The organism is Microbulbifer sp. ALW1 (assembly GCF_009903625.1).
GTDB lineage: Bacteria > Pseudomonadota > Gammaproteobacteria > Pseudomonadales > Cellvibrionaceae > Microbulbifer.
Genome location: NZ_CP047569.1, coordinates 2057766 through 2173108, shown reverse-complemented (window position 1 = coordinate 2173108; position 115343 = coordinate 2057766). Strand labels below are relative to the sequence as shown.

Annotated in this window: 102 protein-coding genes and 1 riboswitch (2 of these 103 cut by a window edge); of the genes, 48 read left to right on the top strand and 54 right to left on the bottom strand. The window is 58.1% G+C overall.

Features of this window, described 5'->3' with window-relative positions:
• The 5 genes from GRX76_RS08910 to tdh form a co-directional block, all read left to right on the top strand.
• Positions 1-951, top strand: partial view of a 5-guanidino-2-oxopentanoate decarboxylase gene (locus tag GRX76_RS08910; RefSeq protein WP_160152997.1) — the 3' portion only. 690 nt of this gene lie to the left of the window's left edge; only the last 951 of its 1641 coding nucleotides appear in the window; the start codon falls outside the window, past its left edge; its stop codon occupies positions 949-951.
• Positions 952-1013: 62 nt separating this feature from the next.
• Positions 1014-2447, top strand: coding sequence for an aldehyde dehydrogenase family protein (locus GRX76_RS08905; protein WP_160152996.1), 1434 nt, complete (start codon positions 1014-1016; stop codon positions 2445-2447).
• A gap of 65 nt (positions 2448-2512) precedes the next feature.
• Positions 2513-2647: riboswitch (SAM-I-IV-variant riboswitch) on the top strand.
• Positions 2648-2726: 79 nt separating this feature from the next.
• The gene (locus GRX76_RS08900) at positions 2727-2942 is read left to right on the top strand and encodes a hypothetical protein (RefSeq protein ID WP_160152995.1); all 216 of its coding nucleotides are present in this window, start codon (positions 2727-2729) and stop codon (positions 2940-2942) included.
• 295 nt (positions 2943-3237) lie between these two features.
• A complete protein-coding gene (locus GRX76_RS08895; RefSeq protein ID WP_160154890.1) occupies positions 3238-4437 on the top strand; it encodes a glycine C-acetyltransferase in 1200 nt (399 codons plus the stop codon).
• A gap of 9 nt (positions 4438-4446) precedes the next feature.
• Entirely contained in the window at positions 4447-5472 is a 1026-nt protein-coding gene (tdh, locus tag GRX76_RS08890) for an L-threonine 3-dehydrogenase (RefSeq protein ID WP_160152994.1), read from the top strand.
• 236 nt (positions 5473-5708) lie between these two features.
• Here the strand turns inward: tdh and GRX76_RS08885 are convergent, their stop codons facing one another.
• Complete coding sequence (locus GRX76_RS08885) at positions 5709-6950, bottom strand: sodium:proton antiporter (protein ID WP_160152993.1); 1242 nt, start codon at positions 6948-6950, stop codon at positions 5709-5711.
• A 21-nt stretch (positions 6951-6971) separates the two neighbouring features.
• Entirely contained in the window at positions 6972-8516 is a 1545-nt protein-coding gene (locus GRX76_RS08880) for an FMN-binding glutamate synthase family protein (RefSeq protein ID WP_160152992.1), read from the bottom strand.
• Positions 8517-8676: 160 nt separating this feature from the next.
• Here GRX76_RS08880 and GRX76_RS08875 point away from each other — a divergent pair, with 160 nt between their 5' ends.
• The 9 genes from GRX76_RS08875 to GRX76_RS08835 all read left to right on the top strand — a co-directional run bounded on the left by GRX76_RS08875 (position 8677) and on the right by GRX76_RS08835 (position 16644).
• Positions 8677-9765: a PA0069 family radical SAM protein gene (locus GRX76_RS08875; protein ID WP_160152991.1), complete on the top strand. Its 1089-nt coding sequence runs from the start codon at positions 8677-8679 to the stop codon at positions 9763-9765.
• A gap of 14 nt (positions 9766-9779) precedes the next feature.
• Positions 9780-10070, top strand: a complete 291-nt coding sequence (locus tag GRX76_RS08870) for a GIY-YIG nuclease family protein (RefSeq protein ID WP_160152990.1) — start codon at positions 9780-9782, stop codon at positions 10068-10070.
• Positions 10071-10103: 33 nt separating this feature from the next.
• Positions 10104-10877 carry a TSUP family transporter gene (locus GRX76_RS08865; protein ID WP_160152989.1) on the top strand — a complete coding sequence of 258 codons (774 nt, stop codon included), beginning with the start codon at positions 10104-10106 and terminating at the stop codon, positions 10875-10877.
• A gap of 219 nt (positions 10878-11096) precedes the next feature.
• Positions 11097-11417: a DUF3301 domain-containing protein gene (locus GRX76_RS08860; protein WP_160152988.1), complete on the top strand. Its 321-nt coding sequence runs from the start codon at positions 11097-11099 to the stop codon at positions 11415-11417.
• An 11-nt stretch (positions 11418-11428) separates the two neighbouring features.
• The gene (locus GRX76_RS08855) at positions 11429-11650 is read left to right on the top strand and encodes a DUF1653 domain-containing protein (RefSeq protein ID WP_160152987.1); all 222 of its coding nucleotides are present in this window, start codon (positions 11429-11431) and stop codon (positions 11648-11650) included.
• A 61-nt stretch (positions 11651-11711) separates the two neighbouring features.
• Positions 11712-12779, top strand: coding sequence for a trans-acting enoyl reductase family protein (locus tag GRX76_RS08850; RefSeq protein WP_160152986.1), 1068 nt, complete (start codon positions 11712-11714; stop codon positions 12777-12779).
• 160 nt (positions 12780-12939) lie between these two features.
• Positions 12940-13413 (top strand): phosphatase PAP2 family protein, encoded by a 474-nt coding sequence (locus GRX76_RS08845; RefSeq protein WP_236250606.1) that lies wholly within the window; start codon positions 12940-12942, stop codon positions 13411-13413.
• A 54-nt stretch (positions 13414-13467) separates the two neighbouring features.
• The gene (locus GRX76_RS08840) at positions 13468-14610 is read left to right on the top strand and encodes an MJ1255/VC2487 family glycosyltransferase (protein ID WP_160152984.1); all 1143 of its coding nucleotides are present in this window, start codon (positions 13468-13470) and stop codon (positions 14608-14610) included.
• Positions 14611-14811: 201 nt separating this feature from the next.
• Positions 14812-16644, top strand: coding sequence for an acyl-CoA dehydrogenase (locus GRX76_RS08835; protein ID WP_160152983.1), 1833 nt, complete (start codon positions 14812-14814; stop codon positions 16642-16644).
• A gap of 91 nt (positions 16645-16735) precedes the next feature.
• Here the strand turns inward: GRX76_RS08835 and GRX76_RS08830 are convergent, their stop codons facing one another.
• From GRX76_RS08830 to GRX76_RS08790, 9 genes are all read right to left on the bottom strand, one after another.
• Positions 16736-18265, bottom strand: coding sequence for a dipeptidase (locus GRX76_RS08830; protein WP_236250605.1), 1530 nt, complete (start codon positions 18263-18265; stop codon positions 16736-16738).
• Positions 18266-18343: 78 nt separating this feature from the next.
• A complete protein-coding gene (locus GRX76_RS08825) occupies positions 18344-19156 on the bottom strand; it encodes a polysaccharide deacetylase family protein (RefSeq protein WP_160152981.1) in 813 nt (270 codons plus the stop codon).
• Between the two features lie 123 nt (positions 19157-19279).
• Positions 19280-20683, bottom strand: coding sequence for an ATP-binding protein (locus tag GRX76_RS08820; RefSeq protein ID WP_160152980.1), 1404 nt, complete (start codon positions 20681-20683; stop codon positions 19280-19282).
• A gap of 164 nt (positions 20684-20847) precedes the next feature.
• Entirely contained in the window at positions 20848-21525 is a 678-nt protein-coding gene (locus GRX76_RS08815; RefSeq protein WP_160152979.1) for a response regulator transcription factor, read from the bottom strand.
• Positions 21526-21560: 35 nt separating this feature from the next.
• The gene (locus tag GRX76_RS08810; protein ID WP_160152978.1) at positions 21561-21944 is read right to left on the bottom strand and encodes a PepSY domain-containing protein; all 384 of its coding nucleotides are present in this window, start codon (positions 21942-21944) and stop codon (positions 21561-21563) included.
• Positions 21945-21985: 41 nt separating this feature from the next.
• The gene (locus tag GRX76_RS08805) at positions 21986-22570 is read right to left on the bottom strand and encodes a glycine zipper 2TM domain-containing protein (RefSeq protein WP_160152977.1); all 585 of its coding nucleotides are present in this window, start codon (positions 22568-22570) and stop codon (positions 21986-21988) included.
• 205 nt (positions 22571-22775) lie between these two features.
• On the bottom strand, positions 22776-24164 hold the full coding sequence (locus GRX76_RS08800; RefSeq protein ID WP_160152976.1) for an L-cystine transporter: 1389 nt from the start codon (positions 24162-24164) through the stop codon (positions 22776-22778).
• A gap of 120 nt (positions 24165-24284) precedes the next feature.
• Positions 24285-24782, bottom strand: coding sequence for a TlpA disulfide reductase family protein (locus GRX76_RS08795; RefSeq protein ID WP_160152975.1), 498 nt, complete (start codon positions 24780-24782; stop codon positions 24285-24287).
• Positions 24742-26133, bottom strand: a complete 1392-nt coding sequence (locus GRX76_RS08790) for a YihY family inner membrane protein (RefSeq protein WP_160152974.1) — start codon at positions 26131-26133, stop codon at positions 24742-24744. Before GRX76_RS08790 ends, GRX76_RS08795 begins: the two co-directional genes overlap by 41 nt.
• Before the next feature lie 183 nt (positions 26134-26316).
• On the opposite strand from GRX76_RS08790, the gene arsC reads away from it, so the two are divergent.
• The 7 genes from arsC to GRX76_RS08755 all read left to right on the top strand — a co-directional run bounded on the left by arsC (position 26317) and on the right by GRX76_RS08755 (position 33849).
• Positions 26317-26661, top strand: coding sequence for an arsenate reductase (glutaredoxin) (arsC, locus tag GRX76_RS08785; protein ID WP_160152973.1), 345 nt, complete (start codon positions 26317-26319; stop codon positions 26659-26661).
• The gene (gene wrbA, locus GRX76_RS08780; RefSeq protein WP_160152972.1) at positions 26661-27269 is read left to right on the top strand and encodes an NAD(P)H:quinone oxidoreductase; all 609 of its coding nucleotides are present in this window, start codon (positions 26661-26663) and stop codon (positions 27267-27269) included. Before arsC ends, wrbA begins: the two co-directional genes overlap by 1 nt.
• Before the next feature lie 2 nt (positions 27270-27271).
• Positions 27272-27658, top strand: a complete 387-nt coding sequence (locus tag GRX76_RS08775) for a DUF2069 domain-containing protein (RefSeq protein WP_160152971.1) — start codon at positions 27272-27274, stop codon at positions 27656-27658.
• Between the two features lie 57 nt (positions 27659-27715).
• Positions 27716-29584 carry a signal peptide peptidase SppA gene (gene sppA / locus GRX76_RS08770; RefSeq protein ID WP_160152970.1) on the top strand — a complete coding sequence of 623 codons (1869 nt, stop codon included), beginning with the start codon at positions 27716-27718 and terminating at the stop codon, positions 29582-29584.
• Positions 29585-29907: 323 nt separating this feature from the next.
• Positions 29908-30765 carry a mannosyl-3-phosphoglycerate phosphatase gene (locus GRX76_RS08765; protein ID WP_160152969.1) on the top strand — a complete coding sequence of 286 codons (858 nt, stop codon included), beginning with the start codon at positions 29908-29910 and terminating at the stop codon, positions 30763-30765.
• A 59-nt stretch (positions 30766-30824) separates the two neighbouring features.
• On the top strand, positions 30825-32048 hold the full coding sequence (locus tag GRX76_RS08760) for a glycosyl transferase (RefSeq protein ID WP_160152968.1): 1224 nt from the start codon (positions 30825-30827) through the stop codon (positions 32046-32048).
• A gap of 46 nt (positions 32049-32094) precedes the next feature.
• Entirely contained in the window at positions 32095-33849 is a 1755-nt protein-coding gene (locus GRX76_RS08755; RefSeq protein WP_160152967.1) for an alpha-amylase family glycosyl hydrolase, read from the top strand.
• 74 nt (positions 33850-33923) lie between these two features.
• Here the strand turns inward: GRX76_RS08755 and GRX76_RS08750 are convergent, their stop codons facing one another.
• From GRX76_RS08750 to leuC, 22 genes are all read right to left on the bottom strand, one after another.
• Complete coding sequence (locus tag GRX76_RS08750; RefSeq protein WP_160152966.1) at positions 33924-34928, bottom strand: HPP family protein; 1005 nt, start codon at positions 34926-34928, stop codon at positions 33924-33926.
• A gap of 11 nt (positions 34929-34939) precedes the next feature.
• Entirely contained in the window at positions 34940-36142 is a 1203-nt protein-coding gene (locus tag GRX76_RS08745) for an MFS transporter (protein WP_160152965.1), read from the bottom strand.
• A 52-nt stretch (positions 36143-36194) separates the two neighbouring features.
• Entirely contained in the window at positions 36195-37454 is a 1260-nt protein-coding gene (locus tag GRX76_RS08740) for an MFS transporter (protein WP_160152964.1), read from the bottom strand.
• A gap of 194 nt (positions 37455-37648) precedes the next feature.
• Positions 37649-39670 (bottom strand): DUF3488 and DUF4129 domain-containing transglutaminase family protein, encoded by a 2022-nt coding sequence (locus tag GRX76_RS08735; RefSeq protein ID WP_160152963.1) that lies wholly within the window; start codon positions 39668-39670, stop codon positions 37649-37651.
• Positions 39667-40680 (bottom strand): DUF58 domain-containing protein, encoded by a 1014-nt coding sequence (locus GRX76_RS08730; RefSeq protein WP_160152962.1) that lies wholly within the window; start codon positions 40678-40680, stop codon positions 39667-39669. The genes GRX76_RS08735 and GRX76_RS08730 overlap by 4 nt, the downstream gene beginning before the upstream one ends.
• A gap of 13 nt (positions 40681-40693) precedes the next feature.
• Positions 40694-41605 (bottom strand): MoxR family ATPase, encoded by a 912-nt coding sequence (locus GRX76_RS08725; protein ID WP_160152961.1) that lies wholly within the window; start codon positions 41603-41605, stop codon positions 40694-40696.
• A 305-nt stretch (positions 41606-41910) separates the two neighbouring features.
• On the bottom strand, positions 41911-43095 hold the full coding sequence (locus GRX76_RS08720; protein ID WP_160152960.1) for an O-succinylhomoserine sulfhydrylase: 1185 nt from the start codon (positions 43093-43095) through the stop codon (positions 41911-41913).
• A 146-nt stretch (positions 43096-43241) separates the two neighbouring features.
• Positions 43242-44729 (bottom strand): amidophosphoribosyltransferase, encoded by a 1488-nt coding sequence (gene purF, locus GRX76_RS08715; protein WP_160152959.1) that lies wholly within the window; start codon positions 44727-44729, stop codon positions 43242-43244.
• Between the two features lie 122 nt (positions 44730-44851).
• Complete coding sequence (locus GRX76_RS08710; RefSeq protein ID WP_160152958.1) at positions 44852-45349, bottom strand: CvpA family protein; 498 nt, start codon at positions 45347-45349, stop codon at positions 44852-44854.
• Between the two features lie 236 nt (positions 45350-45585).
• Positions 45586-46413, bottom strand: a complete 828-nt coding sequence (locus tag GRX76_RS08705) for an SPOR domain-containing protein (RefSeq protein ID WP_160152957.1) — start codon at positions 46411-46413, stop codon at positions 45586-45588.
• Positions 46414-46436: 23 nt separating this feature from the next.
• Positions 46437-47690, bottom strand: a complete 1254-nt coding sequence (gene folC / locus GRX76_RS08700) for a bifunctional tetrahydrofolate synthase/dihydrofolate synthase (RefSeq protein WP_160152956.1) — start codon at positions 47688-47690, stop codon at positions 46437-46439.
• A 101-nt stretch (positions 47691-47791) separates the two neighbouring features.
• The gene (gene accD / locus GRX76_RS08695; RefSeq protein ID WP_160152955.1) at positions 47792-48646 is read right to left on the bottom strand and encodes an acetyl-CoA carboxylase, carboxyltransferase subunit beta; all 855 of its coding nucleotides are present in this window, start codon (positions 48644-48646) and stop codon (positions 47792-47794) included.
• Positions 48647-48866: 220 nt separating this feature from the next.
• Complete coding sequence (gene trpA / locus GRX76_RS08690; protein ID WP_160152954.1) at positions 48867-49682, bottom strand: tryptophan synthase subunit alpha; 816 nt, start codon at positions 49680-49682, stop codon at positions 48867-48869.
• An 8-nt stretch (positions 49683-49690) separates the two neighbouring features.
• On the bottom strand, positions 49691-50911 hold the full coding sequence (gene trpB, locus GRX76_RS08685) for a tryptophan synthase subunit beta (RefSeq protein ID WP_160152953.1): 1221 nt from the start codon (positions 50909-50911) through the stop codon (positions 49691-49693).
• Positions 50908-51555, bottom strand: a complete 648-nt coding sequence (locus GRX76_RS08680) for a phosphoribosylanthranilate isomerase (protein WP_160152952.1) — start codon at positions 51553-51555, stop codon at positions 50908-50910. The genes trpB and GRX76_RS08680 overlap by 4 nt, the downstream gene beginning before the upstream one ends.
• A gap of 182 nt (positions 51556-51737) precedes the next feature.
• Positions 51738-52622 (bottom strand): tRNA pseudouridine(38-40) synthase TruA, encoded by an 885-nt coding sequence (gene truA, locus GRX76_RS08675; protein WP_160152951.1) that lies wholly within the window; start codon positions 52620-52622, stop codon positions 51738-51740.
• Positions 52623-52745: 123 nt separating this feature from the next.
• On the bottom strand, positions 52746-55940 hold the full coding sequence (locus GRX76_RS08670) for a FimV/HubP family polar landmark protein (RefSeq protein ID WP_160152950.1): 3195 nt from the start codon (positions 55938-55940) through the stop codon (positions 52746-52748).
• Between the two features lie 309 nt (positions 55941-56249).
• Positions 56250-57245, bottom strand: coding sequence for an Asd/ArgC dimerization domain-containing protein (locus GRX76_RS08665; protein WP_160152949.1), 996 nt, complete (start codon positions 57243-57245; stop codon positions 56250-56252).
• Positions 57246-57425: 180 nt separating this feature from the next.
• Positions 57426-58541, bottom strand: a complete 1116-nt coding sequence (gene asd, locus GRX76_RS08660; RefSeq protein WP_160152948.1) for an aspartate-semialdehyde dehydrogenase — start codon at positions 58539-58541, stop codon at positions 57426-57428.
• An 84-nt stretch (positions 58542-58625) separates the two neighbouring features.
• Entirely contained in the window at positions 58626-59699 is a 1074-nt protein-coding gene (gene leuB / locus GRX76_RS08655; RefSeq protein WP_160152947.1) for a 3-isopropylmalate dehydrogenase, read from the bottom strand.
• Between the two features lie 45 nt (positions 59700-59744).
• Positions 59745-60392, bottom strand: coding sequence for a 3-isopropylmalate dehydratase small subunit (gene leuD, locus GRX76_RS08650; protein WP_160152946.1), 648 nt, complete (start codon positions 60390-60392; stop codon positions 59745-59747).
• A complete protein-coding gene (gene leuC, locus GRX76_RS08645; protein ID WP_160152945.1) occupies positions 60392-61840 on the bottom strand; it encodes a 3-isopropylmalate dehydratase large subunit in 1449 nt (482 codons plus the stop codon). The genes leuD and leuC overlap by 1 nt, the downstream gene beginning before the upstream one ends.
• Positions 61841-61966: 126 nt before the next feature.
• On the opposite strand from leuC, the gene GRX76_RS08640 reads away from it, so the two are divergent.
• Together GRX76_RS08640 and GRX76_RS08635 are read left to right on the top strand one after the other, a co-directional pair.
• A complete protein-coding gene (locus GRX76_RS08640; RefSeq protein WP_160152944.1) occupies positions 61967-62845 on the top strand; it encodes a LysR family transcriptional regulator in 879 nt (292 codons plus the stop codon).
• Positions 62846-62980: 135 nt separating this feature from the next.
• Positions 62981-63751 carry a TIGR04219 family outer membrane beta-barrel protein gene (locus tag GRX76_RS08635; RefSeq protein ID WP_160152943.1) on the top strand — a complete coding sequence of 257 codons (771 nt, stop codon included), beginning with the start codon at positions 62981-62983 and terminating at the stop codon, positions 63749-63751.
• Positions 63752-63828: 77 nt separating this feature from the next.
• Here the strand turns inward: GRX76_RS08635 and aroC are convergent, their stop codons facing one another.
• Together aroC and prmB are read right to left on the bottom strand one after the other, a co-directional pair.
• On the bottom strand, positions 63829-64929 hold the full coding sequence (gene aroC / locus GRX76_RS08630) for a chorismate synthase (protein WP_160152942.1): 1101 nt from the start codon (positions 64927-64929) through the stop codon (positions 63829-63831).
• A gap of 75 nt (positions 64930-65004) precedes the next feature.
• Positions 65005-65937, bottom strand: coding sequence for a 50S ribosomal protein L3 N(5)-glutamine methyltransferase (gene prmB, locus GRX76_RS08625; protein ID WP_160152941.1), 933 nt, complete (start codon positions 65935-65937; stop codon positions 65005-65007).
• 139 nt (positions 65938-66076) lie between these two features.
• Between prmB and folE the strand changes: the two genes are divergently transcribed.
• Together folE and GRX76_RS08615 are read left to right on the top strand one after the other, a co-directional pair.
• Positions 66077-66616, top strand: coding sequence for a GTP cyclohydrolase I FolE (gene folE, locus GRX76_RS08620; RefSeq protein ID WP_160152940.1), 540 nt, complete (start codon positions 66077-66079; stop codon positions 66614-66616).
• A 39-nt stretch (positions 66617-66655) separates the two neighbouring features.
• Positions 66656-67012, top strand: a complete 357-nt coding sequence (locus GRX76_RS08615) for a 5-carboxymethyl-2-hydroxymuconate Delta-isomerase (RefSeq protein ID WP_160152939.1) — start codon at positions 66656-66658, stop codon at positions 67010-67012.
• A 59-nt stretch (positions 67013-67071) separates the two neighbouring features.
• Here GRX76_RS08615 and GRX76_RS08610 read toward each other — a convergent pair whose 3' ends face one another.
• The 5 genes from GRX76_RS08610 to GRX76_RS08590 all read right to left on the bottom strand — a co-directional run bounded on the left by GRX76_RS08610 (position 67072) and on the right by GRX76_RS08590 (position 70684).
• On the bottom strand, positions 67072-67965 hold the full coding sequence (locus GRX76_RS08610; protein ID WP_160152938.1) for an alpha/beta fold hydrolase: 894 nt from the start codon (positions 67963-67965) through the stop codon (positions 67072-67074).
• Positions 67966-68065: 100 nt separating this feature from the next.
• Positions 68066-68524: a phosphohistidine phosphatase SixA gene (sixA, locus tag GRX76_RS08605; protein WP_160152937.1), complete on the bottom strand. Its 459-nt coding sequence runs from the start codon at positions 68522-68524 to the stop codon at positions 68066-68068.
• A 29-nt stretch (positions 68525-68553) separates the two neighbouring features.
• Complete coding sequence (locus GRX76_RS08600) at positions 68554-69198, bottom strand: DUF4389 domain-containing protein (protein WP_160152936.1); 645 nt, start codon at positions 69196-69198, stop codon at positions 68554-68556.
• 116 nt (positions 69199-69314) lie between these two features.
• Positions 69315-69593 carry a DUF4389 domain-containing protein gene (locus GRX76_RS08595; RefSeq protein WP_160152935.1) on the bottom strand — a complete coding sequence of 93 codons (279 nt, stop codon included), beginning with the start codon at positions 69591-69593 and terminating at the stop codon, positions 69315-69317.
• 11 nt (positions 69594-69604) lie between these two features.
• The gene (locus GRX76_RS08590; protein WP_160152934.1) at positions 69605-70684 is read right to left on the bottom strand and encodes an NAD(P)H-dependent glycerol-3-phosphate dehydrogenase; all 1080 of its coding nucleotides are present in this window, start codon (positions 70682-70684) and stop codon (positions 69605-69607) included.
• 77 nt (positions 70685-70761) lie between these two features.
• Here GRX76_RS08590 and GRX76_RS08585 point away from each other — a divergent pair, with 77 nt between their 5' ends.
• Complete coding sequence (locus GRX76_RS08585) at positions 70762-70995, top strand: hypothetical protein (protein ID WP_160152933.1); 234 nt, start codon at positions 70762-70764, stop codon at positions 70993-70995.
• Here the strand turns inward: GRX76_RS08585 and htpG are convergent.
• The 3 genes from htpG to GRX76_RS08570 all read right to left on the bottom strand — a co-directional run bounded on the left by htpG (position 70985) and on the right by GRX76_RS08570 (position 75341).
• Positions 70985-72898, bottom strand: a complete 1914-nt coding sequence (htpG, locus tag GRX76_RS08580; protein WP_160152932.1) for a molecular chaperone HtpG — start codon at positions 72896-72898, stop codon at positions 70985-70987. The two genes, GRX76_RS08585 and htpG, sit on opposite strands and share 11 nt — an antisense overlap.
• A gap of 245 nt (positions 72899-73143) precedes the next feature.
• Positions 73144-74424, bottom strand: coding sequence for a serine hydrolase (locus GRX76_RS08575; protein WP_160152931.1), 1281 nt, complete (start codon positions 74422-74424; stop codon positions 73144-73146).
• A gap of 314 nt (positions 74425-74738) precedes the next feature.
• Positions 74739-75341, bottom strand: coding sequence for a peroxiredoxin (locus tag GRX76_RS08570; protein WP_160152930.1), 603 nt, complete (start codon positions 75339-75341; stop codon positions 74739-74741).
• A gap of 438 nt (positions 75342-75779) precedes the next feature.
• Between GRX76_RS08570 and GRX76_RS08565 the strand changes: the two genes are divergently transcribed.
• The 3 genes from GRX76_RS08565 to bfr all read left to right on the top strand — a co-directional run bounded on the left by GRX76_RS08565 (position 75780) and on the right by bfr (position 78349).
• A complete protein-coding gene (locus GRX76_RS08565) occupies positions 75780-75992 on the top strand; it encodes a bacterioferritin-associated ferredoxin (protein WP_105101504.1) in 213 nt (70 codons plus the stop codon).
• A 188-nt stretch (positions 75993-76180) separates the two neighbouring features.
• The gene (locus GRX76_RS08560; RefSeq protein WP_160152929.1) at positions 76181-77500 is read left to right on the top strand and encodes a DUF2254 domain-containing protein; all 1320 of its coding nucleotides are present in this window, start codon (positions 76181-76183) and stop codon (positions 77498-77500) included.
• A 366-nt stretch (positions 77501-77866) separates the two neighbouring features.
• Positions 77867-78349, top strand: a complete 483-nt coding sequence (gene bfr, locus GRX76_RS08555; protein ID WP_160152928.1) for a bacterioferritin — start codon at positions 77867-77869, stop codon at positions 78347-78349.
• Between the two features lie 77 nt (positions 78350-78426).
• On the opposite strand, the gene grxD is transcribed toward bfr, so the two are convergent.
• Positions 78427-78759: a Grx4 family monothiol glutaredoxin gene (gene grxD / locus GRX76_RS08550; RefSeq protein ID WP_160152927.1), complete on the bottom strand. Its 333-nt coding sequence runs from the start codon at positions 78757-78759 to the stop codon at positions 78427-78429.
• Positions 78760-78995: 236 nt separating this feature from the next.
• On the opposite strand from grxD, the gene GRX76_RS08545 reads away from it, so the two are divergent.
• From GRX76_RS08545 to GRX76_RS08480, 13 genes are all read left to right on the top strand, one after another.
• Complete coding sequence (locus GRX76_RS08545; protein ID WP_201276945.1) at positions 78996-80183, top strand: aspartate aminotransferase family protein; 1188 nt, start codon at positions 78996-78998, stop codon at positions 80181-80183.
• Positions 80184-80199: 16 nt separating this feature from the next.
• Positions 80200-81114 (top strand): ornithine carbamoyltransferase, encoded by a 915-nt coding sequence (gene argF / locus GRX76_RS08540; RefSeq protein ID WP_160152926.1) that lies wholly within the window; start codon positions 80200-80202, stop codon positions 81112-81114.
• A 982-nt stretch (positions 81115-82096) separates the two neighbouring features.
• Complete coding sequence (locus tag GRX76_RS08535) at positions 82097-85033, top strand: ribonucleoside-diphosphate reductase subunit alpha (RefSeq protein ID WP_160152925.1); 2937 nt, start codon at positions 82097-82099, stop codon at positions 85031-85033.
• A 203-nt stretch (positions 85034-85236) separates the two neighbouring features.
• A complete protein-coding gene (locus GRX76_RS08530) occupies positions 85237-86511 on the top strand; it encodes a ribonucleotide-diphosphate reductase subunit beta (RefSeq protein WP_160152924.1) in 1275 nt (424 codons plus the stop codon).
• 151 nt (positions 86512-86662) lie between these two features.
• The gene (locus GRX76_RS08525) at positions 86663-88633 is read left to right on the top strand and encodes a VCBS repeat-containing protein (protein WP_160152923.1); all 1971 of its coding nucleotides are present in this window, start codon (positions 86663-86665) and stop codon (positions 88631-88633) included.
• Between the two features lie 296 nt (positions 88634-88929).
• The gene (locus GRX76_RS08520; protein WP_160152922.1) at positions 88930-89517 is read left to right on the top strand and encodes a class I SAM-dependent methyltransferase; all 588 of its coding nucleotides are present in this window, start codon (positions 88930-88932) and stop codon (positions 89515-89517) included.
• 209 nt (positions 89518-89726) lie between these two features.
• Positions 89727-90431 carry an isoprenylcysteine carboxylmethyltransferase family protein gene (locus GRX76_RS08515; protein WP_201276944.1) on the top strand — a complete coding sequence of 235 codons (705 nt, stop codon included), beginning with the start codon at positions 89727-89729 and terminating at the stop codon, positions 90429-90431.
• A 174-nt stretch (positions 90432-90605) separates the two neighbouring features.
• Positions 90606-91319: an AHH domain-containing protein gene (locus GRX76_RS08510; RefSeq protein WP_160152920.1), complete on the top strand. Its 714-nt coding sequence runs from the start codon at positions 90606-90608 to the stop codon at positions 91317-91319.
• A gap of 4 nt (positions 91320-91323) precedes the next feature.
• Positions 91324-91899: a hypothetical protein gene (locus GRX76_RS08505; protein ID WP_160152919.1), complete on the top strand. Its 576-nt coding sequence runs from the start codon at positions 91324-91326 to the stop codon at positions 91897-91899.
• 176 nt (positions 91900-92075) lie between these two features.
• Positions 92076-92639 carry an NlpC/P60 family protein gene (locus GRX76_RS08500; RefSeq protein WP_160152918.1) on the top strand — a complete coding sequence of 188 codons (564 nt, stop codon included), beginning with the start codon at positions 92076-92078 and terminating at the stop codon, positions 92637-92639.
• 161 nt (positions 92640-92800) lie between these two features.
• Positions 92801-93481 carry a zinc metallopeptidase gene (locus tag GRX76_RS08490; RefSeq protein WP_160152917.1) on the top strand — a complete coding sequence of 227 codons (681 nt, stop codon included), beginning with the start codon at positions 92801-92803 and terminating at the stop codon, positions 93479-93481.
• 72 nt (positions 93482-93553) lie between these two features.
• Positions 93554-93994 carry a GFA family protein gene (locus GRX76_RS08485; RefSeq protein WP_160152916.1) on the top strand — a complete coding sequence of 147 codons (441 nt, stop codon included), beginning with the start codon at positions 93554-93556 and terminating at the stop codon, positions 93992-93994.
• 164 nt (positions 93995-94158) lie between these two features.
• The gene (locus tag GRX76_RS08480) at positions 94159-94632 is read left to right on the top strand and encodes a YcxB family protein (protein WP_160152915.1); all 474 of its coding nucleotides are present in this window, start codon (positions 94159-94161) and stop codon (positions 94630-94632) included.
• A gap of 115 nt (positions 94633-94747) precedes the next feature.
• Here the strand turns inward: GRX76_RS08480 and GRX76_RS08475 are convergent, their stop codons facing one another.
• A complete protein-coding gene (locus GRX76_RS08475; RefSeq protein WP_160152914.1) occupies positions 94748-97021 on the bottom strand; it encodes a hypothetical protein in 2274 nt (757 codons plus the stop codon).
• A 640-nt stretch (positions 97022-97661) separates the two neighbouring features.
• Between GRX76_RS08475 and GRX76_RS08470 the strand changes: the two genes are divergently transcribed.
• On the top strand, positions 97662-99278 hold the full coding sequence (locus tag GRX76_RS08470; protein ID WP_160152913.1) for a thioredoxin domain-containing protein: 1617 nt from the start codon (positions 97662-97664) through the stop codon (positions 99276-99278).
• Between the two features lie 72 nt (positions 99279-99350).
• Here the strand turns inward: GRX76_RS08470 and GRX76_RS08465 are convergent, their stop codons facing one another.
• A complete protein-coding gene (locus GRX76_RS08465; protein ID WP_160152912.1) occupies positions 99351-100280 on the bottom strand; it encodes an SGNH/GDSL hydrolase family protein in 930 nt (309 codons plus the stop codon).
• 227 nt (positions 100281-100507) lie between these two features.
• Between GRX76_RS08465 and GRX76_RS08460 the strand changes: the two genes are divergently transcribed.
• Positions 100508-101044 (top strand): zf-TFIIB domain-containing protein, encoded by a 537-nt coding sequence (locus GRX76_RS08460; protein ID WP_160152911.1) that lies wholly within the window; start codon positions 100508-100510, stop codon positions 101042-101044.
• 90 nt (positions 101045-101134) lie between these two features.
• Here the strand turns inward: GRX76_RS08460 and GRX76_RS08455 are convergent, their stop codons facing one another.
• Positions 101135-102541 carry a PLP-dependent aminotransferase family protein gene (locus GRX76_RS08455; RefSeq protein ID WP_160152910.1) on the bottom strand — a complete coding sequence of 469 codons (1407 nt, stop codon included), beginning with the start codon at positions 102539-102541 and terminating at the stop codon, positions 101135-101137.
• Positions 102542-102656: 115 nt separating this feature from the next.
• Here GRX76_RS08455 and ccoG point away from each other — a divergent pair, with 115 nt between their 5' ends.
• A complete protein-coding gene (ccoG, locus tag GRX76_RS08450) occupies positions 102657-104030 on the top strand; it encodes a cytochrome c oxidase accessory protein CcoG (RefSeq protein ID WP_160152909.1) in 1374 nt (457 codons plus the stop codon).
• 39 nt (positions 104031-104069) lie between these two features.
• Here ccoG and GRX76_RS08445 read toward each other — a convergent pair whose 3' ends face one another.
• Together GRX76_RS08445 and GRX76_RS08440 are read right to left on the bottom strand one after the other, a co-directional pair.
• Positions 104070-104576, bottom strand: a complete 507-nt coding sequence (locus tag GRX76_RS08445; RefSeq protein ID WP_160152908.1) for a BLUF domain-containing protein — start codon at positions 104574-104576, stop codon at positions 104070-104072.
• 113 nt (positions 104577-104689) lie between these two features.
• Positions 104690-105604: a LysR family transcriptional regulator gene (locus tag GRX76_RS08440; protein ID WP_160152907.1), complete on the bottom strand. Its 915-nt coding sequence runs from the start codon at positions 105602-105604 to the stop codon at positions 104690-104692.
• A gap of 145 nt (positions 105605-105749) precedes the next feature.
• Between GRX76_RS08440 and GRX76_RS08435 the strand changes: the two genes are divergently transcribed.
• Positions 105750-106241 (top strand): DoxX family protein, encoded by a 492-nt coding sequence (locus tag GRX76_RS08435; RefSeq protein WP_160152906.1) that lies wholly within the window; start codon positions 105750-105752, stop codon positions 106239-106241.
• A gap of 71 nt (positions 106242-106312) precedes the next feature.
• Positions 106313-107272, top strand: a complete 960-nt coding sequence (locus tag GRX76_RS08430) for a glutathione S-transferase family protein (RefSeq protein WP_160152905.1) — start codon at positions 106313-106315, stop codon at positions 107270-107272.
• Positions 107273-107370: 98 nt separating this feature from the next.
• On the opposite strand, the gene gcvP is transcribed toward GRX76_RS08430, so the two are convergent.
• The 5 genes from gcvP to glyA form a co-directional block, all read right to left on the bottom strand.
• On the bottom strand, positions 107371-110292 hold the full coding sequence (gcvP, locus tag GRX76_RS08425; RefSeq protein WP_160152904.1) for an aminomethyl-transferring glycine dehydrogenase: 2922 nt from the start codon (positions 110290-110292) through the stop codon (positions 107371-107373).
• A 25-nt stretch (positions 110293-110317) separates the two neighbouring features.
• The gene (gcvH, locus tag GRX76_RS08420; protein ID WP_160152903.1) at positions 110318-110692 is read right to left on the bottom strand and encodes a glycine cleavage system protein GcvH; all 375 of its coding nucleotides are present in this window, start codon (positions 110690-110692) and stop codon (positions 110318-110320) included.
• Positions 110693-110754: 62 nt separating this feature from the next.
• Positions 110755-111870 carry a glycine cleavage system aminomethyltransferase GcvT gene (gene gcvT / locus GRX76_RS08415; RefSeq protein WP_160152902.1) on the bottom strand — a complete coding sequence of 372 codons (1116 nt, stop codon included), beginning with the start codon at positions 111868-111870 and terminating at the stop codon, positions 110755-110757.
• A 45-nt stretch (positions 111871-111915) separates the two neighbouring features.
• Positions 111916-113316, bottom strand: a complete 1401-nt coding sequence (locus GRX76_RS08410; RefSeq protein ID WP_160152901.1) for an L-serine ammonia-lyase — start codon at positions 113314-113316, stop codon at positions 111916-111918.
• Between the two features lie 2 nt (positions 113317-113318).
• The gene (gene glyA / locus GRX76_RS08405) at positions 113319-114611 is read right to left on the bottom strand and encodes a serine hydroxymethyltransferase (protein WP_160152900.1); all 1293 of its coding nucleotides are present in this window, start codon (positions 114609-114611) and stop codon (positions 113319-113321) included.
• 106 nt (positions 114612-114717) lie between these two features.
• Between glyA and GRX76_RS08400 the strand changes: the two genes are divergently transcribed.
• Positions 114718-115343, top strand: the 5' portion of a protein-coding gene (locus GRX76_RS08400) for a LysR family transcriptional regulator (protein ID WP_160152899.1). Its footprint extends 244 nt past the window's final position; only the first 626 of its 870 coding nucleotides appear in the window; its start codon is at positions 114718-114720; the stop codon falls past the right edge of the window.

Genomic DNA, 115343 nt, shown 5'->3' with positions numbered 1-115343 from the left:
TGCGCTGAAGCCACTACGGCACTGGCGGAAAAACTGGCGGCACCGGTATTCCAGTCACTGGCGGCGAAAGGCATTGTCGACGAGCGCCACCCGCTGTGCGGCGGCGCCAACCTGAGCTTCAACGGCGTGCGCGAGCATATTGAAAATGCGGACGTGGTGCTGGCCATTGCCACGGAGCTTGCGGAAACCGATCGCAACCTGGTGCGCGAAGACTATCGTTTCAACGGCAAATTAATTCGCGTCGATATAGACCCGGCACAACTGACCTGCAACGCCACGCCGGACCTGGCCATTTGTGCCGACGCCAAGACCACCATCGAACAACTTCTCCGCGTGCTGCCTGAAGCCAGTGAAAAACAGCAGCAAAGTGTCGCCGCGAAGGTGCAAGAGCTGATCCGCGGTTGCCGCAGCGAATGGTGGCCAGGATCCGAGGGCCGCTACCCCTGGGTGCAGGCGCTGCGCGATGCGCTGCCGGAAGACGGCATCCTGGTGACCGACTCTACCCAGCTGGCCTACAACACCAACCACGCCCTGCCCCTGTTCCAGCCCCGCAGTCACCTCACCTGCACCACCGGCTACGGCACCCTGGGCTTTGCCCTGCCCGCAGCCATCGGCGCAGCACTGGCCAGCCCGCGCCCGGTAATCGGTTTGATTGGCGACGGCGGCATCATGTTTACCCTGGGTGAACTGGCGGCCGCGGTGGAACAGCAACTGACGCTGCCGATCCTGGTGTGGAACAACAGTGGCTACGGCGAAATCCGCGATTTTATGGACGAAGCAGCAGTAGAGCAGGAGGGCGTCAACCTGCGCGCGCCGGACTTCGTCGCCCTCGCCCGCGCCATGGGCGCCGAGGGCTGCAGAATCGATACGCCGGAACAGTTGAGCGAAGCGGTGGCCTCCGCATTTGCTCGGAAAACGCCGACATTGATCGAAATCACCGCTCCGAATTAAACCAGGGTTGCAGTGGATAACCTGGCGATAACGTTTTTCAAAATACACTCAGTGGAAGAACCATGACAGACCTGAACAAACTGCCAACGGATAAGCTCTATATCAACGGCGAATGGCGCGACTCCAAGGGCGGCAACCTGCACGCCGTCGTTAATCCCGCCACCGAAGAAGTCCTGTGTGAAGTCATCCAGGGCACACTGGAAGATGTCGACGACGCGGTTGCCGCCGCCAAGGCCGCCTTCAAGGAGTGGCGCCACAGCCGCGCGGCCAAACGCCAGGCCCTGATGCACGCCATCGCCGACGGTATGGAAGCGCGCAAACAGGACCTGATCGACGCCGTATCCCAGGCATTGGGCTGCCCGCCACACATCACCGAATGGCTGCATATCGACGGCCCCATTTACGCCATGCGCTATTACGCCGACCGCGCGGAGTTGATGGAAAAAACGGAAAAAGCCGCGCACTCAGTCGTGCTGCGGGAACCTGTGGGCGTTTGCGGTTTCATCACACCCTGGAACTATCCTCTGCACCAATTCGTGGGCAAGGTGGCACCGGCACTGGCGGCGGGCTGCACCATGATCCAGAAGCCCTCGGAAATGACGCCGCTGCAGGATTACGTGATGGCGGAAATCATCGACGCCGCCGGCCTGCCTGCGGGTGTCTTCAATCTGGTGCCCGGTGCAGGTCCCATTGTCGGCGCCGCACTTTCCAGCCACAACGACATCGACATGGTCTCCTTCACCGGCTCTACCCGCGCCGGTATCGAAGTCGCGAAAAATGCCGCCCCGACCGTCAAACGGGTCACCCAGGAACTGGGCGGGAAATCGCCCTTCATCATCACCCCCGACGCCGATCTGGAAGCTGCCGTGCGCTGGGGCTGCGAAGATGTCTTTATCAATAGCGGCCAGACCTGCACCGCCCTGACCCGTATGCTGGTACCCGCAGAGCGCTACGAAGAAGCGGTGAACATAGCCAAACGTGTGGCCGAGGAAATTGCCATGGGCACCGACAAAGACGCCTTTATGGGCCCCCTCTCCTCGGCACGCCAGCGGGAAATCGTGCGCAGCTATATCGAAAAAGGCCTCAACGAAGGTGCGCGCATGGTCACCGGTGGCAGTGAAATTCCGGAAGGTTTTGCCAAAGGCTTCTACGTCAAACCCACCGTCTTTGCCGACGTCACCAACGACATGACCATCGCCCGCGAAGAAATCTTCGGCCCGGTCACCTGCCTGATTCCCTACCAGAATTTGGACGAAGCCATCCGCATTGCCAACGACACCGAATACGGACTCTCCAGCGGTGTCTGGGCCAAAGATGCCGAGGCCGCCATGCCCGTGGTACGCCGCATCGAAGCCGGCCTCTGCTTCGTCAACGGCGGCGAGTTCAACTACGATGTCCCGTTCGGCGGATACAAGCGTTCCGGCAATGGCCGCGAGTTCGGCGAAGCCGGTCTGGACGAGTTTATTGAACTGAAATCCGTACAACTTCCCGGATAAAATCCTGACGCGCCGCCGCAACAGGCGGCGCGGTTGACTGCCTGTTCCGCCGCCGCTATCTTTGCCCCCGACATCAAGAGAGTGGCTGACGCCAACGCCAACCTGCCTACCGGGGCAAGGTGGTTTCTCGTCACAGACTGTAACCAGTTACAGCCTGTGGAGAGGATGGGGCTCTCGCTGGACCAACTATGGTTACAGCGTTGCAATCCTACCGGGATGCGATTTTTACTGACGAATCGCCTCTTCCGCCGTCAGCCCTCCAGAATTTTTGGAGGGAACATGTCCGACTTTACGCTATCCAGCACCGACGTTATCGAAATCCAGATTGCCCCCCAGCGCAGCCGCACGGCCGTAAGGGCAGTCAAACGCAGCGATAAGCTTCTGCTGTGGCAACTACTGTTCGACTCAACGGAAGACGCGCTGGCCTTCGCTACCCACTGCCGCGCCAGCGACGCACCGGTCACCGCCCACAAGGCTTGTGAACTGGTGGGATAAACCGAATGAAACGTGTCGGTGGGGCAATCTCGTTATAGAAGAGCGCCCAACCTACACTTACGGCTGAATTTTCAACGTTGGTGAATCAACGTTTGAGCTTTATGCGCAGGTGTCGATACCGGGTGTGCCCTTGTGAGACCGTCTGCGGCCAGGACGGCCGCAGCCGAGCCCCCATGGATGGGTCTACGGCGTGTCTCACAAGGGCACACCCGGTAGCGGCACCGCCACCGAAGTTGTTCATGCCCGCTCTATTTCTCTACTGCCAAAAGCACTGACAGGAGCCAATAAAAACGCCATGTCCAAGCCCGAGCAATTTTTCCAGCACCTGCGCGACGAACTCAAACAGATTGAGGCGGATGGCCTCTATAAGCGCGAGCGCATTATCACCTCCCAGCAGAGCGCCGAGATCCAGGTCAACAATGACACCCAGGTACTCAACTTCTGCGCCAACAACTACCTCGGGCTCGCCAACCACCCCGACCTGATCGAAGCCGCCAAAGAAGGCCTCGACCAGTACGGCTTCGGCATGGCCTCCGTGCGCTTTATCTGCGGAACCCAGGACATCCACAAGGCACTGGAATCCCGCCTGTCCGAATTCTTGCAGACCGAAGACACCATCCTTTACACCTCCTGCTTCGACGCCAACGGCGGCTTGTTCGAAACACTGCTGGGTCCGGACGATGCCATCATCTCCGACGCCCTCAACCACGCCTCCATCATCGACGGCGTGCGACTGTGTAAAGCCAAGCGCTTCCGCTACGCCAACAACGACCTCGCAGACCTGGAAGAACAATTGAAAGCCGCGGACGCCGCCGGCGCCAAAACCAAACTGATCGCCACCGACGGCGTCTTCTCCATGGACGGCGTGATCGCCAACCTCAAAGGCCTCTGCGACCTGGCAGACAAATACAATGCCCTGGTAATGGTGGACGACTCCCACGCGGTAGGCTTCCTGGGCGCCCACGGCCGCGGTACCCACGAATACTGCGACGTGGTTGAGCGCGTGGACATCATCACCGGCACCCTCGGCAAAGCCCTCGGCGGCGCCTCCGGCGGTTTCACCTCCGGCCGCAAGGAAATCATCGACCTGCTGCGCCAGCGCTCGCGCCCCTACCTTTTCTCTAACTCGGTAGCCCCTGCCATCGTCACCGCCTCCCTGAAAGTGCTGGACATGCTGGTGGAAGGCGGCGAGCTGCGCGAACAACTGCAGGAAAACTCCCAGTATTTCCGCAAGCGTATGACCGAAGCGGGCTTTACTCTCGCAGGTGCCGACCACGCCATTATCCCGGTCATGATCGGTGATGCCGCACTGGCACAGAAGATGGCCGACAAAATGCTGGAGAAAGGCATTTACGTGGTGGGTTTCTTCTACCCGGTGGTCCCCAAGGGCCAGGCCCGCATCCGCACCCAGATGTCTGCAGCGCACACCCGCGAGCAGCTGGACCGCTGCATTGATGCCTTTATTGAAGTCGGCAAAGAACTCGAGATTATTTAAGCGGTAGTTATGAAAGCATTATCCAAACTCAAGTCTGAACCCGGCATCTGGATGACCGATGTCGAGGTACCCGAGCCAGGTCACAACGACCTGTTGATCAAGATCCGCAAGACCGCCATCTGCGGCACCGACATGCACATTTACCACTGGGACGAGTGGTCGCAAAAGACCATCCCGGTACCCATGGTGGTGGGCCACGAGTATGTGGGTGAAGTGGTCGGTATGGGCCAGGAAGTGGCCGGCTTTAAAGTGGGCGATAGAGTTAGTGGCGAAGGCCATATCACCTGTGGCCATTGCCGCAACTGCCGCGCCGGTCGCCGCCACCTGTGCCGCAACACCTACGGTGTGGGCGTGGATCGCCAGGGCGCGTTTGCGGAATACCTGGTAATCCCCGCACTCAATGCCTTCAAAATCCCGGACAATATTTCCGACGAACTGGCTTCCATTTTCGACCCGTTCGGCAACGCCGTGCACACGGCGCTGTCGTTTGACCTGGTGGGCGAAGATGTCCTGATCACTGGCGCCGGCCCCATTGGTATCATGGCCGCCGCGGTTGCGCGCCACGTAGGCGCGCGCCATGTGGTCATTACCGATATCAACGAGTATCGTCTGGAACTGGCGAAGAAAATGGGGGCTACCCGCACCGTCAATGTCGCGAAAGAGAAACTCTCTGACGTGATGAAGGATATTGGCATGACGGAAGGCTTCGACGTGGGGCTGGAAATGTCCGGTGTCGCCGTCGCTTTCCGCGATATGCTGTCGGCCATGAACCACGGCGGCAAGATTGCAATGCTGGGGATTCCCCCAGGTGAGATGGCAATCGACTGGAGCCAGGTAATCTTCAAAGGCCTGATTCTTAAGGGAATCTACGGTCGCGAAATGTTTGAGACTTGGTACAAGATGGCCAGCCTGATTCAGTCCGGCCTCGACCTGTCTCCGATCATCACGCACCAGTTCCCGGTAGATGAGTTCCAGACTGGTTTTGACACCATGGGCTCCGGGGAATCCGGAAAGGTGATTCTTAACTGGCAATAAATTACTCACCGTCAATCAGGCTAAGAGTTTAGTTAGCACTGAAGCAGGGTTTTTACGTAGCTCAGAACTTCGATGCGAAGGGTGGGTGATGGGGATCTGTTTTCAAAAGCGTCAGCGACAGGGACGTCGCTGACGCAGCGTACAGGGATGTATTCACAGCGGTTTTGAAAACAGATACCCATCGCCCGCCCGCTACACGGCGGGAACCAGGCACCCAATACCCAGAGCCAAAACACCTAAGATTCCAGCTGCCGAATCAAGCGAGTACTCGTAGTCCCCTGCACCAATAAAGAAAACAATACTACCCCGAACACCATCGACTGCACTGTCCACCAGTAAGGCAACTCCGTTGGTAGTGACAACACCAGCGCCACAGCAATTACCCCCCGCAAACCGCCCCAGCTCAAAATCAAACGCCAGTTCGCGGGAATCGGCGGCCCCACATAACGCGCAAAAGGCGCCAACAGAAATACTGCAAAGCCCCGTGCACCAATCGCCGCAACAATCCCGATGATCATCGCCAACCACTGGTGGGAAAACATCTCGAAGGTAATCACCAGCCCCATGATCACAAAGATCAGGGCATTAAATAGCAAGCTCAGCCACTCCCAGGTGGGTTCAGCATGGCTCAGGTAAGTTTCGTACTGCTCGCGCAGGCAAGCCCTCGCCACAATGGCGCACAGCATGACCGCGATAATTCCGGATACACCGACAACATGTTCTGCCAGATAGAAACTGCCAAACGCCGCCAGTACCAGCACCATCAATGCGGCACCCGCAGAGCGTAAAAACAGAATCACAATCGCCGTCACCAGCCCGCAAAGCGAACCCACCGCCAATCCGCCAAAGAAAACCACCGCAAAATAAAGCGCAAAACCACCCGCGCCGCTGATGGCTTCTCCGGTTGCCGCCGATCCCTCCATGGCACTGTGGCTGGCAATGCCCAGCACCAGGGAGAAAAGCACAATCGCCACCGCATCGTTAAACAGGCTCTCGCCCTCGACTAATGTCAGTAATTCTTCATTAGCGCTGGTTTTTCGCAACCGGGCAACAATCGCAACCGGATCGGTAGCCGCTAGAATAGCGCCGGTCAGCAGTGCGGCCAGCCAAGGAAACCCGCTGGGATGATAAATGCCGTAGTAAACCAGTATCGCGGTAATCAGAGCACAGATCACTGCGCCCACGGTGGCCAGCAGCAGGATTGGACCCAACCAGCGGAACAGTTTGTCGGGATCTATTTTCCATGCCGAGTCAAAGATCAATACCGGCAGGATGACGAAAAATACCAGTTGTTGCAGGTTTTCGGCACGCAACCCGGTGTCGTAGTCGAAAACCGGCAGCAGCATGCCCGCAAGCACCCCGGCAATCAGGCAACCTAGGGTATTGTCCCGTTTCAAAATGCGCGCAATCGATAGCCCGGCTACCGCAGCAACTGCCATATACAACCCCTGGCCGACCAGTGTGGTTACGCCTTCCATGGTTCACTCCCGATGGGTCGATTATTGGGAATCGCGATCGGAGGCGATCACGGACTTGGGTTTTACTTCCGGCACCAGGTCGGACAATGGCACCGGGGTTCCACGCTCATTGATGACTTCGACATGAGCGCGGCGCAATTGGCGTGGCTCGGGGACACCACAGGAGTGCGCGATGGTGCCCACTTCGTACACCATGTTGCGCGCGTAATGGTAAACCCGCTCGGCCTTGTCCATGGGATCCAGCCCCTGCTGCAGATCCGGGTTGTGGGTAGTGACACCGGTCGGGCAGGTATTTTTATTGCACTGCATGGCCTGGATACAGCCGAGGGAAAACATGAAACCGCGCCCGCAATTGATAAAGTCGGCGCCCATCGCCAGCGCCCAGGCCACCATGGACGGCGTCAGCAATTTGCCCGCGCAGATAATCTTGATGCGCTCGCGCAACCCGTACTCGGCGATAAGATCAACCACCAGTGGCAGACTGCGATTCAGGGGCAATCCCATATAGTCCATCAAACTCTGGGGCGCGGCACCGCTGCCACCATCAGCGCTATCGATGGTAATAAAGTCCGGTGCGGACTCCAGGCCACGCCGCCGGATCAAATCGCACAATTCATGCAGCCAGTCGCTGCTGCCAATCACGCACTTGAAACCGACAGGCTTACCGGTAACCTCGCGAATATGACCAATCATATCCAGCAGCCCGGCCACATCCCGGAATTCCGGGTGGCCATTGGGGCTGATGGAGTCCATCCCCACAGGGATACCGCGCACCCGGGCAATCTCCGGCGTTACCTTGATTCCCGGTAATATGCCGCCCTTGCCCGGCTTGGCGCCCTGGGAGAGTTTCAGCTCGAACATTTTGACCTGTTCATGGGCCGCCACCTCCCTCAATTTGTCGTCTGACAGGTTGCCTTCTTCATCCCGCACTCCGTATTTGGCGGTACCGATCTGGAAGACGACATCACAACCGCCTACCAGGTGGTGGGGCGACAAGCCACCCTCGCCGGTATTCAGCCAGATCCCCGCCTTGGCCGCGCCTCTCGACAACGCTTCAACCGCTGGCACCGACAGGGCGCCGAAGCTCATGCCCGAAATATTGAAGATGGAGCGGGTGGTATAGGGTCTGCGCGCGGCGCCTTCCCCCACCGTAACCTCTCGCGGTGGTACCGCGTCTTTGGCTAGGGTCGGGAAGGGATGGTTCAGGAACACGATATCCCCAGGCTGATTGAGGGGTCTTGTGGAACCGAAGGCCAGGGTGGAATCCACGTTTTTTGCGGCGCGGTATACCCAGCTGCGCTGGGCGCGATTGAATGGCATCTCTTCCCGGTCCAGTGAGAAAAAGTACTGCCGGAAAAACTCACCTAGGTGCTCAAACTGGTAGCGAAAGCGCCCCAGTACAGGGAAGTTGCGGCGAATGGCCTGCTTGGTCTGACTCACATCCGAGAGATACAGGTACACCACATAGAGCACCAGCAACACCAGCCCGAAGGCGAACAGCATCGCAAACACCTGTAATACATTGACCGCGAATGCCTTGATCGCGGCTACCGCATGAAGATCCATCCCCTGCTCCCTGCCCTAGAATCATCGAAACTAACAAAAACCGACGAAAAACCGACGAAAACCAAGTAGTCATTGTATGTGCTTCGCAGTTTCCTTGCACTGGCTGGGATCCAGTCATAAACTCCCCAAACAACTGGACAAACATACAGCCTTAAATTCCGTGGCCAACGACTCCCCTGACAACCCTACCCAATCCCTCAAGGGGCGCGGCGCCATCAGTAACCTGGCGGGGCGCTTTGTGGATCAGGTCAGCACCCGCGAGAGCGACGGCTGGGAGCAGGCCCTGGAACAGCAGCAACGGATTGACACCGTGGCGATCGAGGAAAAGGCCAAATCCATCATTGCCACCAATAACTCCCCGGATATTCCGTTTACCCAGTCGATCAACGCCTATCGGGGTTGCGAACACGGATGCGTCTACTGCTACGCCCGCCCCGCCCACGCTTATATGGACCTGTCGCCAGGGCTCGACTTCGAAACCCGGCTGTTTTACAAACCCAATGCCGCGGAGCTGCTTGAAAAGGCACTGCGCCAAAAAAGTTACCAGTGCAGTCCCATTGCCATGGGCACCAATACTGATCCCTACCAGCCCCTGGAAAAAGAAAAGCAGATCACCCGCCAGCTACTGGAAACACTGCAGCGCTACCAGCACCCGGTGACCATCGTCACCAAGAGCCAGCTGATTCTGCGTGACCTGCCGATACTGGCGGAAATGGCGCAAGACAACCTGGTACATGTAGGCATCAGCGTAACCACGCTGGACAATGCATTGAAACGCAAACTGGAGCCACGCACCGCAGGGCCGGCAGCACGCCTGCGCACCATCGAAGCACTGGCAAGTGCCGGTATACCCACCGCGGTGATGGCCGCGCCCATGATTCCGGCACTGAACGATTCAGAACTGGAAGCCATTCTCACCCAGGCGCAGCAGGCGGGCGCGATTCACGCCGCTTACATACTGTTGCGATTACCGTTTGAGGTGGCACCGCTCTTTCGCCAGTGGCTAGCAGAACACTACCCGGGGCGGGCACAGCACGTGATGAGCCTGGTGCAACAGAGCCGCGGCGGTAAAGACAACCAGACCGAATTCGGCCAGCGCCAACGAGGCACCGGTGTCTTTGCTCAGTTACTGCAGCAGCGGTTTCGGGTAACCTGTCGCAAACTGGGACTGAATGAACGCAAGCTGGACCTGGATTGCAGCCGCTTTTTTCTGCCGCCACAATCCGGTGACCAGCAAAGTCTTTTTTAATCGGCGGTTATGTTTTGTCTGGCTGGTTTGTTTATCTGATACGCACCAACAGCGGCTCGCTGTATACGGGTATTACCCGAGATGTAGAGCGGCGCTTTGAAGAGCACAGCAGTGGCAGCCCCAAAGCCGCCAAGGCGCTGCGCGGTCGCGGCCCCCTGACACTGGAATTCCAACAGGGTGTCGACAGCCATTCCGATGCATTAAAACTGGAAATGCAGATCAAGAAGTGGCCCAAGGCACGCAAGGAGGCATTGATTGCCGGCAAGCTCAAGCTGCCTATCCAAGCGCGCACCACTGCCCCCTGACACCCCAAGTCCGACTCACACAAGAAGTACCCGATGGATATCACCATTACCCTGCTATTGATTCTGTTTGCTGTTGCCATGCTGGCGGGCTGGGTGGATACCCTGGCCGGTGGCGGCGGGTTACTGACGGTGCCCGCCTTGCTGCTCGCCGGCCTGCCGCCAGTTGCCGCGCTGGCGACCAACAAAAGCCAGGCGATACTCGGCACTTTTACCGCGACAGCCACGCTGTATTCGAAGGGCCACTTGCGCGAGCGCGCGCTGATTCTTCCGGTGGTTACTGCAGGCATTGGCGCTGGTGTGGGCGCCTGGCTGATTCAGCGGGTGGACACAAGCTGGCTCAACTGGGTGATTCCAGTGCTGTTGTTGTGCGTCGCACTGTATGTTTGGCTCACCCCCAATTTGGGCAACAGCGAACGCCAGGGAAAACTGAGTGAAAAACAGTGGGCACTGACGTGCGTGCCTGTGGTGGGCTTTTATGACGGCGCTTTTGGCCCCGGTACCGGGACCTTTTTTGCTGCGTCCGGGGTTGCCTTTCGCGGGCAAACCCTGCTCACCGCAACAATCCGGGCAAAACTGTTCAACCTCACCACCAACGTGGTCTCGCTCGCCCTGTTTGCCACTGGCGGCAAAGTGGTGTGGGTTATCGGCGGAGCCATGATGGCCGGGCAAATGCTGGGCGCGTTTATCGGAAGCCACACCATGCTGGCAGGTGGTACCCGCATCATACGTCCGCTGGTGATCACCATGTGTATGCTGATGTCACTGGGCCAGATCGCCCAGCACCTGGATCTGTTGCCTCTCCCCTGATAGTTACTTTTTTACTTAAAAATCGCGCAACCAGGGAATCTCGCCCCCCAGGTACTTAGATTAGCTACTTAGAACAGCTACTTAGAACAGGTGGTGACATCACTCCCCCCCGTGGCACAAGACTTTTGGGGAAACAGCCGGTGATGAGAATCGTGCCGGGCATAGTCCCTCCGCTGGTGGTATTCTTGCGCCCACGAAAGATAGCAAAACGTACCTCCTATGTATTACTCACTGGGCGACCTTTTCTGGATCTTCCTGCTGATACTGGCAGCCTGGTATTTCTGGGCCGGCATGGCCGCCAAGGACCGGGTGCGCAGGATCGTAAAGGCGCACTGTAAAGAGACCGGCGTGCAATTGCTGGATGATACGGTGATGCTGAAGCGCACTCGCCTCAAGCGCGACAAGAGCGGCCAGGTGCGCCTGCTGCGCCAGTACGAATTCGAATTTACCTCTACCGGAGAGCGCCGTTACAGCGGTATCGCTGTGCTACACGGGCAACGCGTCAACCAGATCCAGCTCTCCCCTTACCACCTCTCCTGAGGAGGATGCACATGGATCCGATCAGCAAGGGCATTTATCGCCACTATAAAAACGGCAAGCAATACCATTTGATGGAAATTGCCACCCACAGTGAAACCGGGGAACAACTGGCCATATACCGCGCTCTGTATGATGAGTTCGGCGTTTGGGCCCGCCCTCTGGCGATGTTTGCAGAGACCGTGGAAAAAGACGGGCAGCAGGTTCCGCGCTTCGCTCTGGAAAAACGCCTGTAACAAACGCCTGTAACAACAGTTACCCGATTGATAAGAAGATCGAGAACAATAAGGACACTCGGTGAACAATAAACAGATCCTGATTTACGGCGCCTATGGCTATACCGGTGAGCTGATTGCCCGCAACGCCGTCGCCAAGGGGCTGAAGCCCATTCTCTCCGGCCGCAGTGCTGCCAAGCTGCAACCGCTGGCCAACGAGCTGGGACTGCCGGCTATTGCCGTCAGCCTGGACGATGAAGAGGCCCTGGCCCGCACGCTCAAAGACGTTGCCGTGGTGATTCACTGCGCCGGCCCATTCTCTGCTACCGCAGAACCCATGATGCGCGCCTGTATTGCCAGCGGCACCCACTATCAGGACATTACCGGTGAGATGTCGGTCTACCAGCTGGCCCACGGGCTGGACGCAGAGGCGAAGGCCGCAGGTGTGGTTCTCTGCCCCGGCACCGGTTTCGATGTAATTCCCACCGATTGCCTGGCGGCCGCGCTGCACAAAACCATGACCAGCGCCACCCATCTCACCCTGGGTTTCGATTCCGATTCCGGCCTCAGCCCCGGTACCGCCAAGACCTCGATAGAAAGCCTGGGCGTGGGCAGTGCCGTGCGCCGCAACGGCAAGATTGAAATCACCCCCCACGGCGAAATTACCCGCAAGATCAATTTCGGCCGCGGCGAGAAATTCGCCGTCGCCATCCCCTGGGGTGACATTGCCACCGCTTACTACACCACCGAAATCCCCAATATCGAGGTGTACATTCCCATGAGCCCGCGGCGGGCGAAAAAAATGCAGCAACTCAACAAATTCCGCTGGCTGCTGCGTATGAACTGGATGCAGAACTGGCTCAAGGGCAAAGTGGACCAAAAAGTCCGTGGTCCCAGCGAAAACCAGCGCGCAGAACAGCAGACCTGGGTGTGGGGCGAAGTGCGCAACGACCGCCGCGGCGAGCGCCGGGTGGGCCGCGTGGTGACCGCCAACGGCTACGACGTGACCGTTCACGGTTCTCTGGCGGTCATGGAGCACCTGCTGGGCTACAACGGCGATGGAGGCTACTTCACACCGTCAAAACTCTGCGGTCATGAACTTGTGGAGAAACTGCCCGGTTCCGGAGCCATCAAAATCGGGATCGACTGATCCAGCGCTGGCGGACAGACACTGGGCTGTCCGCCAATCGTCAGATTTCACGGTTCTGACATATTTCGTTCAAGTCCGCGCAACATAGGCTTCGTACTTTTAGTGCATGCGAAGCTTACCTATCACACTGAAAACGGTAGATGTCTCCCTGGTACTGCGAATGGCAGAACGGGCGACACGGCCGACATCCCGCAGGAACTACCTGCTGCTGTCCCGCTCTGCCGACGGCTGGCTCTACCTGCTATCGCCACTGTTGATTGCCATCGTCAACACCGCGGCCGCATTGCCATTCCTGTATCTCTGCGGTGCCGCCTTCGCGATCGAGCGATCCCTCTACTGGGCCATCAAAAATACCACCAAGCGCAACCGCCCGCCGGAATCCATCCCCGGCCTGCGCTCCATTGTGGTGGCCAATGACCGCTTCAGCCTGCCGTCCGGGCACACCTCCGGCGCTTTCCTGTTTGTCACCATACTGAGCCAGAGCCTCAATCCGCTTTGGGCCCTGGGCTACTTCTGGGCTGCCGGCGTTGGGACATCCCGTGTAGGTCTCGGCGTGCACTATCCCACCGACGTCTGTGCCGGAGCACTGTTGGGCATCTGTGTGGGATTCGCAGTCAGTGGAGCATTGCTCTAGCTCAACGTGATCCCTTTTTTCAGTCAGATACTGCTCATCAACCGGAGAAGCAATTTGAAAATTCTGTACGGCGTTCAGGGCACCGGCAACGGCCATATCTCCCGCGCCAGAGCCATGGCCGAGGCCTTCGCCCAATTTCCGGAGCTAGAAGTTCAATGGCTGTTTACCGGCCGACCGCCAGAAAAATTTTTCGCGATGGAAGCCTTCGGAGACTACTGGTGGCGCGAAGGCCTGACCTTCGTGCACAAGGAAGGCAAAATCGACCAGATTGCCACTGCCAGACAACTGAACCTCAGCCGCCTGCTAAAGGACATCCGCGAGCTGCCGGTACAGGATTTCGACCTGGTCATCAGCGACTTCGAGCCGGTCAGCGCCTGGGCGGCTAAAAAGCGCAAGCGCCCCAGTCTCGGGCTCGGCCACCAGTACGCATTCAATTTTTCCATACCCACGCCAGCCTTCGGCTGGACCGCCCGCGCCATCATGAAAATGTTCGCGCCGGTAAAGGTAAGTCTGGGAATGCACTGGTACCACTTTGGTCACCCGATTCTGCCACCCATAGCACAGGCCCACAGTGATCCGTCTCAAGACGAAGTACCTGGGGCGAATGACGGTCATGTACTGGTCTACCTGCCGTTCGAACACGCAACCCCGTTACTGCAACAACTGGCCCAGCTGCCACACCAGTTCACCGTCTACGGTCTGCCCACGGATCAGCCCAAAGCGGACAACATCACCCTGAAGGCTCCGTCTGTTGACGGTTTCCGCGCGGATGTTGCCAGCGCCAAGGCCGTCATTTGTAATAGCGGTTTCGAGCTGATTGCAGAGACCCTGACCCTCGGCAAACCGATCCTCACCCGCCCGCTCAAAGGGCAATTTGAGCAGGAAGCCAATGCCCTGGCCCTGAAAGAACTGCAACTGGCCAAGGTGGTAGAGCATATGGATGCCATCACCATCGGACGCTGGCTGGAGGAGCACCCCAAGGGCGTGCAAATCGCCTGGCCGGATGTCGCCGGCGCAATCGTGTACTGGATTGCCAAAGGCCGCCGCAACAGCCCGCAGGAACTGGCGGACAGCCTGTGGCAAGCAGTGATACCCGGGCGCCAGGCGGCAAAGTCCCCTCGGAAAGCGGTGAGCGCTGCGGCCTCATTGGACGAGGTCGACACTGCCGAGGAAATCAAAGGCAGCGAGAGCACCTGAGCACTGAGCGTCTCTTGTACGCCCTCCCTTTACTCTTGACCGATAGCCCTTGATTAGGGCCCCGGAAACTGATTGGAGACATATATCCGGGGCCATTACCTGATATGTCATTGCCGAGTTCCGGTCCACTCCCTACCCTGATCCGATTCCCCTAGACCGTCGACTAGACGAGCCTATTAGATAACAAGAATTGGAGTGGTTATGAGCGCGCAGTACCTGAACGACCGGGATATCGAGTTCCTGCTATACGAATTTCTCGATACCGAGGCACTGCTACAACGCCCCCGCTACCGCGAACACACCCGGGAAGTCTTCAGCGCGACCCTGGACACCGCGAAAGCCATCGCAGAGAAATACTTCGCCAATCACTACAGCAAGGGCGACGCCCATGAGCCCACCTTCGACGGCGAAAAAGTCACCCTGATACCCGAAACTGCCGAGGCCTGGAAGGCGTTCGCAGACGCCGGTTTTCTCGCTGCCCACTACGACTTTGAAGAGGGTGGCATGCAGTTGCCGGAAGTGGTCCTGCGCACGGCCATGGCCTATATCAACGCCGCCAACGTCGGCACCGCGGCCTATCCGTTTCTTACCCTGGGAGCCGCCAACCTGGTGCGCAGCTTCGCCAGCGATGAACTGAAAAGCCGCTATCTGCCACCGATGATGGATGGCCGCTACGCGGGCACCATGGCGCTCACCGAACCGGACCAGGGCTCGGCCCTCGCAGATATCCGTACCACGGCCACCCCGGCGGAAGACGGCAGCTACCGCATTCACGGGCAGAAGATGTTTATTTCCGGTGGCGACCAGTCCATTACCGAAAATATCGTGCATATGGTACTGGCACGCATCAAAGGTGCTCCGGCGGGCGTCAAGGGCATTTCCCTGTTCCTGGTCCCGAAGGTAATTCCTGCAGAGGATGGGGCCGTGGACGGGATAGGGAATGGTGCATTGGCTGTCCGTAATGACGTACAGCTGGCGGGCCTGCTACACAAAATGGGCTATCGCAACACCACCTCGACGGTGCTGAGCTTTGGCGAAGAAGGCGGTGCGGTAGGCTATCTGGTGGGTGAACCCCACAAGGGCCTCAGCTACATGTTCCAGCTGATGAACGAAGCGCGCATCGGTGTTGCCACTGGCGCTGCCGTGCTGGGCTACCGCGGTTACCAGCATGCGTTGCAGTATGCCAAAGAGCGGCCACAGGGCCGCCTGCCGTCCAACCGCGACCCGCAGTCGAAACAACTGCCCATCATCCAGCACGCGGATGTCCGGCGGTTGCTGCTGACGCAGAAAAGTTATGTGGAAGGTGGCCTCGCGCTCTGCCTCTACGCCTCCTCCCTGTTCGAAGATACGCACAGCGCGGAAACCGAAGGCGAACGACAACAAGCGGCAGAGCTGCTGGACCTGCTCACCCCCATCGTCAAATCCTGGCCATCCAAGTACTGTTTAAAAGCCAACGATCTGGCGATTCAGGTGCTTGGCGGCTCCGGCTATATCCGTGAATACCCCCTGGAGCAGCTCTACCGCGACAACCGTCTCAACCCGATCCACGAGGGCACCGAAGGCATCCAGGCACTGGACCTGCTCGGGCGTAAAGTCCCCGCCAAGGGTCTCGCCGCTTACCAACACCTCGCCGCAGAGATCGCCAAAACCGTTACCGACTGCGACAGCGATTCCGAGCTGCAGGTGCTGGGCCAATGCGTTGGGGACAGCCTTAACCGCATCAACAGCACGACCGAAAACCTGCTGGGACAAATGGCTGCCGACGCCGACCTGGGCCTCGCCAATGCCACTCTCTACCTCGATGCCCTTGGACGTGTGGTCGTGAGCTGGATCTGGTTGCGCCAGGCACACATCGCATCACAGAAACTGAAATCAGATAGCGCACTCAGCGACGAGGAAGAGAATTTCTACCGCGGCAAACTGCAGGCCGCGCGTTTTTATATTGAGTGGGAACTGCCGGAAATCGAGCCGCAACTGGCACTACTGGACGCCGGTAACCGGGTGCCGTTTGAGATGCAGCGGGACTGGTTCTGAAGCCGGAAACGAAGCAACAAAAAAGGGACTGATTATTCAGTCCCTTTTTAATTCACGGCCTTTAACGTCGGAATGATTTAATCGGATTACGTTAGAGATTCGCGATCTCGATCATCATTGCCGTGTACATTTTCAGGTTCAGCTGCAACTGGTCTGCAGTGATGAATTCGTGCTCCGAGTGCCCGGTGTAGGCCTTGTCCGGCATCGATGGCCCGAAGCTGACCGCATTGGGAAACAGCTTGGCATTGGTGGAACCACCAACGGACACCGGTCCCGCATCCTTGATTCCGGTAAAGTGCCGGAACACCTGCAGCAGTGGCTCCACCTGCGGCGCCTTATCTGCACGGTAGGGCTCCCCAAGATGCACACTCACGTCGGCCATATGGATACCGGTCTTTTTCTGCCAGGTGTCGATGGCAGTGTGAATTTGTGCATCCAGTACTTTGGCGGTCTTGCCGGTGGGGCGGCGCAGGTTCAGATAGCTGGTCAGGCCCGGTTTATTTTCCTCTTTATTTTCCTCTGCCTTCACCATGGTCAGGGCTGCGGTCATCGGTCCCATGAAATCATCGCGGTAGGCGATATCGCCAAATTGTTCCGCGACGATGCCGGTGCCAATCAGGTCATTGATGTAACGCACTGTGGCGCCCGCCGCGTTGGCTGGCCACACGTGGCCACCCAGTGCGTCTGCCAGGAAAGCAATGGCGTTGACCCCGTGCTCCGGCTCGGAGCTATGGGTAGCCACACCGCGGGCGCTGATCTCCAACACACCGTCCTTGTGTGCGAAAGCGAATTTCACCTGCGGATGTTTCGCTGCGCGGGCACGAATCGCTTTTTCCAGCGCGGCAGTCGGATGCACCACGGTGGCGTAGGCCTCGTCCGGCACCTGGCTGCGGAAATAGCCACCGCGGAATTCGCTCAGGAAGGGCTTGCTCTTGTCCGCAACGGCGGCCTCAGAGAAGGTAGTGCGCACTTCACTCCAACCCTTTTCCGCCGTCACCACCGGGTAATCGGCATCGATGGTAATGGTGTAGGCGGGCATGTCGTAATCTTTCAGGAAGGCTTCCAGCGGCGCCCAGTCAGATTCCTCGGCCATGTAAACAATCAACTCCACCCGCCGCTGCATCGGCACGCCCTTGTCTTTGATCGCCTTCATCGCATAGAGCGCGGTGGCAATGGGCCCCTTGTCGTCCTCGCTGCCGCGGGCAATCAGTTTGCCCGGCTCACTGGTGCGATCCAGCTCAAACGGACTCTTCTTCCACTTGGCCGGATTGGCCGGCTGCACATCGCCGTGGGTGACAATGCCGATCTTCTCTTCACCCTGCCCCAGCGCGACGATCACCACATACCCGTGATCTTCACATTCCAGGCCCAGCGCCTTGGCCTTGTCGCACAGGGTGCGTTTGAAACCGGTGAACTCGGGGTTCTTTTCCAGCGGCAGGTCTTCCCGCGCCACCGTCTTGAACTGAACCAGATCGGCAAGGGTATCGGTCATCGCCGCCTCGTACTGATCTACCGCATAGTCGGCGGTGCTCTGCGCTACCGGCGAGACACCCGCCACCGCGGCCAGAGGGCAGAACAACAGCGACGCCGCAAGCCGCGAAATTTTGGACCGAAAATTCACTGGGTACTCCATAGATATTTAAATAGATAAACAAACAGATCAATAAATAGAATTCGGGGAAATGGGGTTATTCGTCAACTACAGCGACTGCCGCGCCTGCTCCCGCTTCAGGTGCGCAATTGCTTCGCGCATGGTGGCCACCCAGTAGCGATTTGGGTGGGCAGCCAGGTGCTCCAGCAATGCCTGATGGGCCTCTGACGAAACGGTAATGTAGTCACCACCCACCCCGTGAAACATAAAACCCACCAGGCTGTGATTTTCCCGCGCCGCTTCTACCACCTGAATCAGTTCTTGCGCACTCTTTTCGGCACCATCGAAGGATGCCACGCGGTAAAAATCGCGATCGTTAATTTGATGCTGCCCATCGCCGGAAAACAAACGTGCCGCGGGTACCAGTTTTTTCAGCTCGGGAATCACATCTTCCCCCCCGGCAGTCATGTCACCACAGGGGTAGGCAAAGGTGCGCTGCTTTTTGCCGTCGATGGCTTCGAGCATGCTGTTAGTCGCCTGCACTTCATCGACGAACTGATCCAGGGTGTAATTATCCAGATCCTGCCAGGGTTTGACCCAGCTGCGGTTGGAAAGAGATTTTCGGCAGGGGTGGTAAAGCATATGGTTACCAAGCTCGTGCCCACGCTGGGCAGCCCGGCGCCACTCGTGCAGACGCATGCGAATGGAAGGTCGCGCACCCGAGATATAGAAGGTAGCCGGCAGTTTGTGCTCATTCAGCTGGGGAATGGCGATGTCCAGGTGGGAATCGAGGGCGTCATCGTAGGTCAGTACCACCGCCACCTCGGCACCACCGGGCCAGGGAGATTTCTGCCCACTGGTTTCGACGCCAACGGCTGCCGACAAGCACACCGCGGAGCCAAGTGAGACCAGCAACCCCATCAATGCGCGAGGCAGGGCCCGCGACTTACTGGGAGGTCTTGGTGAAAACATCTTTGCTAAGTTGAGAGAAACGAACATTGGCAATTCCTTTTTATTATTCGTTTACTGAGCTTCAAAACCCGCTTAAATAATTATTCGCACCGCGAGGCCGTCCAGGTGCGGATCGCGGGCCAGGTGCGGATCGCGGGCCAGGTGCGGATCGCGGGCCAGGTGCGGATCGCGGGCCAGGTGCGGATCGCGGGCTCCCCCCGGCGGAAGGATATCAATACGGCCGTGGTAACTCTCCACAATATCCACCACCACGGCAAGGCCAATACCCTGCCCCTGTTGCTGCTGGTCGGCACGCACGCCACGCTGTATTACCTGCTGCCACTGGGCCTGGCTCAAACCGGGGCCATTGTCGGAGACCACGATTTCCAGTCCGCGCTGGTCAGCGGTATTGCAGATTTCCGCCAGCAGCTTACCGCCGCCGTATTTGTAACCATTGTCCAGCAGGTTGCCGAGCATTTCCATCAGGTCACCTTCATCCCCGTAAAACAACACCGAATCGTCACAGATTAACTCTGCGTTTACGGATTTTTTGCGGTAGACCTTGTCCAGCGCGGTGAGGATTTTCTCGGCCTGGGGCTGAACAGCAACGCCGCGCAGAATAGATTTGGGGGAAGTAGCCACGGCTCGCTTTAGCTGGTAGCTGATGATGCCATCCATGCGCTGCACCTGCTCGGCCAGGGCGGCCTGGGCCCCCTGCGGGTCGGCGGTGATATCCATACCCTTCAGTACCGCGAGGGGCGTTTTCAGACTGTGGGCGAGATCCCCCAGGGTGTGACGGGTCTTTTCCCGCTGGCGACGTTCGTTTTCAATCAGCAGATTGAGGTTGTCTGTCAGCGGGACCAGCTCGCGGGGGAAATGCCCCTGCAAGGTATCCGTACCACCCTGCTGCATCCGTTTCAGCGCGTGCGCCACACTGCGCAGAGGCGCCAGGCCCCAGCGCAATACCAATAGCTGCACAGCGATCAGTGCCAGGGCGCCGATCGCCAACCAGCGCCACAGAGTGCTACTGAACTGGCGTACCTGGGCGTGGAGCGGCCCGGCATCTTCCAGTACCACAAACGTAAACTGCAGTTCATTGTCCAACCCCCAGGCGATGCCCTGGCGGAAACTGCTGTACGGCGTACTGAGGTCGGGTAATTGGATTTCCGCAAATACTTCCTGCCCCTGGCGCAGCGGCAGGGGCAGCGGTAATGCAGAAAAATTCGGCAGGCTCAGGGCCGACTGGGAGCGCCAGATAACCCGCCCGCGGGCATCCATGACAGCACCGATCAGACCGGAGTCCGGCTGGTTGAATCGCTGCTCCGGCAGGTTGAATGGCAGTTGCAATGTGTTGCCATCGGGCTCGGCCACGGCCAGCAGGGTGTAAATGTGCAACTGCAGTTCCCGCACCTTGGCCTCGTCCAGGGAGGTGCGGTACGCCCGCTCCAGGACACCGGAGAGGACGGCGAGAAATACCAGCAGGATCAACGTTGCCATCAGCGAGAGACGGCCGGAAAGGGAGTGCCACCAGCGGAATTTAGGCAGCCATGAGCGAATGATAGACAGCCATGAGCGGGCGATAAACAGCCATGAACGGAGCTGAGGCCACCATGCGTGGCCTATAGCCCGCCACCGGCGCGAAAGGCGAGAAAACAAGGGGTTCAGCCTTCAACAGCGGTAAACCGGTAACCGCGCCCCCGCAGGGTTTCAATGGGTTTTACCCCGCCCGCCGCATCCAGCTTCTTGCGCAAGCGACCGATAAACACTTCGATCACATTGCTGTCGCGGTCACAGTCCTGCTCGTAAATGTGTTCGGTCAAGGTGGTTTTGGACACCACTTCGTCCGGGTGCAGCATCAGGTATTCCAGTACCTTGTACTCAAAAGAGGTAAGCTCCAGCTCGCTGCCGGACACATTCACCCGCTGGGAACTGGTATCCAGCTCGATGGGGCCGGCGCTGATGGTGGGGGAGGAAAAACCGGCAGAGCGCCGTACTAGGGCATTCAGCCGCGCGAGCAGCTCCTCGGTATGAAAAGGTTTGGTCAGGTAGTCATCGCCACCCGCTTCCAGGCCGCGCACCCGCTCCTGCCAGTGGCCGCGGGCAGTGAGAATCAAAATCGGGAAATGCCGCGCCTCTTTGCGCAGGGTCTCAATAACCGCAATGCCATCGACTTTGGGAAGTCCCAGGTCCATGACCGCGATATCGTAGGGATATTCGCGGCCCAGATACAACGCCTCTTCACCATCCGGCGCCTCATCGACGGTGTAACCCGCCTTGCGCAGGGACACCGCCAACTGTTCCCGCAGGACATGCTCGTCTTCTACCAGCAATGCGCGCATAAATTTTCCTCTACTAATCGGTTTCCAGCCTGGACTTAGCGGGAAATCTGCCCGCTCTGCTTGTCCACAAACACTACATAGACCTGGCTTTTATCGGAAAGTCCCTTGACCCGGTACATGCTGCGACCGTTGCGCTGCACTTCACTGATGGCCAGGATCTTGCCACCGTAGCGGCGCTTGACCAGCGCCGCGGCCTGATCCCGGGAGATGCTTTTGTTCTGTGTACGAATACTGGAAAACAGCTGCGGCTTACTGCGCTCGCCCCCCAGGCTTACCCGCAACACCGACTCGGGTGCCGACAGTGGAAGAACACCGGCCTGCTGCCCCGCATAAAGAGGCCCGGCAATCAGTGTGGCCACCAAGGCGATCACCAATACCATCGCCGCTTTTGCGAACCTTGGGGTAGCTGGGAATTTCACAATACTGCTCCTGATATTTCCAAAGCGCTGGTCGGGCTACCTCAAAGGACCGGCGTGACGTCGACTCGAACCCGGATTCTATCCCCCGGATGGCGGTCAGTGCGAATTAGATATTCCTGACCGTTGTAGCGGTAGTTTACGTCATACCCGACCAATTCCCGACGACTACTGACTTCTTCCACTACCTGGCAGCGCTGCTGGGTGCCGTATTGCACCGGTGCCGTACCTCGGCTGATGGCGCTGCCCACCACTGCACCCACGGCGGCTCCCGCCACCATACCGGCACCTTTGTTGCCACGGTGGTAGTGTCCGCGGCGCCCCCAACCATGGCGGTAACCGCGAGCGGCATCGCGCCCCACGGCAGCGCCGATCAGGCCGCCGATAATAGCGCCCGCAGGAGAAGGTTGCTGGTAAGTAACGGTCTGATCCCAACACTGGGTGCGGGGCTCAACGACCTGGATATCGTTGTAGACAGGGGTGACGCCGGTGACCATGGCGTAGTCGTAGCCATCCTGGCCCTCGTAATAGCCGCTCTCACCGGCAGCGGTGCCGGCGCTGACGCCTACCAGTGTGGCAGTAAGGCCGGCGAAGGCCAGCGGCTTGATGAGTTTGTGAAAGTTAACCATGTTCCGTGCTCCCTTAGACCCTGCCTGCGGCATGTTTTACTGGCCATGGCGGCCGATGGGAGCACTTTAATCAGGGCTGGCTGAATAGTTCCTGAACTCTGTGGAACTTTTTTTGAAATGCAGGTTATGAGACTCAGGGTATGAGATACGAAGCCCGACACAGGTAGACCGCATTAATCAATACGGTCACGCTCAATCAGGGCCGTCAGGCGGCCTCTGCAGACTCGTTATTATCACCGGTATCGCTACCTTCCCCCCGGCTGCCGCCCAGCCAGCGCTGGGTCAGGGTACCGGCGGTCATGGCACCATTCACATTCAGCGCGGTGCGCGCCATATCAATGAGCGGTTCCACCGAGATCAGCAGCGCGGCAATCTGTACCGGCAGCCCCATGGCCGGCAATACCACCAGCGCAGCAAAGGTGGCGCCGCCGCCAACACCGGCGATACCGAAGGAGCTGATCACGATCACTGCGATCAGGGAGGTCAACCACACCGGATCGAAGACATTGATCCCCAGGGGCACTGCCACCATCACCGCCAGCATCGCCGGGTAAATGCCGGCGCAGCCGTTCTGGCCGATGGTGGCACCGAAGGAAGCAGAGAAGTTGGCAATCGCCGGGGAGTTCTTCAGCTCGTCAATCTGGGTTTCCACATTCAGCGGAATCGTCGCGGCACTGGAGCGCGAGCTGAAGGCAAACACCAGCACCGGCCACACCTTGGCAAAATAATGCAGCGGGCTGATGCCATTGACCAGCAACAGCAACGCGTGCACCACAAACATCAGCGCGATGGCCACAAACGAGGCGGCGACAAAATTGAACAGGTTGAAGATATCCGCCCAGCTGGACTTGGCAATCAGTGCGGTCACCAGAGCCATTACCCCGTAGGGGGTAAACGCCATAATCAGGCGCACCAATTTCATCACCCAGGCCTGGGCCACGGAGACAAACTGCTCAATGGCAGCACCCTGCTCCGGATTTTCCCGGCGCACCGCCAGCGCAGCCAACCCCAGTAACACGGCAAATATCACCACCGCAATCACCGAGGTATCGCGCTGGCCGGCGAGGTCTGCAAAGATATTGCGCGGGATAAATGAGGTGAGAATTTCCGGAATACTGAGGCCGCTGACCCGGCCTATGCGCTCATTGAGCACTTCTACCCGCGCGGCCTCCCGGGCGCCCTCCACCAGCCCCTCCGCAGACAACCCGAACAGGTGTGCGATCAGCACGCCGATCAATGCCGCGATGGCCGTGGTGCCGAGCAATACTGCCAGTACAGAAACACTGATCTTACCCAGCGAGCGGGTATTGCTGACCTTTACTACCGCCGCGAGGATCGAGATAAGCACCAGTGGCATGACCAGCAGGTGCAGCAGGTTGACGTAGCCCTCACCAATCAATCCCACCCAGTCCAGCACCCAGGGCACATTCACACCCCAGCCTTCCGCCAGGTGCATAAAGCCACCCAGTAACACCCCCAACAACAGGCCGGCGAACACCGCCGGCGCCAGGGAGTTGCGGCTGCGGTGCCAACGCGCCAGTGGCCAGATCAGAAGGAGATAGACTGCCAGGAGAATCACTGCACTCAATTGCATGGGTTTTTAAGTCCCGATTTACAAATTTTGCCGGTAAAAATTTGCACGCATCCTATCAGTTGGCGCACATTTCCCTTAAAGACAGTTTGGTTATACCCCTAGAAGCAGATCACAGCCCCGCTAGGGGTGTTTGACAACTGACGCCACGGCATCGGCGAGAGAAGCGGATGTCTGCGGGCCCACCAGAGTCCGCTGCCACTGGCCGCTGGCATCGATGATAAAGGTGGAAGGCAGCACCTGTGGCACCGTCTGCCCCCAGCGCCCTTCCGGGGCTGAGGCCAACAGCGGAAACGCGATACCGAATTTTCGCGCCTGCTCTGCGACCTGCTCCGCGGGCAACTGATCAAAATTGATCCCCAGAACCAGCACATCGTCTTTGTGCGCCTGGTAAAAAGCGTTCAGTTCCGGGATCTCTTCCCGACAGGGGGCACACCACTCGGCCCAGTAGTTCACCAGCAGTATCTTACCTTCGGTATCAAGCCGCTCACCATCGAGGGAGCGCAGGCCGCCACTGGAACCTTCACAACCAAGAAACAGCAGTGCGCTGAACGACAGCAAGAAGGCGAGTAAACGTCGCTCAGGAGTTCGCGGTACGGCTTGACGATTTGGCGCGGGCATTGCGGCTGCTTCCTTTACTGGAGGATTTATTATTGGCACCACTGCTGCCCTTGTCCGGTGCAGGTAATTCTTTTGCACTCGCACCGGCTTCGGCTTCGGCTTCAGCCGAAGTGTCCACCGACTTTTCCAGAATTTCCTTCGCCATAGAGTCCCTGAATAGATCCCCGAGGCTCTGGGAAAGATGCGCGTGCGAGAAGTCCTGCGCCTCGCGGAAGCGCGCATCCACTTCGCGGAACCAGGGGCGCGCCTGCAGTTCACGGTGCCCCCCTTCCGGCACCGGCGCCGGATGCAGCCAGTCCAGCATCTGCCTCAGGGTAATGGAATCCAGGTCCCGCACCAGCACGTGATCATTGCGCTCGGTCTGCGCAATCACCTTGTTGGTCTGCAGGATTTCGCGGATGCGCCGCCACTGCGCCGGGCGTATTCCGGCGCGGGAAATATCCTGCTCGCTCACCGGCAACCCCTTCTGATAATTGCCAAAGAACTTCGACATCAATACCAGGGTCGCCACCAGATCCGAGTAATTGCGCCCCTGAGCCGCCGCGTGGTAGGCAGACAACGTCCGCACCAGCACGCAACCTGCCAACACGATCATCCACAGGGTGTAGATCCAGATCAGGAACAGCGGCACAAACGCAAAGGCGCCGTAAATGGCCTGTACCGAGCTGCGCGACACGATGGCACCGAACAGGTACTTGGCGGCCTCAAACGCAATGGCAGTGATCACGCCTCCGGCAAAACCGTGCCGCAGGGGCACGCGGCAATTGGGTACCGCCACAAACAGCAGGGTGAAGGCGATGGCGGTAAAAATGAATGGCAGAACCCGCAGCACCACTGGCAGCAGGCCGAGGCTGTCGTTCTGGGCAATGACCTTTTGCGAGAAGAGATAAGTGGTGGCGGCCATGCCCGCGCCGAGCAATATCGGCCCCAGGCTCAGGATGGCCCAGTAGAGAAGAAAGCTCGAGACACCTTTGCGTCCCTTGGGAATATCCCAGATCGCATTGAAGGTGGACTCGATATTTTTCAGCATAAAGCCGGCGGTCAGCAGCAGTATGGCAATACCGGCACCGGTCAAACGCTGGGCCTGCACCGAGAAATTATTGATGTACTCCTGCACCTCGCGACCGCTCTCGGGCACGAAGTGGGAAAATATCTGCTGCTGGATTTTGCTTTCCAGCCCCGCGAAATCCGGGAACAGCGACAGCATGGCATAGCTCACCGTTACCAGCGGTACTATGGCGAAGAGTGTCATATATGTCAGCGCGGCGGCATTCTGGCGGCAATTCTTTTCGTTGAATACCGTCCACAATGAAGTAAAGAAGCGACGCCAGCGGTGCACCATTTCAGTCATGGGTCTTCTCAGTTTGTTATATAGCCATGTTTGCCGGATTCTCCCCAGAACCCGGTGAATTACGCCGTGCACTCTGTCTAAAAAATACGCCATACCCCAGCGTAGTTCACGATTCAGACAGCTTCATGGACGGCCAACAGTCACCTGTTAGAATACGCCAAACCTTAACAGGATACCCCTTCGATGTGGACGATCTACCATAACCCCCGCTGCTCAAAATCCCGCCAGACCCTGCAACTGCTGCAGGACAATAATGTAGAGCCCCAAGTCGTGCTCTATCTGGAGACACCGCCTGACGCCGCCACCCTGCAATCCCTGCTGCAAAAACTCGGTATTGGCGCGCGCGACCTGCTGCGCAAAGGTGAAGACGCCTACAAGGAGCTGAACCTGAAAGACCCCGCCCTCAGTGACGAGGCACTGGTTCAGGCGATGGTTGCGCACCCCAAGCTGATTGAGCGCCCCATCGTCGTCAAGGGCAATCAGGCCGTGCTCGGCCGCCCGCCAGAAAACGTGCTGGAGCTTCTGTGATGGCCTCTTCTCCGCAAGCAGAGCCCTACGTATTGATTCTCTACTACAGCCGCAACGGCGCCACCGCGAAAATGGCCGCCGAGCTGGCCCGCGGCGTGGAACAGGCGGGGCTCTGCGCACGCCTGCGCACCGTGCCCCCGGTTTCCCCGGACACCCAGGCCAGTGTCCCCCCGGTACCGGACAGCGGCGCGCCCTACTGCACCGCCGACGATTTACGCCACTGCCACGGCCTGCTGCTCGGCAGTCCCACCCGCTTTGGCAACATGGCCGCGCCACTGCGCTATTTTCTCGACCAGACCAGCGACATGTGGCTGGACGGCAGCCTCACCGGCAAGCCCGCCGCGGTATTCACGTCCACCGGCAGCCTACACGGCGGACAGGAAAGCACCCTGATCTCCATGATGTTGCCACTGCTGCACCACGGCATGGTGATCGCGGGCATCCCCTATTCCGAAGCGGCCCTGATGCACACCACCACCGGCGGCACGCCCTACGGAGCCTCCCACTGGGCCGGCGGTAATAACGGCCAGCTGAGCGATGATGAAAGCAGCCTGTGCCGCGCCCTTGGCGCCCGAATCGGCAAACTGGCTCAGCAGTTGGAGAACTGAATATGGCGAAACAACCCAAGGTCATCGACACCGCTCAGGTCGCGCGCAAGCTGGAAATTGCCAGGAAGCTGAACTGGGTCTGCTACGGTGGACTTTTGCTACTGTTCGCCGTGTGGAACCTGTTTCTCGACGGCTCCCTGAAGTGGTGGCTGCTGCAGACAATTCCTCTGCTGCTGGTGCTGCCCGGCATGCTGAAACAGCAACAGCGCAGTTATCTGTGGCTATGTTTCATTCTATTGCTGTATATAACCGCCGGTATCGTCGATGTAATGATGCCTACACGCGGCTGGCAACATGGCGTACTGACAGCCCTGAGCCTTATCCTGTTTGTTTCCGCAATGATGGCCAGCCGCTGGCAGGTTCAGTTGCAAAATGCGCAATCCCGGTAGCGATACCGCCACATAACCCGTTTGAGACGAAACAGACCGACACAAGGAGTTTCAGGTTTGACCGAAGCAACCCGTCACCGCGGCCCTGTGCGCCGATTTTTTAGCGCCATCGGCGGCGCCATTACCTGGCTGCGCCGGGTGTTTACCAACCTGCTGTTTTTGTTGCTGCTGCTGTTTATCGGCATCGTCATATTCGGTGGTGAAGAGCGTATTACCGTGCCCCAGGGCGCCGCCCTCAAAGTGGCCCCCGGCGGCGCACTGGTTGACGAACTGAGCCAACCCACCGGTATCCCGGTGTTTCTCGGCGGCCGCGCCACACCGCCGGAAACCCGGGTCAAGGATCTGGTAGACGCCATCGATCGCGCCGCAGACGACAACCGTATCACCGCGCTGGTAATGGAGCTGGATCACCTGGGTGGCGCCAGCCTCAGCAAACTGGAAGAAGTGGGTGAAGCGGTACAGCGCTTCAAGGCCAGTGACAAGCCGGTCTACGCCATCGGCGACAACTTCACCCAGGGGCAGTACTTCCTCGCCAGCTACGCCGACAAGGTGTATCTGAACCCCATGGGGTCGCTGCTGCTGACGGGCTTTGGCAGTTATCGCAATTACTACAAAAGCGCACTGGAAAAGCTCAAGGTCAACTTCCACGTATTCCGCGTCGGTGATTACAAGGACTTTATCGAGCCGTATACCCGCGACGATATGTCCCCGGCTTCACGGGAAAATAATGCGCGCTGGTTGCACCAGCTATGGACCGAATATACCGAGCAGGTTACCGGGCTGCGCAACCTGCCCCCCAACGCGGTGGACAGCTATATTGCCGAATTACCGCAAAAACTGCGGGCAGAGGGTGGCAGCTGGGCCGAAGCGGCATTGGCCAACAAGTTTGTCGACAAACTGCTGACCCGCCGCGCCGCCGTGGCCGAACTGCAGGAACTGGTGGGCGCCAGCGATGCCGACAAGTCCCTGTACAACGCCATCAACGCCCTAGACTACCTGCGGCATATGAAGCTGACCAACTTGCCCGACCCGCGCTTGCAGCGGGATAAAATTGGCCTGATCAGTGCCGCCGGAGCCATTGTTGATGGCGAAGCGCCCGCTGGACAGATTGGCAGCACAACACTTTCGCAGCTGATCGCCAAGGCCCGGGAAAAGAACATCAAGGCACTGGTATTGCGTGTTGATAGCCCCGGCGGCTCGGCGTTTGCCTCTGAAGCCATCCGCCAGGAACTGCTCGCCACCCGCGAGGCCGGTATCCCGGTGATCATCTCCATGGGTAGCGTGGCCGCTTCCGGCGGCTACTGGATTGCCGCCGGTGGCGACAAAATCTGGGCCTCCCCCTCCACCATCACCGGCTCTATCGGCGTGTTCGGCGCTTTCCCGACTTTCGAGGATTCCCTTGAACACCTGGGCGTCTACAACGATGGCGTGGGCACAACCGAGCTGGCCGGCACCATGCGCCTGGATCGCGCCCTGCCGGAAGCCGCCGCCGATATACTGCAACAGGGGGTAGAAAACACCTACAGCAAATTCCTGCGCTTGGTAGCAGAAGCCCGCAGCAGCACCCCGGAAGAAGTCCACAAGATTGCCCAGGGCCAGGTTTGGACCGGGCGCGCGGCGCTGGACCTGGGGCTGGTGGACGACCTGGGTAATCTCAAGGATGCCATTGCCGATGCCGCCCAGATCGCCCAGCTGGACAATTTCGAGGTACTGGAAATCCAGCGCGAGTTGTCACCCAGTGAAAAGCTGATGCGCGCCCTGGCCGACAATGTCGACGCCCGGATCGCCGCCAGCGTCGAGCAGAACCTACCGCTCGGCGCCTGGTTCAGCAGCCTGCAGCCGGCACTGCAGCCACTACAGGAGCTGAAAAGCTTTAAGGACCCCCGCGCGCTTTACGTGCGCTGTGTGAGCTGCGTTGCCCCCTGACGTATCGCGCAATCAACGCACGGATCTTCTAACAGACCCTCAAAAGGCGACCTCTTCAGGTCGCCTTTTTTATTCCCGCAGAACACTCTTTGCGACGTCACCGCAAAAATCGGCCCTTAACTTGCACTGCTATAGTGAAGCCCGGGGAATATCGCGGCCAGAATGCAACAAGCAATACTCGAGTGTTGCTGCACACGCCAAAATCGCACCAATAAAGTGCAAAAGTGCGAATTTCCCGCACCAACAGATAACGCATGCAAATAACCCGGACAACGTGCCCGGATTAGCGCCCAAGCCACCGCAAAATGGCCAAGCAATCAATAATGAAAAATGTACCGGACCTAGCGATCGATCAATCCGATACCCAGTGGCTCATCGCCAGTGACCTCGACGGCACTCTGCTGGATCACTTCAGTTATTCCCACCAGCCCGCAGATGCCACCTTGCAGCAGCTGGAATCCCAGGGGATTCCAGTGATACTCAACAGCAGTAAAACCCGGCACGAAATACTCGAGCTGCGTGAAGCACTGCACAACCACCACCCGTTTATCGTCGAAAACGGCTCCGCCATTTTTATTCCCCGAGGCTATTTCCCCCGCAAGCCGGAAATGGCCCGGGACGACGATGGCTACTGGATACTGGAACCAGGGGCGCCGCGCCAATGCATTCTCGAATTCCTGCGCAAAGACAGTGAACAACATGGCGCGCCCTACCTGAGTTTCTCCGCGGCGACGAATCAGGAAATTGTTGCCGCGACCGGTTTAAGCAGTACAGAAGCCGAAAAGGCGTGCCAGCGGGATTATTCCGAACCTCTGCAATGGCGGGGTGACGAGCAACAGAAACTCGCCTTTATTGCCCGCGCCAATGCCTCGGGATTCAGCACCCTGCAGGGTGGACGCTTCCTGCATATTCTCGGCCAGACCGATAAAGGGCTGGCCACCAGGCTGCTCAAGAAAACCTATCAACACTACAGCGACCGCGACTGCCGGCTCATTGCCAGTGGCGACGGCCCCAATGACCTCGACATGCTCAAGGTGGCCGACATTGCCATTGTTGTGCGCTCACCGACCCACGCACCGCCGAGCCTGCCGCACCACCCAAAACTGATCACCACCCGGGAAACCGGGCCCCTGGGCTGGGCAGAAGCAATACAGGAAATCTTTACCGCGGATTTTCACTGACTCGATTCTCGCAAACGGCAAACCAAGATTCACATTGACAGAAAACAAGGAAGCACACCGTGACCGACTTTTTTCAGAATGGCGACATCACGACCCTGCACAACCTGTCCAACCGCAGCCTGGAAGATATGGAAGCGGACCTGATCCGCTTTTCCAAACACCGCCCCATGTCTCTGCTGCTCCCATCCCTCTACTCCGAGCTCGAAGGTGAGGCCCTTCCCAAAATCCTGAAAATTCTGGCGGAAGTCCCTTATATTTCCGAAATCGTGATTGGCCTTGATCGCGCGAATGAATCCCAGTACCGCGACGCCCTCAAACAATTCAGCATACTGCCGCAACATGTGCGCGTGCTCTGGAACGATGGCCCAAGGTTGCGCGAGCTGGACGCGCAGTTACAGCGCGACGGCCTGGCTCCCAAGGACGCGGGCAAGGGGCGCAACGTGTGGTATTGCCTCGGCTATATTCTCGCCTCCCGCCGCGGTGAAGCCATTGCCCTGCACGATTGCGACATCGTTACTTACGACCGCATGATGCTGGCCCGACTCTTCTACCCGGTGGCCAACCCCAACTTCAGTTACGAATTCTGCAAAGGCTATTATTCCCGCGTCGCCAACGGCAAAATCAACGGCCGCGTATGCCGCCTGCTGGTCACCCCACTGATCCGCACCCTGAAAAAAATCTACGGCCATACCCCTTACCTGGAGTACATGGACAGTTTCCGCTACTCCCTGGCCGGTGAGTTTTCTTTCCGGCGCGATGTCATCAACGACCTGCGCATCCCCAGTGACTGGGGACTGGAGATTGGCGTGCTCTCCGAAATGCACCGTAACTATTCCACCAACCGTCTTTGTCAGGTGGATATCGCCCACGCCTACGACCACAAACACCAGAATGTATCCTTCGACGATGAGCATTGCGGCCTGTCGAAGATGTCGATCGATATCGCCAAATCGTTTTTTCGCAAGTTGGCCACCCAGGGGACGGTGTTCTCGTCCGAAACCTTCCGCAGTATCAAGGCCACCTATTTCCGCGTAGCACTGGATTTTGTCGAGACCTACCGCAATGACGCCATCATCAATGGACTGAACTTTGACATTCACAAGGAAGAGCAGACCGTAGAACTTTTTGCCAGCAACCTGGTGAAAGCGGGGCAGGCTTTTTTACAGAACCCGATGGAAACCCCCTTTATTCCGAGCTGGAACCGGATTACCAGTGCGGAACCGGGTTTTCTCAAACAGTTGAAACACGCGGTAGAAGCAGACTACGAAGAGTACAACGCCTGATTACGGCCAAAAAATAAATGTTCCGTCAATTCCGGGGGGGGAAATTGTGAGTCAACCAAATACACATTTGCCAATCAAGGAAGTACTGCACCAGAAAGTCATTGACCACCTGGCGTTCATCTATCCACAACAAGAAATTGAGAGTATTGCGCTGGTTCTCATCCACACCATGCGGCTGGATGATGATTGCCAAAGCCCCCTTGCCCATAAAAATCTCTGGGACCAGACCGACATTGCCGTAATCACCTATGGCAACAGTATCCTCAGCGACAACCAACCGCCCCTGAAAACCCTGCACCACTTTCTGCAGGCGCACTTCCCGATGCTGATCAACACGGTGCACATACTGCCGTTCTTCCCTTATACCAGCGACGATGGCTTTGCCGTGTCCGCCTACAAGCAGGTGGATCCACCGCTGGGAGACTGGAGTGACATCCTCCGTATCAGCACGGATTTTCACTTGATGGCGGACCTGGTGATCAATCACTGTTCTGCGCAGCACGAATGGTTTCAGAATTACCAGAAAGGCGATGACCCGGGCAGTGACTTTTTTGTCGAAGCCGATCCCAAGGAGGATTTAAGCCAGGTGGTCCGCCCCCGGGTGACGCCCCTGTTACGGGCCACCAGCACCCCCACCGGAACCCGCCATGTGTGGTGTACCTTTGGCCACGACCAGGTCGACCTGAACTTTGCCAACCCCAAAGTGCTGGCCAAAATTGTCGATATCATCCGACTGTATCTGGATATGGGTGTGCGTATCTTCCGCCTGGATGCGGTGGCATTTATCTGGAAGCGGCTGGGCACCAACTGCCTGAACCTGGAGGAAACCCACGAAATAGTCCGTCTGTTGCGCACCCTGATCGAGCACGCCGATCCCAATGCAGTGATCATTACCGAGACCAACATTCCCAACCAGGAAAACCTTTCTTATTTTGGCAACGCCAACGAAGCCCACTGTATTTACAACTTTTCCCTGCCACCGCTGCTGGTGAACACCCTGGTCTCGGGCAACTGCCGACACCTGAAAAACTGGCTGATGAGCATGCCACCGGCTCAGAACGGCACCACTTATTTCAACTTTATCGCCTCCCACGATGGTATCGGCCTGCGGCCGGTGGAAGGACTGCTGAATGAAAGTGAGCAGGAAGCGCTGATCCAGACCATGGAAAATTTCGGTGGGCAGATTTCCTGGCGCGCGCTGGATGACGGCAGCAACAAGCCTTACGAAATCAATATTTCCCTGTTCGATGCCCTCAAAGGTACTACCGCCGGGGAGGATCACTGGCAGCTGCGGCGCTTTATCTGCGCCCACGCCATCATGCTGGCGCTGGAGGGAATTCCGGCGTTCTACCTGCACAGCTTGGTAGGCACCACTAACGACTACGAGCGGATGAAGGAGCACGGCCACAACCGTGCGATCAACCGGCGTCAGTGGCAGGAGCAGGAACTGAACGAGAAACTGGCGGACCCGGAAAGCCACCACCACCGGGTCTTCTCCCAGTTGCGGCGCCTGATCCAGCTACGGCGGGAGCAACCGGCCTTTCATCCCAATGCCACCCAGTTCACCCTGCACCTGGGAGATCAGGTGTTTGCTTTCTGGCGCCAGAGCCTGGACCGCCGGCAAAGCATTTTCTGCCTGAACAACATCTCCGACCAGCCGCAGACTATTTCCCTGAATGCAATCAACCTGATCGGCACCGACCAGTGGAAAGACCTGGTGAGTGATGCCACCTTTGACGATATGCTGGCTACGGTGACCCTCGATCCCTACCAGACACTGTGGATCAGCAACCGCTGGTAGGCCGGGCAATCCAAGATGAGGAGCTGCATGATGAGGAATTGTGAGATGAGGAACAGCGTGATGAAGAGCAGCGTTTACGCCGCCGGATGCTCCTCATCGACACTGTCCCCGGTTTTTACCCAGTGGCCATTTTTGAGTATCACTTCAAAGCGCGCCCACTGGCGAAAGTCGTCCCGCAGGCAAATCCCGGTATCGTAGGAACCGTCACCGGCCAGCACTTTGTAGATAATCCGGTCTTGCACCGGCGGCGGCTCGCGCGACTCGTCTACCACCTGCCGCACGCTCCACAACTTACCGAGTTTGCCGTTGCTATAGCAACACCCGGCGACGATTTCCCGCGGGTGCACCACATTTCGCTCTGCATGCTGTTTGGCCAGTTCCAGCAATTCGGTCAAGCCCTCCGCGGTAATATCCACGAAAGAATCCTGCTGCTGGATCGCCGCCGCAAAGTCTTCCTGGGTAATTTCGACTTCGCGCCCGGAAGGCTCTGCAACCGGTAACCGCTTGGACCGGCGCCCCAGGTGAACCGGATAGCGCCGCCAGTAGAACAGGCTGTTGAAGGCAACAGCCACGAGCAGTATCAGCAGTACATTGGTAAGAATCGGGACCAGCAAAAAGTCGAACCCCAGTTGATAGACGGCATCACCACCGGTTACCGCCGTCAGGGCGGTGGCACCGCCCGGCGGGTGTATACAGCGCAGGTAATACATGGCGGCTACTGCAAGGCCCACGGCAACACCCGCGGCCAGCAATTGCGGACCTATCCACTGATGACACAAAACACCGACAAATGCCGAGATCAGGTGACCGCCGGCGAGCGCCCAGGGTTGCGACAGCGCGCCGTGAGGCACCGCAAACAGCAATACCGCGCTGGCGCCCATTGAGGCGATGATGAAGTAGCTGGTGGAGATATCGATCAGCTCCGCGGCCAGTGCCTGCTGGGTCGCCGAGAATACTGCGAGAATCGCCAGCGCAGCCCCCAGGGCCGAAATCAATTTCTCCCGGTGACTGGTACTGTTTTTCTCTATGCCGAGATAGGCCCGCAACGCGCGATACACGACCAACGTATTCCCCTTCATTCACTAGCCGCCTAAACCACCGGTTTTGGTGTTACCGCCGGCACCTTGCCCCAGCGCACCTCATTGCCGACTGCCGGTAGACCGGGAATATTCTGAGCTAGCAACAGAGAGCCCGCGGCCATGACCGCGCCACACCAGAAAACCGCTGCCGGCGATACCAGCCACATAAGCCCAAAGGCCACCGGAATAACGACCGCAGCGATGTGGTTGATGGTAAAGCTGACGGCGGCCGATGAGGCGATGTCCCGCTCGTCCACAATTTTCTGGAAGTACGTCTTGATGGCAATGGCCATGGAGAAGAAGAGGTGATCAATGATGTAAAGCACGGCAGCCGCGGTCGCGGTCTCTACCAGCGCGTAGCCACCAAACACCAGAATCAAGCCGATATATTCCACAGTCAGGGCACGGCGCTCGCCAAAGCGCACGATGAAGCGGCCTATTTTCGGAGCCAGGTACAGATTCAGCAGGTGGTTGACGATAAACAGCTGCGCCACTTCCGCAACGCTGTAACCGAACTTTTCCACCATCAGAAAGCCAGCGAAAACCACGAAGATCTGCCGCCGCGCGCCACTCATAAACGTCAGCGCGTAATACAGCCAGTAGCGTTTGCGCAGGATAATTTTTTTGTGCTGCACATGAGGTTGGTCAAAACTGGGGAACAACAGCCACAGAGTCGCCACAATGGCCACCGTCATGCCGCCGCCCAACAGGTAAATCCAAGTGTAATCCAGCTGTAGCTGCTGTGAGGTAAACCAGACCATCCCATAGGCCACCAGTGATGCGAGGGAGCCGACCGCCATAATCCGCCCCAGCCAGATGGCAGAGGTCTCCTTGGGCAACCACTGCAGGGCGAGTGAGGTCTTGAGGGCTTCGTAATAATGGAATCCCACGGACATCAGCAACGTGGTGCAGAGCAGTCCGACCGTCGTGGGGAAATAACCGGTAATCGCCACCCCCACCCCGGTGGCAATCAGCGAGATAAATGCCAACCGCTGCTCGCGCACCAGAAAAAGCACAAATACCACGGTAAATGCGAGAAAGCCGGGAATCTCCCGCACACTCTGCAACAGTCCAATTTCCGCACCGGTAAATTGCGCCCGCTCGATGACAAAGTTATTCAGCAGCGCCTGCCAAACGCCAAAAGAAAGTGGCATGGCCAGGGCCAGCAACAGCAGCAGAATTTCTGGCCGGCGCCAGTGGAAGGATTGCAACATAGTGGTCTAGGGCTCGAATTGCTTGCGTTTTTCGGAACAAGAATGCGGAAGTTCAGGCTTGCGGATTCTCGGCATCGCCATCGCGGACACTCAACTCCCGCAGGGCGCCGCTGAACCACGCCAGCACAAAGGCGACGAGGCTGAAGATCCCCGCCCACCAAAGGGTGGTCAGCGGTGCAGAAAACTCGCTGATCACACCGGCGGCCAGGGCGCCGATGGCAGCTGAACCAAACAGTGAAAGCTGGTAGATGGAAATAATCCGGCTGCGCACCTGCTCCGGCGCCAGCAACTGTACGATGGACTTACCCAGAGCGGCAGAGGCCGCCGCCACCGCGCCCCAACAGGCACACAGCAGCATCAACCCGAATGGTGTGGGACCAAAACTGATGGCGATCAACAGCGCAGCACTGTATAGCAGGCACATCAGCACCCCGCGCCCGGGCTGATTGCCCTGCCCCCGCCGCAGCATGGCGACAGTGGCAACCACAGTGCCGGCGACGAATGCAATCTGCAGCGTGGCGTAGTAGCTGGCACCGCGGTCATAGCTGTCGGCCATCAGTGGCAACACCACCAGAAACACGCCGATGTGCACCAGGCCGTTAAACCCCACCAGCAATACCAGTTCGGAGATGGCCCGGCTCTTTTTCACCTCGGCAAAACCTTCCAGTAGCGCAGAGGGCAGTTTCAGTTTCGGGGCTTTCGGCGCCGGTCCCAGGTGCCGCATAAAAAAGAAAAACAGCGCGGCCAGCATCAGTGCGAAAACCTGAATCAGCAATAGTGGCTCCGCCCCCCAGTGGTCAAAGCGACTCGCCAACAGCATGCCGATGGCCTGGCCGCCGTACTGGGCGAGCATCATCCAGGTAACCGTATGCTGCACCCGGCTTTCGCTCAATCGCCCGCTGCCGTCCTCTGGTGTACGTGCACAGCGCTGCACAAGGTTATCGCGCGCCGGCTGCAGAAAGGCCATGCAAATTCCCAGGCTGATACCGTAGACCAGTAGCAGTGACAGGCTCGGTACCTGATACAACAGGTAAAACGCCAGTGCGGAATGACACAGTCCAAGGCCAATGCAGGACAAGGCGGCAACACGTGCGGAGTCAAAGCGATCCGCAAGAGCGCCGCCGAACAACAGCAGGATGAGATTTGGCAAGAGTACCGACGCCTGTACCCAGCCCAGTTGCAGTGCGGGCAACTCCACCAGGGAAACCGCAATCCACGGCAACAACACCACCTGCAGGCCTGTCGCCAGGGAGGTGCCACTATAACCGAGCAGGAATGTTCGCAGTCGTGCCGCCAGTGCGGGAAATGCCATTACAGAATCCGGAAATACAAAACGTCGTGGCGGCGACTAGCGCCACTTGCCGGGACAGTACCGACGAGAGCACCGATAGAATCCCGAAAGAGTATCGATAAAGGGGCCTATTCCAGGAAAGGTGCCAGTACCGGGGCGGCATTGTCCCACAATTTGCCCCCTAATGGGGCGGACCTCCCGGCAGGGCGACACCGCTAGCGGACGAGTCGGATTGGCCAGAATGTGCGAACCAGACGCCGCAATTGTTTTTCCGCCTCGGCACTGTCGCCGTAGGCCGCCTTTTCATAGGCCGTGGTTATCTTGCCAACCATTGGGCCAAGCTTTGGCAATTCCCGCTCCACCCTTCGCGCATAATCTCCCGGCGTTTCCCCCGGATTGCGCGCCAGGCCAGCGCGAGCCATACGACGGCAAAATCGCAGATAGAGTCGACCCGCCGGCGGCAGTCTGGGGCCACGGCTCGCAAATTTCAGCCACAACAGCAGAATCATCAACGCCGCCACCGCCGGCACCCCGAGAAACAGAGCCATGCGCAAAGGAGACACCTCTCCCAGCAAGCGTTGCAATATCCCCTGCTGCCGCTCCCGGTCAAAGCTGACCACCGTCTGGTACCAGCGGTAATTGATCATGTCCCACTGCAGCCGCAGCTTGGTGACAAACGCGATTCTGTGCAGCGGCAGCAAGGCGTCCTGCATAAATTCATCCGCGGCGGCACTCTGTAATCCATCGCGGATCCGCTCTGGTGCAACGGCTGCGGTAGGATCGACCCGGACCCATCCGCGCTCCGGCAGCCAGATTTCTGCCCAGGCGTGGGCATCGTACTGGCGCACCAGCAGATACTCCCGCTGCTCCACCCACTCACCCCCCTGGTAGCCGGCCACTACCCGCGCGGGAACTCCGGCGGCGCGCATGGTAAACACGTAGCTGCTGGCAAAGTGCTCACAAAATCCCTGTTGGGTGGAGAACAGGAATTCATCCACCGTATTCTGCCCAAGCGGCGGTGGACGCAGGGTATAGCTGAAGCTCTGGTGGTAGTGCTGCAACAAGGCCGCGGAAATTTCCTCAGCGCCCAAGCCTTGTCTCACTCGCTGCCGCGCCCACTCCCGCGCCCGCGGGTTACCGGTAACGGGCAACTGCAGATGGCGAAGACGTTCGTCCGCAGCCAGTACAGTGTCCTGAGCGACGCTGTCCCGCGGCCAGGATCGCACCTGATATGCCAGGCGGCTGGCGACGGGCATTTTATAGGCCAGGGTATCGTCGCCGGTTTCCCGCACCCCCGGGGTTTCCGAGTGGGGTCGGGCAAGGGCAAACAGCCAGGGGTTATGGCTGGCCTCCTGAATCACCTGATAGCGATAGCGCGGGCCCACCGCCGGCAGTGGGCGCTCACCTTCCTCCGGCGGTTGGTGGGCCTGACTGCGGCCGCGCCCCCAGCTCAGGGTAGCGTCACCGGGTTCGCTCCAGCGGCGGCCATCGAAGTGGGTGTACACCAACCCACGCCAGTAGCGCTGCTCCGGCGGCGGCACCGGGCCATCGAAGGCAATGCGCAGTGCGGGTTTGTCGGATTTCGACAGCTCGCTGAAATCCCCCGGGCTCATGGAATCACTGATACCGGTGGACGCGGATTGGGCATTCTGGGGTACCGCCCACAGGGGCCCCAGGCGCGGAATCACCACAAACAGCAGCAGCATGATGGGCGTCGCCTGCGCCAACAGTTTTGCCGAAAGCCCCAGCGCCCGTTTGGGCCGGGCACTGCCTCTGCCCTGTTGCGCGGCCAGTGCGGCGGTAATCACCAGTACACACAGAATGCCGTAAAGCGCGTAGGGGATCGTCTGCTCGAATACAAATAGAGTAGCGGCGAGAAAGTACGCCAGCATCAGGCTCAGTAGCGCATCACGGCGACTGACCAGCTCGATGTTTTTTAGCGTAAACGAGACTGCCAGCAGCGCCACCATGGGCTCCAGTGCAAACCAGCGCCGGTAAGTGAGTGCCAATCCGGCAACGGCGAGGGAGACCGCCAGCAGCTTGACCAGCTTGCCGGGAATCTCCCGGCGCCCGCGGTAAACTTCCAGCCGCCAGTAAACCGCCACACACCAGGCCGCCACCAACCACAGGGGCAGGTGCATCATATGCGGCAGCAGCACCGCGCACTGCGCAGCGAATATCCACAGCAGACTTTCCCGCGGTAACAGCGATTGCAATTGGCTCGGCGCAGCGCTCACTGGCTCACCCCCTGCACCGGGAAAAGCGCCAGCGCCGACAGCAAACGCTGCTTGTGCGCAGGCCCCATAGCCGGCGCAATTTCTTTCCCAGGCAAGCGCAGGCCATAGGCAATCTGCGCGCGCTCGGCTTCCAGCACCCAGGCGCAAAGATTGCTGAGACGGGTTTCCACGTCGCGCCCGGCCAGCAGGTCCCAATCCAGCCACAAACGCGCATCACTACCGGAAGCGTACTCCTTGCGGTAGAGATCGCGACCGCCGGCGTACTGCTTCCAGGCCACGTGCCGCAGGGAGTCGCCGGGCTGATAGTTCTTGAGGCCGGCAAAATCATCGCCGCTGGCAGAGAAGCTTTTCAATTGCTCCCCTTCCCCAACACTGGCGCCGAACGGCAGGGGGCCGGCGGTTTTGGGCTGCGGGTACACCAGAAACTCGACATCCAGGTCCACCCAACTCCAGCATTTGAACAACCCGAGGGGAAAGCGGCTTTCGATACGGATACGGGGGGCCTGTACCCGCCCCCGCTGTACCAACGGCAACGCAATGCTCACCTCTTTTGGCTCACTGTCGGTGACGTCGGCGACGATGCCCTCTTCCGGTGGCCAACTAAGGTGTAAGCGCTCGTGACTGCGTTTGCCACTTCGCTCCAGTGCGATTTTCGCCTGCCCGTAGTCACCGGCAAAAGCCGCCGGTACTTCACGTAACTGCAGGCGCAGGCCGGATAGGTTGGCAAAGGTGTGCACCGGCAAAATGATAAACAGCCCTAACAACAAGAAAGCGAGTGCAAAGACGAGGTTGTTTTCGTAGTTGGTACCGAGCAACCACAGCAGAACAATCACCAGCAGGAAGGCAGAGCCCGCCAGGGAGGGAATGACAAAAAGTTTGCGGTGATCGAGGGTCACACTCTGCGCCGCGGGCAGGCGGCGATCGAGCCAGCGGTGCCAGCGTTTTTGGAACAGGGGCTGCCAGGACGGAGTGGATCCACGGCGGGACTTGCTGGCACGGCTTACAGACATTCTGTCACCCAATTCAGGCGGCGATGATATCCACCTGGTGCATCATGCGCTCAACCAGTTGCGCGCCATCGGTGCCGTCACTTTGCAGGCGATGCCCGGCTACGGCGGGGAGTACCGCCTGCAAATCTTCCGGCAACAGGTGCCCCCGGTTGTGGATCAGTGCCCAGGCGCGGGCGGCGTGGAGCAACGCGAGGGCGCCGCGGGGGGATAGTCCGACGGGGCACTCCGGGCTCTGGCGGCTGTGCAGTACCAGGCGTTCGAGGTAGTCCAACAGGGAGTCGGAGGCTTTGACCTGACTGACAAGCGACTGCAGCTTTTTCAGGCCTTCGGTGTTGATGCGCGGTTTGATCTGCGCCAGCTGGGCTCTGGGGTCGACGCCCTGGAACAGAGCGCGCTCGGCTTCGCGGGTGGGGTAGCCGAGGCTGATACGCATCAGGAAGCGGTCGAGCTGGGATTCCGGCAGTACGAAGGTACCGGATTGTTGCAGTGGGTTCTGGGTGGCAATGACGAAGAAGGGCACGGGCAGCGGGCGGGTTTCGCCGTCGAGGCTGACCTGGCGCTCTTCCATGGCTTCCAGCAGGGCGCTCTGGGTTTTCGGGGAGGCGCGGTTGATTTCGTCGGCAAGCAGTAGCTGGCTAAACACGGGCCCCTGGTGGAAGCGGAATTGTCCGCTTTCGCGTTCGAAGATGCTGACGCCGAGGATGTCGGCGGGGAGCATGTCACTGGTGAACTGGACCCGGTTGTAGGAGAGACCGAGAACTTGTGCGAGGGCGTGGGCCAGCGTGGTTTTGCCCATACCGGGCAGGTCTTCGATCAGCAGGTGGCCCCGGGCCAGCAGGCAGGCCAGTGCCAGCTTTACCTGATGCTCTTTACCCAGAAGCACTTTGCCGATATCGGCGACAATGGCGGAGATGATTTTTTGCACGGCAAATCCATTACTGCTCGGTTTTTCTTCCACAAACACGACAACCTTGCCAACCGTTCGTGGTAACCAATAGCCAACTTCCGGGCGGCACTGCTAGAGATACTTGTTCGCAAGACACGCCGTAAACCCATCCCTGGGGGCTCGGCTGCGGCCGTCCTGGACGCAGACGGTCTTGCGAACAAGTATCCCTATCAGTGCCTTCGCATCGAGCAATGCACTTCGAAATCAACTACTAGCCATTAATGATAGGCCCCGGGTGACCGGGAGCCATTCATCATGTCATATTCCGCGCCATTGTGGCTGTTTTATGTGAGCGCCGACAAGCCGCGGGCGAGATCCGCTTTCAGGTCTTCGACGTTTTCAAGCCCAACGGAGATGCGGATCAGGTTTTCCGTAATGCCCGCTTTGGCCTTGTCTTCTTCGCTCAAGCGGCCGTGGGTAGTGGTGGCCGGGTGAACGATGGTGCTTTTGGCATCGCCGAGGTTGGCAGTGACGGAGAAGATGTTGCAGCCGTCGATGACTTTCCACGCGCCTTCTCGCCCGCCCTTGACGCTAAAACTGAACACGGCGCCAAAGCCGGATTGCTGTGCCGCGGCCAGCTGGTGGTTAGGGTGGCTGGGAAGGCCGACGTAGTTGACCTTTTCCACCTGTGGCTGCTCTTTGAGCCACCAGGCGATATCCAGGGCGCTGGTGCAGTGGGCCCGCATGCGCAGGCTGAGTGTTTCCAGTCCCTTGAGGAATACCCAGGCGTTGAAGGGGCTCAGGCTGGGGCCACAGGTGCGCAGGAAGATGACAACTTCGTCCATCACTTCCTTTTTGCCCACTACCACGCCGCCCAGACAGCGGCCCTGGCCGTCGAGGAATTTGGTGGCGGAGTGGACGACGATGTCGGCGCCCAGCGCCAGCGGCCGCTGCAGTGCGGGAGTACAGAAGCAGTTGTCGACCACGAGCTGGGCACCGGCACTGTGGGCGAGATCAGCCATGGCGCGGATATCGGCCACTTCGCACAGGGGGTTGGAGGGCGTTTCCATAAACAGGAGTTTGGTCTCGCCATCCAGCGCATCTTTCCACGCCTGGAAATCGGTCAGTTCGACAACGGTCACTTTGACGCCGAACTTGACCATGTAGCGGGTAAACAGCGCGGTGGTGGTGCCGAAGACGCTGCGGGAGCAAATCACTTTGTCGCCGCTTTTCAGCAGCGCCATGCACAGGCTGAGAATGGCAGCCATGCCGCTGGAGGTGGCCACCGCGGCCTCCCCGCCTTCCATCGCGGCGATGCGTTCTTCGAACATGCGCACGGTGGGGTTGGTATAGCGCGAGTAGACGTTGCCGGGAGAGTCCCCGGAGAAACGCGCGGCGGCTTCTGCCGCGGAGGGAAAGACGTAACTGGAGGTGGTGTAGATAGGCTCTGCGTGCTCGCCTTCCGCCGACCGGCTCTGGCCTGCACGTACCGCCAGCGTTTCCAGTGCGTAGCCGTCGTCTTCAAACATGGATTAACCGTCCCGGGTTACAAATGATTGGAACCGGTTATCTTAACCCAAGAATGACGAAAGCACAGAAAGTCAGGGTCTGGCAGAAACAAATCGGCCCACCGAGTGGTGGGCCGAAGCTTGGAGAGCAATGCAAAAATAAAGCGTCAGAGAGCGCTATCGCTGCCCTTACTTGCTTTCGCGTTGTCATTGCGCGCCGCGTGCAAACTGTTGAGGTATTCCTCGGTCACATCACCGGTGATGTACTTGCCATCGAAGACCGCGCAATCAAATTCCTTGATCTCATTGTTGCCGTCAGCAGAAGAAATAATCAGGTCTTCCAGGTCCTGGTAAACCAGCCAATCCGCACCAATCTCCTCACACACTTCTTCAGTAGTGCGCTCATGGGCAACCAGCTCGGTCGCCGAAGGCATATCGATACCGTACACATTCGGGTACTTCACCGCGGGTGCCGCAGAAGCGAAGTACACCTTGTTGGCACCGGCATCGCGCGCCATCTGGATAATCTGCTTACAGGTAGTACCGCGCACGATGGAATCATCCACCAACAATACATTCTTGCCGCGGAATTCCAGCTCGATCGGGTTCAGTTTCTGACGCACAGATTTCTTGCGCTGCTTCTGACCCGGCATGATAAAGGTACGGCCGATATAGCGGTTTTTCACCATACCTTCACGGAACTTCACACCCAGGCGATGGGCAACCATCTGGCCGGCGGAGCGGGAGGAGTCCGGAATCGGGATGACCACATCGATATCGTGATCCGGACGCTCGCGCAGGATTTTTTCAGCCAGGTGCTCACCCTGGCGCAGACGCGCTTTGTGTACGGAAATACCGTCCATGATGGAGTCCGGACGGGCGAAGTACACGTGTTCGAAAATACACGGGTTCAGCTGCGGGTTTTCCGCGCACTGTTCGGAGTGCACAGTGCCATCCACTTCGATGTAGATGCACTCACCCGGCGCCACGTCGCGCACCAGGGTGTAACCCAGCACATCCAGCGCCACCGATTCAGAGGCCACCATATACTCGGTGCCCTGCTCGGTTTCACGCTTGCCGTAGACCAGCGGGCGAATACCGTTGGGATCGCGGAAAGCGACCACGCCGTAGCCGACAATCAGCGCCACGCAGGCGTAACCACCGCGAATGCGCTTGTGCACCGCGCGCATGGCAGTGAAGATATCTTCTGCTTTGGGCTGCAGTTTGTGCTGCGCCAGCAGCTCGTGGGCAAACACGTTGAGCAGCACTTCGGAATCGGAGTCGGTGCTGATGTGACGGAGATCCTGCTGATAGATCTCGGCCATCGCCTGCTCTTTATTGGTGAGGTTGCCATTGTGGGCCATGGCGATGCCGTAGGGGGAGTTCACGTAGAACGGTTGCGCCAGGGCCGGGCCGGAACCACCTGCGGTGGGATAGCGCACATGGCCGATGCCGTAGTTGCCCGTCAGGCGCTGCATATGGCGGGCGCGGAAAACATCGCGCACCAGGCCATTGGCTTTTTGCTGATTCAGGCGATCTCCATCACAGGTAAAGATACCCGCGGCATCCTGGCCCCGGTGCTGCAACAGGGTGAGGGCGTCATACAACTGCAGATTGACGTCACTCTTACCGACGATTCCAACAATGCCACACATACTTCAGATAACCCCAGTCATTTAAGACATTTGCAAATGGTTTCAACAATGAACAAAACCATTGTGAAACTAGTTCAAAACGAGAACGGTAAAACCCGGCGCTGCATCCCGCTGCCCAGAGATCAATCCAGTTGCCCTGCGAAGAAGTCCTTGATCGCGCCTGCCGCTTCGCGCGCGCGATCCTCAAATTCGAGAAAATGCGGTATCAACGTCGATTCCTGCCACCAACCGTCTTCGTTCACCGGCGCCAGTGCCGGCGCAAAGATCAGCAGTGCCATCACAATGATGCAGCCGCGGAACAATCCAAACACCATACCCAGCACCCGATCCGTGCCGGAAAGGCCGGTGGCCTCCACAAACGCAGACAGGGTCATATTCAGGCCGGCTCCGGCCAGCAGGGTAAAGATGAACAGGATGGCAAAGGCGGCTATGGCCTGTAATGAGGGCGTATCGACGAGGTTGGAGAGCAGCGGTGCCAGCTGGTCGCGGAACATCATCGCCACCACGAATGCAGCCACCCAGGTGAGCAGCGACAGGACTTCGCGCACGAAGCCTCGGCTCAAGCCGATCAGCGTGGAGATGGCGACAATTGCCAGAATGGTCCAGTCAGCCCAGTTCATTCAACCCTACCTGCTACGCGGCGGCTGCCGCGAAGAGCGCGCATTCTAACGTACCGACCCGGGCCAGTGAAGCCGTTCACGAAATCCAGTGAAATCGAGTGGAAAGCCGCCCGGTGCCGGGCCACAGGATGACCGCCATTTCCCACCGATTCACAGGGATATTCGCCCCTTTTCCAGCCGGAAAAGGCCTGAATGGTAAGGTCACCACAGAAAAGGTCACCGGAGAAAAAGCCACATCAGGCGCGATAGCGCAGGATCAAGGTCTCGGTTTTCAGTAGTTTATCCAGCTTCCGCTTGTCTGACTGAGCGTCCACACGACTGAGCTTGGGCCCGACGAATACCCGCACAAAGCGTCCCTTGGGGGTATCTACTGCGCGGGTATAGGCGCGGAAGCCCGCATCCATCAATTTGCCGCGCATGCGTTCGGCGCTGGCTGACTCTTTATAGGCCGCCACCTGCACCACCCAGCCCTCGGGCAGTCCCTGATCGTCCAGCTGGGTTTCCTCGGCGGGCAACTGCGGTTCGGGTTCGGGTTGCTTTTCAGTCACAGGCTCGGCCTTACGGACCGGCGCAGCGGCAGCCACGGTCTCTTCTGGCGCTACCTTCGATTCCGCTTTCGACGCCGCTTTGGACGCAATAGCCTGAGCGGGCTCCGGTTCCGGCGGTAAAGTGACCGTTTCAGGATCGGGTGCCGGGGCTTTCTGTTCAACAAAATCCGGCTGGAACACCTCATTGACCGGTGGCGCCGCATCAATGCCGTCCACCGGCTGCGGCTCGGCGATCACAATGGGCTTGATATCCGGGGGCGCCGGGATCTGGCTGGTCACATCGATATAGCGCGCCCCTTCACGGTCAAACAGCGTTGGCAGAAAGATCACCGCCAGTGCAGCCAGCACCAGGGCACCCACAATACGCTGCTTGACCCCATCGTTCAGGCGGCGACGACCCGCACTGCGGTTTGCACCATTGTTTCCACCACGGTTTGCGCCCTCGCTACCTCCCCGCCCCCCTCGACTGGAGGCAGATGGCATAAAAGCGTCAGAATCACGATCCCGGCTGGCCATGCGGTTGTTCTCTTGTCCGTTTGCTATGTCGGCTCTTGGGTGAGCTGCAGTACTTCTGCAACGGTAAAGAAAGAACCGAATACAAGCAACCTGTCTCCCGCCGCCAGCGCTGCCGCGGCGCGCTGCAGCTGGCTGGACACAGCCATGCAGGGCGTATTGACCTGTTGGGCAGGAACGCCCCCCGCGGCCAGGCCCGCCAGTAACTGGTCCTCTCCCGCTGCCCGCGGATTATCTGGCAAAAGTGCCGGATACCAGTGATCCACCGCTTCTTTTAAGGGCGCGATCAGTCCGGCCAGATCCTTGTCCGCCATCGCGGCCACCAGCGCCAGGGTACGGCCAGTGACAGAATTGCGCTCGAGCCAGGCGGCAAGATACTCTGCCGCCGCCGGGTTATGGCCTACATCCAGCACCAGGTTTTGGCCCTGCCATTGGAGCGCCTGACAGCGCCCCGGCATGCGCAGATTCTCAAGTACCTCACACACCTGATCGGCCCCCGGCAATTCACCCGCCAGTGCCAGAGCGGTAATCGCCGCAGCAACGCTGGGTGGCGGCAGTTGCAATGCCGGCAGCCCCAGCACCAGTTCCGGTTTGGCATCGAATCGATAATGATTGCCCTGCAGGCTGAACTCGTGGCCGATGTAGTAACTGTCACAGCCAAGCTTACTGGCAATATCCACCACGGAAGCCGGTGGTTGCGGATCGGCACAGACAAACGTTTTGCCCGCTCGCAGGATCCCCGCCTTCTCGCGGCCAATCACCTCCCGGTCACTACCCAGCCAGGCTTCATGATCCACTGCCACACTGGTAATGATGGCGATATCGGCATCTACCAGATTGACCGCATCCAGGCGCCCGCCGAGCCCCACTTCCAGCAGCGCAAACTCCACATCCGCCCGCTTGAACAGCCAGAATGCCGCCAGTGTCGTGAATTCAAAGTAAGTGAGGCTGGTTTCACCGCGCGCCTGCTCCACCGCCTCAAACGCCTCAATCAGCGCGGCGTCGGAAACCTCTTCACCACCGATCCGCACCCGCTCGTTGAAGCGCAGCAAGTGGGGAGAACTGTAGGCGCCAACACTATGGTTGCCCGCCAGCAACAGCGCCTCCATGGACCGCACGCAACTGCCTTTACCATTGGTGCCGGCAACGGTAATCACTCTGCGCGCAGGCACCTGCACACCCAGTGTATGGGCGACAGCGGAAACCCGCGCCAGGCCCAGTTCAATTTCGGTGGGGTGCAATTGTTCCAGGCGAGCCAGCCAGGATTGGAGATCGTGCATGAGATGCCAGAATTTGCTGAAAAGAGGGAGGAATTCTAGTCGGGAAAGAAGGAGAGAACGAGCCCTGCCAGAGCGGCAGGGCCCGGATCAGCGAGGCCGGATCAGTTGTTGCTGAGTTTGCCCAACAGGCGGCTCACCGTATTACGCATATCGTGGCGCGGAATGATCATGTCGATGGCGCCGTGCTCCAGCAGGAATTCCGCACGCTGGAAGCCTTTGGGCAGCTTCTGGCGAATGGTCTGCTCGATAATGTTCGGGCCTGCGAAGCCCGCACGCGCGCCCGGCTCCGCCGCATTGATATCCCCCAGCAGTGCCAGGGACGCGGAAACGCCGCCGTACACCGGGTCGGTCATGATGGAAATGTAAGGCACACCCGCCATACGCAATTTTTCCAGCACCGCCGAAGTCTTCGCCATCTGCATCAGGGAGATCAACGCCTCCTGCATACGTGCGCCACCGGTGGCGGAGAAGCAGACCAGCGGGATATTTTCTTCCAGTGCACGCTGGGCTGCACGGGTGAATTTCTCCCCCACCACATATCCCATGGAGCCGCCGTGGAAGGCAAACTCAAACGCTACCGCAACCAGCGGCTTGCCTTCCAGCAACCCCTGCATGGCGATCAGCGCGTCTTTTTCACCGGTGGCCTTCTGGGCCTGGGTGAGACGATCTTTGTACTTTTTGACGTCCTTGAACTTCAGACGATCCACCGGCTCAACATCGGTGGCCAGCTCTTCGCGGTGCTCGGTATCCAGGAACATATCCAGGCGACGGCGCGCACCGATGCGAAAGTGATGGTCGCACTTGGGGCAAACATCCAGATTCCGCTCCAGCTCCGGCAGGTACAAGGTGGCATCGCACTTGACGCACTTTTTCCAGACACCTTCCGGCACCTTGCTGGCACCGGTACGGCGCTCGGTGCGAATGACCGCGGGAACAATTTTTTCTAACCAGCTCATTCTGCTTCCAAAATTCGTTGTTTGACCGTCTTACGAATTGCGTACTGCCGACATGGCAGGCACCCCGGCAAGTACACCTTGCGGCCCGACAAAGTTTAAGTGACCACTAATTCTGAAACCGCGAATTAAACCACTTTCAAAAGTATTGCTCTTGGCCAGTTAAGCCGCGCATCCGGGCTTTCTGGCCAAACGCCCCTGGCACCTGAATCTACCAGCGAAATCAGGCGTCCAGGGCACTGCGCATTTCGCCGACCAAGACGCCGATACGATCCTTGGCTTCCGCACCGTCGGCGGACGCGCCCACGGCAGAGACCAGCACACTGCCCACAACCGCGCCGTCGCCATCAGCACTCACCGCCTTGGCAGAGGCACCGTCTTTGATCCCGAAGCCAACGCACAGCGGCAGGTCCGTGTGGCGGCGAATTCGGGCCAGGTTATCGCGCACCGAATCCAGGTCCAGGTGTCCGGCACCGGTGACCCCTTTCAAGGATACATAGTAGACAAAGCCACTGGCCAAACGCGTGATTTGCGCGATGCGCTCGTCGCTGGTGGTGGGCGTGAGCAAAAAGATATTGCACAGCTCGCGCGCCTTCAGCAAGTCGTTCAGGGGCCCCGCCTCTTCCGCCGGCAGGTCTACCGTCAGGGCGCCATCGGCACCAGCCTCTTTGAGGCCATCCGCAAACGCTTCCGCACCCATTTTTTCAATGGGATTGGCGTAGCCCATCAGGATCACCGGGGTTTCCGTATCTTTCGCGCGGAATTCTTTTACCAGCGCCAGACATTTGCGCAGCGACGCTTTCTGCTCCAGTGCACGTTCGTGGCCTTTCTGGATAACCGGCCCTTCCGCCATCGGATCGGAAAAAGGGACACCCAGCTCGATCAGGTCCGAGCCGCTGGCCACCAGCTGGTGCATCAGATCCACGGTATTTTCCAGGCCACCATCGCCGGCCACAATGTAAGTCACCAGCGCCTTGCGGCCTTCATCGCGCAGTTTGGCGAAGCGTTTGTCGATTCTGTTGTTCAATGCAGTCACCATCCCGCTCCTTACACTTCAATGCCGTCGATCGCGGCAACGGTGAAGATATCCTTATCGCCACGACCGGAAAGATTCACAACGATGTTCTGTTCCGGCGACATGGTGGCCGCCAACTTCATGCCATAGGCCACCGCGTGGCTGGATTCCAGTGCCGGAATAATGCCTTCTGCGCGGGTCAGTGTACGGAAGGCATTCAGCGCTTCATCGTCGTTGGCGGTGACATATTCCACCCGGCCAATATCTTTCAGCCAGGAATGCTCGGGACCAACGCCCGGATAATCCAGGCCAGCGGAAACCGAGTGGGTCTCGATAATCTGGCCGTCCTCATCTTCCATCAGGTAAGTGCGGTTACCGTGCAGGATTCCCGGCACACCGTCGTTCAGCGGCGCCGCGTGGCGGCCGGTTTCCAGGCCATCACCGCCGGCTTCCACGCCGTACATTTTTACCGACGCATCGTCGAGGAACGGGTGGAACAGGCCGATGGCATTGGAGCCTCCGCCCACACAGGCAACCAGCGCGTCCGGCAACTGCCCGAACTGCTCCAGGCTCTGGCGGCGCGCTTCGCGGCCAATCACGGAGTTGAAATCCCGCACCAGCTGCGGGTATGGGTGCGGGCCGGCCACGGTGCCAATGATGTAGAAGGTATCATCGACATTGGTCACCCAGTCGCGCATGGCTTCATTCATGGCGTCTTTCAGGGTTTTGGAGCCGGACTCTACCGGGATGACTTCCGCCCCCAGCAGTTTCATGCGGTACACATTGGGGGACTGACGCTTAACGTCTTCGGCCCCCATGTAAACGGCACACTTGAGCCCCAATCGCGCCGCGACAGTGGCGGTCGCTACGCCGTGCTGACCGGCACCGGTCTCCGCAATTACCCGGCTCTTGCCGCTGTGCTTGGCCAGCAAAGCCTGGCCTACGGTGTTATTCACCTTGTGGGCGCCGGTGTGATTCAGGTCTTCCCGCTTGAGCCAGATGCGCGCGCCACCTGCGGCAGCGGTCAGGCGCTCCGCGAGATACAGTGGCGATGGACGCCCCACATAGTGGGCCAGATCGTAATCAAATGCCGCCTGGAAATCGGGGTCGCCTTTCAGGCGCTGATACATTTCCTGGAGCTCATCCAGGGCACTGATCAACGTCTCGGACACAAAGCGTCCACCAAACTCCCCGAAATGACCACGGGCATCCGGGTAGGCCCCGTAATCGATGGGCGATGTGGATTTAGTCACTGCTCAAACTCCTTGTGTAAATTCTGTGTAGCGGCCGCAGACCTGGCCGCGCGGATAAACGCGCGTACTTTGCGGGCATCTTTTTTTCCTGGTGCCTCTTCGACACCACCACTAACATCGACGGCATCCGGGCCGGCACTGAGAATCGCCTGTGCCACGTTATCCGGATTCAGACCACCCGCGAGAATGATCGGGCGACCACTATTTTGCGGCACCCGTTGCCAGTCGAAGGTATCTCCGGTACCGCCGGGCACCCCCTTGCGGTAGGCATCCAGCAAAATACCCCGGGCATCCGGGTAGGCGGCCATGGCCTCCACCGGATCCAGTTCCGGTTTCATCCTCAACGCCTTGATATAGGGGCGGCGAAACTGGCGACAGTATGGTGCCGTTTCATCACCGTGGAACTGCAGCAGATTCAGTGGCACCTGCTCCAGCACCTGCTCCAGTTGCTGCGGGTGGGCATCCACGAAAAGCCCGGTCAACACCACAAAGGGCGACACGGCGCGGGCGATTTCTGCCGCTTGATCGAGGGAAACATTGCGGGGGCTCGGCGGATAAAACACCAGGCCCAGTGCATCTGCGCCAGCATCTACCGCCAACAGAGCGTCTTCGACACAGGTAATCCCGCAGATTTTTACGCGCATAATCCATACACCGCTGAAGCTGCCAGGCGGGCCAGCCCCCAATCACAGAGGAACCGCCATCAATCCCGGGGCGCCGGCAGCAGAGAAATTTGGAGAGCCCGCGATACTAGCAGATTGGGGAATCTGGCGAAACGCGAGAGTCATGCTGCAGGGCATTCACAAGAGACCCTCACAAGAAGCTCTTACGAATGACCGATAGAGCCCAGGGGTTTCGGTACCAGTAGTGGCCCGGGCAGCACCGCAGGCAATACAAACTCATCGGGATATTGCACATCCACCAGATAGAGCCCGAAAGGCGGGGCGGTTACCCCGGCTGCGGTGCGATCCCGCGCTTCCAATACTTCCCGAACCCAGTCCGGGTCGCGATCGCCGCGCCCCACCGCCATCAGCACACCGGTGATATTGCGCACCATATGGTGCAGAAACGCCGTAGCGCTGACCTCCAGCACAATCAGCTGGCCAACCAGGCCAATATCCAGCCGGGTAAGACGGCGCACCGGCGATTTCGCCTGGCACTGGGCCGCGCGAAAGCTGCTGAAGTCATGCTCGCCAATAAGATGCCGGGCACCTTCGCGCATTGCCGCCATATCCAACTTGCGCTCTGTCCAGGTCACCTCGCTCGACGCCTGTGCCGAACGTGTAGGCGCACTGTGAATCAGGTAGCGATAAGTGCGGTTACGGGCAGAAAAGCGCGCGTGAAACTGGGGCGGCATCTCTTGCGCCCAGTGCACCCGCACATCAAACGGCATCTGGGTATTCACCCCCTGGATCCAGGCCTTGGTGGGACGCACCGCACGGGTATCAAAATGAATAACCTGGCCGGTAGCGTGCACCCCGGCGTCTGTGCGCCCGGCACACACCAGGGTGATGTCTTCCGCCGCGACTTTGGACAGCGCCTTTTCCAGGATTTCCTGCACCGTCTGCGTATCGTGTTTCTGCTTCTGGAACCCCCGCAAGCGGGTACCGCAGTACTCCACGCCCAGAGCAATACGCCGCAGCCCCTCCGGTAAGGACTCTCCCGGAGGCACTTCGCCATTGGGTTTGTAGTGGTAAATTTTGTTCATCATTCCGCGGAATTTTACACCGCCTTCAACAGCGATACTCGCCCAGAAAGACGGTCATCCAGAAAAGAAAGACCCCGCTGGAAGCGGGGTCAAAGTGTTGTTGCTCTGGGCCAGCGAACTGAATGATCAGCTCATGCGCGCCAACATGTCCTTGGCGCGCTGCTGGTGTTCACCGGCAGCCTCTTCGACCACCTCACCCAAAATTTCACGGGCACCTTCTTTGTCGCCCATATCCAGGTAGGCCTGAGCCAGCTCCAGCTTGGTGCTGACCTCATCACTGCCTTCCAGCAGGTTCAGCTCAGAGTCCAGATCGCTTTCCAGATTGAAGCCGAGGTCGCTCAGCTCTGCATCATCCGCAGCCGGTTTGGCGGGAGCCTGTGCAGGAGCTTTCACAACCGACTGCTCTTCAGCAATCGCCAGATCCCCTTCCAGCTCAAACTCACCAGAGGCGGACTCGCCAGAAGCAACCAAATCGTCGCCACCGAGGTCCAGATCGCCAAGATCGATGCTATCGAGATCCAGGCCATCCAGGTCATCACCAAAACTGTCCAGATCATCGAGATCGCTGGCATCACCAGCTTGCGCGCTAGCGGATGCATCATCCAGCTCCGCCGCATCATCCATCGGCGTCAAATCCAGGTCGAACTCAAGCCCACCTTCTGCAACTTCCGCACTGGCAGATGCCGCCGGCTGCGCTTCCGTTGCTTCAGCAGCCACCTCGAAGCTGGACTCCAGGTCCAGGTCGTCCAGGCTATCCAGGTCCAGCTCCCCGTCGACGACCATGTCGTCGAGATCAAAGCTGTCGCTTTCAGAATCTGCCGCAGTCACGTCACTCTGCGCCGCATCGGCCACCGGGTCTGCATCCCACTGGGTATCCAGCTCCAGATCCAGAGTAAGCTCCGAATCGCCGCTGGCTTCTTCCGGGGATTCAGTAAACGAGTCGTCGAGAGACTCGAAGGTGAATCCATCGTCCGAAGGCAATTCCCCCACGTTTTCCAGCTCGCCGCTCAACTCACTGTCGAGGTCATCCGCGAGATCCAGATCCAGGGAGAAGTCATCATTCTCGGACGACGCTTCGGCCAGGGACTCTTGCGCAGGCAATTGCGTGGTGTCGTCGTCCAGGTCGAGAGACAGATCGTCCAGCAGGCCAAAATCGTCGTCGGCATCTGTTTCCGCAGCGGTGCCAGCCTCGGGTTTACTGCCAGAGAATTCATCCAGATCGTCGAAGCTCGCTTCGATGTCAAAATCAGCACCCATGTCGTCGAGCTGGGCCGCTTCCAGGGATTCACTGGAAAAATCGGTTTCCGGCGCTTCAAACGGACCAATGCCGGCAATGGTTTCCCGCAGGCGTGCCGCACGATCCGCGGCCGGGCCATCACTGTAACCCAGCAATTGACGATACTGATCGTCGAAGCGATCAGCGCTCTGCTGGTGTGCATAAACTTCCAGCAACATCAGGCGCGCGTCGACATTGGCGGGCGCGGCGGCCAGGCCAGCCTGCAGCTTGGCTTCGGCTTCCTGATACTGTCCCAGCGACAGGTGAATTTCTGCCTCGGCCACCGGATCATCGGTTTCCACTTCACCCAGCTGATCGAGATCGAAACCATCACTGGCTTCCAGCTCTTCCACGGCAGCCAGATTGTCATCCTCAATCGCCGGCTCAGGCGCTTCCGCCAGCGCACGCTCCGCGGCCATCTCCGCTTCCACCTGGCGAATAGCTTCCTCTTCTTCCTTGCGACGACGCCAGGTAAAGAAGCCAAACAGACCCACCAGCAGTGCACCGGCACCAATGCCGATCAGCTGAATGTTGTCCATCAGGCGCTCAACCAGTGTCGGCTCGGAAGCCGTCTGAACGACCACGCGGTTGCGCGCATCGTCGTCTTCTGAAGCGGTATCGGCAGCTTCCGGCTCTGCCGCAACGACCGGCTCACCGCCCACGGTTTCAGCGTCGGTCTGTGTCAGCTCGTCGCTGTTCAGTTCATCCGCGGCGGAGTCCTGGTTGTCGCCGTTCTGCTCGGAGGCAAAGGCGCCCTCTTCAACAGGTTCAAACTCGCTCTCTGCAGTCTCGGCAGACTGTTCAGCGGCCGCCTGCACCGCCTGCATTTCCTCATTGGAAACTTCTACCAGGCGCTCCATGGTATCGATCTGCTCATTGAGCTCGCCGATACGCTCCTGCAATTCGGTATTTTCCAGACGGGACTTGTCGAGCTCCTCTTCAGAAACGGCAAGCTCACCTTCCAGGGCATCACTTTCGCTGCTACCGCTGCCGGAACCGGACAACACGGACTCGTTGTCACCCGGAGCCGCCAGGGAGACCCGCCCTTCAAGCACATCGCTCTCAACGGTTTCTTCCACCGCCGCGCGACCATCCAGTGGCGCACCGGTAACTTCACTATCGACAGTGCCTACCCGCTCGCGCCAGGCGTCGTTCTGGGTCGCCACCTGAGAAACCGCTTCGGTCAGGGTCAGATTGCGCACTTCTTCTGCGGTCGGCAGGCGCAATACCGAGCCTTTCTTCAGCAGGTTGATATTGTTGTTGATAAAGGCCTCAGGGTTGAGGCGCTGGATCGCCAGCATGGTCTGCTGCACAGACAGCTCGCGAGTCTCGCGGCTATCGCGCGCGATTTCCCACAGGGTCTTGTTCGCCTCAACCGGGCCGTACACCCGGCTGCCGGAATCCGCTGCAGTTTCGACCTGCGGCTCGGCATACTGGGTTGCCGGTTCTTCGTAGACCGGCGCCTGAGGCTCATCGGCAGTCGTGTCCAGGGACTCAACAGGTTCCGCTGGCAGCTCAGCCGGTGCCTGTACCGGCTCTGGCGTGCGCTGAATCGTGGGCTGTAGCGGTTTCTGCACCGGCGCTTCGCGGCGTACTTGCTGACGCTCGCGCTCGGCAGCCTGTACCGGCTGGGATGCGGTATTGGTGGAGAAGGCCGGCAGATCCATCAGCAAGGTGTATTCCCGCAGCAAACGGCCACTGGGCCAGCGGGTCTCTACCAGGAAATTCAGAAAAGGTTCGCGCATCGGTGTGCGGCTGGAAATACGGACAACCGGCTGACCACTGGAGTAATCGACGTCAAAGCTCAGATCGTCCAGCGAATAGGTACGCTCTACACCCGCGCGCTCAAAGTCTTCGGCATTGGCCAGGCGGACCTTGATTTCGCTCTCGCCCAGACCACGGGTCTGCAGCAGTTTGATTTCCGCATTGAGAGGCTGATTGAGGGTGGAGTTCAGTTTGATCTCACCCAGGCCGAGTGCCAGAGCCCCGTTGCCACCCAGTGCGCTGACCAGACCAACCGCAAGTGCCAGCTTTTGCACACGCATATCCGATTCCCTTTATTGTTAGAATCACGCCAGAATCTGTACAAAAATCAGCCAACAGCCAAACAACAGAAACCAGCTCGTGCAGCTTTCTGCACAATAATTATTCAAAAGAACCGGTGCTAGACACCAGGCTCTACTCTCCGGCGAAACTTTCCAGCAAAAAAGCCAACGAAAGAGTCGCCCCCCGAAAAAAGCGAAACCAATCCCGATTTCTCACACTTTTCACTGTCCGTGCCCCCAGACAGTGCCGTGCCCACGTGTGGGCAAAGTTAATGAGAAACCTTCAGAAAGGCCGCTAAGTATTAAATATCAATGGGTTTTTAGCAACAAGTGGACAATCTGTACACAGTTAATTGCCACGTCTTTGCGCAGATTGTCGGATACAGCACAAAAATTGACCTGCTTGGGGCTGATCAGGCCCGAGCGCAGGCGGCCTATCAATGTATTCTCGCTTCCCACGGCATCCTGCGCCGAGGGGCGGTCGCGCATTTCCAGGCGCGCGCCATTTTTCAACAATCCGCGCACCACCTCCAAGCTTGCAGGCTCTTTCAGCTGCACGCACAAATTGGCCAGCTGACCGTGAAATACCGAGGCGGTATTTACCGTGGCATCCAGGGCAACGTCATCGCCCAGCAAGCGACGCAGTTCCAGCACCAGCGCCAGCTCACTGAAGTTGTGACCGCTGTCCAGCAGCGCCTCGGCGGAGCTAAGGTGATTGAACGCCAGTCGTTGCCCGGTCGCCTCATCCACCTCCGGCTCCTGGCCATTGAACAGGCGCGCGGTCTGCGCAGCGGCCGCATCCACACTGCTTTTACCCAGCGCAGATACCGGCTGATTCAGAATCACCTCCACCGACTGCAGCTGTGATGCCAGCGGAAACAGCGCTTCGGCGACCATCGCCGCACCGGCACCCGGCACAGCGATCACTTTGCGATCCAGACTCTGCAGTACAGCCGGATTCAACAGCGGGTGGATCAGTTCAACACTCTCATCGCCGCGGCTGATGCCCGCCGCATCCACCACCCAGGCGCCGGCCAGTTCTGCCCGGGCCATGGCCGCCTCAGCGGTTTCCCCGGTTTCCAGCACCAGCAGCACCTGGTTTTCGGCAAACGCGAAATCTTTGAGCGACTGCACCGCAATACTGCGGTTGGCAAATACCTGCGGATCCACATCCGCCTCATCGGCTGACAACAGTTTCAGCTGCCCGGCGGTAATCGTTTCGCGCTCCTCCAGAATTTCCAGCAGGGCATTAAACGCCGCACTGCCAACACCAACGATCACCAGTTCCCGGGTGGACTCTGTCATATCTGAACTCTTGTCTGTACGTCTGAGCGAATTTGCGCACTTGCCGGTCACTTCGACCATTAATGCAACAGTAAAAAATGCGGGGCGATTATACTCGCGCGGAAGGCGGGGGGAAGCCGCCCCGGGAGATGGGGCGGCGAAATGGGCAATTTTGCGATCTATTTTGCGATCTGCAAGACCTTACAGCTTGCCTAACAGGATCAGCAGCACGCGACGCAGCGGCTCCGCAGCACCCCACAGCAGCTGATCGCCCACGGTGAAGGCGTTCAGGTACTCGCCACCCATGCTCAACTTGCGCAGGCGACCTACCGGAATATCCAGCTTGCCAGTCACCGCGGTCGGGGTCAGCTCTTTCAGAGTCACTTCGCGGTCGTTGGGCACAACCTTCACCCAGTCGTTGGCAGAGCCAATCAGCTGTTCGATTTCTGCCAGCGGCAGATCTTTCTTCAGCTTCACGGTAAACGCCTGGCTGTGGCAGCGCATGGCGCCAATTCGTACGCAGGTGCCATCTACCGGTACAGTAGCGCTGGTACCGAGGATCTTGTTGGCTTCCACCTGGGCCTTCCACTCTTCGCGGCTCTGGCCGGATTCCAGCTGGGTGTCGATCCAGGGCAGCAGGCTGCCGGCCAATGGCGCACCAAACTCGGAGGTCGGGAAATCGCCACTGCGCATGTTCTCAACCACTTTGCGGTCGATATCCAGAATCGCACTGGCGGGATCCGCCAGTTCAGGCGCGACGCCGTCGCGAATACTGCCCATCTGGGAAATCAGCTCGCGCATATTCTTGGCACCGGCACCACTGGCCGCCTGATAGGTCATGGCGGTTACCCACTCCACCAGACCGGCCTTGAACAGGCCGCCGAGGCCCATCAGCATCAGGCTCACGGTGCAGTTGCCGCCGATGTAATTTTTCACGCCGGATTCGATACCCTGATCAATCACATCGCGGTTCACCGGATCCAGCACGATGATAGCGTCGTCCTGCATACGCAGGCTGGAAGCCGCATCAATCCAGTAGCCGTTCCAGCCTTTTTCGCGCAGCTTGCCGAATACCTCTTTGGTGTAATCACCACCCTGGCAGCTGACGATAGCGTCCAGCTCTGCCAGCGCGTCCAGGTCGTAGGCGTCTTTGAGAGGCGCCACTTCTTTACCAATCTCCGGCGCCTTACCACCAGCATTGGATGTGGAGAAAAATACCGGCTCAGCGATATGCGCGAAGTCGTTTTCTTCCAGCATGCGGCCCATCAATACGGAGCCGACCATACCGCGCCAGCCTACGAATCCTACCTTGTTCATTGCATTACCCTGTTGAATCAATCAGTTGTTTCTGGATCCCCGCGCGCTTGTCGCGCGGGGAAGACGGCGGAGCGGCTTGCGAAATTAGAAAGCGGCCACCACAGCTGCGCCCATTTCCGCGGTGGAGACTTTTTTACAGCCATCGGTGTAAATGTCCGCGGTGCGCAGTCCCTGATCCAGAACCTTGCTCACTGCCGCCTCGATGGCATCGGCCGCTTCACCCATATCCAGCGAGTAACGCAGCATCATGGCGGCAGACAAAATCGTCGCCAGCGGGTTGGCAATGCCCTGCCCGGCGATATCCGGTGCACTGCCGTGACACGGCTCATACAGGCCAAAGCCAGTTTCGTTCATGGAGGCCGACGGCAGCATGCCGATGGAACCGGTCAGCATGGCGGCGGCGTCGGACAGGATATCGCCGAACATATTGCCGGTTACCATCACGTCAAACTGCTTGGGTGCACGCACCAGCTGCATGGCTGCGTTGTCCACATACATGTGGGACAGCTCCACGTCCGGGTATTCCGGCGCCAGGCGATCCAGTACTTCGCGCCACAGCACCGTAACTTCCAGTACGTTGGCCTTGTCTACAGAGCACAGCTTGCCGCCGCGCTTTTGCGCCGCTTCAAATGCGGTGCGGGCAATACGCTCGATCTCTGACTCTTTATAGACGTAGGTGTTATAGCCCTGCTTCTCGCCATTCTCGAGTGTTTTGATGCCGCGGGGCTCACCGAAATAAATACCACCGGTGAGTTCGCGCACAATCAGGATATCCAGGCCGGACACCACTTCCGGCTTCAGCGAAGAGGCATCTGCCAGCTGCGGATAAAGGATAGCCGGACGCAGGTTGGCGTAGAGGCCGAGACCGCTGCGAATTTTCAGCAGGCCTTTTTCCGGGCGGATGGCGCGATCCAGGGTATCCCACTTGGGACCACCCACCGCGCCCAGTAGTACGGCATCGCACTCACCGGCCTTGGCCAGCTCGGCATCGGTCAGCGGCTCGCCGTGGGCATCGATAGAGGCACCGCCGATCAGGCCTTCCGTGAACGCAAGGCCCAAGCCAAATTTTTCATCAACGGTTTTCAGTACCGCAACCGCCTGCTCGACAATTTCCGGGCCAATACCATCGCCCGGCAGAATCATGATTTTCTTGCTCATTGTTTTTCCAATTATTCTGTTGGCCTAGTACTGCTTGCTCAGCAATTACTTTACGGCATCAAACAACCAGGGCGCCTGCTCGCGACGCTTGGCTTCATAGGCACGGATATCATCTGCGTCTTCCAGCGTCAGGCCGATGTCATCAAGGCCGTTTAACAGGCAGTGCTTGCGGAAGGTATCCACTTCAAACGCATGAGTTTCGCCATTGGGCTTGATCACCACCTGCGCTTCCAGGTCTACGGTCAGCTCGTACCCCTCTTCCGCGTACATTTCCTGGAACAACTGTTCGACAATTTCTTCTTCCAGAACGATCGGTAAAAGGCCGTTCTTGAAGCAGTTGTTAAAGAAAATATCGGCAAAGCTCGGCGCAATGACGACGCGGAAGCCGTGATCATCCAGTGCCCAGGGCGCGTGTTCGCGGCTGGAACCACAACCGAAGTTCTTGCGCGCAAGCAGTACTGAAGCCCCCTGGTAACGGGGGTGGTTCAGCGGAAAATCCGGGTTCAGCGGGCGCTTGCTGTGATCCTGCCCAGGCTGGCCCTCGTCCAGATAGCGCAGCTCATCAAACAGGTTCGGACCAAATCCGGACCGCTTGATGGACTTCAGGAACTGCTTGGGAATAATCAGATCCGTATCCACATTGGCGCGGTCCATCGGGGCGGCAACGCCTTTATGCTGGGTAAAAGCTTTCATCAGCTCGCCTCCTTTTGAAATTCACGTACATCCACAAAATGGCCGGCAATGGCCGCTGCCGCCGCCATACTCGGGCTCACCAGGTGGGTGCGGCCACCATAGCCCTGACGACCTTCAAAGTTGCGGTTGGAAGTGGAGGCGCAGTGCTCTCCGGCACCCAGCTTGTCCGCATTCATAGCCAGACACATGGAGCAGGAAGGCTCGCGCCATTCGAAGCCCGCTTCGACAAACACTTTATCCAGCCCTTCTTTCTCGGCCTGCGCCTTCACTGACTGTGAACCGGGGACTACCAGCACCTGTTTTACGCTATCGGCTTTCTTGTGCCCCTTGGCCACCGCGGCCGCCGCGCGCAGGTCTTCGATACGGGAGTTGGTGCAGGAACCGATAAAGACCCGGTCCAGATTGATATCGGTGATCTTCTGGCCAGCAGTCAGTCCCATATACTCCAGCGCGCGCTCGATACCGGCCTTTTTGGTGGCATCGCTCTCGTCTGTCGGGCTCGGTACCACTGCGCTCACCGGCACAACCATTTCCGGAGAAGTACCCCAGCTCACCTGCGGCTCGATTTCTTCCGCTTTCAGCTCAACGACCGCATCGAAATGCGCGCCGTCGTCGGAATGCAAACGGCTCCAGCTCGCCACCGCCATGTCCCACTGCTCCCCCTTGGGTGCATAGGGCTTGCCTTTCACATAGTCCAGAGTGACCTGATCCACCGCTACCATGCCCGCGCGGGCGCCAGCTTCGATGGCCATATTGCAGATGGTCATGCGGCCTTCCATGGACAGACTGCGGATTGCAGAACCGCCAAACTCGATGGCGTAACCGGTGCCACCGGCGGTACCGATCTTGCCGATGATCGCCAGCACGACGTCTTTCGCGGTCACGCCTGGGCCGAGTTCACCGTCCACGCGCACCAGCATATTTTTCATTTTCTTCTGAATCAGGCACTGGGTGGCCATCACGTGCTCCACCTCGGATGTGCCGATGCCGTGGGCCAGTGCACCCAGAGCGCCGTGGGTAGACGTGTGGGAATCGCCACACACAACGGTCATACCCGGCAGGGTCACACCGGTCTCCGGCCCGATCACATGCACAATGCCCTGGCCGGGGTCGTTGATACCAAATTCAACGATACCGAAGTCCTTGCAGTTCTCATCCAGGGTCTTCACCTGGATCCGGGAAACCTCATCCTGGATACCTTCAATACCACCCGCGCGCTCTGCGGCATCCGACGGCACATTGTGGTCCGGCGTTGCCACCACGGAATCGGTACGCCAGGGCTTGCGACCAGCCAGGCGTAGTCCTTCGAAGGCCTGGGGCGAGGTCACTTCGTGAATCAGGTGGCGGTCGATATAAATCAGTGCAGTGCCGTCGTCGCGGCTTTTTACCAGGTGGTCTTGCCAGAGTTTGTCGTAAAGCGTCTGTTTTTTATGCTCTTCTTGGCCCATTGCCCCATCTCCTCTATGGATAACATGCGGAAGTCTAGGGGGGGCATTGAATAACATCAATTTATATTTATTATATGGCGCATTCGCTTTTGGAATACCTGGAAGCAACCATCGAGAAACACCCCCATGGAAATCCAGTGGCTTAGAGCCTTTCTCGCCATCGCCGAGCAAAACTCTGTGTCGGAAGCTGCCGAACAGCTGCACCTGACCCAGCCCGCAGTGAGCAAGCGCCTGGCCTCGCTGGAGCAGCAGCTTGGCGCCCCGCTGTTTGACCGTATCGGCCGCAAACTCCAGCTGACCAATGCCGGCCGCGCCCTGCTGCCCCGCGCCCGCCACATCCTGAACGAAGTCAGCGATGCGGAGCGGGAGCTCCGCAGCCTAGGGGAAACCATCGGCGGCAGCCTGCGGATTGCCACCAGCCACCACGTGGGCCTGCATCACCTGCCGCCGGTACTGCGGGAATTCAGCAACCTCTATCCGGACGTCTCCCTCGACATCGACTTCCTCGACTCAGAGCAGGCCTATGAAGCCCTGATGGCCGGCGAATACGAACTCGCCGTAGTCACCCTGGCCCTCAAGGACTATCCCAGCCTCAATGCCCAGATCATCTGGCCCGACCCCTGCGTCGTGGTCGCCGCGCCGGACCACCCCCTGGCGCAGATGCCGGAGCTGGACCTGCCCGCCCTGGCCCGGTACCCGGCCATCCTGCCCGATCTCAACACCTACACCGGGCGGCTGATCAAACGGGAATTCGATGCCCACGGCCTCAAACTTACTGCCAAACTGGCCACCAACTTCCTGGAAACCATCAAAATGATGGCCGGTGTCGGCCTCGGTTGGAGCGTGCTACCCAAAACCCTGGTGGACGGCACCCTGGCGGAACTGCCCATGCCGCAGCTGAGTATTCTGCGGAATCTGGGGATCATCTATCACCGCAATCGCACCCTGAGCAATGCCGCCAACGCCCTGCAACAGCTGCTGGTGAAGGAAGCCAAGGGCTTTTGAAATGTTTCAAAATAGGGCCGGAGGCGGGAAAGTAGTACAGGGTCACGAATAAGTTCCAAAAACGCTAACTGTTCAGGGAATCTTCACAAAAAACCGGTAAACTGCGCCGCAGAAATAAAAACGGGAGCAACTCCAATGAAAAAATACACCCTGGCACTCTGTGCGGCCCTGGCGTCCGCCGGCGCCTCTGCTGACACCATCCTCGGCTTCGACGCTACCGCCGGCATCTGGCAGCCCGCCTACAGCGGCGCCGTGGGCGTAGATGACTTCAACGCGGACGAATTCTCGCTCACCGAAGACAACGTCACTTTCCTGCAAGCAGCCCTGGAGCACCCGATCCCGCTGATCCCCAACATTCTGGTGGCGCACAGCAAGATCGAAACCAATGGCGCCGCCATGCTGAGCGAGGACGTCACTTTCGGCGATACGACCTTTGCAGCCGGTTATGAGGTCGATGCCAACATGACGCTGACCCACACCGACGCCACCCTGTACTACGAGATCCTGGACAACTGGGTCAATCTCGACCTCGGTCTGACAGCGCGAATGTATGATGGCTCCTTTGAGGCTGCGAACAATTGGAGCGCCCCCACCGTTGTCGGCGCTACCCAACCAGTTTCCGAGACTATCGAACTGTCCGGCGTGCTGCCGATGGTTTACGGCGTAGCCCGCTTTGACCTGCCCTTCACCGGCTGGTCCATCATTGCCCAGGGCAACGGCACCAGCTACAACGGCGACAGCCACACCGACCTGACCGCCAAGGTGCGCTGGGACTTCGTACCGGCCCTCGATTTTGCCGTGGAAGCCGGCTACCGCGCCATGTCCCTGGACGTGAAAGAGCTGGACTCCTTCCAGAGCGACCTGGAAATCAAGGGCCCCTACCTGGGCCTGAGCCTGCACCTGTAATCACCGCAGGGCAGACACAAAAAAGGCGGAGCGTTTTCGGCGCTCCGCCTTTTTTTGTGCCCTGAATTTTCGTTGAATCAGATCGATTCACCAACGGGGATTTTCAGCCCAAATTCCACATCGCCATTCTGGGCCCGCTGGCGCAGTACATGGTCAATTAATACCAGCGCCATCATCGCCTCAGCAATCGGCGTCGCGCGGATACCGACACAGGGGTCGTGACGCCCCTTGGTCACCACCTCGATGGGATTGCCGTTGGTATCCAGGCTTTTGCCCGGGATACGCAGACTGGAAGTCGGCTTGAGTGCGATATGGGCGATCAGCTCCTGACCACTGGAGATACCGCCCAGCACGCCACCAGCGTTGTTGGACTGGAAGCCGGATTCGGTGATTTCATCGCGATGCTCGGTGCCCTTTTGCTCAACGGAAGCAAAGCCTGCACCGATCTCCACCCCCTTCACCGCGTTGATGCTCATCAGCGCGTGCGCCAGATCTGCATCCAGGCGGTCGAAAATCGGCTCACCCAGACCGGCAGGCACGCCGCTGGCATGGACGGAAATACGCGCGCCGATGGAGTTGCCTTCCTTGATCAGGGCCTGCATGTACTCTTCCATCTCCGGCACCTTGTCGGCATCCGGGCAGAAGAAGGGGTTTTCACCGACCTGTGACCAGTCCAGCTTTTCCACCTTGATCGGCCCCAACTGGGAAAGGTAGCCCCGCACCTCGATACCAAACTGCTGTTTCAGCCACTTCTTGGCAATGGCACCGGCCGCCACGCGCATGGCCGTCTCGCGGGCAGAGGAGCGGCCACCACCGCGATAATCCCGCAGCCCATACTTTGCCCAGTAGGTGTAATCGGCGTGCGCCGGGCGAATCTGCTCGGCGATATTGGCGTAGTCTTTGGAGCGCTGGTCGGTATTCTCGATCAGCAGGCCAATGGGGGTTCCGGTGGTTTTGCCTTCGAACACGCCAGAGAGGATTTTGACCTCGTCGGCTTCGCGGCGCTGGGTTGTATAGCGGGAAGTACCCGGCTTGCGGCGGTCCAGCTCCAGCTGGATTTCCTCGGCAGAAATTTCCAGCCCGGGAGGGCAGCCATCAATAATGCAGCCCAGCGCCGGACCGTGGCTCTCGCCAAAAGTGGTGACACAGAACAGCTTGCCAAAAGTGTTACCCGACATACCCGGTATTCCCTACCCCAGTGAATTATTCGACGTTTTTCAACAAAAGCGGCGCATTATAAAGGATTCTGCTGCCTAGGGCTTGGCACCCTCTTCAAAAAAGCTTTGACAGGCCAAGAGGTCTTCCCGCGTCAGCATAAAGATCCCGTGCCCGCCGTCTTCCAGCTCCGGCCATACAAATGGTACCCGCGGATAGGCCGCCTCCAGCGCTTCCCAGCTGTTGCCCACCTCGCAAACCAAAATACCCTCCGGCTGCAAATAGTCGGGAGCCTCCAGCAGTAAACGCCGGGTGAAATCGAGGCCGTCGTCACCGGAGCCCAGCGCCAGGCCCGGTTCCGCATGGTATTCCCGTGGCATTTCTGCCAGGTCACGCGCGTCAACATAGGGCGGGTTACTGACGATCAGGTCGTAACTGCAACCCTTGAGGCCAGCAAATAGATCCGACTGCACCGCGCGCACTTCGTCATTCAGCTGGTGGCGGTTGATATTGATTTGCGCCACTGCAATGGCGTCCGCGGAGATGTCACTGACATCGACGCGGGCACCGGGGAAAGTGTAGGCGCAGGCGATACCGATACAACCGCTGCCACAGCAGAGGTCGAGAATCGCCAAGGGTTCTTCCTGCAGCCAGGGTTCGAAGCGCTGGCGAATCAATTCGCCAATGGGAGAGCGCGGCACCAGTACCCGCTCATCCACATAAAAAGGCAGGTCGCAGAACCAGGCTTCGTTGGTGATATAGGGCGCGGGCAGGCGCTCGTTGAGGCGCTTCTCCAGTACCCCCATGACATCCCGACGCTCGTCCATGGTCAGGCGCGCCGAGAGGATCTCAGGCTTGCTATCTACGGGCAGGTGCAGGGCGTGGGTGACCAGCAGGACAGCTTCGTCCCAGGCATTGTCCGTGCCGTGGCCAAACCAGAGCTCCCCCTCACTGAAGCGGCTGGCGCCCCAGCGGATATAATCCAGGATGGTACACAATTCGTGCAAACTGGACTCCCGTTTCTCTATCATTGCCGATATTCCTCTATTTTTGGCGCTTTACTAGCGATTCACAAAGGCTTAGGGTAGCGCACCCTCTGGATCCCTCGGGATAGCAGCCACGCCGTAACGCAAAGATCACAGGCGCAGGCGAGACCTCGGAAGCATACTGATGAAAGAACATTACGCACACATCATTGAAGCCATTGGCGAAGACCTTGAGCGCCCGGGCCTCAAAGACACCCCTCTGCGCGCCGCCAAGGCCATGCAATACCTGACCCGCGGCTATCAGCAGACCGTGGAAGAAGTGGTCAATGACGCACTTTTCCCGTCTGACTGCAGTGAGATGGTGCTGGTAAAAGATATCGAACTCTACTCCCTGTGCGAGCACCACCTGCTGCCGTTTATCGGCAAAGCACATGTGGCCTACATTCCCGACGGCAAGGTTCTGGGCCTGTCGAAAGTGGCGCGCATTGTAGACATGTTTGCCCGCCGTTTGCAGATCCAGGAGCAGTTAACGGTAGAAGTTGCCGAGACGATTCAGCGCGTAACCGGTGCTGCCGGTGTCGGCGTGATCGTTGAAGCGAAACACATGTGCATGATGATGCGCGGTGTTGAAAAGCAGAACTCGGTGATGAAAACCTCTGCCATGCTCGGCTCTTTCCGCAGCCAGCAGGCAACCCGCAACGAGTTCCTGTCACTGATTCGATAACCCCGAACCACTGAACCCGCGCAAACGGAGAGCCCGAAGATGCCACACCTGGTGATCGAGTATTCGCAAAAACTGGAAGACAGTATTTCCATTGCGGCACTGGTCAGCAACGGCCAGCAGGCCATGAGCGAAACCGGGCTCTTCAATGCCAGCGCCATCAAAACCAGGGCGTTGCCCTACCGGGATTTTGTCCTGGGCAAAAGTCACGAAGGCTCCAGCAACCTGTTTATTCACGCGGAGGTTCGGATTCTGGAAGGTCGCACGACCGAGCAGAAAGAGGCCTTGAGCGCGGCCATATTCAATTATCTGTGTGAATCCGCACCCGAAGTGCCGGAGATTTCGGTAGAGGTGCGGGATATGCACAAGGCCAGTTATTCCAAGCGGGTGCCCTTTTAAGGCGCCCCGACCCATCCTACTGCCTTACCCCCTACTCCCTTTATTCTCAGCCAAACGGCCTACTCAACCTCGTCCTCACCCGCGAGAAACGGTACAAACCAGCTGGCGATCACCTCGGCACTCCCTTCCATGTGCAGGTGATGGCCGCCCGGAAACTCCCGGATCTCAATGTTCGGACACTGCTCCGCCACCGGGCGGATACGCTCAATCATGCCCTGAATTCCGGATTGCCCCAGCGCCAGGCGAATGGGCATGGTGGCCCTGGCCAGAAATGCTTCCACCTGCGCCTCATTGAGTTTTGCCAGGGAACTGGTCATCAGTTGCGGGTCGTTGCTCCACGTATAGCCCCCCTCACAACTGCGCACACCCCGCTCTACCAGCCGACGCGCTGCGTCGTCACTCAGCTTAAACAGACCGTTCTTGCGCGCTGCGGTCGCCACCTCCAGTGAAGCAAACACCTTAGCCTCACGGTCGCGGTAGCGCGCGCGCTGCTCTATGGCTTTGCGCAGGGTTTCCGGCGCCTCACTGTCCAGCGCCGGTGGCGGTACCAGGCCATCGATCAGTGCCAGCTTGGATACCCGCTCGGGGAAAGTGGCGGCGGCGATGGTGCCTATTACCGCGCCACGGGAGTGCGCGAGAATGGAAAACTGCTCCCACCCAAGCGTATCGGCCATACCGAAAACATCTTCGATCTCGCTCCAGACCGTGTAGCTGGCATCCCGGTGGCGATGGTAGCTCTGACCGTGGCCGGCGAGGTCGGCCGCTACCAGATTGAAGCGCTGCAGAAAGGGCGCCATGGCGTCGAAACTGGCGCAGTTATCGAGCCAGCCATGCAATGCCAAAACCGGCACGCCGTCGGGGTTGCCCCACTGGCGGGCAGCGATCACATTGCCATCAAGATCGAGGGAAATTTCGCGGGGAACAAGGGAGGAAGGATGTGAAGAAAGACTCATGAGGAACAACAGTTTTTATGATTCAAGCCACCATAGTTACAGCGGCTCGAACCGACCTCAATGGCCACAGGCGCCAGACTTGATGGCCTATTTTCGCGTATCAAGGCTTATGCTGCAGCCATTCCAGTTCCGCGCAATCCAGTGCCCACACATCCGATGATAGGCAGGCGAGACTCGCCGTGCCCATGGGGTGTTCATTGCCAGTGCCGCAGAGGCCATTCACCAGCTCGCCTACTAGCGGCTGATGACTGACCAGCAACAGCGGGAAAGACTTCTCTTCCACTTCGCCCAGGGCATCCAGCAACTCCGCCAGCGGCGTATCGCTCGTCAGTACCTCCTGGATCTCCACCTCAAGACCAAAGGTCTCTGCCACGATCTTGGCGGTCTGGCGAGTGCGGACGAAGGGACTTGCCCAGATGGTTTTTACCTGAGCCAGCTCCGATGCCCGCTCCTTGCAGACGGCGGCAACTTCGGCACGTCCGCCTTCGGTCAGGGCGCGGGTTTCGTCACTTTTACTGAACGGCTCTGCGTGGCCATGGCGCAATACAAACAACAGCACTACAAACTCCCGTCAAAAACCGCTGGGGACTATTTATCGCCAGAACTCTTTTCTGCGGTAGATTCCGTTGCAGAGTCATCACTTGGCTCTGCGGATGCATCACTGCCAAGCTCAATCACCGTTTCAGCGTCGCCCGAGGCCTCAACTTTTTTGGACGACTTCGCTTTCCGCAGGGGCTCTTCGGTCGCCGCCGACGAGGACTCGGCATCCTCCGATGGCTTGGATGCGGATTTCTGGTCAGTCTTCTCAGCAGTCTTCTCGACTGTCTTCTCGACCGCCTTCTCAGCCTCTTCGACTACCTCTGCTTCAGCCACCGTTTCATCTGTATCGGCGTCCGCCCCGATTACCTCACCATCAATTTCCTCCGCGCTCGCATAGGAAGACAGGTCTTCCTCCTCGGACTCGGGCCACTCGGAAAACGGAAAAGGTTTCTCTTCCGAGTTGTAGATCAGGAATTGCAGGGTCTGATAAATGTAGGAGGCAATCTGGTCGCCAAGGCGACGCAGGTTGTCGTTGGCGCTGCCGGTAAAAATGGCAAACAGGAATTGGGCGATAACCACCGCCAGCATGACAAAGCCGGCAATTTCCAGCAGTACCGCGAAGAGCACCATGTAAATCAGGCGCACCCACTGGTTGGTGGAGGTCAGGTTTTGTTTCAGTTCTTCGTTACTCATGAGGCGATCACCAGTCCGTTGTTGGGCACCACAAAAATTTGGCCGGCCACAAAGCCGGCGCATGAATACACACTATAGCATTGACGACACAAGGAGCCTTCCGACGCCTGCAGGCGTCAGGACTCCGGCCATTCCGCAAACGGGAAAGGCTTCTCTTCAGTGTTGTAAATCAGGAATTGCAGGGTCTGATAAATATAGGATGCAATCTGGTTGCCGAGCTGGCGAAGGTTGTCGTTCGGCCCGCCAGAAACGATGGCAAAGAGGAATTGCAGCACTATGGTGGCAAGCATCACCACCCCCGCTATCTCCAGCAGGATCACGAACAGCACCATAAATAGCAGGCGCACCCAGTGATCCGAGGAAGTCAGGTTCTGTTTGATCTGTTCGTTATTCATGGCGCATCCATTTATTGGTTTTGAAGCGTTTCTGTTTGGCTATCAGGCTTTGCCGAATAGGCCACATCAAACGTCTGGGCCCCGGACATCAGCTCGCGGATAACCGTCGGTATCGGGGTACCTTCAAATAATATGGCGTGAATCGCGGAAACCAAGGGCATGTAGACATCCAGCTCATCGGCCTTCGCCTTGATCAGGCGAACGGTATTCACCCCTTCCGCCACCTGGCCGATTTCCGAAACCGCCTCATCCAGCTTCTTGCCTTTGCCCACCAGGTAGCCCACCCGGTAGTTACGGCTGAGATCCGAAGAACAGGTCAATATCAGGTCGCCGACACCGGCAAGGCCGATAAAGGTCATTGGGTCGGCACCGACAGCCTCCGCAAATCGCATCATCTCCGCCAGGGCGCGGGTAATCAGCAGACTGGTGGTGTTCTGGCCGCGGCCAAGGGCCACGGCCATGCCGGTCACTATGGCGTAGATATTCTTCAGGGCACCGGCCAACTCCACCCCGAACACATCATTACTGGAATAAACCCGGAAAGTCTCCGAGTGCAGCACCTTCTGAATGGTCTCGCACAGGGACTCGTCCTCACTAGCGATCACCGTCGCGGTGTAGTGGCCTGCGACGATCTCCTTGGCAAAATTGGGACCACTCAGTACCCCCACGCGCATTCCTTCGGTTTCCTCGCGCAGGATATCGCTCATCAGGTGGAAGCTGTCGTGCTCCACGCCCTTGGTGAGGGAAATCAGCATGGTACCCGGGGCCAGGATCGGCGCCGCGCGGTGCACTACCTCACGAAAGGATTTACTGGGGATCGCCACGAACACCACCTGGCAGCCGCACACGGCTTTTTCCAGGTCGCTGGTGATGTTGAGATCCGGGTGCAGGGCAACACCGGGCAGGTAGTACTGGTTCTCGCGCTCGGCCATACAGGCAGCAGCGCGCTCCGGGTCCCGCATCCACTGGCGGGTATCGTGGCCATTGCCGGCGATGATATTGGCAACGGCGGTACCAAAGCTGCCACCACCAAGAATGGCGATGGAGTAACGGGATTCAGTGGCGTTAGTGGAAACGTCTGTTTGAGTCATAAGGCTCTGTAATTGTTTGCTGTGCAGCGGGAGATTATACGGAGCCGGGACCCGGCGCCCAACGGCCGCACAAGTATTTGATCACTTTTGCCAAGTTCGCCAACAATTGCCGTCTTTTTACGGTCAATTCGTGCAAAAAACCGACAAGAAGAAATATAGCGCAGACTCTGGCGAGCGCATTGCGCCTCACCGGTATCATTCAATTTTCGGTCAACATCGGCAAAGCCGGATTGGCGACCAACTTCACCCATCCGCTATCCCGGCCGGGCGAAACCCGGCCGGGAGCCATCACTGAAACAATCAGCGATTGAGTTCCAGCAACAGCGCGTTCAGACGGCGCACATAATCCGCAGGATCCGCCAGCTGGTTACCGGCAGCCAGGTTGGCCTGATCCATCAGGATATTGGTGAGGTCCGCAAAGCGATCTTCGTCCTGCTCCTGATCCAGGCGCTGCACCAGCGGGTGGCTGGGGTTCAGCTCAAAGATCGGCTTGGCTTCCGGCAGGCTCTGGCCGGCCTGCTCCAGGATACGGCGCATCTGCATGCCCATATCGTTGTCGCTCGCCACCAGGCACGCCGGCGAGTCCACCAGGCGCGTGGTCGCGCGCACATCTTCCACGCGGCTTTCCAGCACTTCCTTGACGCGCTCTACCAGGGCGCCCGCTTCTTTCTCGACCTTCTCGCGCTCGGCCTTGTCGTCGTCGTTTTCCGCTTCACCCAGGTCCAGTGCGCCTTTGGCCACATCCTGGAACTGCTTGCCGTCAAACTCCTGCATATGGCCAACGAACCACTCGTCCACCTGGTCGGTCAGCAGCAGCACTTCGATACCCTTCTTGCGGAAGACCTCCAGGTAAGGAGAAGACTTGGCAGTGGCGAAGTTGTCCGCGCACACGTAGTAGATGTGCTTCTGGCCGTCCTTCATGCGGCCGACGTAGTCCTCGAGGGACTGATCCTGCTTGGGATTGTCCGTCTGGGTGGTGGAGAAGCGCAGCAGTTTGGCCACTTTTTCCTTGTTGGCAAAATCTTCCGCCGGCCCCTCTTTCATCACGGAACCGAACAGGTCCCAGAACTTCTGGTACTGCTCTGCGTCTTTCTTGGCCAGCTTGTCGAGCATATCCAGTACACGCTTGGTCAGCGCACTCTTGATGGCATCGGTGTTCTGGTCTTTCTGCAGAATCTCGCGGGAGACGTTCAGCGGCAGGTCATTGGAGTCCAGCACCCCTTTCACAAAGCGCAGGTACAGCGGCAGGAACTGCTCGGCGTCGTCCATGATGAAAGTGCGCTGCACGTACAGTTTGAGGCCGCGGGCGGCATCGCGCTGGTACAGGTCGAAAGGCGGGCGCGCGGGGATATACAGCAGGCTGGTGTAGTCCAGCTTGCCTTCCACGCGGTTGTGGCTCCAGGTCAGCGGGTCCTCGAAATCGTGGGACACGTGCTTGTAAAACTCTTTGTACTCCTCGGATTTCACCTCGGAGCGCGGGCGCGTCCACAGCGCCTGGGCGGCATTGACCGCTTCAAATTCCGGTGCGCTGCCTTGTTGCTCTTCACCCTCGGCTGCCGGGGCTTCCTGTTTCAGCATCTCCACTGGGATGGCGATGTGATCGGAGTATTTCTTGATGATGGAGCGCAGGCGCCAGTCGTCGGCAAACTCTTTGGCGTCGTCTTTCAGGTGCAGCACCACACGGGTGCCGCGATCCGGCCACTCGACGTTCTCGACCGAGTATTCCGCCTCACCACTGCACTCCCAGTGCACGCCCTGGCTGGCATCGGAGCCGGCGCGACGGGTAAATACGTCAACCTTGTCGGCGACGATAAACGCGGAGTAGAAACCGACCCCAAACTGGCCGATCAGGTGTGCATCCTTCTTCTGGTCACCAGAGAGGTTCTGCATGAAGTTGGCGGTGCCGGAGCGGGCGATGGTGCCCAGGTTCTCGATCACTTCGTCGCGGCTCATGCCGATACCGTTGTCGGCAATGGTCAGGGTACCCGCGTCTTTGTCGAATTCGATACGAATGCGCAGATCGGGATCTTCCGCCAGCAATTCCGGCTTGGAGAGGGATTCAAAGCGCAGCTTGTCGGCGGCATCGGAGGCGTTGGATACCAGCTCGCGCAGGAAAATCTCCTTGTTGGAGTAGAGCGAGTGGATCATCAGGTGCAACAGTTGCTTGGCTTCGGTCTGGAAGCCGTGATTCTCTTTATGTGCCTCAACAGTCATGGATCGGATCTCCCCTAAATCTATTCGACCGTCGCCGGCTGCAACCGGCAACTTAAAACTCAATCAGTCAGCCAATATTGGGCCGGGTGTGATCAATTCAACCGCTGCAATGGCAATAAAGAGGGGTAATAAGAGGAGCAATAAGAGGAACAGCAGGAGAGGCAACAGGAGGATTTAAGGATATATACGGGGGATCGGGGGGATTGCGAGAACGGAACAAGCGGGGACATAGCCCCCTCTCGCAGTCACTTCTTGGCAGAGGCGGCGATGGCCTGCACCAGCTTGCCACGGCCGGTGATGTCGGCAATAAAGTTGCCGGTAAGATCAGAGATCACCCGCGACTCAGCGTTCATCAAAATGGCGATGCCCACCTTGCGCTTTTCCGAGTAGGCTACCGCAGCGCGGAAACCCGCCACCCAGCCGCCGTGGAAAATGATGCGATCGTCGCCGACCGTGTAGAGGCGCCAGCCGAGGCCGTAACCAGCGTGGTCGATATAGTCACGCCAGATCCGGTGGCGCATATGGCGGCGGGTTTCCACACGTTCGGTGGTCAGGTCGTCGATCACCGCCTGCGACAGCACCTCCGGGTAGTAGCCCATCTGCGCTTTCAGCCACTGGGCCATATCGCTGATACTGGCGTTCACACCCGCGGCCGGGGCCGCCAGGTAATACTCTTTTTCCACCTTCACCGGACGCCAGCCGCTGCCGGTCTGCACGTGTGGTGCGGCGCGATTGCTCGCGGCCATAAAGCTTTCCCACCCCAGGGAGGCATCTTCCATCTTCAGCGGGGTAAAGAACCGCTCTTTCAACTGGCGGCTATAAGGCACGCCGGTCGCCTTCTGGATCACATCTTCGATCAGGCTGAACAACACATTCTGGTAGCCGTAGCACTTACCAGGCGCACAGTGGGGATCAATGGTGGAGAACATCGGCAGTATCTTGGACAGAGGCCGGTTGTCTTCCAGGTAATTGTCGTAGGCGTTAGGGGTTAAACCGGAGGAATGGCTCAGCAGATGCTGCACCTGTAGCTGCATGGACAGCGCCGGCGTCTTGAAGCTGAGCTGGGGCACATAGCGCACCACCTTGTCGCCCCAGTTGAACTTGTGCTCGTGCTCCAGCACGGCCGCCATACTGGCCGCAAATGTCTTGGAAACGGATGCCAGGCGGAACACCGTGTGGGTAGTGACCGCTTCGTGCTTGCCTTTGATCCGGACACCATAGGTGTTCATGGCCACAATCTGATCGTGATCCACGATCACATAGGCCGCACCGGGAATCCCCTGCTGCTTCAGCAACTGGCGGAAATAGCGATCGAACTCTTTGGCACTGGCTTCCACGCCCTTGCTGACCGTCTTGCCGGCTTCGCGGGCGGTCTTGTCTGCGCGCTGCGATCGCTCGGCGTCCGCCGCCGTCGCACTTCCAGCCGCCAATAACGCCAGCACAGGCAACAGCAGACCGAGCACACGGCTTCGGGAACTGCTGCGGATACTGTTTGTAAAACCCTGAATCACTTTGAGAAACACCATGTACCGCACTTCACACTGCCGCGACGGTGACCGCCATTTTTGCCCAAATTTCGTCGTGCCAAGTATCTGTAAGGAATGTGGAGAAGCTCTATTAAGACTAGCAGCCCGCACAAAAATTCTTTGCCACCGGGCAATTTTTACTGGATTGCCAGTCTCAACCGGCGCCCCAGAGGAATTTTGGAAGGCATTGTAATAAAAGTGGAACAAACACGCACTTTCGGTGAGATTTTGCGCAAATTCGAGGTACAAAAAAACCGCCTCGCGGCGGTTTTCAGGCGATGGAGGGCCGAAGCCCCCCTTCTCTCAAGCAAGCCTTACAGCTTGTCGGAGTTCTCGCTCAGGTAAGCAGCAACGCCTTCCGGAGAAGCGTTCATGCCTTTGTCACCTTCCTGCCAGCCAGCCGGGCAAACTTCGCCGTGCTCCTGGTGGAATGCCAGCGCGTCAACCATGCGCAGCATTTCGTCAACGTTACGGCCCAGCGGCAGATCGTTAACAACCTGGTGACGTACAACGCCTTCTTCGTCGATCAGGAAAGAACCACGGAAAGCAACGCCGCCTTCGGACTCAACGTCGTAGGCCTGGCAGATTTCGTGCTTGGTGTCGGCAACCAGGGCGTACTTAACAGCGCCGATGCCGCCGTCGTTCACCGGGGTGTTACGCCAAGCGTTGTGGGAGAACTGAGAATCGATGGAAACACCGATAACCTCAACGCCACGCTTCTGGAACTCTTCAAAGCGGTGGTCGAAGGCGATCAGCTCGGAAGGACATACAAAGGTGAAGTCCAGCGGGTAGAAGAAGATAACCGCTTTCTTACCCTTGATGGTTTCAGCCAGGTTGTAAGAATCAACGATTTCGCCGTTGCCCAGTACCGCTGCTGCAGTGAAGTCCGGAGCGGGCTTGCCTACTAATACAGCCATGAGAACCTCCTCAATGAGATAGATAGTTTGCTATTGAATTGGCCAATTTATAACCATTGACTATAAATCGACAAAAGATCGATAGGGGGCCGCTATGATACACAGGGCCCTATGGCAGTCCCATTAAATTTTTATATAAACGCGATAGCAGGCGCCGCCAGATATTCCCCGGCACACAGGTCTTTACACAGACCTTTGGAAGTGCCAATTCCCCCCTTCCTCACTACCAGATCCGCCCCACCCAACCCCAGGCAATGCGCCGTAGAACGCCGGCTGGCGCTCACCTGACCATGCAGTCCCCAACATTTCTACTGAATACCAGACAGCCAACTAGAATAATTACTGAACGATCAAACAATCTTATTGACACTTATTCTCATTACCAATAAGATCCACTTCCAACTTGAGATTGATTGTTTTTGCGCCAGGGTTTCCGCGATGTACGTATGTATCTGTAAAGGCATTACCGACAGCCAGATCAAAGAGGCTGTATACGACGGCTCTACGTCTGTTAAGGCCCTGCGTCGCCATCTGGGTGTTTCTTCTCAATGTGGCCGCTGTGCCGAGCTGACTCAGGAAATCATTGACGAAACCATGGCCGGTGGTGTTATGGCCACTGCCAACAGTGCCCTCTTTTACTCAGCCAGCTGATTGACCTAAGTCCGGGCGCCGCTTCCCTCTGGCGCCCCAAATCCCCCGCACTAAATTAGTCCTCGTTTTCTCTCACACTCTCTCGACCCGACCTACTGCAAATCCGCACAGCTTCGACCAACCCAGTACGCTGACCTATCTTTATAAGCAGCCAATAGCCTGTCCGCCCCTCCTGTAACCGGAGCCCCATGAAACAGCGATTGCTGCACCTGTCAGAGCGACTGCGCGCCAGTTTCTGGCTGATTCCGGCCGTCATGATGGCCGCCGCCATATTGCTCGCCCACACCCTGCTGGCGCTTGACCAGATTCTGGAGGTCGACCACTACCCCGGTTTCCGCTGGCTGGAACTGCGCGACCGGGAAAGTGCTCGCGCCCTGCTCTCTACAATTGCCGGCAGTACCATTACCGTCGCCGGTACCGTGTTTTCCATCACCACCGTTGCCCTGACCCTGGCCGCCAACCAGTTCGGCCCGCATCTGGTACGAAACTTCATTCGCGACCGCAGTACCCAGGCCTCCCTCGGTATCTTTCTGTCCACCTTTGTTTACGCATTGATGGTCATGCGCGGGATACAGGCGGGGCACCAAAGCGGGGAAAATCAGAGTCTGGCGGTCAGCATGGCGATTCTGCTGGCGCTCGTGTGTATTGCTTATCTCATCTACTTTATCCACAACGTGGCCCAGTCCATTCAGGTGGATAACATCACCTTCCATATCAACCGGGAATTCCGCCAGGCCCTGGAACAGATATACCCCACCGAAGAAAGCCGCGATCCCCGCAACACCCGTGTCGAAGAGCGCGACCTCAATATCGACAGCAACTGCCTGTGTGTGCCAACAAGTAGCAGTGGCTACGTGCAATTAATCGACCGGCAAAAGCTGATGCGCTGGGCCACCGACAATGACTGCTGTATCCGGCTCGAGTGCCACCCGGGCACCTTCCTGAATCACTGGAGTTGCATGGCGCGGGTGTTTGACCCGCCGCGACAAATAGACAGCGGGGAAATTGCCCGGGCCATTCAGGGCGCCATCACCATTGGCGCGCAGCCTACTGCGGAACAGGACATCGTTTTTTCCATTCGCCAACTGGCGCAGATTGCCGTGCGTGCGCTGTCACCGGGCGTCAACGACCCCTTTACCGCCTACTCCTGTATCGACCGACTGATCGATGGCATCGGCGTCATCCTGCAACGCCCACCGCTGCCCAACTGTTTTCACGACACCAATAACCAGCTGCGACTGGTAACCCGCGAACTGGATTTCGCCGATGTCCTGGCGGCAGCACTGGATGAAATCCGCGAATACGGCAGTCAGAGTGCCGTGGTGATGCGGCGCCTGCTCGACGCGCTGCACGAGCTGGCTGAGATCTGTGATCGCCAGGAAGACAAACGCGCGCTGAACCAGGTGCTCGACCGCCTTGTAGAAGATTGCGAAAACCTGATCGACGACAAGTTCGACACCGCCGCCGTACAGGGGAAAATCAACCGGGTGCGCAACCGCCTGACTTAACCATGCGCACAAACAAATACGTACAAACAATTGCGGTTCTTATTTCCCGGCAGGCGCGGCCAGCAAATCAGCCCGGGCACACCCAAACAATCTAAACAGCAATTGTTCTCATTGCATTTTTCTGCCTTTTTCCCGTTAATTTTCGTGCTTTTTGCCTGCACGTTTCCCGACAATCCGCGCTTGACTTGCGATTTTCTCCGACGCAAACTCACTCCGCATACCCGTAGCGACCCTACAATTAGTGGGAGTAGAGGGACGTCTGAAATTCGAGAGGATTTATCCGAGACGCCCGGCGCAGAATTCGGAATCCACTCACAATTAACAAACGCTTAATAAAATGTCCCTTCAGGGCGAAAGGAGTTAGCAATGAAAGGCGATCCCAAAGTCATCGAACACCTGAACAAAGCACTGGGTAACGAGCTTATTGCCATCAACCAGTACTTCCTGCACTCGCGGATGTTCAAAGACTGGGGCCTGAAGGAACTGGCCGACAAGGAATACCACGAGTCCATCGACGAAATGAAACACGCCGACTGGCTGATCGAGCGGATTCTGTTTCTCGAAGGTATTCCCAACCTGCAGCACCTGGGCAAACTGCTGATCGGTGAAAACACCGAGGAAATGCTGAAGTGCGACCTGAAGCTGGAGCAGAAGGCCATCCCGGATCTGCGCGACGGTATCGAGTACTGTGAATCCGTGCGCGATTACGGCAGCCGCGAACTGCTGGAAAAAATTCTCGAGTCCGAAGAAGAGCACGTTGACTGGCTGGAAACCCAACTGAGCCTGATCGACAAAGTCGGCATCCAGAACTACCTGCAAAAGCAAATGGTCAGCGCTTCCGAAGAGTAAGCCTTGCCATAAAATTCAGGCATAAAAAAACCGCGGACATTGCCGCGGTTTTTTTATGCCTGGGAAAGCAGCATCGATTACTCGCCCTGCTCTGCGCCCTTGGCAGTTTCTTCCAGCAGTGTCTTCAGCTCGCCGTTTTCATGCATCTCCATGATGATGTCACAGCCGCCGACCAGCTCCTGTTTTACCCACAGCTGCGGGAACGTCGGCCAGTTGGCGTACTTGGGCAGCTCGGCGCGGATGTCCGGGTTGGCCAGAATGTCTACATAGGCAAAACGCTGGCCGCAGGCCATGATCGCTTGGGATGCACGCATGGAAAAACCACACTGGGGCGCATTGGGGCTGCCTTTCATATAGAGCAGAATGTCGTTATCTGCGATCTGCTGCTTAATATTCGCCAGAGTATCCATTTGCAAGCTAACCTCGGGTTGAGAAATTTCCGGTTCCAGGGACTCGCCCTGCGCCGATCAGTCAAGGGAAAGCGCGCATTGTACCCGATTCCGCTGCACACGCACGCCCCGCTGGTTCTGCCCTATTCCTGTGCTAGTATTGCCGGCTTCCCGGGGAAATTGCGGTTGTGCGCCATTTCAGGCGCACTTTCTGCGGCTTCCCCTTTCTTTGGCCTACCTATACAGGAGATATCATAGTGGCCACTCCCGCACTCATGCAGAACTACGGCAATAGAACCCTTACCCTGGTCCGGGGTGAAGGCAACTACGTGTGGGACGACGCTGGACGACGATATCTCGATGCCATCTCCGGCATTGCCGTGTGCGGTCTTGGCCACTGCCACCCGGCGGTCACCGAAGCGCTGCAGGATCAGGCCAATACCCTGCTGCACGTGTCCAACCTGTACAACATTCCGGCCCAGGAGCAGCTGGCGGACAAGCTGGTGGGACTGTCCGGCATGGACAACGTGTTCTTTTCCAACTCCGGTGCGGAAGCCAATGAGGCGGCGATCAAGCTGGCGCGCAAGCTCGGCAACGAGCGCGGTTACGCCTGCCCCAAAATTATCGTGACCGAGGGCGCATTCCACGGTCGCACCCTGGCCACCCTTACTGCCACCGGCAATGCCAAGGTGCAGCAAGGGTTTGCCCCACTGCCCGAAGGTTTCCTGCGGGTACCCTTTAATGATGTCGCCGCGATCGAGCAGCTGATCGCCGAGCACGACGAGATCGTCGCCATCCTGGTTGAGCCAGTGCAGGGCGAAGGCGGTATCCGTGTGCCGGACGCCGACTACCTGCCACGCCTGCGCGCGCTCTGCGACCAGCAGGACTGGCTGTTGATGCTGGACGAGATCCAGACTGCCAATGGCCGCAGCGGCAAGCTGTTTGCCTACCAGCACTGCGACGGCCTGCTGCCGGACGTGGTCACCACCGCGAAAGGCCTCGGCAACGGCGTACCCATCGGCGCCTGCCTGGCCCGCGGCAAGGCGGCTGAACTGTTTACCGCCGGTAGTCATGGTTCCACCTTTGGCGGCAACCCGCTGGCGTGCCGTGCGGGGCTAGCAGTACTGAACACGCTGGAAAGTGAATGGCTGATCGAACGGGCCGAAAAGCTCGGCACCCAGCTGGTGGATCAACTCAAGAGCGAGCTGGCGGGCTGCCCCCATGTAACTGAAGTGCGCGGCCTCGGTTTGCTGATCGGCATCGAACTGGATCGCCCCTGTGCGGAGCTGGTGGACCTGGCCCGCACCCAGGGATTGCTGATCAACGTCACAGCTGGCAATGTGGTGCGCCTGTTGCCGCCGCTGACCCTCAGCGATGCCGAGCGCAACCAGATCGCCACTACCGTCGCCGCCCTGGTGCGCGACTTCGCCCAACAGGCCGCCTGATTCGGAGGATACAACTATGGCAGTCAGACATTTTCTTACCCTCCTCGACCTGAGCAAGGAAGAACTGCACGGCGTGATCGAACGCGCCATCGAACTCAAGGCCCTGCGCAACCAGGGCGTGGCCACCGAGCCTTTCCGCAATAAAGTGCTGGGGATGATTTTCGAGAAGTCCTCTACCCGTACCCGCGTCTCATTCGAGGCCGGTATGGCGCAGATGGGGGGCAGCGCACTCTTCCTGTCTCCCCGCGATACCCAGCTGGGTCGCGGCGAGCCCATCGAAGACAGCGCGCGCGTGATTTCACGCATGGTCGATATGGTGATGATCCGTACCTTCGGCCACAACGTGCTGGAGCGCTTTGCCGAATACAGCAAGGTGCCGGTGATCAACGCCCTGTCCGACAGCTACCACCCCTGCCAGCTGCTGGCGGACCTGCAGACCTATGTGGAGCACCGCGGCAGTCCGGAAGGCAAAGTGGTGGCCTGGGTAGGTGACGGCAACAATATGTGCCACTCCTATATCAACGCCGCCCGCCAGTGCGACTTCGAGCTGCGCATCGCCTGCCCCGAGGGCTACGATCCCGACGCGAGCATTCTGGCCGCCGCCGGTGACCGGGTCACCGTGGTACGCAATCCGGCAGATGCCGTGCGCGGTGCCGACTGGGTAGCCACCGATGTGTGGGCCTCCATGGGCCAGGAAACCGAGCAGCAGATCCGCATAAAAGCCTTCGACGGCTTCCTGGTGGATCACGAGCTGATGAGCCACGCCAACAGCGATGCCATCTTCATGCACTGCCTGCCCGCCCACCGGGGCGAGGAAGTGAGTGGCGAACTGCTGGAAGACGATAAGATTTCCGTGGTGTGGGACGAAGCGGAGAACCGCCTGCACGCCCAGAAAGCCCTGATGGAGTTCCTGCACGACAGCAGCAACTGATCCTCAGCAAGAAAAACGGGTGCAACGCCAGGTTGCACCCGTTTTTTTATCCCCAACCCGGAGCAAACCGGGCGACTTGTCCACAGGCCCGCACCAAATCCGGGCGCAGCCAGCAGCGATCAGCCTGCATATTTTTCGAACAGCAAAACCCACATCGCACTGACCTGACAGTGCTCGTTTGATCAGCGAGTAATCAGCCCTTTCCCGTTATTGCCGGGTTTAATTTGAGACCTGGTTACTATTAAAAAATATTCTTAAAATCCCCGGCCCGCGGAAACAGCTGATCATTTTTTATACCCGCCCAGTAGTGACGGGCACTGCCGACAGGAAAATATCCACGTCGCACCGTCTACCCACAAATTATCCACAAGTAACCCCTAAGTTATCCGCCTTGAATTACCCCCCCAATCGCATTATCTTGTTGCTCATCCGAGGTCAGACCCCCATATATTGGGTTTTGGAGTGAAAGGCACCCATAGGATTCCCTGTTGAAGGACCTGTTGAAAGCCTTGCCGCTCCCGGGAAAGCCGGCGCGAAGCGCCAAAGCCCGACCACAATATGTTGTGCCTGACCCCGATCGCACCAACAACGCTTGACCAGTAACCATCGCCGCCATTGCGCCGGATCGATGACCTGGCATCGGAACCGACGCGATGTCTTTTTTTACGAAGGTTTTTATCAGAGCCATCACTGAAGACAACAAGACAGGCGCGGTTTAGAACGCAGTTCAAACACGGCAGTTCAACGCAGTACCCCGCAAGAGTTACCCGCACGAAGCCCAGGCTTCGTCATTACTGTTGTGCCCGGTACCTATTGGCGTATCTGACTGGTGAATGCGCTCGTCGCAGGCGTGCGTCGCGGGAAGCGACCCGGCAATCGCCGGTGCGATCAAACGAACCAGGGCCACAAGCCCAACAAAAAGACCAAAGCAAAAACCAAGGCACGTCGAACTCGACACGCACACAAAACTACGGAGAATTTCATGCACACAGAGACAGGGCGCTCTCAGTCTGTGCCAAATGGCACTACCAAGGATTCGGTAACAGACCAGGCCAGCAGCAACACTTCACTGGCTGCCACCGCCCCCGGTCAGGTCCGCGTCATCAAGCGTAACGGCACCGTTGTGCCTTACGATGACGGCAAAATCTCCGTAGCCGTAACCAAAGCCTTCCTCGCGGTTGAGGGCGGCACCGCCGCAGCCTCCAGCCGCATCCACGAGCGCGTGGCCGACCTGGTGTCCCACATCAGCGCCACCTTCAAGCGCCGTATGCCTTCCGGCGGCACCATTCATATTGAAGAGATCCAGGACCAGGTCGAACTGGAACTGATGCGTGCCGGCGAACACAAAATTGCCCGCGACTACGTACTCTACCGTGAAGAGCACGCCCGTCTGCGCAAAGAGAAAGAACAACAGAAAGTCGTTGCCGAGCAGGCCGCAGACACCCACCCGAGCATCCGCGTAAAAATGGAAGACGGCTCCCTGGTGGCACTGGACATGGAGCGCCTGCGCACCATCGTCAGCGAAGCCTGTGAAGGTCTCTCCGATGTGGACGGCAGCCTGATCCTGTCTGAAGCGCTGAAAAACCTGTACGACGGCGTTTCCGAAAACGACATCAACACCGCACTGGTGATCACCGCGCGTACCCTGGTTGAGCAAGAGCCCAACTACACCTACGCCACCGCTTTCCTGCTGCTGGACAAACTGCGCTCCGAAGCCCTGCGCTTCCTGGACGTGGCCGAGTCCGCCACCCAGAAAGAAATGGAAGGCCTGTACAAGCCGGCACTGGCCGCTTACGTCAAGCGCGGTATCGAACTGGAACTGCTCGACCCGGCCCTGGCCAGCTTCGACCTGGACATGCTGGGCGATGCGATCAAGCCCGAGTGCGATCACCAGTTCACCTACCTCGGCCTGCAGACCCTGTACGACCGTTACTTCCTGCACTCCGACGAAATCCGTTTCGAACTGCCGCAGCTGTTCTTCATGCGCGTCGCCATGGGCCTCGCCATCAATGAAGAAAACCCGAACGAGCGCGCGGTCGAGTTCTACAACCTGCTGAGCTCCTTCGACTACATGAGCTCCACCCCGACCCTGTTCAACGCCGGTACCCTGCGTCCGCAGCTGTCCTCCTGCTACCTGACCACCGTGCCGGACGACCTGCACGGCATCTACGGTGCTATTCAGGACAACGCCATGCTGTCCAAGTGGGCTGGTGGCCTGGGTAACGACTGGACGCCGGTACGCTCTCTGGGTTCCTACATCAAGGGCACCAACGGCAAGTCCCAGGGTGTAGTGCCTTTCCTGAAAGTGGCCAACGACACCGCGGTGGCAGTGAACCAGGGCGGCAAGCGCAAGGGCGCTGTCTGTGCCTACCTGGAAACCTGGCACCTGGACATCGAGGAATTCCTCGAGCTGCGCAAGAACACCGGTGACGACCGTCGCCGTACCCACGACATGAACACCGCCAACTGGGTGCCGGACCTGTTCATGAAGCGTGTGTTTGAAGACAAAGAGTGGACCCTCTTCTCCCCGGCAGACTGCCCGGACCTGCACGACCTGTTCGGCGATGCGTTTGAAGAGCGTTTCACCCACTACGAAAAAATGGCCGCTGAAGGCAAGCTCAAGCTGCACAAAAAAGTGCGCGCGCTGGACCTGTGGCGCAAGATGCTGGGCATGCTGTTTGAAACCGGCCACCCCTGGATCACCTTCAAGGACGCGTGCAACCTGCGCAGCCCGCAGCAGCACGCCGGTGTGGTACACAGCTCCAACCTGTGCACCGAGATCACCCTGAACACCAAGGCGAACGACGAGATCGCGGTATGTAACCTGGGCTCAGTAAACCTGTCCCAGCACATCGGCGAAGACGGCAAGCTGGATACCGGCAAGCTGGAAAACACCGTGAAAACCGCGGTGCGCATGCTCGATAACGTGATCGACATTAACTACTACGCCGTGGAGTCCGCGCGTCAGTCCAACATGCGTCACCGTCCGGTGGGCCTGGGCCTGATGGGCTTCCAGGACGCGCTGTACAAGGCGGGCATCTCCTACTCCAGCGATGAAGCCGTAGCCTTCGCCGACACCACCATGGAAGCGATAAGTTACTACGCCATCGAAGCCTCCAGCGACCTGGCGGCCGAGCGCGGCAGCTACTCCAGCTACGAGGGCTCTCTGTGGAGCCAGGGCATCCTGCCGATCGACTCCATTGAAATCCTGGCCAAGAACCGCGGCGAGCAGTTCATCGACCAGGACACCAGCTCCACCATGGAGTGGGATGTCGTACGCAACAAGGTTGCCAGCCAGGGCATGCGTAACTCCAACGTGATGGCCATCGCCCCGACCGCGACCATCGCCAACATTACCGGTGTGTCCCAGTCCATCGAGCCCACGTACCAGAACCTGTACGTGAAATCGAACCTGTCTGGCGAATTCACCGTAGTGAACCCCTACCTGGTACACGACCTGAAAGCCCGCGGCCTGTGGGACAAGGTGATGGTCAACGACCTCAAGTACTACGAGGGCTCGGTGCAAAAGATCGACCGCATTCCGGAAGATCTGAAAGCCAAGTACGCCACCGCGTTTGAAGTGGAGCCGCGCTGGATCGTGGACGCCGCCAGCCGCCGCCAGAAGTGGATCGATCAGGCCCAGTCCCTGAACCTCTACATCGCCGGCGCCAACGGCAAGAAGCTGGACCTGACCTACCGCATGGCCTGGTACCGCGGCTTGAAGACCACCTACTACCTGCGCGCACTGGCCGCCACCACCACGGAAAAATCCACCGTGACCAGTGGCACTCTGAACGCCGTGAGCGCCGGCGGCGCCCCCGCTGCCAGCGCAGCACCGGCACCGCAGGCAGAGCCCGCACCGGCAGCCGTACCCGCGGCTTGCTCCCTGGACGATCCAGACTGCGAAGCCTGCCAGTAAGCCATTTAAAGCCTCTCGGGGGAGAGCAACGCGTGAAGCCACTGACAACAGCGGCCCCCACGCAACCAAGACCATAAGCGCCGCCCCGGCACCGGGCCAAAACTCAACAAAAGAGTGAAACCCGGGTCGGGCGCAGGCCGCACACGACACACTTTCGACCGCCTGTGCCGTCACAGGGGTCACTGGAAAAATAAGGGGAAGTCATGCTGAGCTGGGACGATATCGATTCCAAATCCGAACCCAAAAAAGCCGAACCGCAACCGGTGCCGGGTGCACTGCAATCCGAGCAGCAGGCAGTCACCGAACCCAGCGCTAACTACGAAGTAGAGAGCGCGAGCAGTGCCCCGGCATCGACCGCGGCCCAGAGCCCATCGAGTGCCGCATCTTCCGCCGTGGAAGCCGCGCGTGCCGCGGTAAGCGACCTGGACCCGGCCCCGGGCCTCGAAGAACTGGAAATGGGCGCAGCCCGTATCCAGGTAGACGAAAAGCGCATCATCAACTGCCGCGCCGACCTGAACCAGCTGGTACCGTTCAAGTACGACTGGGCTTGGCAAAAATACCTGGACGGCTGTGCCAACCACTGGATGCCGCAGGAAGTAAACATGAACAAAGACGTGTCCATGTGGAAAGACCCCAACGGTCTGACCGAGGACGAGCGTCGCATCGTGGAATACTCCCTGGGTTACTTCTCCACCGCCGACTCCCTGGTAGCCAACAACCTGGTGCTGGCCATCTACCGCCACATCACCAACCCGGAATGCCGCCAGTACATCCTGCGTCAGTCCTTTGAAGAAGCCATCCACACCCACGCCTACCAGTACTGTGTAGAGTCCCTGGGCATGGACGAAGGCGAAGTCTTCAACATGTACCGCGAAGTACCGAGCGTTGCCAAGAAAGCCGCCTGGAGCCTCGCGCACACCGGCTCCATCAGCGACCCCAACTTCAAAACCGGCACCGTGGAAACCGACCAGGAACTGCTGCGCAACCTGATCGCCTTCTACGCCGTTACCGAAGGCATCTTCTTCTACTGTGGCTTCACCCAGATTCTGTCCATGGGCCGCCGCAACAAGATGACCGGCGTTGCCGAGCAGTTCCAGTACATCCTGCGCGACGAGTCCATGCACCTGAACTTCGGCATCGATGTCATCAACCAGATCAAACTGGAAAACCCGCACCTGTGGACCGAAAAGTTCCAGCAGGAAGTGACCCAGATGATCCTGGAAGGTATGGAACTGGAAGTAGCCTACGCCCGCGACACCATGCCCCGCGGCGTACTCGGCATGAACGCGGCCATGATGGAGGAATACCTCCACTTCATCGCCAACCGTCGGCTCTCGCAGCTCGGCCTGAAAGAACAGTTCCCGGGCGCCCAGAACCCCTTCCCCTGGATGTCCGAAATCATGGACCTGCGCAAGGAGAAGAACTTCTTTGAAACGCGGGTTATCGAATACCAGACCGGCGGTGCGCTGCAGTGGTAAACCACCAGACACATCGACTGTAGAAAAGGAATTACTACAACTAAGAGTCGCTCACAGGAAGAGAGGTATTGAAGCGGGCATAATGCCCGCTTTTTTTATAAAAAACATTGGAATTTAGATTCATGGATTCAAGATATAAAAAGGAATTGAAATGATAGTATTAAGGAATTCCCTAATATTTATAGGGCTAATAGTTTTCACATCAAACACACGAGCTGAATTATCAATCAACCACACCAACAACCCTATTGGTGGCGGAGAGAATTATAGTAATTTGATTCATCCAAATGACGCGACCTACTTCATCAAATACAATGTAAATTTGAGCGAGAAGGAGAAAGAAGATGACGTCAAAGAACAATTACTTAAGATATTACCTTCCGCAAATTGGGGCGATATCATTTATATCGCAGACGACGTCAAAATCGATCTAACAGGAAAATGGAATATTACAGTACCCCCCGGTGTCACATTAGCTTCCGGGAGGGGACGAGAAGGGTCATTGGGGGCGCTTCTGATGACGACAGAGCGCGCCAAGAAACCTTTATTTGAAATTACAGGAAGCCATACACGGATAACAGGCCTTAGGCTACAAGGGCCCACTGTCATATCAGATTTTGATGAACAATGTGAAATGGACGAAGCGACCGGAATTTCAGCAGAAAACGGAGGTGAAACGGCTCTCTTCTCTCACATTCAAATTGATAACAACGAAATGTGGGCATGGCCCCACAGAGCAATTAATGTCACTGGCACACTGGACGCTCATATTCATCACAATCATATTCATCACAACCGTCGCCACGAAAATGATTCTGGCTGTGGAAGCCATGGACTTGGGTATGGAGTTTCTGCGAGTTCTGGAAGTTCCCTGATTGAAGCAAATCTGTTCAACCATAATCGCCATGACATTGCCAGCACAGGGTTGCCTGGTAGTAGCTACGAAGCACGTTACAATGTAGTAGTTGAAGGCAGTATGGATCACAATTTTGATGTTCACGGATGCCAGGACAGGCCAACTCATACAGATTGCCGAGAGGCACCATTTCTTTCCGGTGAATTTATCAGCGTCCACCACAATACCTTTTGGGATAAAGGTGATAACGCAGTAGTCATCAGAGGAATTCCGAGTCAAGGCGGAGAAGTGCACGACAACAGGTTTCGGCAAAAGGTGGAGTTTTCAGGGCCTAGCAACCCGGATGGAGATTCCGCAATATTCCAAAGGTATGCATTGGGAAACCTGACTTACTGGAATAATGAGCTGGACGTTAGTGTATCTCCTGGCTGGTTTATCTCTCACAGCGGAAAGGAGTTCTGGAAGCTTCGCACTTTATCAAGTTATGATCCTAAAGCGTTTTCAAGCGGCGATTTCGACGGTGATGGAGCCCATGACATTTTCCGGGTCAATGGCTCTAAGTGGCTCGTCAGCTTTCAAGGTAAACAAGACTGGCAGCAATGGAATGAAATGCCAATCTCCGCTCAAAAACTGGGTTTCGGAGACTTTAATGGTGATGAAAAAACTGACGTATTCATGACAAATGGGAGTGCATGGTATGTCTCTTGGAGTGGCCAGAGCAACTGGTCATTGCTGAACAGTTCATCCATTCAAATAAATGACTTAAGATTTGGCGACTTTAACGGCGATGATGAAACTGATGTTTGGTATTCGAATGGTAACCAGTGGTTTGTATCCTGGAGTGGGGTAAGTAATTGGTTCCCCCTATCTTCATCTTCCTTTCCCACATCGGATCTCCACTTTGCTGATTTTGATGGAGATAATAAAACGGACATCTTCCGAACTAGCGGTCAGAAGTGGTATGTATCTTGGGGAGGCAACACCCCTTGGGAAGAGTTGGCCAATTCAACTGTAACACTTAAAAACCTATACTTCTGTGATTTTGATGGAGACGGCTCAACTGACGTTGTTCGCGACTCGACTCCCAATGCGTCCGAGAGCTATTGGAAAGTGAGCTTTGGCGCTCAGACTAGCTGGCAAGACCTGAGAGTTTTTCGGAATGCACCTCAACGACCCTCTGATGAATTTATTAGTATTTCGCAAACGTCTCTGGCTGACTTTAACGGTGACGGTAAATGCGATGTTCTTGCTCACCGAGCTTTCTAATATCTCCGGGGCGAAGTAAAAAATTAATCTCGTGAAAATATTAAGTATTAGAAGAAAAGTAAGAACCTAGTAATGGAAGATATTTGCGAATTAAATATCTAAACATTAGTTATCCCCAAAATCTTTAGGAGCTACACGGCGGACATTGATTGTCCGCCAGCCACATATATCCAATAAATGGGGTCAGATCAAACTTTTGGCGTTCAAACACCCAACACAAAAATGAGCCAATAGCTTCACTTTACCGACTACCGATGACCCTGAGCTCGCACTGATCACAGGAGAAGTAACCCGCAATGACCGACAACAGCTGGGATAGCTATGCCGAAGGATGGGACAGTAATAGCGACGTCATCAGCTATTCGGAGCGCGCCTTCCGGTCCCTTACCGACACCCTGAACTGCAAAGGTGCCCGAATCCTGGATTTCGGCTGCGGCACGGGCCTGCTGACTGAACGCCTCGCTCCACTGGCAAGCAGCATCATCGCCCTCGATCCATCGGGGAAAATGCTTGCCGTACTGGAGGCCAAGCAACTGGGCAATGTAACTACCATACAATCCAGCCTGACTCGGGAGCTGATCGACAAGAACAGGCAACTGCAGGAGAGGTTCGACCTGATCGTCGCTTCGTCCGCACTCGCTTTTGTCCCAAACTACAAAGACACAGTACGACTGCTGGCTGAGCTACTGAATAGCAATGGCCGCCTGGTTCAGTGGGATTGGCTGAGGGAGGACGGTAACGAAGATACCGGATTTACCCGTGAGGACATCGCAGCCGCTTTCAGGGACGCAGGCCTTTCCGACATCCAGGTAACCCTACCCTTCTCCATGGGAACAGGTGAAAACCGGATGGACGTTGTAATGGGCATAGGCACCTATCAATAAGACTATGTGGGCTCTGAGCAAGAATTTTCCGGTGAACTAACCAGAACAAACATCCCGCAAAGATTGCTCCCCATTTATGGCGCTCAGACCGCAAAATAGCGCGACCTCCGCGAGAAAGCCTACCCTGTGCCTCGGCTGCTCCTACTATGGGCGTTAGGTGAAAGACTTACCCACATTTAGTTTTGGGGAATGACATGTCAGAGAAGGCAGTGAATGCAGAGCCAGCGCAAACAGTATCCCCTCGCCAGTGGATCAGATTGGTTGTGGTATACCTCCTTATCCCGCTGGTTTTACTGGTATGCGGTGGGGATCTCGGTTGGTGGCAGGCGTGGCTCTATTCCCTACTGATCTTTGCCGCTGGTATAGGCGGGCGCATGTGGGCGGAACAGCGACACCCCGGATTGATAGCCGAACGGCAAAATAGTGAAAATTTCCACAACGCGAAAGTCTGGGACAAAGTACTCGCTCCGCTGATGGCGGTGAGTCTCGTGTTCCCTATGGTTATAGTGGCGGGGCTGGACCACCGCTATCACTGGTCCCCCGAATTCCCGCTATGGCTCATTGTGATTGGCTTCACCTTGATCTCCCTCGGATATGCGTTCGCGACATGGGCTCTGGCAGAGAATCGCTTTTTCTTCAGCGTGGTGTGCATTCGGGCGGATCGAGGGCACGTGGTGTGTGACAGTGGCCCGTACCGGTTTGTGAGGCACCCGGGTTATGCTGGAAATATTTTTCCGCTGCTCGGTATTGTTCTTGCGCTGGGCTCGGTGTGGGCACTGATTCCTGCGGCGGTGGCAACAATCATCACAGTGATTAGAACCGTACTTGAAGACCAGACGCTACAGGAAGAATTGCCCGGCTACCGGGACTATGCACGGCGCGTGCCTTATCGGTTAATCCCCTGGATATACTGAGAGATCTGAGAAAATAGTAAATGGGATCAGGTCAACGTTTTGACATTGCATTACACAATATTGGGGCCAGATTAAACTATTGACGCCCTCTTTCACTAGATGATCAGCCTGTCCGGGCGGAACCCCCTAAGATACAATCCCCATATATTGAGTCGCTGAAATAAAGGATTATTAATGGAGCTGGAGTACCACAACGGCATTCGAATTACGAAATTCCGCCACGAAATGACATCACTCGAAGCCGCTATTCAGAATTACGAAACTCTGGCAAAGCAGTATTACGCCAAAAAAAATGATTGCTCTTTGACTGAACAACAGCGAAAAGTGGAGTGTGAGAAAGCCCTTAAATGTCTCGAGCAAGAACGGGCTCGAATCAATACACTGACCGATATCCAGGCTCAGCTTGAGGCATATCGAAATCAGGGTATACAAGCAACAAGGGGCAACTTGGCGGAAAGGGCAAGTGCGATCAGCACGATGAGCAATGAGAAACATCACCCAACAGAGGTACTAGAAAAGTACATGCGCGCTGAGGGCATCCCGAAGCCCAGCCCACAACACACAGCCCACCATATTGTGCCCGGGAAAGGTAAGCTGAAGGTAGTAACTACCAATACCCGTATGCATCTACATCGACACGGTATTAGGATCAACGACCCAGCTAATGGGGTCTTTCTCGTCTGTAAGGACAAAGATACCCCTCACTGGTCAATGCCAAATTCCAGGGGGCACCTGAAGTACCATACTCACGAATACGAGCAGTGGATGGGACAACGGGTTCAGCGCCTGAACAACATTGATATGATCAAGACACAGCTTCAGGTTATTGGACGAATCTTGCAGGACAATGAACCTAAAACGGCCGTTCAAGCCATCAAGAACGTGTGACCCCATGACCAAAACCTATGCAATACGTAATGATGGATTTGGATACCAGGGCCTGGATCTGACCTTGCTTGATATAGCGCGCTTTGCGCCTGAAGATATTGACCCGGATGCCGTGCTGGACTTCAGTCGCACTAACAGTCAGTTGGCTGAATGGTGGCAGACTCCCGACACCCGGTTTGTATCTAATGAAGGTGTTAGAGACCTGGGTATTCCTGATATCAGCACCTGGATCGGGGCCAGCTTGGTACTCTCACCTAAAGCGTATCGCTACTTGGGAGACACATTGAAGAGCTACGGGGAATTGCTACCGGTAACGGTGGGAAGTGAGACGTTCTTTATTTTCAACTGTACTCAAATGGGCGAAGAGGATTTGGGTGCAAGTGAGTATGAAACACAAGAGGGAATCCCGATTCAATTGCTCAACCTCACTTTCAAGGACTCAGTTCAGGCATTCCCCGTTTTCAAGTCCAGTTACGAATCCTGTCTGACAGTATTCTGTAATGAGCGTTTTATGAGAGCGGTAGAAGACTTCAAACTGACCGGTGTGGTGTTCGATGAAAACTTGGTGCCCCAGTACTGAATTTACGAGATAGCAACCACAAGTAGCCTGAGTAGAACGGCACAGCTCAAATTTCCACCAGGCTATACGGTTCAGCCCATATTCAGCTAGCACCGGTACCATGGTGCCATCCTCAAAACCAAACCCGGCCGTCGCCTCGCGGACGCGGTTTGCTGTGATGGCACCGATGTACCCCCATGAATAGAAGACTGCTGCTGCCCTATTGCTTCGCGATGCTCACAACGGCCGGTTGCAGCATGGCCCCGTATCAGCATTCGCCGGAAGACACGGCCAAACCCGCAGAAAACCCTACCAAAGAACGCCCGCAGGCAGCGAAACCACCCAAACCCAAGCCAGCCCCCTCCCCCTCTGAATTACTCAAGGCAAGCCTGTACCAGCAGCATCAGGTGTGGAAGGGTATTCCCTATCGGCTGGGGGGCATGAGCAGGAGCGGTATCGACTGTTCGGCACTGGTCTACCTGATCTACCGCGACGAGATGGGGGTTGAGCTGCCCCGCACCACCCAGTACCAGTCGGTGGCCGGTAAGGCGATCAAGCAGGGCCAGCTGCGCCCGGGAGACCTGGTGTTTTTCAGGACCGGTCGCCGCGGCCGGCACGTGGGGATCTACATCGAGGACGGCAAGTTTCTGCACGCCTCGGTGTCCAAGGGCGTCACCATCTCGCACATGGCGGATTACTACTGGAAAAGCCGCTACTGGCGGGCGCGCAGGCTGGAACTCGAATCCGGCGGCAAGTCCTGATTCGCCAGTCCAAAGCCTTCATCCAGCCATCCACTGACCCCGCCGATCATCTCCTTCACCGGACGCCCCAACGGTGCCAGCTTCGACGCCGCTTTGCGGAATCTGTTGGATCCGCGCAATAATCCATAACATTCCGAACAACCACTGCCTGTGCCGAGAATATGATTTACGCACTTGCTACCCTGCTTATCGCCGCGCTGATCATCGGCCCCCAGCTGTGGGTCCGCTTTGTGCTGTGGCGGCACTCTAAAGAAATCAGTGATATGCCGGGATCGGGCGCCGAGCTGGCCGAGCACCTGATCGAGCGCTATGAGCTCGAAGGGGTAAAGGTGGTGAAGGCGGGCAAGGATGAAAACTACTATTCGCCGGCGGAGAAAATCGTGGCGCTGAGCCCGGAGGTCTACCATGGCAAGTCGGTGACCGCGGTGGCGGTAGCCGCCCATGAAGTGGGCCACGCGATCCAGTTCTGCCGCGAGGAGCCGATATCAAGGTTGCGGGACAAGTACCTGGGCCGGGCCGGCCAGATCCAGAAAATCGGTGGCTTTATCCTGCTCGCTGCCCCCATTCTCACCCTGCTGATCAAATCGCCGGTGATCTTCCTGTGGATCGGCGTTGTGGCAGTAATCACCATGCTCGCTTCCGCACTCATGTACGTGGCGATACTGCCGGAAGAGTACGATGCAAGCTTCAACAAGGCCCTGCCGATACTCCGGGAGGGCTACCTGCCGGAGCACCTGTTGAACAAGGCACACAGTGTACTGAAGGCCTGTGCCCTTACCTACTTGGCTGGCGCCCTGCTGGATGTGCTGAGGCTGTGGCGCTGGATACGATTTATTCGATAAGCAGTATCAGAAGACACGTTCCGGTGAGAGAGTACGAAATCTGTCTCCCCATTGATCATCAAGGAAGAATCCATGCAGAAATTAACGGGCCGCTGCCTGTGCGAGGCGATCGAATATGAGATCACCGGTGAAATTGGCCCCATATTCAATTGCCACTGCTCAAAATGCCGCCGCTGGCACGGTGCCGCGTTCAGGACCAGGGCAACCATCAAATCCAGTCAGTTCAAATGGCTCAAGGGAGACGAGCATTTATCCGGCTACCACTCATCCGAGAATACGGTGAAAACCTTCTGCTCGATTTGCGGCTCCAGCCTGATCAGCACCTATGACGAAAGCCCGGACAAGATCGGCATCCCACTGGGGGGCCTGGATCAAGCGCCGAGCAACAAGGTGGAAGGGCATTTCTTTGTCGGCTCGAAATCCCCCTGGTACGAGATACCCGATGATCTGCCCCAGTACGACGAATTCCCGGGGTCTCACGAGAAAGTAAGGGAAACCAGTCACGGGGAGTAACACCCGGGCCGGGCCGGGCTCGCCTTGCACCGAATGCGTACCGGATGAAATGATGGTGGAGGAAGTAGTAGTAGCAACGAGAGTTCCGCGACTACCTTTCCCCTTCCATTTATCCTGAGCCTTCTCCCCAATCATTTAACGATCGACTCGAACAATTGGAATCTATGCAACCTTTCAAGACACAATTCACCCTATCTCGGGATTACCTTGCCGAGTGTTTTGATCAATCCCAGCCCCATGGTAAAGGTGCCAAGCCCAATTACCTGTTCCCGGTGTTATTACTTGCTGCAGGTTCCGCAACACTGATGTTTACCGAGCAACCCAAAGTCCCGGGCTACCTGCTGGTGGCCCTGGGTATTCTGGAGCTACTGCATATTCGATTCCGGCGGGCGTGGTGGCTGGCACGGCAGATGATGAGCAAAAGTGCCAATTCCGAAGTGACCTTGACGGTTGATGAAGGTGGGATAACAACCGAGAGCGACTATACAAAAGCAACGCTCTCGTGGTCCGATATCGAGCGGGTTATTGAAACCGAGTTGGGGCTGATTCTGGTCAGCAAAACCGGGGGGCAGCAGTACTTGTCGAAATCCCTGTTTACTGACGAGCTGGTGCGCGAGATTGTTGCAAGAGGGCAATAGATCCTCACTCCATTAACGCACCGGCGGTCCCTGGCAGAAAACCTGCGCAGATCACCGCGAAAGGTCGATCTGCGCATTGGCTATCTGCCAGGCCGACGAACATCGGCTGGGTCACCTAGATTTCGCAAAAGTCCTTGATCGCGTCTTTAAATGCCTTGACGCTGTCGAAGCCATGGAAAGCGGCTGCCGCCGCTATGCCGCCGTGTATACCCGCCTGGGTGGAAATGCTCTGGCCAGAGCAGTTGGGTGCGCCGGGCGTTCCACCGTCGAGACCGACAAACAACGTCAGCTCGGTATTGCCGTATTCCAGGAACAACTTGAGCCCTCCTTCCAGCGGTATATCCAGATCGATGCCCTCGATACTGCTGAATTCACCCAGATGGCTCGCATAGGTGATCAGCGCAAAGCTGTCCTGAAAGCTGGGCGCGAAGCCATCGCTAAACTCGACGTTGAGCGTGCCGTTAAACTGCACATTCTGCATATTGAGCTGGTCGTGCTCGAGCCCCGGCACCAGCCCGCCGATATCCAGGTCAGTTTCTGAAAGAAACTCGAAGGTCGCATCATCGGTGAACGACCCCAGGCCGTTAACCTCTACGCGCCCGCTGAGGGTGGTTTCGCCGCGTATCTCGGCGCCGCTGGGGCCGCCATCCAGTACCAGTGCATGCTTGGGAAATCCATTTCCGGAAAATCCCTGATCCCAGCCTTCGACAAAGTCGATAAAGTGCCCCGCGCCAACGGTAATTGCCGCCTGTACGCTGTCGGCAATAGCACCATCGAAAATCAGGTCGCCGTCTATGGCTGACAGAGCAGCATCGGCATCGCCGACAATACTGGGGCCATCAAGGTCCAGCCGCGGCGGCCCGACAACGACGGTGTCATCGGGATCGCCTTCGGGGATGGCAAAGACCAGCGTACCTGCATCCGCAGAAATCCTTCTGGCACTATCGAGGACATAGACGTTGATGATCCCGGCCCCGCGTATCAGGCCGAAATTTTCCAGATTGCCGAGGTTGGTTTCGCTGCTGGTATTTACCAGGAACCTGGCCCCGGGCTCTATCTTCAGGTCGAATGCGTTCAGCACCCCCGTAGCTTCCACCTCGACCGTGGTGAATGGGCCCTCGGTGCCGATGGGCGGTTCGCCATTCATCGGCGGGATAATGGGCCTCAGGGGGCCAGTGGTGGAATTGGGGCCAGCAGCGGTAACGGGACCGGCGACTGCCAGTTGCGAACTGCCTTGAATGGTCAGTTTGTTTTCATCGGAGATATACAGGCTCTTGGCATTGCGGCTGTCCGTGACTTCAATCTCGGTGACGAAGAACAGGGGCAGTTGATTGACGATAAACACCTCGTCCGTTTCGTTGGGCACTTCGCTGCCCAGCCAATTGGATGCATTTGACCAATCGCCCCCGGTGAGACTGTAGAGCCGCGGTAGATTGACCTGCTCCCAGTTTCCCCCCTGTTGCATCACGAGAATGCCATTGATGGAAGGCCGGGCGCGCGATTTCGGGTAGAACGCAAACCAGTTCAACGCCTGGTGGGAAGCGCACTGTCCCACCGTCAGGCCCTCAATGGTGCTGGGTTCGTCGAATAATTCACCGACCGATTGATCCTGCTGGTCTTCCGGCTTGCACATGTTCAGGCCGCCGAGTGCCAGATGTGCACAGTCGAAATCTGCTGCTCCCTCGTTAACAAACTCATAGGCTTTGACGCCCAATGAGGCGCTGCCATCAAACTCCGGATCGACGAAATAAGAAGGCGGATTGTCTGCCTCGTTGCAGGCGGTACTGACGTCCGCACTGATGCCGAGGGCATGTGCCATTTCGTGCAATACCACGGTCACCAGATCCAGACCACCTATCGGATCTATCTCCTTACCGTTATAGGCAACTTCATAAATTTCCGGCGCAGTGCCGGAAAAGGCTTCCGCCGCCTCGAAATCCGGTACCGTCCTGGCGAGCTTGGGGCGCATTACGAATTCGGAGTCGAAGTCTGGAAAAGTGTCGTAATAGTAATTAAGGTTCGCCGAAATCCGGATTCTCGCTTCGATCGGCTTGCCGTCTTCATCTCTTTCAATAATCAACGCATCCGGGGCACCGAGGGCGGGATCCAGCCACCAGAAACTGATTGTCATCTCGTGATCGTCTTGAATTATGCTCTCAAAATGATCCGCTACCGACTCCATGATTTGAGTAAGCTCTTCCGTATGCCCGCATCCGGCCAGGTCATCATCACAAGGATCAACCGCGCCAGAGCCATTGGGATCGAATATCAGGTTGATGTCCAGCGCCCTTGTGTTGGGCGAGAAAAAAGCGATTGCGATAAAAAAGAAAAGAAAAATTACGGATGTATTACGAATGCGTGGTGTGACATTTTCCAGGTATTTATTCATTGTCGTCCCTCCGGTGACTCGGCCTTACAGCAGAAGTCAGTTTTGGTTTTGATGCCGCAGGTGAAAAGGTGGAAATTTGAAAAGTCGAAAAATGGAAATACGAGCCCTTTTTATAGACCACGTGGATTACATCCTCTATCGATCAGAGAAAATATTGGCAGTAAATGCGGCGCTATAAATTAGTGATCAGAAAAATATTTTTTGTTTCAAAAAAATATTGAATTTTGTCGATAAATTTTTGAAACAGAGTTCACGATAAAATGACGAACTGGTATTTCAGTACCAATCACCATAGTGGTTAGACAAGGCCGTCGAGATAGTTTTTTGACCCGACGCAAAAAAAGGGACCCTGGTAAGCAAGATGAAATGGGCAATCGGTTGCGGTGAACAGATCTATTTAACGTGCTGCCCGGTGCGGTATCAAAGAAGCCAGCAAAGGTGCGAGTAAAGGTACCAGTAACGCAGCAATGTTATCTTTGCCGCCACAATGCGCGGCGCGCTATGGGGTTGGTAGAGTCTGAGTTGGCCATGTGCTAGAACTACTCACAGAATAATAACGAGTGGATCTAACACCATGGACGAACTGTATAACCGACCTCACCGCCCAGCCCTCCGGCTGTTGCCAATGTTCGTGGCAGCAATGCTCAGCGCATGTAGCGACGATACGCAGCAAGCCTCCGACACGGAAACCGGTAGAGATCCGCAAGGTCGACAACAGGAAAGCCGGCAACAGGAGGATCGACAACAAATAGTCGCGCGCATCGGTAGCAGCACTATCACCCTGCAACAGGTGGATGAAAAAATCCGCCTCGAACGCCACGACCTGGCACTGGCCGAATACCAGCTGCGCTTCAATACCCTCAAATCCATGGTGGAAGCACAGCAGCCGTCGACGATCTCGGACGACGACGCGCCCGCCATAGACTGGCTACTGCCCCACCCCCAACCACCCAGACTGAACATCGACACCGGCGATCGCCCCCTGCGCGGCAACCCCGAGGCTCCGGTGACCCTCGCGGTGTTCTGCTCCTACCAGTCCGTGCACTGTGCGACCACCAATCTGGTGTTGCGTGAATTACTCGACCGCTATGCCGGCTGGATTGCGGTGGTACCGTTCGATTTTCCCATGCACTACCACCGGCAGGGGGTACAGGCCGCAGCGGCGGTGCACTGCGCCAGTGAGCAGGGCACACCCTGGGCCTACGCGGATGGTCTCTACACCCAGGCAAAATCAATGGATGAAAAGGCATTCAGCCAACTCGCCATACAGCAGGGGCTGGCACAGGACTTGTTCAACCAATGCCTGGAAGAATCCGGCCGTAGCGATCAGGTTGCCGCGGATACCGCCCTGGGCCTATCTCTCGGCCTGCAGAGCGTGCCAGTGGTGTTTGTGAACGGGCTCTATGTGAAAGGCCCCCGCACCCTCGAACACTACGCGCTGTGGATTGACCAGGAGTTGCAGCGCCTGGGACACGATCCGGCGAGTGCCCATGTGGATGCCGCCCGCTGGCGGCAGTCCGGCGACCAGATCTTCGAGACCGATCTGCCCCTGCAACTGAGCGGTACCAGTGTCTCCTCGCAGCCGGAACAGTCCACCGCGCTCCTTCGCGTCCGCAAGGCCGCGGCAGAGCAATTCTCCCCTGGGGATAAAATAATGGACGGTGTCACCCTCAAGCGGGTACACGAGCGCCATGTCACCCTGCAGGTCAATGATCATCTGGAGCGCTTGACCCTGCGCGGGGAGGACGGCGATTACGTGCGGGTGCCAATGACCACCACCACCCAGCGGGATGAGGCCACCATGCGACGCATCGAGCAGCCGGATGGTGAATCCCGCAAACTGATCCCGCCTTCCGGCGTTCTGACCCTGGGTCAGGCATGGCTGGAAAAGCAATTACAGAATCGCGCCGAACTGGAAAAGAAATTCGTCGCCGCCGAGCATGTGGTCGACGGGCACAATTTACTGCGCCTCGAGGGCATCGCAGACAGCGAGTTCTTCACCGCCCTGGGCTTTGAGGAAGGCGATGTAGTGGTGCGGGTAAACGATAGCTGGGTGCACAGTGGCCAGAACCAGCTGTGGGATGCACTAACCAGCGGCGAGGTGGTGGATGTGACCTATATGCGCAACGGGCTGCCCGAGCGGGTGCAATACGTGGTGGAAGAGGAAAGCTATTTCGAGCAGCAGGGCAGCGGCAAGCAGAGCAGCGAAGAGAGCAGTGAAAAAAGCAGCAAGAGCGATACTGGTGACGACGAGTGAACGACGGTTGAACTGTAGTTACGCGAATGCGAGATAAGGGCTCCGCAAGGAGCCCTGTTCACCGCTCGTGATTTATTTGTCCGTATTACCGTTCCACATCAGGTTCGCCACCGTGTTCTGGCCGCGAACGCTGGGATGGAAGCAGTCCCCACCATCAATATCGTCTTTGCCAAAGGTAAAGGTGCCCACATTGGTCTGGCTCGCCCCGGAATATTCCGCAACCACCTCCACACCATTGGCGCCATTGTAGGCCGCGGCCTCCTGCTGCAAGACTTCGTTGTAAATACGCTGTGCGGTATTGATGCCGGCGTAGCGTGTGGCAAAGGATTCACCGTTCATGGTGCCCCCGTTGGTGGCTATCCGGCAGATACCAAAGGTGGACCAGACACTTTCGCAGTTTACCCGCCAGTTGCCGCTCTGTTTGGCCACGCCCGCCGCGCGCAGATCCTGTACCCGGGGCACCGACCCCAGTACCACCGTGGAGCCGCTGGGCAAGCCACCCACCAGTTTGTCGAGCCCGGCTTTCACCGCACCGCGCCATTCGCTTTCGGTCAATAGCGGGTCTGAGCAATTGGCCGGGTCGACGCAGTCGCGATTGCAGATATCATTGCCGCCGAGAACCACCTCCACGTGATCCGCAACCAGTGTCTGGGAAAGAATCCGGTCCGCCTGCACACTGAAATTATCGCTGCCGCCGCGCATCTCGGAACCGGAACGGGCGGCATTCTTGTTGGCTGCAACATTCGGGTCTATGGCTTTGTACTTGTCGTGGACGCTGTTGACGCTACTGTCCCAGCCGTCGAACCAACTGTGTTCCGGCTGGTCCCCGCCCAACAGGCAGAAAAACCCGCCAGTAAAGAAGGTATTGCCGGTACAATCGGCCGCGAACCCCATGGTGATACTGTCACCGGCTGCCGTGCCTTTGGCAGGCGCGCCCAGGGTATTGATGGACCACAGCGCAGAGGTAATGGCGAGGGAAACAAAAAGACTGGCTTTATGCATTGTGTTATCTCCGATCATCCTATTTATGACTTTATTTTTTTAATGCGGTGAACGGAGACAGGTTAGTTGGTCACGCCAAGTCACGCAGATGGGTTACATGCCGTCTTAGCCACTCTGGGAACTGAATCTCAGTCCTGTCGCCCAACGCATTCCGGAGAAGCAGCGCCAGCCTTTTCCAACTAAGCGCTGCTCTGTTAATTTCAGCCATATAACAATCAGGAGTACCTATGCACTGCCCAAAATGTAGACATGAATACCTGAAACCAACCAGATTTGAAGAGGGACTTCCGGTAATGGGGTGCCCGAAGTGCGAAGGTGCCCTGTTGTCGCTGTTGCACTATCGAGACTGGTCAGAAAGGGTCAACCTCGATTCCGGGGAGGAGCCGGCGCAAGCGGAAATCTCATCGGATACCGATACCAAAACGGCCATCAGCTGCCCCAAATGTAGCCGGTTGATGGCTAAGTACTCGGTGTCCGGGTCGCTGGATACGAGGCTGGACCTGTGCGGAAACTGCGACGAAGCCTGGCTGGATGGCGGTGAATGGCAACTACTCAAGTCGCTGGAACTGGGAAACCAGGTACCCAGCGTCTTCACTGAACAGTGGCAGCGTAAGGTTCGATCTGAAAAAACAGAATTGAACCGGATCAATCGCTTGAAGAAAGTGGTGGGCGAATCCGATACGGAAAGAGCGCTGGAGATAAAAACCTGGCTCAAAGACAATAAAAACAAGGCAACCATATTGCATTTTCTGGGCACAGATTGATAAACCAATAAAACTCTGTCGACGCACCCAGACTGATGATGCCTAAAAACCAAGGTGTGCGTCGCCACAACATTATTGATGTGTGGCCCACTATGTTGCGGCCAACAGTGCCGGCAGCCGACCGAGCGCCTGCTCCCGTGGCGCATCCCACGGGTGGGCAAAACTGATGCGCAGACAATTCCGGAATTGTCCCGATGCCGAAAACAGTGGTCCGGGTGTGATCACCACCTGCTGCTGTAACCCTTGGTCGTAAAGCGCGAGCGTATCCTCGCCATCGGGCAGTTCCACCCAAACCGCCAGGCCACCTTCCGGTTTACTGACCCGGAGACTTACCGGCCAGTCATTCAGCAATTGCAGCAGGCGGTCTCTACGAGAGCGCAGTTCTGTCCGCAGGCGACGCAAATGCGCGGTGAAGCTGCCATCCGCCATGAACTCGGCCAGACCGCGCTGCACAAATTGACTGCTGGATAACTGCGTTACCAGTTTCAGGTGGAGGATACGCGCATGCCAGCGAGCACCGGAAATCCACCCAAGCCGCAGATCCCGTGAGAGGCATTTCGAGAAGGAACTGCAGAGTATCACCCGCTGATCCCTGTCCAGTGCTTTGAGAGGATCGGGGACTGCTACCAGTGCGGTATCGGCATAGATGTCGTCTTCGATAACGGCCAGGTCGTAGGTCTCCGCCAGGGCCAGCAGCCGACGCTTGGATGACACCGGCATCAATGCGCCACCGGGGGTGGCAAATGCGGGAGAGACGATACAGGCCCGCACCTTCCAGCGCTGTAAAACATCTTCCAGCGCATCGATATCCATCCCGGTTTCAAGCGAGGCTGGCACTTCGACAAGCTGCAGCCCCAGCTGCTCGATGATCTGCATCCCCCCGTAAAATCCCGGCGACTCTACCGCCACTACATCGCCGCGATTGCAGCAGGCCATCAGGGCGAGGAACAACGCGTGCTGGCAGCCCGAGGTAATACACAGCGCATCCGGCTCGCACGCCCACCCCCGCCGTGCCATGTGCAGCGCAAGTTGCTCACGCAGCGCTGCGTTGCCGGCAGGTTCGTCGTAGTACTGGAAATCCTGGCCGCTCTGGCGCCTGAGTGAGCGCCCGATGGCGCGGTTGAGAGCGACGATGCCGGCAGGCAGATCACCGGGTGAATGCTGTGGCAGCAGGTCAAAAGCCGCACTCCGGCGCATGATGTCCTGCAACAGTTCACTCACCGTAACCGGCCGCGGCGCCTCAATGCGGGCGCGGCTAACGGGGCGCCGTACCGGAGGCGATTGCAGGGATACGAAATAGCCCGCCTTGGGACGCGCCTCGACCACCCCTTGGGCCTCAAGTCGCTGCAGCGCGTGCTGCACGGTAGCTTTGGATAGTGTGAGCTCGCGGCACAGGGTGCGGATCGAGGGCAATCGCTCACCCTGCCGCCAGCGCTGCTCCTCGATGCCCCGCAACAACCACGCCTCCAGTTGCTGGTAGCGAAATTCCTGTGTCACCAACCCGACTCCAGACCCTCAATCTGTACCCATTGTATTTAATTTTTTTAGGCCTGCACCTATCAAGTGAGCCGGCTTAATCTGCCGCCGTCTATCTTTGTACGGATGTGCTGCCATGGAAAAAATTCCCGTTGTTCAGGAACCGCTTGCCCTGGATCCTGCCCCACCATCGGCCCGTGATGGCAAGCTCCACGTGCGGCTGACAGAAGGCCGCTTCCAGAATCTGCGACGCTTGATCAGCTGGCCGCTGCTCGCACTGTACTTCGGGCTGGTGTGGGTGCAGTTCGACGGCCAACCCTGGCTACTGTTTTCGTTTGAACAGCATCGGATCATCCTCTTCGGCCACGCGCTGTCGTGGCGCGATCTGTCCCTGCTGGCCGGTCTGCTGATCGCCAGTGCCGCACTGCTATTTTTCCTCGCGGTGGCCTGGGGCCGTGTCTGGTGTGGCTTCGCATGCCCGCAGAGCATCTGGACCTGGCTCTTCATCCGCGTCGAGGATATGACTGAAGGCCGCGCAGACAAACGGGCCCGGCGCGCCAGCGAGCCACTTGGCTTGCACACTCTGCTCCCTCGACTCATCAAGCACCTGCTCTGGATACTTCTGGCACTCGCTACTGCAATCACGTTCACCGGCTATTTCGTGCCCGTGCGCGAGATCCTGACCGCCGCAATGCAGCTTGAGTTATCGGCAGCGGTTTCGGGCTGGATTCTGATCATGGCCGGTATCACCTACCTGAATGCCGGGCTGGTACGCGAAAAAATCTGCCTGCATGCCTGCCCCTACTCCCGCTTCCAGGGCGTGATGTTCGACGACCATACAATAAGTGTTAGTTACGATGCGCACCGCGGCGAGCCCCGCGCTAACCGGCGAAAAGGGAATAGCAACAGTGGCGATTGCATCGACTGCGGACTCTGTGTGCAGGTGTGTCCTGCGGGAATCGATATTCGCGATGGCCTGCAGGCCGCGTGCATTGACTGCGCCGCGTGCATCGATGCCTGTGACCGAGTCATGTCGAAACTCGAACGCCCCACAGGACTTGTCCGCTTCGCCTCAGAAGCCCAACTGCAAGGCAAAAATGCCCGTTTCTTTCGCCCCCGCCTGGCCGGCTATGCCGCAGTAATGCTCGTTGCCTTCGCCGCGGTTGTGTACGGTTTCACCCAGACCACCCAGTTGCTGGTGGAGATCCGGCGCGACCGTGGTGCAATGTTCCGGCAGGTGGATGAGCAGACGGTATGTAACCTGTATCAGGTCAAGGTGGAGGGATACAGTGAACAACAACAGTTTGTGGATGTATCCATCTCCGGGGAAGGTAAATTCAGCCTGTTTGGCCCGCGGAAAATCGACCTCGCGGAAGACAATGCTTACTGGCTCCCTTACCGCGTCTGCGCGCGCGATCTGACATTACCGAAGGCTGAATTGACCTTTCATTTTAAAGGGGAGACGCTTTCCGCCTCGAGAAACACGACGTTTTTGACCAGGGTATTTTGATCCGTTCAAAGTCATGTACAGGGCACTCAGTGATCCGGCTTAAGAGGTAAACAGCCTTCGCCAGCCAAACCAGCCTGCGCGCTTTTTCTTGGCCTTGGCGCCAGTGTTGGCAAGTGAGTCGTCATACTGGTGAAACAGTTCGATCAGCGCTTCGGCTTCCGCCTCCTGGAACTTCAGTGGCTCGAAGCGCTGGTAGTTGCGGCTGCGAATAAACTGCTTTACCGCTTCCTCCGCCGGAACATACTTCATCGACCAGTCCTCGAAAAAACGTTCAGACACGGTCTTCAATGACAGAATCGTCACCTCCCGATGGCGCGCATCCGCGGCAATGCGCTGGTAGGCCTGGTTGACGGCCTGGCGCTCGCCTTCCAGCGTCTGAAAGAAGTAGCCATCACCGAAATACAGCACACCACCAATACTCGCATGCGCATTGTTTCTGCGGCTCTGCATCAGGATACGCCCCACGGAAGGTTCAACACCCTGCGTTACCGGCACAGGTTTAAAGGCAGCACGACTGGCATAGACCAGCCGGATCAATTCGCTCATAGTTCGGCCCAATTTATTCGAGATGTAATCGAAATGTAGTTGCCGTTACTACGTCGCCGATTGGGAGCTGGATCAGTTTTTAAAATCGGTTCCGAGGAGCCGCACCTTGGCGGTTAGCCGTCAAATCCATCCCAGTACGGCGGATCACCAAAATAGCTGCTGATAAAATCGATAAATGCCCGGAGTTTGGTAGCCAGCAGCTTCCGGTGGGGATAGACCGCATACAGTGCCAGCGGCTCGGGTTCAAACGCCTGCAGAATGATTTTCAGCTTGCCCGCTTTGACGGCTTCGCCGGCAATAAAGGTGGGCTGCAATACATACCCCTGCCCGGCAATGGCGGCCTGCATCAATATTTCCCCGTTGTTGCACACAATGCCCGCCGCCCCCGCTGGCTGACTTCTTTTCAGCGCGGTCATCAGCCGGGAGTCACCGGAACTCGCTTCCATGTAGCTGTAGCGCAGATAGTGTTCCGGCTTTAAGTCTTCCGGTGTATCCGGTACACCCTCCCGCGCCAGATATTCAGGGGATGCGCACACCACCAGGCGTATCGGCGACAGCCGCCGGGCGATCAGCGAAGAGCTCTTCAGCTTACCGATGCGCAGCGCCACATCGAACCCCTCTTCCACGACATCCACCTTGCGGTCATTGAGTTGCAGTTCGATACCTACCGCCGGGTGTGCTTGTTTGAAGTCCCCGATCAGCGGCGCCAGGTGGCGTGTGGCAAAAGTGACCGGTGCGCTGATGCGCAGCAGTCCCCGGGCTTCGCTCTGCATCTGTCCGAGCTGGCTCTCCATGTCCTGCAGGCGCTCCAGGATCTGCAGGGCAAACTGATAGCACTGCTCTCCCTCCTCCGTCAGGTGCACGCGCCTTGTGGTGCGGTTGAACAGGCGCACCTTGAGGTGCTCTTCCAGCTGCGACACATATTTGCTGACCAGCTGGTTCGACAGCTCCAGCTTGTCCGCAGCCTTGTTGAAGCCACCCTCGTCGGCGACCGCCACAAAGGCACTCAGCGCATTAATTCGATCCATCGGGGATACCCAACCAATTGCCAACAATATGTTGATAGTAGATCAACAAAGTACGCATTTATAGAGCAATTCGTTGCTATTAGACTGATTCCAAGCTGGTGAGGTTTCAACACCAAGCCCAACCCCAACAACTCGGAGAACGGTTATGACGACGCAAGTGATCAACAAGATTTTGAGCTCTAACACTGGACTGGGCGCCCTCGCCCTGCGGGTGCCGGTGGGCATCATCCTCGCCGCCCACGGCGCGCAGAAGCTGTTTGGCTGGTTTGGCGGCTACGGACTGGAAGGTACCGGCCAGTGGATGGCGAGCATCGGCCTGGAGCCCGGATACCTGATGGCCCTGCTGGCCGGCAGCGCGGAATTCTTTGGCGGGCTGGCGCTGGTGCTCGGCCTGCTCACTCGTCCCGCCGCGGCAGTCAGTGCCGTCACCATGCTGGTGGCCATCTTCAGCGCCCATATCAGTAGCGGCTTCTTCCTGACCAACAACGGTTACGAATACGCGCTGGCGCTGTTCGCGGCGACCCTGGCTCTGGCCATCCAGGGCGGCGGTACCCTCGCCCTGGACAATGGCCTGCGCAATCTGCTGGCTGAAGATCGCGACCCGCAAGCACTGCAACCCGCAGGCCGCACCGCCTGATAGGCCAGTATCGGAAACTAACCCGGCGCCCCCAAACCGGGGGCGCACCCAGATCAAAAAGTGGTGACAGCATGTTAGTAAATGGTGTTTGGCAGGAAGACTGGCAACCGGTGCAACAGGAAGACGACGACGGCCGCTTTATTCGGCAGGCATCATCCTTCCGCAACTGGGTAACGGTGGACGGTTCCGCTGGAGTCACGGGCCGAGGAGGCTTCAGGGCAGAGGCCGGCCGCTACCATCTGTACGTGGCCTACATCTGCCCCTGGGCGAGCCGCGCCCTGATGGCGCGTCAATTGAAAGGCCTGAGCGATGTGATCAGCGTGTCGGTGGTCAATCCGGCGCTCACCGATCAGGGCTGGGCGTTCGGCGGTTTCAGCGGCAGCGACGACGATACGCTGAACGGCGCACGCCATATGCATGAACTTTACACCCGCGCCGATCCCAATTTTACCGGGCGCGCCACGGTGCCGGTGCTGTGGGACAAACACACCGGGACCATCGTCAACAACGAGTCCGCAGATATTGTGCGGATGCTCAATACCGCTTTCGCCCATCTCGGTAGCGGTGACGCCAATAAAGCGCTCGACCTGTACCCCGAAGCGCAGCAGGCAGACATCGACGCAATGAACAGCTACCTGTACGACAACCTGAATAACGGCGTCTACCAGGCCGGCTTCGCCACCACACAATTTGCCTACGAAGAAGCGTATACCCGAGTGTTTGGCGCGCTGGATGAAATGGAATCCCGGCTAGCCGATGGCCGAGTCTTCCTATTCGGGAATGCGCTGACCGAATCGGACATTCGCCTGTTCGTTACCCTGGTGCGGTTTGATGCTGCCTATTACAGCCTGTTCAAGTGCAATCGCAATGCGCTCAGAGAAATGCCGAATCTGCACCGCTATATGCAGCGAATTCTCAACACAGAGGGCGTGAAGGAAACCGTAAACCTGTCGCATATCAAGGCGGGGTACTACTCGATCAAAGCCCTCAATCCCACCGGCCTTGTTCCCAAGGGACCGGGAAATATTTAACGCGCACGCCCGTTTTTTAAACAAGGCGGTGTCAACACGTGGAAACAGTATCCATTCACCAAAGCAGAAAAAAAAGCAGCCCGAAGGCTGCTTTTTTATTAGTCGTCCAGATAAGACGCTAGCGGCGGGCAGGAACAGATCAGGTTCTTGTCTCCGTAGACATTATCCACACGCCCCACCGGCGGCCAGTATTTTGCCCGGCGCAGGGACTGCAGTGGGAATACCGCCTCGGCGCGACTGTAGGCATGTTCCCAGCGTTCTACCGCCAGCACATCGGCGGTATGCGGGGCATTGACCAGCGGGTTGCTGTCCAGCGGCCAGTCACCGCGCTCCACTTTCGCAATCTCTTCGCGGATCTGGATCATCGCATCGCAGAAACGATCCAGCTCTGCCAGGGATTCACTTTCCGTGGGCTCGATCATCAGCGTACCGGCTACCGGAAAGGACATGGTCGGCGCGTGGAAACCGTAGTCAATCAGGCGCTTGGCCACGTCGTCGACGGAGATTCCACTGCTGTCTTTGATCGGCCGCAGGTCGACGATGCACTCGTGCGCCACCCGTCCATTAGTACCGCGATACAGGATCGGATAGTGCGCCTGAAGACGCGCGGCGATGTAGTTGGCATTGACGATGGCCAGCTCGGTCGCCTTGCGCAATCCGTCGCGGCCCATCATGCGGATATACATCCAGGTAATCGGCAAAATGCTCGCGCTGCCCGCGGTTGCCGCAGATACCGGCGCGCCACTGCGATTGCCCGGCGCCATACCCTGGCTACCGGCAGACACCGCGCCGGGCAGAAACTCTGCCAGATGGGCACCCACGGCCACGGGACCAACACCGGGACCACCACCGCCGTGGGGAATACAGAAGGTTTTGTGCAGGTTCAGGTGCGACACGTCGCCGCCAAATTTGCCCGGCTGGCACAGGCCCACCATGGCATTGAGGTTGGCTCCGTCGATATATACCTGGCCGCCGTGGCCATGCACTATGTCGGCGATCTCGCGAATCCCCTCCTCGAATACGCCGTGAGTAGAAGGGTAGGTCACCATAATGGCGGCCAGTCGCTCGGCGTGCTCGCTGGCTTTCACGCGCAAGTCTTCCAGGCTGACATTGCCGTTATCGTCGCACTTCACGACGACCACGCGCATGCCACACATCTGTGCCGACGCGGGGTTGGTGCCGTGGGCGGAGCTCGGAATCAGGCAGATATCGCGTCCCGCTTCACCGCGGCTGGCGTGATAGGCGCGAATGGCCAGCAGGCCCGCGTACTCGCCCTGGGAGCCGGCATTGGGCTGCAGGGAAACCGCATCGTAACCGGTGATCTCGCACAGTATGGATTCTAGGCCTTCGATCAGGGCACGGTAGCCCGCCACCTGCTCGGCCGGTGCCAGCGGATGCACATTGGCAAATTCCGGCCAGGTCACCGGCAGCATTTCCGCGGTCGCGTTCAGCTTCATGGTGCAGGAACCCAGCGGGATCATCGAGCGGTCGAGGGCGATATCCCGGTCAGCCAACACGCGCAGGTAGCGCAGCATTTCGGTCTCGGAGTGATAGCGGTTGAACACCTCGTGGCTGAGCAGCGCACCGGTGCGCAGCAGCTTGCCGGGAACGATTGGTGCCTCGCGGGATTCGATGTCCTCAAAGCTCAACGAATTGTCAGCACAACTACCATCACTACTATCAGCACTAATAAAGAGCGACCAGAGTGCTTCCACATCCGCGCGCGTGGCGGTTTCGTCCAATGAAATGCCCACACGCTCGTCGTCGATCACCCGCAGGTTCAAACCCTTTGCGTTCGCGGCCTGATGAAGCTCTACTGCATCACCATTGGTACGCACAGTGACGGTGTCAAACCAGCAGTCGTTTTCAATACCGGCACCCAGTTCCTGCAAACCGAGCGCGAGTACGCTGGTCAGGTGATGTACCCGGTTGGCGATAGTACGCAATCCCTGTGGACCGTGATACACCGCGTACATGGAAGCCATCACCGCCAGCAGAACCTGTGCAGTACAGATGTTAGAGGTGGCCTTTTCCCGGCGGATATGTTGCTCGCGGGTTTGCAGCGCGAGACGGTAGGCGGGCTTGCCGTTGCTGTCGACAGACTGGCCGACGAGGCGCCCCGGCAGTGAGCGCTTGTAGGATTCGCGGGTTGCCATATAGGCAGCGTGTGGTCCGCCAAAGCCCATGGGCACACCAAAACGCTGGGTGGAACCCACGGCTACATCCGCGCCCAGTTCTCCCGGCGAGGTCAGCATTAACAAGCTGAGAATATCCGCCGCCATCACCACCAGACCGCGCTGTCCATGCACATCTTCGATCACCTTACGGTAATCGCGCACCGCACCGCTGGCACCGGGATATTGCAGCAGCACGCCAAAAACCTTGCTCGCATCCAGTTCCACGAGCGGATCGCCAATGATCACCTCGATACCCAGCGGCTCCGCGCGGGTTTGCAACACCTCGATGGTTTGCGGCAGGCAGTCGCGATCCACAAAAAATGCCTGCGCTTTGGACTTGGCCATACGTTGGCACAGGGTCATCGCCTCGGCCGCAGCGGTGGCTTCATCCAGCATGGACGCATTGGCCAGGTCCAACCCGGTGAGGTCACTGACCATGGTCTGGAAGTTGAACAACGCTTCCAGGCGGCCCTGGGAAATTTCCGGCTGGTAGGGGGTATAGGCGGTGTACCAGGCAGGGTTTTCGAGAATATTGCGCAGCACCACATTGGGCGTGCGGGTGCCGTAGTAGCCCTGGCCGATAAAAGTGCGGAACGTTTTGTTCTGATTCGCCAGCGTACGCAGCTCCGCGAGAGCCTCGTGCTCGGGCATGCTCTCCGGCAGTGCCAGCGGCGCCGGCATACGGATTCCCCCCGGCACCACTTCACCGATGAAGTCGTCGATACTGGAGTGCCCCAGGGTCTCCAGCAAACGCGCCAGGTCTTCGCTCGACGGTCCGATATGACGCCGGGTAAATTCGTCGCGCCCTTCGAGGTCGCGCAGGGTGTGCTTGGCTTGCAGCATGAACATTTTCCTTCGCGGTTAAGTGTTACTCGCCATCAATCAGCGCCGCATAGGCATCGGCGCTCAGCAGGTTTTCCAGATCCGCGGCATTTTCCGGGCGCACGCGCATGAACCAGCCATCGCCCATCGGGTCGCTGTTTACCAGTTCCGGTTCATCCGGCAGTGCGCCGTTGACCGCGACCACAGTGGCAGCAAACGGCAGCGAAATATCGCCAGCCGCCTTCACGGATTCGATTACCGCGACCTCATCCCCGGCCGCCAGCTCGGCACCCTCTTCCGGCAGTTCGACAAACACCACGTCTCCCAGCTGGGATTGGGCAAACTCGGTGATACCCACGATGACCTCGTCACCCTCGACGGCAAACCACTCGTGGCTCTCACTGTATTTCACGTTGCTCATGTGTTTTTCCCTGAATTTAAATGTGTGATTCTGGTGTGACTCTAATGTGAGTCAGGCACGGCTCAACCGCGGTAGTAGCGCTGGGGTACAAACGGTGTTTTGGCAACGACGATCGGTACCGCCTTACCGCGCACCAGAGCCTGCAGGCCGGTACCGGTTTGTACATAGCCGCGATCCACATAGCCCATAGCGATGGCGGCACCGAGGGTGGGGCCGTAACCGCCACTGGTGACCTTGCCGACCACATTGCCGGCTTCATCGATAATGTCGGCACCGGCGCGCACCGGGATCTTGCCCTGCACGGAGAAACCCACACGCTTGCGCGAGACCCCTTCTGCGATTTGCCCCAGTACGATATCGGCACCGAGGAAGCCACCGGCCTTGGCGCCGTCCGCGCGGCGCGGTTTGGCAATGCTCCACAGCAGGCTCGCTTCCACCGGGGTAGTGTTGCTGTCCATATCATTGCCATACAGACAGAGGCCCGCTTCCAGGCGCAGGGTGTCGCGGGCACCGAGCCCGATCATCTGTACACGGCCGTCTTCCAGCAGCTTGCGCGCGAACGACTCCACTGCGCTGGCGGCGATGGAAATTTCAAATCCGTCTTCACCGGTGTAGCCAGAACGCGTTACATAACAGTCCTCGCCGAAAATCTCGGTGCGGGTGCCATGCATAAAGGTCAGCGCACGGGTCGCCGGCGCCAGTTCGCCGATCAATTCGCCGGCCATGGGGCCCTGAACCGCCAGCAGCGCCTGCTGACCGAGCACCCGGATATCACAACCGCGCAGGTGCTGTTGCAGGTGCGCAATATCGGCCGCCGCAGTGGCCGCATTCACCACCAGGAAAAACTCGTCTTCGGCCCAGCGGGTGATGATCAGATCATCGAGTATGCCACCCGCTTCCGAGGTCATGACCGCATAGCACTGCTGATGAATTTGCAGCGCCTGCACATCGATCGGCAGCAGTTTTTCCAGCGCGGTAGCGGCGCTCTCGCCACGCACCACCAGTTGCCCCATATGGGAAACGTCGAATACACCCACCGCTTCGCGGGTGTGCAGATGTTCCTGCACGATGCCGGCGCGGTACTGCACCGGCATGGCGTAGCCGGCAAAAGGCACCATCTTGCCCCCGAGTTCTACATGCAGGTCGTACAGCGGTGTTTTTTGGGATTCGTTTTTCATGGCCTGTTCTTCTTGATTAGCTTGTTCTTCTTGATTAGCGTGTTCTTAGCATTCAACAACGCTGACCGGCAGATCGATCGCGTTTACCGCCAGTCCGCCGCGGGCGGTTTCCTTGTATTTGTCCTGCATGTCGCGACCGGTATCGCGCATGGTGCGGATGACTTTGTCCAGAGAGATAAAGTGCTCACCGTCACCGCGTAACGCCATGCGTGCGGCACTGATGGCTTTTACCGAGGCCATAGCATTGCGTTCGATACAGGGCACCTGCACCAGGCCACCCACCGGATCGCAGGTGAGCCCGAGGTTGTGCTCCATGGCAATTTCCGCGGCGTTTTCCACCTGCCGTGGCGTGCCATCGAGTACTTCCGCGAGGCCCGCAGCAGCCATGGAGCAGGCAGAACCAACTTCGCCCTGACACCCGACTTCGGCACCGCTGATGGAAGCGTTTTTCTTGAACAGGATGCCCACCGCGGCCGCGGTGAGCAGGAAACGGATAACGTCTTCTTCCGTGGGGTTTCTGGAGAAGCGCATAAAGTAATGCAGCACTGCCGGGATGATGCCCGCGGCGCCATTGGTGGGCGCGGTAACAATGCGACCGCCGGCCGCGTTTTCTTCATTCACGGCCAGTGCATACAGGGTCACCCAGTCCAATGCCGACAGCGGGTCGGACAGGCAGGCTTCGGGGCGGCTGCGCAGTTGCTGGTAGAGGTTGGACGCACGGCGCTTCACCTTGAGACCGCCGGGCAGAATGCCATCGTTTTGCATGCCGTTGGTCACACAGTCCTGCATCACCTGCCAGATTTTCATCAGGCCAGCGCGGGTTTCCGCTTCGCTGCGCCAGGACGCCTCGTTCGCCAGCATCACATCGCTGATTTTGAGGTTCTCACGCGCGCAGATCGCCAGCAGCTCTTCCGCGGTGTTGAACTCGTAGGGCACCGCCCGGGCCTGCTCAAGGGCGTTGTCCGATTGCGCCTCGGCCTCGGTCACCACAAAGCCACCGCCGATGGAGTAGTACACCTCTTCTACCAGTACACGTCCGCGATCATCGAGGGCGGTAAAGCGCATACCGTTGGCGTGCAGCGGCAATTCCTCTTCACCGATCAACAGCAGATCCTGCGCCGGGTCAAACGCAATCACCCGCTCGCCATCGAGGTTCAGGCTGCGGCACTGCTCAACCGCGGCCACGCGCTGATCAACGGTATCGGTATCTACCAGCTCCGGTTGCTCACCCTCGAGCCCCAGCATCACCGCCTTGGTGGTGCCGTGGCCGACACCAGTGGCACCGAGGGAACCGAACATATGTGCAGATACCCTGACCACCTGGTTAAAGCTGCCGTTGTCGCGCATCAATTGCAGAAACAGGCCGGCGGCCTTCATCGGTCCAACGGTATGGGAGCTGGAAGGACCAATACCGATCTTGAACAGATCAAAAACACTCAGTGACATCTTCAGCCCGCTCCGTGCGCCCGGTATACCGGGAAGCGCGCACACAGTGCTGCCACTTCACTGCGCACCCGCTGCTGCGTGTCTGCCAGAGCCTCTGGCTGCTCAAGCTGTTCCAGGATGTCACACATCCAGCTCGCCAGTTGCTCCGCCTCAGCGGTACCCATACCGCGGGTAGTGATCGCGGGCGTACCGATACGCACACCGCTGGTAACAAACGGCGACTGTGGATCATTGGGTACCGTGTTTTTGTTGACGGTGATATGTGCCCCGCCCAGTGCGGCATCAGCCGCCTTGCCGGTCACACCGCGCTTGCTGAGATCGATCAGCAACAGGTGGTTCTCGGTACCGCCGGAAACGATATCGAATCCACGGCCCATAAATACCGCGGCCATCGCTTTGGCATTGTCGATCACCCGCTGCTGGTAAGTGACAAACTCTGGCGCCAGCGCTTCCTTGAACGCCACTGCCTTGGCGGCAATCACATGCATCAACGGGCCGCCCTGGATACCGGGAAAGATCAGCGAATTGAATTTCTTGCCCAGACCCTCGGCATCGCGCGACAGAATCAAACCACCGCGGGGGCCGCGCAGGGTCTTGTGGGTGGTAGTAGTCACCACATCGGCGACCGGCACCGGGTTGGGATAAAGTCCCGCGGCTACCAGACCCGCCACATGCGCCATATCCACAAACAGGTAGGCACCAACCTTGTCGGCAATAGTGCGGAACCGGGTCCAGTCCATCACCTGGGAATAGGCGGAGAAACCGGCCACGATCATTTTCGGCTTGTGCTCCAGTGCCAGTCGCTCGACCTCGTCGTAGTCCACCTCGCCGGTTTCCGGGTCAAGCCCGTACTGGATCGCGTTGTACAGGCGGCCGGAGAAGTTCGGCTTGGCGCCGTGGGTCAGGTGACCACCGTGATCCAGGGAAAGTCCGAGGAAAGTGTCACCCGGCTGCAACAACGCCATGTAAACGGCCGCATTGGCCTGGGAACCGGAGTGCGGCTGCACATTGGCGTATTCGGCACCGAACAGCGCGCGGGCGCGGTCAATCGCCAGCTGCTCAACCACATCCACATGCTCACAGCCACCGTAATAGCGCTTGGCCGGATAGCCCTCGGCGTATTTGTTGGTGAGTACCGAGCCCTGTGCCGCAATCACCGCCTGACTGGTGTAGTTCTCGGAAGCGATCAGCTCGATATGCGCCTCCTGACGTTCGGCTTCGGCCTGGATGGCCGCAAATATTTCGCCATCGGCGACCTGCAGATGGGTATCTGGGTGGGCATCTGGGTGGGCCATGTCTCGCTCCTGATTCCTTGTTCGGATTCTTATGTATTGAGCGATGCTAGCCCTGCCGACAGAATCTGTTAAATTTATACTTCTTATTCTTCTATAAGATTTTCTTATGCGACTTACCCACAAAAATCTTCCCACCGAGTGGCTACGGACGCTGGTTACAGTGGTCGACAACGGTGGATTCAGCCAGGCCGGTGAGCTGCTGGCGCGCACGCAGCCGGCGATCAGTCGACAGATAAAGGAACTGGAAGAGCGGCTAGGAAGGCAATTGCTATTGCGGTCGGGGCGCACCCTGAACCTGACTGAGAGTGGCCTGCGGGTCTACGACCAGGCCAAGAGAATCCTCGCCCTCAACGACGAGCTGGTATTCGAATTCAGCGGCGCATCAGTAACCGGGAAACTACATCTGGGGATTCCCAGCGAATTCGCCTCGGTATTGCTGCCGCGGATTATCGGGCAATTCTCGCAGAGCTACCCCGAGGTCTCGCTGCAGGTCACCAGCGACCTCAGCCGAAACCTGCTGGCAAAAGGAAACAGGGACAGGTTTGACCTGATTCTGGCGCTGCAGGAGAAACCGGATACCGCTGAAGGGCAATTGGTCATCCGCGATGATTTAGTGTGGGTTGCCAGCCACAAGCATTCCGCACACCTGTTGAAGCCACTACCTCTGGTACTGGCACCGGATGGCTGCATCTATCGCAAGCGCGCCGAATCCGTATTGCAGTCCGCGAGCAT

Bases quoted from the DNA above. Each gene is read 5' to 3' on its own strand.
- GRX76_RS08905 (WP_160152996.1), top strand. From the start codon at position 1,014: ATGACAGACCTGAACAAACTGCCAACGGATAAGCTCTATATCAACGGC.
- GRX76_RS08900 (WP_160152995.1), top strand. From the start codon at position 2,727: ATGTCCGACTTTACGCTATCCAGCACCGACGTTATCGAAATCCAGATT.
- GRX76_RS08895 (WP_160154890.1), top strand. From the start codon at position 3,238: ATGTCCAAGCCCGAGCAATTTTTCCAGCACCTGCGCGACGAACTCAAA.
- tdh (WP_160152994.1), top strand. From the start codon at position 4,447: ATGAAAGCATTATCCAAACTCAAGTCTGAACCCGGCATCTGGATGACC.
- GRX76_RS08885 (WP_160152993.1), bottom strand. From the start codon at position 6,950: ATGGAAGGCGTAACCACACTGGTCGGCCAGGGGTTGTATATGGCAGTT.
- GRX76_RS08880 (WP_160152992.1), bottom strand. From the start codon at position 8,516: ATGGATCTTCATGCGGTAGCCGCGATCAAGGCATTCGCGGTCAATGTA.
- GRX76_RS08865 (WP_160152989.1), top strand. From the start codon at position 10,104: ATGGATATCACCATTACCCTGCTATTGATTCTGTTTGCTGTTGCCATG.
- GRX76_RS08860 (WP_160152988.1), top strand. From the start codon at position 11,097: ATGTATTACTCACTGGGCGACCTTTTCTGGATCTTCCTGCTGATACTG.
- GRX76_RS08855 (WP_160152987.1), top strand. From the start codon at position 11,429: ATGGATCCGATCAGCAAGGGCATTTATCGCCACTATAAAAACGGCAAG.
- GRX76_RS08845 (WP_236250606.1), top strand. From the start codon at position 12,940: ATGGCAGAACGGGCGACACGGCCGACATCCCGCAGGAACTACCTGCTG.
- GRX76_RS08835 (WP_160152983.1), top strand. From the start codon at position 14,812: ATGAGCGCGCAGTACCTGAACGACCGGGATATCGAGTTCCTGCTATAC.
- GRX76_RS08825 (WP_160152981.1), bottom strand. From the start codon at position 19,156: ATGGGGTTGCTGGTCTCACTTGGCTCCGCGGTGTGCTTGTCGGCAGCC.
- GRX76_RS08820 (WP_160152980.1), bottom strand. From the start codon at position 20,683: ATGGCAACGTTGATCCTGCTGGTATTTCTCGCCGTCCTCTCCGGTGTC.
- GRX76_RS08815 (WP_160152979.1), bottom strand. From the start codon at position 21,525: ATGCGCGCATTGCTGGTAGAAGACGAGCATGTCCTGCGGGAACAGTTG.
- GRX76_RS08805 (WP_160152977.1), bottom strand. From the start codon at position 22,570: ATGGTTAACTTTCACAAACTCATCAAGCCGCTGGCCTTCGCCGGCCTT.
- GRX76_RS08800 (WP_160152976.1), bottom strand. From the start codon at position 24,164: ATGCAATTGAGTGCAGTGATTCTCCTGGCAGTCTATCTCCTTCTGATC.
- GRX76_RS08795 (WP_160152975.1), bottom strand. From the start codon at position 24,782: ATGCCCGCGCCAAATCGTCAAGCCGTACCGCGAACTCCTGAGCGACGT.
- GRX76_RS08790 (WP_160152974.1), bottom strand. From the start codon at position 26,133: ATGACTGAAATGGTGCACCGCTGGCGTCGCTTCTTTACTTCATTGTGG.
- arsC (WP_160152973.1), top strand. From the start codon at position 26,317: ATGTGGACGATCTACCATAACCCCCGCTGCTCAAAATCCCGCCAGACC.
- wrbA (WP_160152972.1), top strand. From the start codon at position 26,661: ATGGCCTCTTCTCCGCAAGCAGAGCCCTACGTATTGATTCTCTACTAC.
- GRX76_RS08775 (WP_160152971.1), top strand. From the start codon at position 27,272: ATGGCGAAACAACCCAAGGTCATCGACACCGCTCAGGTCGCGCGCAAG.
- GRX76_RS08765 (WP_160152969.1), top strand. From the start codon at position 29,908: ATGAAAAATGTACCGGACCTAGCGATCGATCAATCCGATACCCAGTGG.
- GRX76_RS08750 (WP_160152966.1), bottom strand. From the start codon at position 34,928: ATGAAGGGGAATACGTTGGTCGTGTATCGCGCGTTGCGGGCCTATCTC.
- GRX76_RS08745 (WP_160152965.1), bottom strand. From the start codon at position 36,142: ATGTTGCAATCCTTCCACTGGCGCCGGCCAGAAATTCTGCTGCTGTTG.
- GRX76_RS08740 (WP_160152964.1), bottom strand. From the start codon at position 37,454: ATGGCATTTCCCGCACTGGCGGCACGACTGCGAACATTCCTGCTCGGT.
- GRX76_RS08730 (WP_160152962.1), bottom strand. From the start codon at position 40,680: ATGTCTGTAAGCCGTGCCAGCAAGTCCCGCCGTGGATCCACTCCGTCC.
- GRX76_RS08720 (WP_160152960.1), bottom strand. From the start codon at position 43,095: ATGTTTGAAGACGACGGCTACGCACTGGAAACGCTGGCGGTACGTGCA.
- purF (WP_160152959.1), bottom strand. From the start codon at position 44,729: ATGTGTGGCATTGTTGGAATCGTCGGTAAGAGTGACGTCAATCTGCAG.
- GRX76_RS08710 (WP_160152958.1), bottom strand. From the start codon at position 45,349: ATGAACTGGGCTGACTGGACCATTCTGGCAATTGTCGCCATCTCCACG.
- GRX76_RS08705 (WP_160152957.1), bottom strand. From the start codon at position 46,413: ATGGCCAGCCGGGATCGTGATTCTGACGCTTTTATGCCATCTGCCTCC.
- folC (WP_160152956.1), bottom strand. From the start codon at position 47,690: ATGCACGATCTCCAATCCTGGCTGGCTCGCCTGGAACAATTGCACCCC.
- accD (WP_160152955.1), bottom strand. From the start codon at position 48,646: ATGAGCTGGTTAGAAAAAATTGTTCCCGCGGTCATTCGCACCGAGCGC.
- trpA (WP_160152954.1), bottom strand. From the start codon at position 49,682: ATGGTGACTGCATTGAACAACAGAATCGACAAACGCTTCGCCAAACTG.
- GRX76_RS08680 (WP_160152952.1), bottom strand. From the start codon at position 51,555: ATGCGCGTAAAAATCTGCGGGATTACCTGTGTCGAAGACGCTCTGTTG.
- truA (WP_160152951.1), bottom strand. From the start codon at position 52,622: ATGATGAACAAAATTTACCACTACAAACCCAATGGCGAAGTGCCTCCG.
- GRX76_RS08670 (WP_160152950.1), bottom strand. From the start codon at position 55,940: ATGCGTGTGCAAAAGCTGGCACTTGCGGTTGGTCTGGTCAGCGCACTG.
- GRX76_RS08665 (WP_160152949.1), bottom strand. From the start codon at position 57,245: ATGACAGAGTCCACCCGGGAACTGGTGATCGTTGGTGTTGGCAGTGCG.
- asd (WP_160152948.1), bottom strand. From the start codon at position 58,541: ATGAACAAGGTAGGATTCGTAGGCTGGCGCGGTATGGTCGGCTCCGTA.
- leuB (WP_160152947.1), bottom strand. From the start codon at position 59,699: ATGAGCAAGAAAATCATGATTCTGCCGGGCGATGGTATTGGCCCGGAA.
- leuD (WP_160152946.1), bottom strand. From the start codon at position 60,392: ATGAAAGCTTTTACCCAGCATAAAGGCGTTGCCGCCCCGATGGACCGC.
- leuC (WP_160152945.1), bottom strand. From the start codon at position 61,840: ATGGGCCAAGAAGAGCATAAAAAACAGACGCTTTACGACAAACTCTGG.
- GRX76_RS08640 (WP_160152944.1), top strand. From the start codon at position 61,967: ATGGAAATCCAGTGGCTTAGAGCCTTTCTCGCCATCGCCGAGCAAAAC.
- GRX76_RS08635 (WP_160152943.1), top strand. From the start codon at position 62,981: ATGAAAAAATACACCCTGGCACTCTGTGCGGCCCTGGCGTCCGCCGGC.
- aroC (WP_160152942.1), bottom strand. From the start codon at position 64,929: ATGTCGGGTAACACTTTTGGCAAGCTGTTCTGTGTCACCACTTTTGGC.
- prmB (WP_160152941.1), bottom strand. From the start codon at position 65,937: ATGATAGAGAAACGGGAGTCCAGTTTGCACGAATTGTGTACCATCCTG.
- folE (WP_160152940.1), top strand. From the start codon at position 66,077: ATGAAAGAACATTACGCACACATCATTGAAGCCATTGGCGAAGACCTT.
- GRX76_RS08615 (WP_160152939.1), top strand. From the start codon at position 66,656: ATGCCACACCTGGTGATCGAGTATTCGCAAAAACTGGAAGACAGTATT.
- GRX76_RS08610 (WP_160152938.1), bottom strand. From the start codon at position 67,965: ATGAGTCTTTCTTCACATCCTTCCTCCCTTGTTCCCCGCGAAATTTCC.
- GRX76_RS08600 (WP_160152936.1), bottom strand. From the start codon at position 69,198: ATGAGTAACGAAGAACTGAAACAAAACCTGACCTCCACCAACCAGTGG.
- GRX76_RS08595 (WP_160152935.1), bottom strand. From the start codon at position 69,593: ATGAATAACGAACAGATCAAACAGAACCTGACTTCCTCGGATCACTGG.
- GRX76_RS08590 (WP_160152934.1), bottom strand. From the start codon at position 70,684: ATGACTCAAACAGACGTTTCCACTAACGCCACTGAATCCCGTTACTCC.
- htpG (WP_160152932.1), bottom strand. From the start codon at position 72,898: ATGACTGTTGAGGCACATAAAGAGAATCACGGCTTCCAGACCGAAGCC.
- GRX76_RS08575 (WP_160152931.1), bottom strand. From the start codon at position 74,424: ATGGTGTTTCTCAAAGTGATTCAGGGTTTTACAAACAGTATCCGCAGC.
- GRX76_RS08570 (WP_160152930.1), bottom strand. From the start codon at position 75,341: ATGGCTGTATTAGTAGGCAAGCCCGCTCCGGACTTCACTGCAGCAGCG.
- GRX76_RS08565 (WP_105101504.1), top strand. From the start codon at position 75,780: ATGTACGTATGTATCTGTAAAGGCATTACCGACAGCCAGATCAAAGAG.
- GRX76_RS08560 (WP_160152929.1), top strand. From the start codon at position 76,181: ATGAAACAGCGATTGCTGCACCTGTCAGAGCGACTGCGCGCCAGTTTC.
- bfr (WP_160152928.1), top strand. From the start codon at position 77,867: ATGAAAGGCGATCCCAAAGTCATCGAACACCTGAACAAAGCACTGGGT.
- grxD (WP_160152927.1), bottom strand. From the start codon at position 78,759: ATGGATACTCTGGCGAATATTAAGCAGCAGATCGCAGATAACGACATT.
- argF (WP_160152926.1), top strand. From the start codon at position 80,200: ATGGCAGTCAGACATTTTCTTACCCTCCTCGACCTGAGCAAGGAAGAA.
- GRX76_RS08535 (WP_160152925.1), top strand. From the start codon at position 82,097: ATGCACACAGAGACAGGGCGCTCTCAGTCTGTGCCAAATGGCACTACC.
- GRX76_RS08530 (WP_160152924.1), top strand. From the start codon at position 85,237: ATGCTGAGCTGGGACGATATCGATTCCAAATCCGAACCCAAAAAAGCC.
- GRX76_RS08525 (WP_160152923.1), top strand. From the start codon at position 86,663: ATGATAGTATTAAGGAATTCCCTAATATTTATAGGGCTAATAGTTTTC.
- GRX76_RS08520 (WP_160152922.1), top strand. From the start codon at position 88,930: ATGACCGACAACAGCTGGGATAGCTATGCCGAAGGATGGGACAGTAAT.
- GRX76_RS08510 (WP_160152920.1), top strand. From the start codon at position 90,606: ATGGAGCTGGAGTACCACAACGGCATTCGAATTACGAAATTCCGCCAC.
- GRX76_RS08505 (WP_160152919.1), top strand. From the start codon at position 91,324: ATGACCAAAACCTATGCAATACGTAATGATGGATTTGGATACCAGGGC.
- GRX76_RS08500 (WP_160152918.1), top strand. From the start codon at position 92,076: ATGAATAGAAGACTGCTGCTGCCCTATTGCTTCGCGATGCTCACAACG.
- GRX76_RS08490 (WP_160152917.1), top strand. From the start codon at position 92,801: ATGATTTACGCACTTGCTACCCTGCTTATCGCCGCGCTGATCATCGGC.
- GRX76_RS08485 (WP_160152916.1), top strand. From the start codon at position 93,554: ATGCAGAAATTAACGGGCCGCTGCCTGTGCGAGGCGATCGAATATGAG.
- GRX76_RS08480 (WP_160152915.1), top strand. From the start codon at position 94,159: ATGCAACCTTTCAAGACACAATTCACCCTATCTCGGGATTACCTTGCC.
- GRX76_RS08475 (WP_160152914.1), bottom strand. From the start codon at position 97,021: ATGAATAAATACCTGGAAAATGTCACACCACGCATTCGTAATACATCC.
- GRX76_RS08470 (WP_160152913.1), top strand. From the start codon at position 97,662: ATGCTCAGCGCATGTAGCGACGATACGCAGCAAGCCTCCGACACGGAA.
- GRX76_RS08465 (WP_160152912.1), bottom strand. From the start codon at position 100,280: ATGCATAAAGCCAGTCTTTTTGTTTCCCTCGCCATTACCTCTGCGCTG.
- GRX76_RS08460 (WP_160152911.1), top strand. From the start codon at position 100,508: ATGCACTGCCCAAAATGTAGACATGAATACCTGAAACCAACCAGATTT.
- ccoG (WP_160152909.1), top strand. From the start codon at position 102,657: ATGGAAAAAATTCCCGTTGTTCAGGAACCGCTTGCCCTGGATCCTGCC.
- GRX76_RS08445 (WP_160152908.1), bottom strand. From the start codon at position 104,576: ATGAGCGAATTGATCCGGCTGGTCTATGCCAGTCGTGCTGCCTTTAAA.
- GRX76_RS08440 (WP_160152907.1), bottom strand. From the start codon at position 105,604: ATGGATCGAATTAATGCGCTGAGTGCCTTTGTGGCGGTCGCCGACGAG.
- GRX76_RS08435 (WP_160152906.1), top strand. From the start codon at position 105,750: ATGACGACGCAAGTGATCAACAAGATTTTGAGCTCTAACACTGGACTG.
- GRX76_RS08430 (WP_160152905.1), top strand. From the start codon at position 106,313: ATGTTAGTAAATGGTGTTTGGCAGGAAGACTGGCAACCGGTGCAACAG.
- gcvP (WP_160152904.1), bottom strand. From the start codon at position 110,292: ATGCTGCAAGCCAAGCACACCCTGCGCGACCTCGAAGGGCGCGACGAA.
- gcvH (WP_160152903.1), bottom strand. From the start codon at position 110,692: ATGAGCAACGTGAAATACAGTGAGAGCCACGAGTGGTTTGCCGTCGAG.
- gcvT (WP_160152902.1), bottom strand. From the start codon at position 111,870: ATGAAAAACGAATCCCAAAAAACACCGCTGTACGACCTGCATGTAGAA.
- GRX76_RS08410 (WP_160152901.1), bottom strand. From the start codon at position 113,316: ATGTCACTGAGTGTTTTTGATCTGTTCAAGATCGGTATTGGTCCTTCC.
- glyA (WP_160152900.1), bottom strand. From the start codon at position 114,611: ATGGCCCACCCAGATGCCCACCCAGATACCCATCTGCAGGTCGCCGAT.